Annotated in this window: 92 protein-coding genes, 2 tRNA genes and 1 pseudogene (1 of these 95 only partly in view); 61 read left to right on the forward strand and 34 right to left on the reverse strand. The window is 68.7% G+C overall.

Translation table 11 applies throughout. The annotated features are described in order from the left end of the window. The 3 genes in view from DFQ15_RS02470 to DFQ15_RS02480 are tightly spaced (at most 3 nt apart) and all read right to left on the reverse strand, a layout consistent with a single transcriptional unit that may run on beyond the window. A protein-coding gene (locus DFQ15_RS02470; protein WP_146228626.1) for a YdaU family protein crosses the window boundary here: on the reverse strand, nucleotides 1-547 show its 5' portion. The gene continues 494 nt to the left of window position 1, outside the view; 547 of the gene's 1,041 nt are visible here — the first part of the coding sequence; the start codon lies at nucleotides 545-547; its stop codon lies beyond the left edge, outside the window. Nucleotides 548-550: 3 nt separating this feature from the next. Next, the gene (locus DFQ15_RS02475) at nucleotides 551-1,330 is read right to left on the reverse strand and encodes a hypothetical protein (protein WP_110464436.1); all 780 of its coding nucleotides are present in this window, start codon (nucleotides 1,328-1,330) and stop codon (nucleotides 551-553) included. Beyond that, nucleotides 1,327-1,851: a phage regulatory CII family protein gene (locus tag DFQ15_RS02480; RefSeq protein ID WP_146228627.1), complete on the reverse strand. Its 525-nt coding sequence runs from the start codon at nucleotides 1,849-1,851 to the stop codon at nucleotides 1,327-1,329. Before DFQ15_RS02480 ends, DFQ15_RS02475 begins: the two co-directional genes overlap by 4 nt. A 58-nt stretch (nucleotides 1,852-1,909) precedes the next feature. Between DFQ15_RS02480 and DFQ15_RS16920 the strand changes: the two genes are divergently transcribed. Beyond that, on the forward strand, nucleotides 1,910-2,158 hold the full coding sequence (locus tag DFQ15_RS16920; protein ID WP_146228628.1) for a hypothetical protein: 249 nt from the start codon (nucleotides 1,910-1,912) through the stop codon (nucleotides 2,156-2,158). A gap of 264 nt (nucleotides 2,159-2,422) precedes the next feature. Beyond that, nucleotides 2,423-2,791: a DUF2513 domain-containing protein gene (locus DFQ15_RS02485; protein WP_110464438.1), complete on the forward strand. Its 369-nt coding sequence runs from the start codon at nucleotides 2,423-2,425 to the stop codon at nucleotides 2,789-2,791. Here the strand turns inward: DFQ15_RS02485 and DFQ15_RS16925 are convergent. Further along, nucleotides 2,711-3,331, reverse strand: coding sequence for a hypothetical protein (locus DFQ15_RS16925; protein WP_146228629.1), 621 nt, complete (start codon nucleotides 3,329-3,331; stop codon nucleotides 2,711-2,713). The two genes, DFQ15_RS02485 and DFQ15_RS16925, sit on opposite strands and share 81 nt — an antisense overlap. Further along, complete coding sequence (locus tag DFQ15_RS02490; RefSeq protein WP_110464439.1) at nucleotides 3,324-3,653, reverse strand: transcriptional regulator; 330 nt, start codon at nucleotides 3,651-3,653, stop codon at nucleotides 3,324-3,326. The genes DFQ15_RS16925 and DFQ15_RS02490 overlap by 8 nt, the downstream gene beginning before the upstream one ends. Between DFQ15_RS02490 and DFQ15_RS02495 the strand changes: the two genes are divergently transcribed. Beyond that, complete coding sequence (locus DFQ15_RS02495; RefSeq protein WP_110464440.1) at nucleotides 3,652-4,134, forward strand: helix-turn-helix domain-containing protein; 483 nt, start codon at nucleotides 3,652-3,654, stop codon at nucleotides 4,132-4,134. The two genes, DFQ15_RS02490 and DFQ15_RS02495, sit on opposite strands and share 2 nt — an antisense overlap. Before the next feature lie 61 nt (nucleotides 4,135-4,195). On the opposite strand, the gene DFQ15_RS16930 is transcribed toward DFQ15_RS02495, so the two are convergent. After that, the gene (locus tag DFQ15_RS16930; protein WP_146228630.1) at nucleotides 4,196-4,678 is read right to left on the reverse strand and encodes a hypothetical protein; all 483 of its coding nucleotides are present in this window, start codon (nucleotides 4,676-4,678) and stop codon (nucleotides 4,196-4,198) included. A gap of 123 nt (nucleotides 4,679-4,801) precedes the next feature. On the opposite strand from DFQ15_RS16930, the gene DFQ15_RS17360 reads away from it, so the two are divergent. From DFQ15_RS17360 to DFQ15_RS02575, 16 genes are all read left to right on the forward strand, one after another. Further along, the gene (locus tag DFQ15_RS17360) at nucleotides 4,802-5,350 is read left to right on the forward strand and encodes a hypothetical protein (protein ID WP_158528995.1); all 549 of its coding nucleotides are present in this window, start codon (nucleotides 4,802-4,804) and stop codon (nucleotides 5,348-5,350) included. After that, nucleotides 5,347-5,631, forward strand: coding sequence for a hypothetical protein (locus DFQ15_RS02505; RefSeq protein ID WP_110464442.1), 285 nt, complete (start codon nucleotides 5,347-5,349; stop codon nucleotides 5,629-5,631). The genes DFQ15_RS17360 and DFQ15_RS02505 overlap by 4 nt, the downstream gene beginning before the upstream one ends. A 37-nt stretch (nucleotides 5,632-5,668) precedes the next feature. Continuing rightward, entirely contained in the window at nucleotides 5,669-6,316 is a 648-nt protein-coding gene (locus tag DFQ15_RS02510; protein ID WP_146228631.1) for an Lcl C-terminal domain-containing protein, read from the forward strand. A gap of 118 nt (nucleotides 6,317-6,434) precedes the next feature. Then, nucleotides 6,435-6,770 (forward strand): hypothetical protein, encoded by a 336-nt coding sequence (locus tag DFQ15_RS02515; protein WP_110464444.1) that lies wholly within the window; start codon nucleotides 6,435-6,437, stop codon nucleotides 6,768-6,770. Nucleotides 6,771-6,785: 15 nt separating this feature from the next. Further along, nucleotides 6,786-7,184, forward strand: a complete 399-nt coding sequence (locus tag DFQ15_RS02520; RefSeq protein ID WP_233504233.1) for a DUF6378 domain-containing protein — start codon at nucleotides 6,786-6,788, stop codon at nucleotides 7,182-7,184. A 190-nt stretch (nucleotides 7,185-7,374) separates the two neighbouring features. After that, complete coding sequence (locus DFQ15_RS02525) at nucleotides 7,375-7,806, forward strand: hypothetical protein (RefSeq protein WP_146228632.1); 432 nt, start codon at nucleotides 7,375-7,377, stop codon at nucleotides 7,804-7,806. A gap of 50 nt (nucleotides 7,807-7,856) precedes the next feature. Beyond that, nucleotides 7,857-8,549, forward strand: coding sequence for a hypothetical protein (locus DFQ15_RS02530; protein WP_374940993.1), 693 nt, complete (start codon nucleotides 7,857-7,859; stop codon nucleotides 8,547-8,549). After that, on the forward strand, nucleotides 8,546-9,043 hold the full coding sequence (locus DFQ15_RS02535) for a hypothetical protein (protein WP_110464447.1): 498 nt from the start codon (nucleotides 8,546-8,548) through the stop codon (nucleotides 9,041-9,043). Before DFQ15_RS02530 ends, DFQ15_RS02535 begins: the two co-directional genes overlap by 4 nt. Beyond that, nucleotides 9,040-11,292 carry a DNA cytosine methyltransferase gene (locus tag DFQ15_RS02540; RefSeq protein ID WP_110464448.1) on the forward strand — a complete coding sequence of 751 codons (2,253 nt, stop codon included), beginning with the start codon at nucleotides 9,040-9,042 and terminating at the stop codon, nucleotides 11,290-11,292. Before DFQ15_RS02535 ends, DFQ15_RS02540 begins: the two co-directional genes overlap by 4 nt. After that, on the forward strand, nucleotides 11,289-12,533 hold the full coding sequence (locus tag DFQ15_RS02545) for a DNA-methyltransferase (protein ID WP_110464449.1): 1,245 nt from the start codon (nucleotides 11,289-11,291) through the stop codon (nucleotides 12,531-12,533). The genes DFQ15_RS02540 and DFQ15_RS02545 overlap by 4 nt, the downstream gene beginning before the upstream one ends. Further along, nucleotides 12,530-12,712, forward strand: a complete 183-nt coding sequence (locus DFQ15_RS02550; RefSeq protein ID WP_110464450.1) for a hypothetical protein — start codon at nucleotides 12,530-12,532, stop codon at nucleotides 12,710-12,712. Before DFQ15_RS02545 ends, DFQ15_RS02550 begins: the two co-directional genes overlap by 4 nt. After that, entirely contained in the window at nucleotides 12,709-13,590 is an 882-nt protein-coding gene (locus DFQ15_RS02555; protein ID WP_146228633.1) for a hypothetical protein, read from the forward strand. The genes DFQ15_RS02550 and DFQ15_RS02555 overlap by 4 nt, the downstream gene beginning before the upstream one ends. Continuing rightward, entirely contained in the window at nucleotides 13,587-14,141 is a 555-nt protein-coding gene (locus DFQ15_RS02560; protein ID WP_110464452.1) for a hypothetical protein, read from the forward strand. The genes DFQ15_RS02555 and DFQ15_RS02560 overlap by 4 nt, the downstream gene beginning before the upstream one ends. Before the next feature lie 2 nt (nucleotides 14,142-14,143). Then, nucleotides 14,144-14,389, forward strand: coding sequence for a DUF4224 domain-containing protein (locus tag DFQ15_RS02565; RefSeq protein ID WP_233504234.1), 246 nt, complete (start codon nucleotides 14,144-14,146; stop codon nucleotides 14,387-14,389). After that, nucleotides 14,382-15,404, forward strand: coding sequence for a tyrosine-type recombinase/integrase (locus DFQ15_RS02570; RefSeq protein WP_233504235.1), 1,023 nt, complete (start codon nucleotides 14,382-14,384; stop codon nucleotides 15,402-15,404). Before DFQ15_RS02565 ends, DFQ15_RS02570 begins: the two co-directional genes overlap by 8 nt. Before the next feature lie 96 nt (nucleotides 15,405-15,500). Continuing rightward, nucleotides 15,501-15,577: transfer RNA gene (locus DFQ15_RS02575), tRNA-Arg, on the forward strand. A gap of 339 nt (nucleotides 15,578-15,916) precedes the next feature. Here the strand turns inward: DFQ15_RS02575 and ppc are convergent. Continuing rightward, complete coding sequence (gene ppc, locus DFQ15_RS02580) at nucleotides 15,917-18,760, reverse strand: phosphoenolpyruvate carboxylase (RefSeq protein WP_233504236.1); 2,844 nt, start codon at nucleotides 18,758-18,760, stop codon at nucleotides 15,917-15,919. A 91-nt stretch (nucleotides 18,761-18,851) separates the two neighbouring features. Between ppc and hemC the strand changes: the two genes are divergently transcribed. From hemC to galU, 6 genes are all read left to right on the forward strand, one after another. After that, the gene (hemC, locus tag DFQ15_RS02585; protein WP_110464456.1) at nucleotides 18,852-19,766 is read left to right on the forward strand and encodes a hydroxymethylbilane synthase; all 915 of its coding nucleotides are present in this window, start codon (nucleotides 18,852-18,854) and stop codon (nucleotides 19,764-19,766) included. A 37-nt stretch (nucleotides 19,767-19,803) separates the two neighbouring features. Then, on the forward strand, nucleotides 19,804-20,595 hold the full coding sequence (locus DFQ15_RS02590; RefSeq protein ID WP_110464457.1) for a uroporphyrinogen-III synthase: 792 nt from the start codon (nucleotides 19,804-19,806) through the stop codon (nucleotides 20,593-20,595). Nucleotides 20,596-20,636: 41 nt separating this feature from the next. Continuing rightward, complete coding sequence (locus DFQ15_RS02595; protein WP_110464458.1) at nucleotides 20,637-21,740, forward strand: uroporphyrinogen-III C-methyltransferase; 1,104 nt, start codon at nucleotides 20,637-20,639, stop codon at nucleotides 21,738-21,740. 6 nt (nucleotides 21,741-21,746) lie between these two features. Continuing rightward, nucleotides 21,747-23,024 (forward strand): heme biosynthesis protein HemY, encoded by a 1,278-nt coding sequence (locus DFQ15_RS02600; protein WP_110464459.1) that lies wholly within the window; start codon nucleotides 21,747-21,749, stop codon nucleotides 23,022-23,024. Between the two features lie 251 nt (nucleotides 23,025-23,275). Continuing rightward, complete coding sequence (locus DFQ15_RS02605; RefSeq protein ID WP_110464460.1) at nucleotides 23,276-26,182, forward strand: valine--tRNA ligase; 2,907 nt, start codon at nucleotides 23,276-23,278, stop codon at nucleotides 26,180-26,182. A 128-nt stretch (nucleotides 26,183-26,310) separates the two neighbouring features. Beyond that, a complete protein-coding gene (gene galU, locus DFQ15_RS02610; RefSeq protein ID WP_110464461.1) occupies nucleotides 26,311-27,240 on the forward strand; it encodes a UTP--glucose-1-phosphate uridylyltransferase GalU in 930 nt (309 codons plus the stop codon). Between the two features lie 93 nt (nucleotides 27,241-27,333). On the opposite strand, the gene DFQ15_RS02615 is transcribed toward galU, so the two are convergent. Together DFQ15_RS02615 and cysM are read right to left on the reverse strand one after the other, a co-directional pair. Next, nucleotides 27,334-27,561, reverse strand: a complete 228-nt coding sequence (locus DFQ15_RS02615; RefSeq protein ID WP_110464462.1) for a sulfurtransferase TusA family protein — start codon at nucleotides 27,559-27,561, stop codon at nucleotides 27,334-27,336. Nucleotides 27,562-27,775: 214 nt separating this feature from the next. Beyond that, nucleotides 27,776-28,678 (reverse strand): cysteine synthase CysM, encoded by a 903-nt coding sequence (cysM, locus tag DFQ15_RS02620; protein WP_110464463.1) that lies wholly within the window; start codon nucleotides 28,676-28,678, stop codon nucleotides 27,776-27,778. Between the two features lie 141 nt (nucleotides 28,679-28,819). Here cysM and DFQ15_RS02625 point away from each other — a divergent pair. The 3 genes from DFQ15_RS02625 to rsxB all read left to right on the forward strand — a co-directional run bounded on the left by DFQ15_RS02625 (nucleotide 28,820) and on the right by rsxB (nucleotide 31,276). Then, nucleotides 28,820-28,904, forward strand: a tRNA-Leu gene (locus tag DFQ15_RS02625). Between the two features lie 231 nt (nucleotides 28,905-29,135). Further along, nucleotides 29,136-30,569 carry a polyhydroxyalkanoate depolymerase gene (locus DFQ15_RS02630; RefSeq protein ID WP_110464464.1) on the forward strand — a complete coding sequence of 478 codons (1,434 nt, stop codon included), beginning with the start codon at nucleotides 29,136-29,138 and terminating at the stop codon, nucleotides 30,567-30,569. Then, nucleotides 30,566-31,276, forward strand: a complete 711-nt coding sequence (rsxB, locus tag DFQ15_RS02635) for an electron transport complex subunit RsxB (RefSeq protein WP_110464465.1) — start codon at nucleotides 30,566-30,568, stop codon at nucleotides 31,274-31,276. The genes DFQ15_RS02630 and rsxB overlap by 4 nt, the downstream gene beginning before the upstream one ends. Before the next feature lie 36 nt (nucleotides 31,277-31,312). Here rsxB and dusA read toward each other — a convergent pair whose 3' ends face one another. Then, nucleotides 31,313-32,314 carry a tRNA dihydrouridine(20/20a) synthase DusA gene (gene dusA, locus DFQ15_RS02640; protein ID WP_110464466.1) on the reverse strand — a complete coding sequence of 334 codons (1,002 nt, stop codon included), beginning with the start codon at nucleotides 32,312-32,314 and terminating at the stop codon, nucleotides 31,313-31,315. A 301-nt stretch (nucleotides 32,315-32,615) separates the two neighbouring features. Here dusA and DFQ15_RS02645 point away from each other — a divergent pair, with 301 nt between their 5' ends. Together DFQ15_RS02645 and DFQ15_RS02650 are read left to right on the forward strand one after the other, a co-directional pair. Continuing rightward, entirely contained in the window at nucleotides 32,616-34,436 is a 1,821-nt protein-coding gene (locus DFQ15_RS02645) for a M14 family metallopeptidase (protein ID WP_110464467.1), read from the forward strand. Nucleotides 34,437-34,597: 161 nt separating this feature from the next. Continuing rightward, the gene (locus DFQ15_RS02650) at nucleotides 34,598-35,002 is read left to right on the forward strand and encodes a hypothetical protein (protein WP_110464468.1); all 405 of its coding nucleotides are present in this window, start codon (nucleotides 34,598-34,600) and stop codon (nucleotides 35,000-35,002) included. Nucleotides 35,003-35,023: 21 nt separating this feature from the next. Here DFQ15_RS02650 and ybaL read toward each other — a convergent pair whose 3' ends face one another. After that, nucleotides 35,024-36,730 (reverse strand): YbaL family putative K(+) efflux transporter, encoded by a 1,707-nt coding sequence (gene ybaL / locus DFQ15_RS02655; protein ID WP_110464469.1) that lies wholly within the window; start codon nucleotides 36,728-36,730, stop codon nucleotides 35,024-35,026. Nucleotides 36,731-36,951: 221 nt separating this feature from the next. Next, a complete protein-coding gene (gene phbB / locus DFQ15_RS02660) occupies nucleotides 36,952-37,692 on the reverse strand; it encodes an acetoacetyl-CoA reductase (protein WP_110464470.1) in 741 nt (246 codons plus the stop codon). A gap of 248 nt (nucleotides 37,693-37,940) precedes the next feature. On the opposite strand from phbB, the gene DFQ15_RS02665 reads away from it, so the two are divergent. Next, on the forward strand, nucleotides 37,941-39,104 hold the full coding sequence (locus tag DFQ15_RS02665) for a methyl-accepting chemotaxis protein (protein ID WP_374940988.1): 1,164 nt from the start codon (nucleotides 37,941-37,943) through the stop codon (nucleotides 39,102-39,104). 57 nt (nucleotides 39,105-39,161) lie between these two features. Here the strand turns inward: DFQ15_RS02665 and DFQ15_RS02670 are convergent, their stop codons facing one another. Together DFQ15_RS02670 and phaC are read right to left on the reverse strand one after the other, a co-directional pair. Next, nucleotides 39,162-40,340 (reverse strand): acetyl-CoA C-acetyltransferase, encoded by a 1,179-nt coding sequence (locus DFQ15_RS02670; RefSeq protein WP_110464472.1) that lies wholly within the window; start codon nucleotides 40,338-40,340, stop codon nucleotides 39,162-39,164. Between the two features lie 71 nt (nucleotides 40,341-40,411). Next, nucleotides 40,412-42,142, reverse strand: coding sequence for a class I poly(R)-hydroxyalkanoic acid synthase (gene phaC, locus DFQ15_RS02675; RefSeq protein ID WP_110464473.1), 1,731 nt, complete (start codon nucleotides 42,140-42,142; stop codon nucleotides 40,412-40,414). Nucleotides 42,143-42,236: 94 nt separating this feature from the next. On the opposite strand from phaC, the gene DFQ15_RS02680 reads away from it, so the two are divergent. Beyond that, nucleotides 42,237-42,494, forward strand: coding sequence for a hypothetical protein (locus tag DFQ15_RS02680; RefSeq protein WP_110464537.1), 258 nt, complete (start codon nucleotides 42,237-42,239; stop codon nucleotides 42,492-42,494). A 98-nt stretch (nucleotides 42,495-42,592) separates the two neighbouring features. Here the strand turns inward: DFQ15_RS02680 and pgeF are convergent, their stop codons facing one another. Next, entirely contained in the window at nucleotides 42,593-43,402 is an 810-nt protein-coding gene (gene pgeF / locus DFQ15_RS02685) for a peptidoglycan editing factor PgeF (RefSeq protein WP_110464474.1), read from the reverse strand. Between the two features lie 194 nt (nucleotides 43,403-43,596). Between pgeF and DFQ15_RS02690 the strand changes: the two genes are divergently transcribed. Both DFQ15_RS02690 and DFQ15_RS02695 read left to right on the forward strand, forming a co-directional pair. Beyond that, nucleotides 43,597-44,292: a fumarylacetoacetate hydrolase family protein gene (locus tag DFQ15_RS02690; protein ID WP_110464475.1), complete on the forward strand. Its 696-nt coding sequence runs from the start codon at nucleotides 43,597-43,599 to the stop codon at nucleotides 44,290-44,292. A 17-nt stretch (nucleotides 44,293-44,309) separates the two neighbouring features. Further along, on the forward strand, nucleotides 44,310-44,855 hold the full coding sequence (locus DFQ15_RS02695) for an NUDIX hydrolase (RefSeq protein ID WP_110464476.1): 546 nt from the start codon (nucleotides 44,310-44,312) through the stop codon (nucleotides 44,853-44,855). 126 nt (nucleotides 44,856-44,981) lie between these two features. Here DFQ15_RS02695 and DFQ15_RS02700 read toward each other — a convergent pair whose 3' ends face one another. The 3 genes from DFQ15_RS02700 to DFQ15_RS02710 all read right to left on the reverse strand — a co-directional run bounded on the left by DFQ15_RS02700 (nucleotide 44,982) and on the right by DFQ15_RS02710 (nucleotide 49,029). After that, the gene (locus DFQ15_RS02700) at nucleotides 44,982-46,295 is read right to left on the reverse strand and encodes a DUF1501 domain-containing protein (RefSeq protein WP_110464477.1); all 1,314 of its coding nucleotides are present in this window, start codon (nucleotides 46,293-46,295) and stop codon (nucleotides 44,982-44,984) included. Between the two features lie 202 nt (nucleotides 46,296-46,497). Then, a complete protein-coding gene (locus DFQ15_RS02705) occupies nucleotides 46,498-48,099 on the reverse strand; it encodes a DUF1800 domain-containing protein (protein WP_374940989.1) in 1,602 nt (533 codons plus the stop codon). A 201-nt stretch (nucleotides 48,100-48,300) separates the two neighbouring features. After that, nucleotides 48,301-49,029, reverse strand: coding sequence for a DUF2325 domain-containing protein (locus DFQ15_RS02710; protein ID WP_110464478.1), 729 nt, complete (start codon nucleotides 49,027-49,029; stop codon nucleotides 48,301-48,303). Nucleotides 49,030-49,453: 424 nt separating this feature from the next. On the opposite strand from DFQ15_RS02710, the gene DFQ15_RS02715 reads away from it, so the two are divergent. Both DFQ15_RS02715 and DFQ15_RS02720 read left to right on the forward strand, forming a co-directional pair. Further along, nucleotides 49,454-50,083 (forward strand): hypothetical protein, encoded by a 630-nt coding sequence (locus tag DFQ15_RS02715; protein ID WP_110464479.1) that lies wholly within the window; start codon nucleotides 49,454-49,456, stop codon nucleotides 50,081-50,083. Nucleotides 50,084-50,281: 198 nt separating this feature from the next. Further along, entirely contained in the window at nucleotides 50,282-51,430 is a 1,149-nt protein-coding gene (locus DFQ15_RS02720) for a YihY/virulence factor BrkB family protein (RefSeq protein WP_110464480.1), read from the forward strand. A 105-nt stretch (nucleotides 51,431-51,535) separates the two neighbouring features. Here DFQ15_RS02720 and DFQ15_RS02725 read toward each other — a convergent pair whose 3' ends face one another. Further along, the gene (locus DFQ15_RS02725; RefSeq protein ID WP_110464481.1) at nucleotides 51,536-52,483 is read right to left on the reverse strand and encodes a LysR substrate-binding domain-containing protein; all 948 of its coding nucleotides are present in this window, start codon (nucleotides 52,481-52,483) and stop codon (nucleotides 51,536-51,538) included. A gap of 208 nt (nucleotides 52,484-52,691) precedes the next feature. On the opposite strand from DFQ15_RS02725, the gene DFQ15_RS02730 reads away from it, so the two are divergent. The 3 genes from DFQ15_RS02730 (at nucleotide 52,692) to DFQ15_RS02740 (ending at nucleotide 55,776) form a co-directional block, all read left to right on the forward strand. Beyond that, nucleotides 52,692-53,891, forward strand: coding sequence for an acyl-CoA dehydrogenase (locus DFQ15_RS02730; protein ID WP_110464482.1), 1,200 nt, complete (start codon nucleotides 52,692-52,694; stop codon nucleotides 53,889-53,891). 184 nt (nucleotides 53,892-54,075) lie between these two features. Further along, nucleotides 54,076-55,317, forward strand: a complete 1,242-nt coding sequence (locus DFQ15_RS02735) for a CaiB/BaiF CoA transferase family protein (RefSeq protein WP_110464539.1) — start codon at nucleotides 54,076-54,078, stop codon at nucleotides 55,315-55,317. A gap of 225 nt (nucleotides 55,318-55,542) precedes the next feature. Continuing rightward, nucleotides 55,543-55,776: a hypothetical protein gene (locus DFQ15_RS02740; RefSeq protein ID WP_110464483.1), complete on the forward strand. Its 234-nt coding sequence runs from the start codon at nucleotides 55,543-55,545 to the stop codon at nucleotides 55,774-55,776. A 17-nt stretch (nucleotides 55,777-55,793) separates the two neighbouring features. Here DFQ15_RS02740 and DFQ15_RS02745 read toward each other — a convergent pair whose 3' ends face one another. Then, a complete protein-coding gene (locus tag DFQ15_RS02745; protein WP_110464484.1) occupies nucleotides 55,794-56,702 on the reverse strand; it encodes an NAD-dependent epimerase/dehydratase family protein in 909 nt (302 codons plus the stop codon). A 78-nt stretch (nucleotides 56,703-56,780) separates the two neighbouring features. Between DFQ15_RS02745 and DFQ15_RS02750 the strand changes: the two genes are divergently transcribed. Together DFQ15_RS02750 and DFQ15_RS18095 are read left to right on the forward strand one after the other, a co-directional pair. Continuing rightward, nucleotides 56,781-57,821: a CDP-6-deoxy-delta-3,4-glucoseen reductase gene (locus tag DFQ15_RS02750; RefSeq protein WP_110464485.1), complete on the forward strand. Its 1,041-nt coding sequence runs from the start codon at nucleotides 56,781-56,783 to the stop codon at nucleotides 57,819-57,821. After that, entirely contained in the window at nucleotides 57,778-58,416 is a 639-nt protein-coding gene (locus DFQ15_RS18095; RefSeq protein WP_310593090.1) for a hypothetical protein, read from the forward strand. Before DFQ15_RS02750 ends, DFQ15_RS18095 begins: the two co-directional genes overlap by 44 nt. Nucleotides 58,417-58,655: 239 nt before the next feature. Here DFQ15_RS18095 and DFQ15_RS02760 read toward each other — a convergent pair whose 3' ends face one another. Continuing rightward, nucleotides 58,656-59,777, reverse strand: a complete 1,122-nt coding sequence (locus tag DFQ15_RS02760) for a JmjC domain-containing protein (RefSeq protein ID WP_110464486.1) — start codon at nucleotides 59,775-59,777, stop codon at nucleotides 58,656-58,658. Nucleotides 59,778-59,816: 39 nt separating this feature from the next. Between DFQ15_RS02760 and DFQ15_RS02765 the strand changes: the two genes are divergently transcribed. Further along, nucleotides 59,817-60,341 (forward strand): FKBP-type peptidyl-prolyl cis-trans isomerase, encoded by a 525-nt coding sequence (locus DFQ15_RS02765; RefSeq protein WP_110464487.1) that lies wholly within the window; start codon nucleotides 59,817-59,819, stop codon nucleotides 60,339-60,341. A gap of 66 nt (nucleotides 60,342-60,407) precedes the next feature. On the opposite strand, the gene DFQ15_RS02770 is transcribed toward DFQ15_RS02765, so the two are convergent. The 3 genes from DFQ15_RS02770 to coaBC all read right to left on the reverse strand — a co-directional run bounded on the left by DFQ15_RS02770 (nucleotide 60,408) and on the right by coaBC (nucleotide 62,820). After that, nucleotides 60,408-60,926, reverse strand: a complete 519-nt coding sequence (locus tag DFQ15_RS02770; protein WP_110464488.1) for an outer membrane lipoprotein — start codon at nucleotides 60,924-60,926, stop codon at nucleotides 60,408-60,410. Nucleotides 60,927-61,143: 217 nt separating this feature from the next. Beyond that, a complete protein-coding gene (gene dut, locus DFQ15_RS02775; protein WP_110464489.1) occupies nucleotides 61,144-61,590 on the reverse strand; it encodes a dUTP diphosphatase in 447 nt (148 codons plus the stop codon). Nucleotides 61,591-61,605: 15 nt separating this feature from the next. Next, nucleotides 61,606-62,820, reverse strand: a complete 1,215-nt coding sequence (coaBC, locus tag DFQ15_RS02780; RefSeq protein ID WP_110464490.1) for a bifunctional phosphopantothenoylcysteine decarboxylase/phosphopantothenate--cysteine ligase CoaBC — start codon at nucleotides 62,818-62,820, stop codon at nucleotides 61,606-61,608. Nucleotides 62,821-62,999: 179 nt separating this feature from the next. Between coaBC and DFQ15_RS02785 the strand changes: the two genes are divergently transcribed. The 7 genes from DFQ15_RS02785 (at nucleotide 63,000) to DFQ15_RS02815 (ending at nucleotide 68,991) form a co-directional block, all read left to right on the forward strand. Beyond that, entirely contained in the window at nucleotides 63,000-64,685 is a 1,686-nt protein-coding gene (locus DFQ15_RS02785; RefSeq protein WP_110464491.1) for a CTP synthase, read from the forward strand. Next, nucleotides 64,682-65,536, forward strand: a complete 855-nt coding sequence (gene kdsA / locus DFQ15_RS02790; RefSeq protein ID WP_110464492.1) for a 3-deoxy-8-phosphooctulonate synthase — start codon at nucleotides 64,682-64,684, stop codon at nucleotides 65,534-65,536. Before DFQ15_RS02785 ends, kdsA begins: the two co-directional genes overlap by 4 nt. After that, nucleotides 65,533-65,823: a DUF1330 domain-containing protein gene (locus DFQ15_RS02795; RefSeq protein ID WP_110464493.1), complete on the forward strand. Its 291-nt coding sequence runs from the start codon at nucleotides 65,533-65,535 to the stop codon at nucleotides 65,821-65,823. Before kdsA ends, DFQ15_RS02795 begins: the two co-directional genes overlap by 4 nt. Before the next feature lie 72 nt (nucleotides 65,824-65,895). Beyond that, nucleotides 65,896-67,179 (forward strand): phosphopyruvate hydratase, encoded by a 1,284-nt coding sequence (gene eno / locus DFQ15_RS02800; protein ID WP_110464494.1) that lies wholly within the window; start codon nucleotides 65,896-65,898, stop codon nucleotides 67,177-67,179. A 159-nt stretch (nucleotides 67,180-67,338) separates the two neighbouring features. Next, nucleotides 67,339-67,614, forward strand: a complete 276-nt coding sequence (locus tag DFQ15_RS02805) for an FtsB family cell division protein (protein WP_055833641.1) — start codon at nucleotides 67,339-67,341, stop codon at nucleotides 67,612-67,614. 55 nt (nucleotides 67,615-67,669) lie between these two features. Continuing rightward, a complete protein-coding gene (pnuC, locus tag DFQ15_RS02810) occupies nucleotides 67,670-68,305 on the forward strand; it encodes a nicotinamide riboside transporter PnuC (protein ID WP_110464495.1) in 636 nt (211 codons plus the stop codon). After that, nucleotides 68,302-68,991 carry an AAA family ATPase gene (locus DFQ15_RS02815; RefSeq protein WP_110464541.1) on the forward strand — a complete coding sequence of 230 codons (690 nt, stop codon included), beginning with the start codon at nucleotides 68,302-68,304 and terminating at the stop codon, nucleotides 68,989-68,991. Before pnuC ends, DFQ15_RS02815 begins: the two co-directional genes overlap by 4 nt. Before the next feature lie 13 nt (nucleotides 68,992-69,004). On the opposite strand, the gene hslO is transcribed toward DFQ15_RS02815, so the two are convergent. The 4 genes from hslO to DFQ15_RS02835 form a co-directional block, all read right to left on the reverse strand. After that, complete coding sequence (gene hslO / locus DFQ15_RS02820; protein WP_110464542.1) at nucleotides 69,005-69,994, reverse strand: Hsp33 family molecular chaperone HslO; 990 nt, start codon at nucleotides 69,992-69,994, stop codon at nucleotides 69,005-69,007. A gap of 159 nt (nucleotides 69,995-70,153) precedes the next feature. After that, the gene (gene eutC, locus DFQ15_RS02825; protein ID WP_110464496.1) at nucleotides 70,154-70,972 is read right to left on the reverse strand and encodes an ethanolamine ammonia-lyase subunit EutC; all 819 of its coding nucleotides are present in this window, start codon (nucleotides 70,970-70,972) and stop codon (nucleotides 70,154-70,156) included. A 9-nt stretch (nucleotides 70,973-70,981) separates the two neighbouring features. Next, nucleotides 70,982-72,379, reverse strand: coding sequence for an ethanolamine ammonia-lyase subunit EutB (locus tag DFQ15_RS02830; RefSeq protein WP_110464497.1), 1,398 nt, complete (start codon nucleotides 72,377-72,379; stop codon nucleotides 70,982-70,984). A 54-nt stretch (nucleotides 72,380-72,433) separates the two neighbouring features. Continuing rightward, a complete protein-coding gene (locus tag DFQ15_RS02835; protein WP_110464498.1) occupies nucleotides 72,434-72,958 on the reverse strand; it encodes a gamma carbonic anhydrase family protein in 525 nt (174 codons plus the stop codon). 113 nt (nucleotides 72,959-73,071) lie between these two features. Here DFQ15_RS02835 and DFQ15_RS02840 point away from each other — a divergent pair, with 113 nt between their 5' ends. The 3 genes from DFQ15_RS02840 (at nucleotide 73,072) to DFQ15_RS02850 (ending at nucleotide 76,614) form a co-directional block, all read left to right on the forward strand. Beyond that, nucleotides 73,072-73,851 (forward strand): ferritin-like domain-containing protein, encoded by a 780-nt coding sequence (locus DFQ15_RS02840; RefSeq protein ID WP_110464499.1) that lies wholly within the window; start codon nucleotides 73,072-73,074, stop codon nucleotides 73,849-73,851. Nucleotides 73,852-73,959: 108 nt separating this feature from the next. Continuing rightward, nucleotides 73,960-75,204 carry an EAL and HDOD domain-containing protein gene (locus DFQ15_RS02845; protein ID WP_110464500.1) on the forward strand — a complete coding sequence of 415 codons (1,245 nt, stop codon included), beginning with the start codon at nucleotides 73,960-73,962 and terminating at the stop codon, nucleotides 75,202-75,204. A gap of 144 nt (nucleotides 75,205-75,348) precedes the next feature. Beyond that, nucleotides 75,349-76,614, forward strand: coding sequence for an EAL and HDOD domain-containing protein (locus DFQ15_RS02850; protein ID WP_110464501.1), 1,266 nt, complete (start codon nucleotides 75,349-75,351; stop codon nucleotides 76,612-76,614). Nucleotides 76,615-76,709: 95 nt separating this feature from the next. Here DFQ15_RS02850 and xerD read toward each other — a convergent pair whose 3' ends face one another. From xerD to queG, 3 genes are all read right to left on the reverse strand, one after another. Further along, nucleotides 76,710-77,609 (reverse strand): site-specific tyrosine recombinase XerD, encoded by a 900-nt coding sequence (gene xerD, locus DFQ15_RS02855; protein WP_110464502.1) that lies wholly within the window; start codon nucleotides 77,607-77,609, stop codon nucleotides 76,710-76,712. A gap of 83 nt (nucleotides 77,610-77,692) precedes the next feature. Next, nucleotides 77,693-78,658 (reverse strand): tripartite tricarboxylate transporter substrate binding protein BugE, encoded by a 966-nt coding sequence (locus tag DFQ15_RS02860; protein WP_110464503.1) that lies wholly within the window; start codon nucleotides 78,656-78,658, stop codon nucleotides 77,693-77,695. A gap of 361 nt (nucleotides 78,659-79,019) precedes the next feature. After that, entirely contained in the window at nucleotides 79,020-80,141 is a 1,122-nt protein-coding gene (gene queG, locus DFQ15_RS02865) for a tRNA epoxyqueuosine(34) reductase QueG (RefSeq protein WP_110464504.1), read from the reverse strand. On the opposite strand from queG, the gene tsaE reads away from it, so the two are divergent. The 3 genes from tsaE to DFQ15_RS02880 all read left to right on the forward strand — a co-directional run bounded on the left by tsaE (nucleotide 80,124) and on the right by DFQ15_RS02880 (nucleotide 82,564). After that, the gene (gene tsaE / locus DFQ15_RS02870) at nucleotides 80,124-80,651 is read left to right on the forward strand and encodes a tRNA (adenosine(37)-N6)-threonylcarbamoyltransferase complex ATPase subunit type 1 TsaE (protein WP_110464505.1); all 528 of its coding nucleotides are present in this window, start codon (nucleotides 80,124-80,126) and stop codon (nucleotides 80,649-80,651) included. The genes queG and tsaE overlap by 18 nt on opposite strands. Before the next feature lie 64 nt (nucleotides 80,652-80,715). Further along, nucleotides 80,716-82,173 carry an N-acetylmuramoyl-L-alanine amidase gene (locus DFQ15_RS02875; RefSeq protein ID WP_110464506.1) on the forward strand — a complete coding sequence of 486 codons (1,458 nt, stop codon included), beginning with the start codon at nucleotides 80,716-80,718 and terminating at the stop codon, nucleotides 82,171-82,173. A 172-nt stretch (nucleotides 82,174-82,345) separates the two neighbouring features. Further along, nucleotides 82,346-82,564: a glycine zipper 2TM domain-containing protein gene (locus DFQ15_RS02880; RefSeq protein WP_110464507.1), complete on the forward strand. Its 219-nt coding sequence runs from the start codon at nucleotides 82,346-82,348 to the stop codon at nucleotides 82,562-82,564. Nucleotides 82,565-82,755: 191 nt separating this feature from the next. Here DFQ15_RS02880 and xopZ read toward each other — a convergent pair whose 3' ends face one another. Next, the gene (gene xopZ, locus DFQ15_RS02885) at nucleotides 82,756-86,760 is read right to left on the reverse strand and encodes a XopZ family type III secretion system effector (protein ID WP_310593092.1); all 4,005 of its coding nucleotides are present in this window, start codon (nucleotides 86,758-86,760) and stop codon (nucleotides 82,756-82,758) included. 470 nt (nucleotides 86,761-87,230) lie between these two features. Here xopZ and DFQ15_RS02890 point away from each other — a divergent pair, with 470 nt between their 5' ends. Then, nucleotides 87,231-87,896, forward strand: coding sequence for a phosphotransferase enzyme family protein (locus tag DFQ15_RS02890; RefSeq protein WP_110464509.1), 666 nt, complete (start codon nucleotides 87,231-87,233; stop codon nucleotides 87,894-87,896). A 316-nt stretch (nucleotides 87,897-88,212) separates the two neighbouring features. Here the strand turns inward: DFQ15_RS02890 and DFQ15_RS02895 are convergent, their stop codons facing one another. After that, nucleotides 88,213-88,863 carry a DedA family protein gene (locus DFQ15_RS02895; RefSeq protein ID WP_110464510.1) on the reverse strand — a complete coding sequence of 217 codons (651 nt, stop codon included), beginning with the start codon at nucleotides 88,861-88,863 and terminating at the stop codon, nucleotides 88,213-88,215. A 166-nt stretch (nucleotides 88,864-89,029) separates the two neighbouring features. Here DFQ15_RS02895 and mutL point away from each other — a divergent pair, with 166 nt between their 5' ends. The 5 genes from mutL (at nucleotide 89,030) to katG (ending at nucleotide 96,313) form a co-directional block, all read left to right on the forward strand. Further along, nucleotides 89,030-90,910, forward strand: a complete 1,881-nt coding sequence (gene mutL, locus DFQ15_RS02900; RefSeq protein ID WP_110464511.1) for a DNA mismatch repair endonuclease MutL — start codon at nucleotides 89,030-89,032, stop codon at nucleotides 90,908-90,910. 242 nt (nucleotides 90,911-91,152) lie between these two features. After that, nucleotides 91,153-92,082 (forward strand): alpha/beta hydrolase, encoded by a 930-nt coding sequence (locus tag DFQ15_RS02905; protein WP_110464543.1) that lies wholly within the window; start codon nucleotides 91,153-91,155, stop codon nucleotides 92,080-92,082. A gap of 152 nt (nucleotides 92,083-92,234) precedes the next feature. Beyond that, a complete protein-coding gene (miaA, locus tag DFQ15_RS02910; protein WP_110464512.1) occupies nucleotides 92,235-93,245 on the forward strand; it encodes a tRNA (adenosine(37)-N6)-dimethylallyltransferase MiaA in 1,011 nt (336 codons plus the stop codon). Next, nucleotides 93,242-93,979 (forward strand): ABC transporter ATP-binding protein, encoded by a 738-nt coding sequence (locus DFQ15_RS02915; RefSeq protein ID WP_110464513.1) that lies wholly within the window; start codon nucleotides 93,242-93,244, stop codon nucleotides 93,977-93,979. Before miaA ends, DFQ15_RS02915 begins: the two co-directional genes overlap by 4 nt. Before the next feature lie 90 nt (nucleotides 93,980-94,069). Beyond that, nucleotides 94,070-96,313, forward strand: coding sequence for a catalase/peroxidase HPI (gene katG, locus DFQ15_RS02920; RefSeq protein ID WP_110464514.1), 2,244 nt, complete (start codon nucleotides 94,070-94,072; stop codon nucleotides 96,311-96,313). Nucleotides 96,314-96,861: 548 nt separating this feature from the next. On the opposite strand, the pseudogene DFQ15_RS02925 reads toward katG, so the two are convergent. Next, nucleotides 96,862-97,053: pseudogene (locus DFQ15_RS02925) on the reverse strand (IS3 family transposase); the annotation flags it as partial.

The following is a 97,053-nucleotide window of genomic DNA, read 5'->3' on the forward strand; positions in this document are numbered from 1 at the left end:
GAGACGTCTCACCGTTACGGTGTGACGTAACCGCAGGCGTAACGCGTGACGCATCCGGCGTAACGCTGCCGTCACCGTGAGACGGTGTCGCGCGGACGAGTGCATCGGCCAGTTCGTCCATCGACGCATCGCGCGGCATGGTCACACCACGGGAGGCCAGGGCATCGAACAGGGACTTGCGCCGGCTGCGGTATTTCTCCTGCCGGCTTCCCTTGGGCGGCTTGGCGCCGTCACCACCACCGCCCGTGCTGCTGCCACCAAACCCAGCGCCTGCAGCGTCGGCCACACCGATCTCCCGGTCGCACCGTGCCTGGTGCCAGCCATCATCCTGCTGCTCGAAGAACTCGCGCAGCACGGCCTCGACGGCGCGGCGCTGGGCCGGCGTCACCGCGCGGGCCAGGCGGCAGGCCTGCTTCAGATCAACGGGGATCGGCTTCTCTCGCTTGTAGTACTGGTCCAGCAAGCGGCGGTATGCGCAGTCTTCGTCCCAGCTCAGGTGCTGGGTGTCGGCCGCATAGTCGCCCATGTGGTGCTTGTAGAAATTCACCGCTTACACCCCCGCCATTTCCCGGATGCGGAAGCGCATCCGGCGTGCCATGTATTCGTCGACCTGGGCGGTCTGCGCGATGCGCTCCATGCTCAGGCGGCGCTGGTAGTTGCCGATGCGGACGAACATCAGTACCGGGCGCACGTCGACCCCGCCCGGGCCGGCCGCAGCCCAGATGCCGGGCGGCAGGTGGGCGCCGGCACCGCCGCGCAACTTGCCGTAGGAGACGAAGTAGCGGCGCCCGGCCTGGCGGGCGGTGCCGCGCTGCACGCGCGCCCTGCCCTTGTCGTTCATGTTGGAGCGGTAGCCCTGCTCGCCCTGGGCCTGGAAGTAGCTCAGCAGCTGCACGAGGAACGGGCCGCGGATGTTGCCCCGGCCGTCGTCGCTGCCCGGGTACGGTGTGCGGGGGATGGCCGTCTGGTAGCCGCGCGGCAGGATGCCGACCCGGCGCAGCGCCGACTCGCTGCGCTTGTCGCGCCGGCGGCCGCCCAGGGTCTGGGTCTGCAGAACCTTCTGGGGATCCACGCCCTTGCCGCCCGCATAGGTCGGCTCGATATCGGCCACCAGCGAATCGGCCGTGGCCATGCGCACCCGCGGGCTGCTCAGGATGAACGGCGTGGGCCGGTCGAAGACCTTGCGCATTTCCGTCTGCATGGCGCGGCGGACCTGGAAGGCCGTGTCGTTGATCGCCTTCGCATAGGCCTGGCGTGCCTGCGGGCCGCTCAGCTTGGCGAGCAGGTCTTTGGCCTTGCCCAGGCCGTCCACGTCGACGCCGATCCTCATCGCGCCACCTCGGGCGCTGCCGGCAGCTTGCCGCGCAGGGCGGCCAGGGCATCGTTGATGGCGGCCATGGCGTCGCCCGCGTATTCGGCACAGCGGCGCATGTCGTTTGTCGACGGCGGTCGACCCTCCTGCAGGCGCAGCACCGCGTCGCCGTACTGGCGGGTGAAGTCGGCGTGCGCGATCTGCTGGCGCACCAGCGCCTCGACGGGGTCGCCGCCGGCCTGGTCGGGCATGGCGCGGACGCAGGTGTAGCCCAGGCGGGCCGCCATGGCGTGCAGCACCGCGGCATTGCCGCTGAAAAACTGCAGATCGACCGCCTCCCGCAGGGAGAGGTGGTGTGTGGTGTTGGCCGGGTTGACCTTGTGCGTCAGCGTGCCGGCCGAGACACCCATGCGGGCGGCCAGGGCCACGATGCCGCCGGGGTATCCGTGGGCCGTCTGGTAGGCGGCATCGCCCGGGTCCTGGCCCAGCGGGGTGTCGGGCACCGCCTCGTTTGCGACATAGGCAAAAGCGTGCGGCATGGACATAGTTGCCCTCATGCGCTGCCACCCTCGGCAGCGGACCCCGAGGAGCCACCCGATGCCAGACCCGATTGCCCTGTCGATTGCCGAACTTGAACAGATCCAGACCCTAATGACGGTGCGACAGATTCGCAGCGTCGATTGGGACGTACTCGGTGCAGCTCTAGTGGTGCAAGCATGCGTGGGCCAGGAAGACCGGCTGCTCGACGTGCCGGTGTCGCTGACCCCTGCAGCGGCAGCAGAACTATGGACGCTGCTGGGCCGAGCGCTGCGGGAAACAGGCGGCGCAGCAGGACCAGCGCAATGATCTCTCGGACCCTACCGACGAATGCCATGGGCACATCCTTCCGCCACGCCACGCGCGGCACCACGGGCGCGAGCGCCCAACAGAGAAAACCCGCCTGCCGCCCCGGCATGCCCAACGCTGCGCACCTTCCCGCGCGCAGTGAACGAGGAACCATGGAGGAAGAACCGATGGGGCCGCCGGCTGGAGTGGCGGCAGGCGGGGGAAAACCTTCGCGCGCAGGCCAGTACCATCCCGCGAGAATCAACCCGCCGGAAGGACAGTGCGATGAAGCGCGATATGGACTTGGTCAGAAAGATATTGCTGGCAGTAGCCGATTCGCCCCACGGATCGCAGCTGCAGCAACTGGACGGAGTGAGCAACGAGGATTTCACGCTGCACGCCATCTGGCTGGCGGAAGCTGGTCTCGTTATCGCCATCACATCGGACCAGGCGGTGAGCGCCACGTATGCACTCATCCTCCGGCTGACATGGCAGGGCTGCGACTTCGTGGATGCCATCAGAGACGACACCCTCTGGAAAAAGGCGAAGGAGAGCGTCATGAAGCCAGCCACGTCATTCACCTTCGACCTGGTGAAAGACTGGCTCAAAGCCGAGATCGCGCAGGGCTTGCCGACCTTGCGCGGACTGGCCTAGCAGCTCACGCGCCTCGGCCGCCGCCGCGAGCAAGCCACCTTTTGCGGTGTCACTGCGGGCCGCGACTGCGGAGTGCTCAACCGGAAAGGCAATGTGGCTTCCCGCCAGTGCGAACCACCGCGCCGCAGACGTCGCCAGCCCGTGCGTCACGGGGTCCGCAATGCTGATCGAAGTCGGAACCTCGCGGGCAGGCTGTACATCAGGAATCGGCCCGGCTGGACGACTCCACGTTTTCGACGAAAACTCCGCCGAGAACTCTGTCGACGGTTCCGCCAGAGGCCTCTCGGACCTGAGTACAAGCTCGAACTCGCGCAGGATGGCGGCCATTTCGGGCACTGCCGACTCGGGGACCGACGACTCCACCTGCACCGAGGAAAACTCGCCGCCGGCGACCCTCAGGGTGAAGGACATGACGTACTGGGGGTTGATGCCCATCGCGCGCAGCAGCGGCCCGGCCAGAGCGACCGTTGTCGCTATGCGGATGGGCGAAAGTCCGGGCGGCGGCACGTCAGCCTGCATGGACAAATCCGTATCAGACATGGGAGACCTCTTCTGCTATGGATTCGGTAGCTGGTTGTCGTTGGCTGGCGCTGGGTTGCGGGAGATTTGGTGTGGAATCGGCCAACTCGGGCCAAATTTCAGCCCAGTCGTCGGGACGCAGGTCGCGACGCGTCACGCGGCGGTCCGTGATCGTTTCGATCCGCACGCACTGTTTGGGCGGAACGTCGCGGCCGCTGGCCGTGTCGGGCCGCAGCCACTGGCCGACGGCGACCGGCGTGATGCCGAGCAGCTTTGCCAGCGCACGCTGGCTGCCGCAAATTGCTACCGCTCGCCGGAGTGCGGCGTGATTGGATGCTTCCATGATGGGCGATAGTAAAGCATTACTTGCCCACGGTAAAGCATTGCCCGCTTGCGGTGTCGGGCTCTACGATCAAGCAATGCTTTCCACAGCCGCCACCGTTGCGGACAAACTACGCCTAGCCTTACGCGAGGCCGGCGTGACGCAAACGCAGGTTGCCCAGTACTGCGGCGTTACCAAGCAAGCAGTTCAGGGCTGGATCAAGACCGGTCGCATCGACAAGCAGCGGCTGCCAAAACTCGCCGAAATCACCGGCCGCCCTTTGTCATGGTGGCTCGACGGCAAAGAGGCCGAATCCACGGCGCACCTGACGATGGAGTCCGCGAAGGAATACTCAATTTCTGAGTGGCCATTCGAAAGCATCACCCCAGGCGAGTACAACAGACTGACCAGCCGCCAGCGCGCACTTGTGGAGGGCTACGTCAGGGGACTGCTGGCACAACCAACGGCCGATAAAAGCGACCGCGTTAGCAACGGCGCCTGACCATCGGCGCGGAGTGGTCCTGCTCTTTGCGCCCAGGGCTCAGAAAGACACAGGCTCTTAACTAGAGGATCGATTTGCCGTCAAGAGTGAGTTGCGTGACGCGCCGCCGGGCCCCGCTCACGATGCACGAGGCACTTGCCGGCACCTCGATTCCCAGTCCATTCCGAAGGCGCGCGAATTTGGTTTCGCGCCCCCAAGCGAAGAAGTACTCATCGCCCCTGCCGTGGTTAGCGACATAGGGAACATCTGCGCGGTCTGGGTCTCGCGAAGCTCGCTTAATCGCTTCCTGGCAGAGCAGCAAAGCATCCATCTCCGAAAAAGACCGCGTTGCCTGAGTGTTGCCGGCTCCTCCCGCACACATGGCAAGCACGCCTCCGGCAAATGCAAGGGCGACCGCCCACTTGACGACATCCATCGGCGCAATGCGAGGTAGGGCCGCCTCTCCAGGCCGGCCCTGTCGCGCGAAGCGTTGAGCTTCCGCCTCGGTTTCGAATGAGAAACGGCCAGCCCGCCAGCGACCATCCACGTCTTGCTTCACCTTCATAGCGACCTCCTGACGACAGCGTAGCAGCGCACCCGCCCAACGTCGACAATTCGGTAAAGCACAATTGCTTTACTTTGGAAAAGTATTGCTTTACTATTCGCTCACTCCACAACGGATTGAGCGATGCACACCACCCCATCACCAGCCAGCAGCGCGGCAGCAGCCCTGCCCGCCTCCTTCACGACGCAGCAACTGGCCGCCGCACTGGAGCGCCGCGCCCGCCGCGGCGCCGTCGTAGCAGCACTGCTCAACAGCGAAGAGCGCCTGCAGTTCTGGAAGGGCTGCGCCGACGCCTGCCAAACCTTGGCACGCGGGACGGCAGCCAAGATGGCGGAGAAGGACGCTCGATTAGCCGCCGAAGGCTACGCGCAAACAAGCCTGGAGTCCGCAGGGGCCGCTCTCCCCGCTCGCTTCAAACATCTCTCCCTCGCCGAGGTGCAGCAGATCCTCCGAGCCGAGGGCATCGAGATCGCCGCTGATGCGGTCGCCGACGGCAATCTCGGTGCTCGACAGGTTCTGGAAAGCGGCGTAGTCGCCCGCTTCGATTGCGACGATGAACATGCCGTTTCGGGCATTGATGTGGGTCACGGTGCCGACTGCCATTGCGTCTCCAAGGGAGGAGCAGCCATCGTAGCCGCAGCTCCGCTCCGCAGCGAAGGCGGTGCCGCATGACCCGCCGCCTCGACAACCCCACCCTCGACGCATGCCTGATCGCCGGCCTCACGCTGGCCATCGCGCTGGTGCTGGGCAGCCTGGGCGGCTGCATCGACACCGGCCCGGACGAGCTGGCCGGCATGCAAGCCCAGGCCGACGAAGCTGCCGAGCTGCAGGCGCAGTACGCCGCCCAGAACGCAGACGCTGCGGCGGCCACCTCAGCCCGCCCTCGCCATCCCTCTGCCACCAAGCCGCCGCGCCGCCCGCATGGGTCGGTGCTGGTCGCTGCTGGCCGCTGATTTCCCTCCCTGCCACCACCACCAACAGGAGTCCGCCATGCTTGCCCAAAACCTCACCCTGCACCTGCACCAGCCGATTTCGGCAGCCGAATTCGGCACGCTGCTCACCACACTGGACAGCCAGCCCGTGCTGGGCCAAGCCGCACAGTTCGCCCAGGCTGCGGCCGGCGCTGACGCTACCGCAATCCTGCACAACTTGCCTTCGCTGGACAGCTTTCCACCCGCCATCGGCCAGCACTGGCCCGCCCAGGGCGGCACCTACGCCGGCATCCTGCGCGGCATCGACGGCGAGCCTGATTGCGCCCTGATCGTCGCCCCGGCCGCCGGGGGCGAAACCACCTGCACCTGGGGCCCGCGCGACACCGATGCCGGCGAAACCAGCGACATCGACGGCCGCGCCAACACCCTCCTGCTGGCCGGCTTGGCAGAAGCCTACCCCGCCGCCCGCTGGGCGCTGCGCCTGCGGCTGGACGGCTTCGAAGACTGGTACATGCCTGCCCGGCGCGAACTGCAGCTGATCGCAGCCAACGCGCCGGAGGCGATGGACCCAAAGCCGTACTACTGGAGCAGCACGCAGTACTCGCGCCACTACGCGTGGTTGCAGGACTTCGAGAACGGCACCTCCAACAACTACGGCAAGGGCAACGAGTGCCGGGCCCGTGCCGTCCGCAGGATTCAACTTTAGGCCTTCTGACCTTCAGCCCTTCAAGGTTCCGCATGCGCCCGCCCGCCCCCTCTCTGCGCCCCTCGGCCCGCCGGCCGAAGGCCGGTCGCGCGCGATTTTTTTTGCGGGGCACCGCGCCATGAACGCCGGCAGCCAGCAGCTGCACCTGACCCGCCCGGTGTACGAAGTGCGGCACGAGCACAAGCGCGGCTTCCAGGCCCAGCTGATCGAGCGCACCGGGCGGCTCTCGTACGGCGCCCGCATCGAGGCCATCTTCGCCACCGAAGAGGCTGTCGCCTTCATCGACGCGCACCGCGCCGAGCTGAAGAGCGGCACCACGCTGCAGGACCTCGACCTGGTCGACATCCACGCCCACAACGACGTGCTGCGCGGCTATGTCGCCGGCACGCCCCGCATCGCCCCACCGCGGCACGCCGCCGCTCCCGCCAACCCACCGCAGGCCGAGCCTGCTTAACCAGCCGCCACCGCCATGACCAAACCCACCCGCATCCGCGCCGTTTCCACCGCCCGCGCCGCCGCAGCCTCCCCGAGCCAACCCGCTTCGCCACCTGCCAAGGTCGAGGCGTTCGACTTCCTGATGCAGGCCGCCACCCTGATCAACCAGCGCGGCGAAGAGCGCGACACCCACCCGGAGGGCGGCGCAGCGGCGCAAGAGCGCAGCATGGCCGCCACCGTGGCCGCGTTCAACGCCATCCACGGCACAGCCCTCACCGAGCGCCAGGGCTGGATGTTCATGGTGCTGCTGAAAATCACCCGCGCCCAGACCAGCGCTGTCAACGGCAAGCCCAACCCCGACGACTACTTCGACGGCGCGGCCTACATGGCACTGGGCGGCGAATCGGTCGGCTTCACCACGGGTGCCGCATGAGCGCCTGGATCCACACAGCCACCGGCCAGCAGTTCCACCTGGGCGGCATCGGAAGCTCGGTCAACCGCATCGACCTGCACGACATCGCCCACGCGCTGGCGCAGATCAACCGCTTCACCGGCCACGCCACCCGGCCCTACAGCGTGGCCGAGCACAGCCTGCTGTGCGCCGACATCGCCGAGCGCATGCAGTGCACCCCGGCCGTCCAGCGCACAGCGCTGCTGCACGACGCCCACGAGCCTACACCGGCGACTGCAGCAGCCCGGCCAAGCAGGTGCTGGGCGCGGCCTGGGCCGACTACGAGGGCGCGCATGCCCTGGCGGTGCGCAAGCACTTCCGCATCAACCACATCTTTGCGGGCTGCCGCCCGGCGCTGCACGCGATCGACCTGGTGGCGCTGGCCACCGAGCGCCGAGACCTGATGGCCTGGAGTGCCGACACGCACCCCGCCTGGGAGGTGCTGGACATGCCCGGCCGCGTGGTGCCGCCGGCCGACTGGATCAACCTGCAGAGCCTGAAGCGCGAGCACAAGGACTGGACCGAGTGGCGCGACGAGTTCCTGGAGCGGTACCACGCGCTGGGCATGGCGGTCGAGCAATGGTCAAAGGAGAACATGCAGTGAGCGGCTCACCTACCTACGGCCGCGAGCGGCCCATCCTCTTCTCTGCACCGATGGTACGGGCGCTGCTGGACAACAGCAAAACGCAGACGCGGCGCGTGTGCAAGCCAGCGCAGGACCGCAGGCTGTCCTTCGTGGTAGAGGTTCCCGATCCACAGGAGCGCGGGCAGGTCTACAACGGCTCACACTTTGGCGACGAAGAGGGCGAGTTTCAGTTTGCATGTCCGTACGGTGGACGAGGGGACCGCCTTTGGGTGCGCGAGTCGTTTGCCATTGAGCACTGCGTCGAGCCTTATCAGCGGCCGCCGCACTCAGATGGCCGGCCGATCCTTCATCGGCCCACCGACGACATTGACTGCCTCCACCCGCTGTGGAAGCAGGCGCACTACCGCGCAACCGATCCGGCGCCCGAGTTGCTTTACGAGCAAGCGCCAACCGGCGGCCGGGAGAAGGAGATTGGCGTTCGCTGGAAGCCATCCATCCACATGCCCCGTTGGGCCAGCCGCATCCTGCTGGAGCTCACCGACGTGCGCGTAGAGCGGCTGCAGGACATCAGCGAGGCCGACGCAATCGCAGAAGGCTGCGCAACCGGATGCATGACGCCGACAGTCAATGACAGCGGCAGCGCGATCTACGGCCCGGGCGGTTATGCGCTGCTATGGGAGTCGATCCATGGCGCCGGCTCTTGGGCCGCCAACCCCTGGGTGTGGGCCGTCTCGTTCCGCCGGCTGGAGGTGACCCAATGAACCGCGCCCAACGCCGCGCCGCCGGTCACCGCCGCGCGCCCAACCGCAACCAACTCCGCGCCGACCCTACCGCCGCTTTCGCCGCGATCGGCGCTTGCCTGGAGATCGAACCGGCCAGCGCCGACCACCTGCTGATCGTCGCCCGCAGCGCCTTCCGCGACATGGCGGCCGGCAGCACCGACCCGCAGCTGTTCGACGCGCTGGGCATGCAGCCGAACGTGGGCCTGATCCGCGCCGAGAGCATTGCGCCCGAGCTGGTGCAGCTGCTGATGGCCGCAGCGGACGCCATGCGCGAGGCCGACGACATCTACGGCCGCCACAACCGCTACGGCTTCACCGGCCCCGGCCTGCAGGCCATGGCGACCGGGCTGGACGCCTACGAGGCGATTCTGCGCGCCAGCACGCCGGCGCAGATGCGCACCGCCACCAAGGAAATGATCCGCCGCATGCAGCAGCAGCTGGCCGCGGCGGCAAAGGGAGCCGCAACGGCATGAAACGCGACGACTTCACCCTGCACCTCGGCTTCCGCGACGAGCTGATCATCGACAACTTCGCCGGCGGCGGCGGCACGTCGACGGGCCTGGAGGCCGCCTTCGGCCGCCCGGTCGACATCGCCATCAACCACGACCCCGAGGCGCTGGCGATGCACGCGATCAACCACCCGCACACCCGGCACCTGCTGGAGAGCGTGTGGGACGTGGATCCGATCAAGGTCACCGGCAACCAGCCGGTGGGCCTGGTCTGGCTGTCGCCCGACTGCAAGCACTTCAGCAAGGCCAAGGGCGGCACGCCGGTGGCCAAGCACATCCGCGGCCTGGCCTGGGTGGGCATGCGCTGGATCGCGCTGTGCAAGCCGCGTGTGCTGATGCTGGAGAACGTCGAGGAATTCCAGACCTGGGGCCCGGTGCTGGTGGGCGCCGATGGCCTGTGCCGGCCAGACCCTGCCCGCAAGGGCAAGACCTTCGAGTCGTTCGTGCGCCAGCTGCGCGCCCACGGCTACACCGTGGACTGGAAGGAGCTGCGGGCCTGCGACCAGGGCGCCCCGACGATCCGCAAGCGCCTTTTCCTGATCGCTCGGCGCGACGGACTGCCGATCCTCTGGCCCGAGACGACCCACGGCGACCCGACCAGCCCGGCCGCCATCGCCCGCAAGCTCACGCCCTGGCGCACCGCGGCCGAGTGCATCGACTTCAGCCTGCCGGCGGTGAGCATCTTCGACCGGAAGAAGGCACTGGCGACGAACACCCAGCGCCGGGTGGCGAAGGGCCTGTGGCGGCATGTGCTGGCGAGCGCCAAGCCGTTCATCGTCGGCGTCGGCGGCCGCATGGGCCAGTCGCCGGAGCGCACGGTGAATGCACCGCTGCAGACGATCACCAGCAAGGCCGATGCCTGCGTGGCCCAGCCGGTGCTGGCGCCGTTCCTGAACGAGCACGCCAACGCCAGCAACCAGCGCACCATGGCGGCCGACGAGCCGCTGCGCACGGTCTGCGCCCAGGTCAAGGGTGGGCACTTCTCGGTGGTCGCCACGCACATCACGAAGTTCAACACCGGCAGTGTTGGCTCCGCGATGGATGCCCCGCTGTCGACGGTGACCGCCGGCGGCACGCCGAAGCGGCCCAGCACCGGCATCACGCAGGGCGTGGTGGGCGCCGCCCTGGCGCCGCTGCGCGGCACCTCCGAGGCGCACCTGGGCGGGCACGATGTGCAGGCGCCGCTGTCCACGGTGTCGGCCGGCGGCACGCACCATGCGCTGCTGGGCGCCAGCCTGGTGACCGTGGGGTACGGCGAACGCCCAGGGCAGCAGCCGCGCGTGCCGGACATCGAGGCACCCATGGGAACCGTGGTGGCCGGCGGTGTGAAGCACTACCTGGCCGCCGCCCACCTCACCCACCTGACCCACCACGGCGACCGGCCGGGGCTGACGCCCGACGCGCCCCTGCCGACGATCACCGGCGCGCACCGCGGCGAGCAGGCGCTGGTGGCGGCCCACCTGGTGGACATGGGCCACGGCGAGGGCAAGGACGGCACGAAGCGATTCAGCCACGGGGTGCGCAGCCTGGAGGTGCCTTTGAACACGGTGACCGCCAGCGGGGCCACCAGCGCCCTGTCGGCGGCTTACTTCGAGCAGGCGAACGGCGGCTTCTACGACGGCCACGGCCGGCCGGCGGATGCGCCCATGTCCACCATCACCGCCGCGGGCAGCAACCAACAGCTGGTGACCGCCTACTGCGTGAAGTACTACAGCAGCGGCGGCCAGTGGCAGGGTCTGGCCGAGCCGATGCACACCGTGCCGACGAAGGGCCGTATGGGGCTGGTGCAGGTGGCGCAGGTGTCGGCCGACTGCCTGGCGCCCGAGCACCGGGCCCGGGCCGCTCAGTGCGCCGCGCTGCTGCACGACCATCTGCCCGAGCACTTCCCGACGCCGGCCGACCTGGTGCTGGCCTGGCAGAACGGCCAGTGGTGGGTGCTGGTGGACATCACCCTGCGGATGCTGAAGCCGGTGGAGCTGTTCCAGGCCCAGGGCTTCCCGCGCGGCTACGTGATCCACGAGATACCCGACCCGGCGCTGCTGTTCAAGGACGGCGTGCAGGCGGCCGACCCGCTGGCGGTGCCGCGCATTCCGCTGTCCATTACCGCCCAGGTACGGATGTGCGGCAACAGCGTGAGCCCGGTGCAGTCGGAGGCGCTGGTGCGGGCGAATTTCGGGCACGAAGCGCTGATGCGAGGGAGGGCCGCGGCATGAATTTCGAGCTGCACCGCGGCGACAACCTCGCCGCGCTTCTCACCATGGCTGACGCAAGCGTCGATGCCGTCGTGACAGACCCACCCTACGGCCTGAGCCACGAGCCGGACATGGCCGAGGTGCTACGCCACTGGCTGGCTGGCGACGACTACCAGCACCGCGGCGGCGGCTTCATGGGCAAAGCGTGGGATTCGTTCGTGCCGGGGCCCTCCATCTGGCGGGAGTGCCTGCGCGTGTTGAAGCCCGGCGGCCACCTCATGTCTTTCTTCGGATCACGCACCTACGACATGGGGGTGTTGGCCATTCGTCTGGCCGGCTTTGAGGTTCGCGATCAGATCATGTGGGTATACGGGTCCGGCTTTCCAAAGTCGAGCAATCAGGGGGGCGATTGGGAGGGGTGGGGAACCGCGTTAAAGCCGGCACACGAGCCCATTTGCATGGCACGTAAGCCGCTGGTCGGCACCGTGGCAGCGAATCTGATCCAGCACGCCACTGGCGCCCTGAACATAGACGCCTGCCGCATCGACGGGGAGCCCATGGCGCCGAACACCGGCGCGGGGGGCATTCCGGCCAGGCACAACGACGGCGAACTGCGGCCGGCCGGCGTGGTGACCCAGCCGCATGCGCTCGGCCGCTGGCCCGCCAACCTGATCCACGACGGCAGCGACGAGGTGCGTGCCGCCTTCCCAGACTCGAACGGCCAGCAGGGCGATCTCAAGAATCACGGGTCCGCGCGCCAAAGCCCAAACGGAATTTTCGGGGGCATGCGACCTGCGCTCGACCACCCTGCGCGAGTCGAAAGTGATAAATCCGCAGCGCGATTCTTCTATTGCGCCAAGCCCAGCAGGACCGACCGCAACGAGGGATGCGACGAGCTGCCGCAGCGCGCGGGCGGCATGGTCAGCAACACCAGCGGCCAGCACATGACCCGCCGCGACGGTTACGAGCCGGCGGCCGTCGGCAACCATCACCCGACCGTCAAGCCCACCGACCTGATGGCCTACCTGTGCCGGCTGGTGACGCCGCCGGGCGGTCTGGTGCTGGACCCGTTCATGGGGAGTGGCAGCACCGGCAAGGCATGCATGCGCGAGGGCTTCCGCTTTATCGGCTGCGAGCAAGAGCAAGAGTACTTGGCGATCGCGCGCGCCCGGATCGAAGCGGAGCACTGCAAAGCGATTGAGCGAATGGCTGCGGCGGCACGCAGGCCCGTAGTTCGCGACCTGTTTTCGGAGGCCGCATGACCCGCAAAACCATCCGCGAGCAGCTGACCGCCGCGGTGCCGGCCCAGCTGGCCCGCCTCACCTACCGCCTGGAGCCGCCGTACGGCAAACCCCGCCAGGGCGAATACCTCATCACCGAGCAGCAGTGGCTCGACATCGTCAAGGGCCTGGAATCGGCCACAAAGGAGCAGCGCGCATGAACCAAATTTCCAACACATCGAACACGATCCAGGCCGAGGCAACATCAGATCAACCCTCGCCAACTTCAGGCATGAACATGGCCCAGCGCATCCAGCACGTCGGCGGTCGCAACCCTCCCGGCAGCACCTACGTCGAGTTCGGCAGCATCCAGGCCGTCGAGGCCCTTGTGGCGCAGGTGCTGCGCGACCAAAAGCAGGCCGAGCACCAAATCATCGAAGCTTTCCTGGAGCGAACCGGCCAGTACGTGACGAACGACGCCACCCGCAAGGCGGCCATTGCCGACGCTGTGGCGCAGGCGCTTTCCCCAAAGCGGGGCACGGACGCCCAGATCGTGTTTGAGCGGGAGCTGACCTGCGCCGCCATCGACGGAGCCATGGCTTTCGGGTACCGGGGCGGGCCAGCACCGGCGGGCGATTCCCAGTGGCTGCTGCCTTTCTACAAGGTCGGCGCCGATCAAGCCCGCCTGGAGCGCACCGGCCAGGCCGTCACCAACGATGCGCGAACTGACGCAGCCCGCCTTGATGGTCTGAAAGCCGGGTGGAACTTCGCTATCGCCGGCCAGGATGCGAAGTACGACGCCGCTGTGCTTGCCCTGGGCGATTCAGTAACGACCTTGCGAAAAGAGGCCCGCGCCACCCCGCCCGAGGCGGCGACTGCGGAGGCTGCCGGGAAGGCGCCAGCCAGCGTGCCGAGAGACGTGCTGCAGCAGGCGCTGGATGCTCTCACCATCCTGGACGCGCGACCCAGCCCCATGTGCCGAGATTGTGCAGACTGCAGAGGGCCAACATGCCCAAGCTCTGGCCTTCCTTGCGACATGGACAGATTGCTGAACCAACTACGCGCCGCCCTGGCCGCCCAACCCCGGAGCACGACATGAGCGGCGATACGACAGAGGCGATGCGGGCTGCGCGCGAGGCGCTGGCGTGGTATCGCGACCAGGTGCTGGCGATCACACTGGTGGTTGCCGCTGGCGACACGAAGCGCGCCGCCGACCTAATTCGGGCGCTGGGTGAAGACGCCGGCAATCGCGCCATCGACGGCATGCTTCTCCTGGAAGCCTCCCCAGCAGTGACCGACAGCACCCACACGGGGACGGTGCTGGAGGCCCTGAAAAACTACCGCTGCCAACATTTTGCGGACGAGGATGGCGGACTGCCCCTTGTGGATGCAATCGCTGCCGCGCTTGGGGATCGCAGCATTGGCCGCGCCCAGGAGGAGCTTGAGCTGCTGGCCGACCATCTGCTGGACGACGCACGCGCCGCGCTGCGCCAGGCTGCCGACCTGCTGGAAGCCGCCGATGATGGCTTGATGGGGCGCGGCATATCGGCCGATGTCGCCATCGCCTTCATGAACGCCCAGCTCGCACTACAACCAAACCACGAATCGCCCGCGAATTCCAAGCCGGGTTGTACTGGGGGTGGCGGATGAGCATGTTCCTCAATGCCGAAGAGGTCGCAGAACTCACAGGCATCTCGCGCGGCAAGCACGGCCGAACCTGCGGCGAGGTGCAGGCGGCTCAACTGTCCGCCATGAAGATCCCGTACTACCGCAACGCGACAGGCCGGCCCGTGGTTGCCCGCGCGGTGGTCGAGGGAGCTGCGCTCGCCCAGGCCGCCACGACCAACGACGAATGGATGCCAGATGTAATGCGAGGGCTCCGGCAAGCCCATGGTTAAAGCAAACATGCCCGGCCTGCGGGCCCGCCCGCAGAAATCCGGGATCATTTACTACTACTTCGACGCTGGCGGAAAGCCCCGCAAGGAGATTCCGCTGGGGTCCGACTACGTCCTGGCCGTCCGGAAGTGGGCAGAGCTCACCCAGGCGCAGGCATCGGCCGTGCAGGTGGTCGACTTCCTGCAGCTGGCCGACCGCTACGAGCGCGACGAGATGCCGCTGAAGGCTAAGAGCACCCAGGCCACGCAGCTGAGCGACCTGCGCCACCTGCGCGAGTTTTTCGGCAAGCCGCCTGCGCCGCTGGACAACATCCGCCCTATGCACATCCGCGGCCTGCTGGACTGGAAGAAGACCCAACCCACCACCGCGAACCGGCTCAAGCGCCTGTTCTCCCACATGTTCAACAAGGCGCGGGAGTGGGGATATACGCACGCGGAGAACCCTGCTACAGGCGTGCGTGGCTTCGAGCTGGCCCAGCGCGGCGTTTACATCACGGACGCGGTGTTTAAGGCGGTGTGGGAGGCTGGTGGCGAGCCGCTGCGCGACACGATGGACCTGGGCTACCTTACGGGCCAGCGACCTGGCGACGTGCTCCGGATGACCACCCACGACATCGTGGAAGGTATGCTGCTGGTGGATCAGGGGAAGACCGGCGCGCGGCGCCGGATTCGAGTGGAAGGTCAGCTGGCCGAGCTACTCGCGCGCATCGAGGCACGCAAGGCTGGGCACAAGGTGCACTGCAGCCATCTGGCGGTCAACACCCGCGGAATGCCGCTCACTGCGGCCGTGCTGCGTAAAGCGTTCGTAGCTGCCAGGGACGCGGCTGCCGCCGCCAATCCTATGCTGCGTGCAGAGATTCAGGCATTTTGGTTCTATGACCTTCGGGCGAAAGCTGCAGACGATGTTTCGGATCGGGATGGAGGCCAAGCCGCAGCCGATCTGCTCGGGCATGACGATGTGCGGACCACGAGTCGGCACTATCTACGCAGGGGGAAAGTGGTTGGTCCGACCCGGTAAGCGGCGGGTATCATCGGACCATCGCATGAAGCAATTTGCGGAGCGCTCCGCATAGGCGCTTAAAAACGATAGCAAGAAACCCTTGCTGAACAACATCTGCCCGTAGCTCAGTTGGATAGAGCATCAGCCTTCTAAGCTGAATGTCACAGGTTCGATCCCTGTCGGGCAGGCCAATCTCTCCTATCGGGTGAAGTGCATCGACACAGTGGGCCATACGAAGGTGGCCGCCATCAGGAACCGGGGATGCGCCAGAAAATGAACGCTCATGCGGGACGAACGGCGGCTCGACGGCGGCATCGGGGCGACTACGGCACGGTTGCCCTTGGTGCCGTCATGGTCTGCTGGTGTTGCCGAAGTGTTCATGACATCTCGCTTTGAAAGTGGATGATGTCACTCTGGATTTCGAGCCGGGAGCCGCATCTCAGCAGACACGGCGTCTTGCTGTGGGAAAGCACCGACAGGGCGTGCAGCCCGGCGGCACCGGCTTGTAGGCCCTTCGCCCATCGCTCCCTTCAACCAGTGTTGCGCAATCCCGCAGCGATGCCGTTGATCGAGATATGGATGCCGGTCTGCACCCGCTCGTCCCCCTGCCCCGCCCTGTAGCGGCGCAGCAGCTCGACCTGCAGGTGATGCAACGGATCGATGTAGGGAAAGCGGTGGCGGATCGAACGGGCCAGGGAGCTGTTGTGCGTCAGCCGCTGGCGGTCGCCGGTGATCTGCGACAGCGCGTCGGCGGTACGCTGCCATTCGGCTTCGATCTGCGAGAAGATCTTCCTGCGCAGCCGGGCATCGGCGACCAGTTCGGCGTAGCGCGACGCGAGCGCCATGTCGCTCTTGGCGAGCACCATGTCCATGTTGGACAGCAGGGTGCGGAAGAACGGCCACTGGCGGTACATCTTCTGCAGCAACGCGAGCCGCGCGGCCCGCTGGGTCTTCGCAGCCGCGGCCGGCACCCCGTCGGCCGCGCCCAGGAACGCCACGACCGCCGATCCGAATCCGTACCAGCCCGGCAGCGTCAGCCGGCACTGGCCCCAGCTGAAGCCCCACGGGATCGCCCGCAGGTCCTCGATCTGCTGGCTGGCCTTGCGCGAGGCGGGGCGCGATCCGATGTTGAGCTCCGCGATCTCCCGGATCGGGGTGGAGCCGAAGAAGTATTCGGTGAAGCCCGGTGTTTCGTAGACCAGCGCGCGGTAGGCCGCCATGCTGGCCGACGACAGTTCGGCCGCGGCCTGCAGGAAGGCCTTGGTGGCGGGCTTGGTCGGCTGCAACAGCGTCGCCTCCAGCGTGGCGGCCACCAGCGTCTCCAGGTTGCGACGGCCGATCTCGGGGTTGGCGTATTTGGAGCCGATCACCTCGCCCTGCTCGGTCAGCCGGAGCTGGCCGCGCACCGTGCCGGGCGGCTGCGCCAGGATCGCCTGGTAGCTCGGGCCGCCACCGCGGCCCACGGTGCCGCCGCGGCCGTGGAACATGCGCAGCTGGATGCGGTGCGAAATAGCGAGCTGGTCGAACAGCTCCACCAGCGCGATCTCGGCGCGGTACAGCTCCCAGTTGCTGGTGAAGATGCCGCCGTCCTTGTTGCTGTCGGAGTAGCCGAGCATGATGTCCTGCTCGGCGCCGCTGCGCTGCACCAGCGCGGCGATGCCCGGCAGCGCGTAGAAGTCGCGCATGATCGGTGCCGCGTTGCGCAGGTCGTCGATCGTCTCGAAGAGCGGCACCACGATCAGCCCGGCGACCGCCGCCGCGTCCAGACTGCCGCGCAGCAGGCCCACCTCCTTCTGCAGCAGCAGCACCTCGAGCAGGTCGCTCACCGTCTCGGTGTGGCTGATGATGTAGTGCTTGATCGCCTGCGCGCCGTAGCGCTCGCGCATGGTGCAGGCGGCTTCGAAGATCGCGATCTCGCTCTGCGCCAGCGGCGAGTATTCGGCGCCCACCACCCGCAGCGGCCGGGCGTCGCTCAGCAGACGCAGCAGCAGCGCCTGCCGGCTCGCTTCTTCGAGCGTCGCATAGCCGGGCTCGACCCGCGCGATGGCAAGCAGTTCGGCGACCACCGCCTCGTGCTTGTCCGAACTCTGGCGCAGATCGACCGTCGCCAGGTGGAAGCCGAAGACCTCGGCGGCGCGCAGCAGCGGCCGCAAGCGCTGCATCGCCAGGGCTTCTCCGTGGTGGGTGGCGAGCGACGCCTCGATGACCCGCAGGTCGGCCAGGAACTCTTCGGCACGCGGATACGGGTTCTGCGGCGCGACCGCATGGCGGGCCGCTTCGCCGCCGGTGAGCGTCTTGAGCGTCGCGGCCAATCGGGCATAGATGCCGGTCAGCGCGCGGCGGTACGGTTCGTCCTGCCGGTGTTCGCTCGGGTCGGGCGAGCGCTCGGCCAGCGCCTGCATCGACGGCGCCACGCCCACCAGCCGCGCCGACATCGACAGCTCGCCTCCCAGGTAATGCACCTCGGTGAGGAAGTGCCGCAGCGCCACCTCGGACTGGCGGCGCAGCGCGTATTCCAGCGTATCGGCGCTCACGTTGGGATTACCGTCGCGGTCGCCACCGATCCACTGGCCCATGCGGAAGAAGCTCGCGACCGGCTGGGCGCCCAGTTCCCGCTCCAGGCCGGCGTAGAGCTTGGGTATCTCGCGCAGGAATGTCGCTTCGTAGTAGCTCAGCGCGTTCTCGATCTCGTCGGCCACGGTGAGCTTGCTGTAGCGCAGCAGCCGGGTGTGCCAGAGCTGCATCACCCGGGCGCGCAGCTGGGTTTCGTTGGCGGCCATTTCGCGCGGCGTCAGCGCGTCCTTGGCGCCGCCGTGGTATTCGCCGCGGGCCTTGATGTCGTCGCGCGCGGTCAGCAACTGCGCGATGCCGCGCTCGGCGTCGAGGATGCTCTTGCGCTGCACCTCGGTCGGGTGGGCGGTGAGCACCGGCGACACGTAGCTCGAGGCCAGCGTCTGTGCGATCGCCCTGGGCGAGATGCCGGCCCAGCGCAGCCGGGCCATCGCGACCTCGACGCTGCCCTCCTGCGTGTCGCCCGCCCGTTCGTGGATCGTGCGGCGGCGGATGTAGTGCCGGTCCTCGGCGAGGTTGGCCAGATGGCTGAAGTAGGTGAAGGCCCGAATCACCCGCACCGTCTGGTCGCCGGTGAGCGACTTGAGCAGCTTCTTCAGCGCCCGGTCGGCCTCCTGGTCGGCGTCGCGGCGGAACGCGACCGAGAGCTTGCGCACCTGCTCGACCTGCTCGTACGCGGCCACGCCGTCCTGCTCGCGGATCACGTCGCCGAGTATGCGCCCCAGGAGCCGGATATCGTCGACCAGCGGCTGCTCGGCGGTCTTGCGGCGGCGCACGCCGGTCTCTCGTTCGGGCGGGTTCATGGCCATGGTCCGTGGTGGGCTGAAGGGGCGTGGCGATCCACCGCCGCATGCTAGCATCACCGGCTTTGCCGGCACGTCCTCGGTAACGCGCATGAGCCCCACTCCCCTGACCCTCGTCATCGCCACCCGCGAAAGCCGGCTGGCGCTTTGGCAGGCCGAACATGTCCGCGCGCAATTGCAGGCCCACGGCCACACCGTCACCCTGCTGGGCATGACGACCAAGGGCGACCAGATCCTCGACCGCTCGCTCGGCAAGGTCGGCGGTAAAGGCCTTTTCGTCAAGGAACTGGAGAACGCCCTGGAAGACGGACGGGCCGACCTGGCGGTGCATTCGCTCAAGGACGTGCCGATGGACCTGCCGCCCGGCTTTTCGCTGGCCTGCGTCATGGAGCGCGAAGACCCGCGCGACGCGTTCGTGTCGCCCCGGTATGCCGGCCTGGCGGCCTTGCCGCGCGGTGCGGTGGTCGGCACCTCCAGCCTGCGCCGGGCGGTGCTGGTGCATGCCCTGCGGCCCGACTTGAAGATCGAGCCGCTGCGCGGCAACCTCGACACCCGCCTGCGCAAGCTGGACGAAGGCCGCTACGACGGCATCGTGCTGGCCGCCGCGGGCCTGCTGCGACTGGGCCTGGCCGGGCGCATCCGCGAATCCTTCGACCCCGAGACGATGCTGCCCGCCGCCGGCCAGGGCGCGCTGGGCATCGAGATCCGCTCCGACCGGCAGGACCTGTTCGCCGCGCTGGCGCCCCTGAGACACGAGACCACCTGGATGGCCGTCAACGCCGAGCGCGCGGTCAGCCGCGGGATGGGCGGCAGCTGCTCGATGCCGCTGGCCGCCTATGCGCATTTCCACGGCGGCCGGCTTTCGTTGCGCGCCGCCTGGGGTGACGTCGCCCACCCGGGCACGCTGGTGCGGGCCGAGGGCGCAGCGGCCGTCACGACGCTCTCGGATGCCACCGCGCTGGGCGAAACGGTGGTCGCGCAATTGCGGACCAACGGCGCTCGCTGACCGGCACCGTGCGGAACCCAGCGGGCTCCTTGCCGCCATGAACGTCATCGTCACCCGGCCCGCGCGCGAAGCCGGCGAATGGGTCGCCGCGCTGCAGGCGCGCGGCATCGCTGCGCGTGCGCTGCCGCTGATCGACATCGCGCCGCCGGCCGACCTGGCTTTGTTGCAGGTGGCCTGGCAACGGCTGGCGGGCTACCGCGCGGCGATGTTCGTCAGCGCCAACGCCGCCGAACAGTTCTGCGTCGTACGCCCCGACGGCCACGGTGCCTGGCCCGCCGAAACCCGCGCATGGGCTCCCGGCCCGGGCACTGCCCGGGCTCTGCGCGCCGCGGGAGTGCCAACCGACCGCATTGATTCCCCACCCGCCGACGCAGCCCAGTTCGATTCGGAATCGCTCTGGCAGGTCACCGCCGGCCAGGCACGCGCCGGCGACCGGGTGCTGGTCGTCCGCGGCTCCGACACCGACAGCTCAGCCGCCTCGACCACCGGCCCCGGCAACGGCCGCGAATGGCTGGCGCAACAATTGGCGGACGCGGGCGCCGCGGTCGATTTCGTGGTCGCCTACCGGCGTCGGCCGCCCGATGCCGCGCATTTCGATGCCGCCGCCGTCCGCGCGGCGGTGCGGGCCGGCGACGTATGGCTGTTCAGCAGCTCGGCCGCGGTCGCCAATCTCTGCGCCCTGGTGCCCGGCCAGGACTGGCACGGAGCGCCCGCCCTGGCCACCCACGCCCGCATCGGCGAGGCCGCCACCCGCGCCGGGTTCGCGCCGGTGGTGCTGTCGCGGCCGGCGCTGGACGACGTGGTGCGCAGCCTGCAGGCCTGGTCCTGAGCGGCCACGGCGCGCCCGGGGTGCGTCGATAGAATCGCCGCATGATTTCCGAGCCGCTTTCCGACACTGCGGCACCGCCGCGTGCCCGCCCGCCCGCCCTGCCGCCGACGCCGCGCGACCCGTTCGCACGGCCGATGGCGGTGGCCGCGACGCTGATCGCCATCGTGGCCACCGCCGCCAGCGTGATGCTGTGGCAGCGGCTGTCGTCGATCCAGGAACAGCTGGCCCGGCAAAGCGCCGATTCGGGCGCCCAGGCGATCGAAGCCCGCACCATGGCCCGGCAGGCGCAGGAAACGGCCCAGGACGCCGCCACCCGGCTGGGGGTGGCCGAGGCCCGGGTCAACGAGGTGGCGCTGCAGCGCTCGCAGCTCGAAGAACTGATGCAGAGCCTGTCGCGTACCCGCGACGAGAACCTGGTGGTCGACGTGGAATCGGCCGTGCGCCTGGCGCAGCAGCAGACCGAGCTGACCGGCAGCGTCGCGCCGTTGCTGGCCACGCTGCGCAGTGCCGACCAGCGCATCGCCCGCGCCGCCCAGCCCCGGCTGGCACCGGTGCAGCGCGCCCTGTCCCACGATATCGAACGGGTGCGCAACGCCAGCACGGTGGATACGCCCGGGCTGCTGGGCCGGCTTGACGAGCTGGTGCGCTTGGTAGACGAGCTGCCGCTGCAGAACGCGGTGGCGCAGGTCTCCACCGGCCGCAGCGTGGTGCCGGTGCGCGTCGGCCTGGGCGCGGCCGAGCCGGGCGAGGCCGCGGCCGACGACGGCGCCCCCTGGTGGCGCCGCGCACTGCGCACCGCCTGGGCATCGGTGCGCGACGAGACCCACAACCTGGTGCGGGTGACGCAGGTCGACAAACCCGAGGCCCTGTTGCTGGCGCCCGACCAGTCGTATTTCCTGCGCGAAAACCTGAAGCTCAAGCTGGTGAATGTCCGCCTGGCCGTGCTGGCTCGGCAGCCGGATTCGGCCAAGGCCGACCTGGCGGCCGCCGCCGCCGCGCTGACCCGCTATTTCGATCCCGCGTCGCGTCGCACCCAGACGGCCTTGACGGTTTTGCACCAGGCGCAGGCCCAGGTCCAGACCACCGAGCTGCCGCGTCTGGAAGAGACCCTGTCGGCGCTGGCCACCGCCGCGGCCGGAAGGTAGCCGCCGATGCGCGCCGCTCTCTGGCTCCTGGCCCTGTTCGGCATGGCCGCGGCCGTCGCCCTGTTCGCCGGCAACAACCAGGGCACCGTCACCGTGTTCTGGCCGCCGTACCGGGTCGACCTGTCGCTCAACCTGGTCCTTCTGCTGCTCTTCGGCGGCTTCACCCTGCTGTACGCCGCGCTGCGCACCCTGGCCGCCCTGCTGGATCTGCCGGTGCAGGCGGGCCGCTGGCGCACGCAGCAGAAGGAGCGGTCGATGCATGTCGCGCTGCTCGACGCGCTGGCCCACCTGACCGCCGGCCGCTTCATCCGCGCGCGCAAGGCGGCCGAGGCGGCCATCGCGCAGGAGAAGACGCTGGTCGGCTCGGTCGAGCCGCTGCCCCATGCGGTGCAGGTCCGCGCCCTCGCCCACCTGCTGGCCGCCGAAAGCGCCCATGCGCTGCAGGACCGCGCGGCCCGCACCCATCACCTGGACGAAGCGCTGGAGCAGACCGCCCACAACCCCTCCGGCCCCGCGCAGGAGGTGCGCGACGGCGTCCAGCTGCGCGCCGCCGCCTGGGCGGTGCAGGACCGCGACGCGCCCGCCGCCCTCGAATGGCTGGAGCAGTTGCCCCAGGGCGCCGCACGCCGGACGATCGCCCTGCGCATCCGCCTGCGAGCCGCGCGGCTGGCACGCCAGCCGCAAGCCGCGCTGGAGACGGCCCGGCTGCTCGCCAAGCACCGGGCCTTCTCGCCGCTGGCCGCGCAGAGCATCACCCGCGGCCTGGCCACCGAGCTGATCAACGGCGCACATGACGAATCCCAGTTGCTGCGCGCCTGGCAGTCGCTCGAGAACGGCGAGCGCCTGGCGCCCGAGCTGGCGGTGCATGCCGCCAGCCGGCTGCAGCAACTGGGCGGCGATCCGGCGCAGGTGCGCCAGTGGCTGCTGCCCGCCTGGGACGCCCTGCTGGCCGACCCCGACGCCCTGCCAGAATCCCTGCGGGTGCGCTTGGTTCGCACGCTGGAGAACGACATGGACTCTGTCGACGGCCCCTGGCTGGCGCGCATCGAGGGTGCCCAGCAGCGCAACCCGCGCGATCCGCACCTGCAGTACCTGGCCGGCATGGCCTGCCTGCGCCGGCAGCTCTGGGGCAAGGCCCAGCAGCTGATCGGCAACGCGAGCCGGCAGCTGCACCACCCCGAGCTGCACCGCAACGCCTGGCGGGCATTGGCCGAGCTGGCCGAGCAGCGCGGCGAGCAAGAGGCGGCGGCCCGGGCGTGGCGCCAGGCGGCCGGTGGCGCATAGGGCACCCGCGTTCGGCACCCGCCAGGAGATATCGCCACACCGCCGACGATCACCGAAGTCGATTGCTATCAAATATATAGCTACAGGTCATTGTTCTTCGCCGACTACAGGCACTTTTTGCTGAGAATTCGACCTGTAGCCCCTGCTGGTCCGTCGCCCGGATTCTGCAGCCGGCGCACCCCGCTAAAATGGCGACGTTCTGCCCCTTCTTTCGACGGCACCTCCGGGTGCCGTTTTCCATTGCCCGAGCCATGAGCGACGCCCAGCCCTCCCCCCCCGCGCAACCGGGCCTCGATGCCCTCTCCAAGTCCTTCGAACCCGCCGCGCTCGAGGCGCACTGGGGTCCGCTGTGGGAGCAGCGTGGCTATGCCCGCGCCGGCTACCGCGGCACCGGTGCGGCCAGGGCCGGCGCACCGGCCTTCTCGATCCAGCTGCCGCCGCCCAACGTCACCGGCACCCTGCACATGGGCCACGCCTTCAACCAGACGGTGATGGACAGCCTCACCCGCTACCACCGCATGAAGGGAGCCAACACCCTGTGGGTGCCCGGCACCGACCATGCCGGCATCGCCACCCAGATCGTGGTGGAGCGACAGCTGCAGGAGCAGAAGGTCAGCCGCCACGACCTGGGCCGCCAGAACTTCGTCGCCAAGGTCTGGGAGTGGAAGGAGCAGTCGGGCAACACCATCACCACCCAGATGCGCCGCATGGGCGACAGCGTCGACTGGTCGCACGAATACTTCACCATGGACCCGAAGCTCTCGAAGGTCGTCACCGAGACCTTCGTGCGGCTCTACCGGCAGGGCCTGGTCTACCGCGGCAAGCGGCTGGTCAACTGGGACCCGACGCTGAAGACCGCCGTCTCCGACCTCGAAGTGGAGAGCGAAGAGGAGGACGGTTCGCTCTGGCACATCCGCTACCCGCTGCCCGACGGCTCCGGCGAATCGGTGGTCGTCGCCACCACCCGGCCCGAGACGATGCTGGGCGACACCGCCGTCATGGTCCATCCCGAGGACGAGCGCTACGCCCACCTGATCGGCAAGCAGGTCACGCTGCCGCTGTGCGACCGCACGATCCCGGTGATCGCCGACGACTACGTCGACAAGGCCTTCGGCACCGGCGTGGTCAAGGTCACGCCGGCCCACGACTACAACGACTATGCGGTCGGCCAGCGCCACGGCCTGCCGACCATCGGCATCCTGACGCTCGACGCCACCGTCAACGACAACGCGCCCGCGGCCTACCGCGGCCTCGACCGTTTCGTCGCCCGCAAGCAAGTCGTCGCCGACCTGGACGCGCTCGGCCTGCTGGTCGAGGTGAAGAAGCACAAGCTGATGGTGCCCCGCTGCGCCCGCACCGGCCAGGTGGTCGAGCCGATGCTCACCGACCAGTGGTTCATGGCGATGAACAAGGTCGGCGAAGGCGACGCCACCGGCAAATCCATCGCGCAGAAGGCGATCGACGCGGTCGACAGCGGCGCGGTGCGCTTCGTGCCCGAGAACTGGGTCAACACCTACAACCAGTGGATGCACAACATCCAGGACTGGTGCATCAGCCGCCAGTTGTGGTGGGGCCACCAGATCCCGGCGTGGTACGACGAGGACGGCACCGTCTACGTCGCCCGCGACGAGGCAGAGGCGCAGGCCCAGGCGCCCGGCAAGACCCTGACCCGCGACGCCGACGTGCTCGACACCTGGTACTCGTCGGCCATGGTGCCGTTCAGCACGATGGGCTGGCCCGAGCAGGGCACCGCCGACACCGACGACTACAACCTCTACCTGCCCTCCTCCACCCTGGTGACCGGCTACGACATCATCTTCTTCTGGGTCGCCCGGATGATCATGATGACGACCCACTTCACCGGTCGGGTGCCGTTCAAGGACGTCTACATCCACGGCCTGGTGCGCGACGCGCAGGGCAAGAAGATGAGCAAGTCCGAAGGCAACGTGCTCGACCCGGTCGACCTGATCGACGGCATCGCGCTGGAGCCGCTGCTGGGCAAGCGCACCACCGGCCTGCGCAAGCCCGAGACCGCGCCCACCGTGCGCAAGAACACGCAAAAAGAGTTCCCCGACGGCATCCCGGCCTTCGGCGCCGACGCGCTGCGCTTCACCTTCGCCTCGATGGCGTCGCTGGGTCGCAGCATCAACTTCGATCCGAAGCGCTGCGAGGGCTACCGCAACTTCTGCAACAAGCTCTGGAACGCCACCCGCTTCGTGCTGATGAACTGCGAAGGCCGCGACTGCGGCCTGGCGGAACACACCAAGGCCGACTGCCAGCCCGGCGGCAGCGCCCACGGCTACCTGCGCTTCAGCCAGGCAGACCGCTGGATCGCCTCGGCCCTGCAGCGGGTCGAGGCCGAGGTGGAAAAAGGCTTCGCCGAATACCGCCTCGACAACGTCGCCGCCGCCATCTACGAGTTCGTCTGGAACGAGTTCTGCGATTGGTACCTGGAAATCGCCAAGGTGCAGATACAGACCGGCGACGAGCCGCGGCAGCGCGCCACCCGCCGCACCCTGATCCGAACGCTGGAAACCCTCCTGCGGCTGGCGCATCCGGTGATCCCGTTCATCACGGAAGCGTTGTGGCAGAAAGTGGCCCCCGTGGCCGGCCGCCTGGCCGCGGACGCCGAGGCGTCGATCAGCGTCACCGTCTATCCGCAGAGCCAGCCCGACCGTATCGATCCGCAGGCCGAAGCGCATGTCGCCAGGCTCAAGGCGCTGGTCGATGCCTGCCGCACCCTGCGCGGCGAGATGAACGTGTCGCCGGCCACCCGGCTGCCGCTGTTCGCGGTCGGCGATGCCGACTTCATGCGCGATGCGGCCCCCGCGCTCAAGGCGCTGGCCAAACTGGGCGAGGTGCGGATGTTCGACGACGAGGCGGCCTGGCAGCATGCGGCCCAGGCGGCGCCGGTCGCGGTGGTGGGCGATGCGCGCCTCTGCCTGCATATGGAAATCGACGTGGCCGCCGAGAAGCTGCGCCTCGCCAAAGAAGTGGCCCGGCTCGAAGGCGAGATCGCCAAGGCCGACGCCAAGCTGGGAAACGAGGCCTTCGTCGGCAAGGCGCCGCCGGCCGTCATCGCGCAGGAGAAGAAGCGAGTGGCCGAGTTCGGCGACGCGCTGGAGCGCCTGCGCGGACAGCTTGTACGATTGGGCTGACAGACGCCCCGTTGCCCTGCGCTAGCATGGCGCGCTCCCGTCGGTGTGCCCACGACCGCCGTACGCGCGGGCTGCGATGCGCGCCTGCCCCGAAACTCTTTCCCCGTTTAGTCCAAGGAAACCGTCGCATGAGTTCTTCCTCCCGCCGCATCAAGAAGGCTGTCTTTCCCGTTGCCGGCCTCGGCACCCGCTTCCTGCCGGCTACCAAGGCCCAGCCCAAGGAGATGCTGCCGATCGTCGACAAGCCCTTGATCCAGTATGCGGTCGAAGAAGCCTACGCCGCCGGCATCCGGCACATGATCTTCATCACCGGCCGCAACAAGCGTGCGATCGAAGACCATTTCGACACCGCCTACGAGCTGGAAAGCGAGCTGGAAGCCGCCAACAAGCACAAGCTGCTGGACATCCTGAAGTCGATCCAGGCCGACGACATGGTCCTCTCCTACGTGCGCCAGCCGCGGATGCTGGGCCTGGGCCATGCGGTGCTGTGCGCCGAACATCTCGTCGGCAACGACCCGTTCGCGGTGCTCCTGGCCGACGACCTTATGGTCGGCAACCCGCCGGTGCTGGCGCAGATGGCGCAGGTCTTCGAGCGCACCGGCGGCTCGGTGCTGGCGGTGCAGGAAGTTCCCCAGGAGCAGACCAAGCGCTACGGCATCGTCGCCGGCGATATGGTCGAGGACCGGCTGATGAAAGTCGGCGGCATGGTCGAGAAGCCCGACCCGTCGGTCGCGCCGTCCCGCATGGGCGTGGCCGGCCGCTACATCCTGACGCCGGGTGTCTTCGACCAGATCCGGCAGCAGAAACAGGGCGTTGGCGGCGAGATCCAGCTCACCGACGGCATCGCCGGCCTGATGAAGACCGAATGGGTCTACGCCTTGCAGTACGAAGGCAAGCGCTACGACTGCGGCAGCAAGGAAGGCTTCCTGGAAGCGACCGTCGAGTTGGCCTTGCAGCACCCGGAAGTCGGCACCTACTTCCGCGATTATCTGAAGAACCTCGACGTGCCCGGTGCCCTGCGCCGGCAGGACGCTCCCGCGACGACGTCCGTCGCCTGACCTGCGCCCGGCCGCACGGCAAAAAGGGCAGGCCCGCGAGGCCCTGCCTTTTTTGCATCCGCCATAGGTCTGTGCCGGGGCAAAACCGTGGTCTCAGCGCCGCCGCAGGACGTGGATGTAGTCGGTGCCCGTCGTCTGCTGCTCCACCAGCTCGTTGCCGGTCTGCCGCGCAAAGGCCTGGAAATCGCGCACAGAGCCCGCGTCGGTCGACACGATCTTCAGCAACTGGCCGCTGTGCAGTTCCGATAGCGCCTTCTTGGCCTTGAGAATGGGCAGGGGGCAGTTCAGGCCGCGGGTGTCGATTTCTTTGTTGACGTCCATATCTGTTCCGTAGAGCTGTGCCGATTCTAGGCAGACGCTCGCGCAGCGGCTGCGGTGCCGGCCATTCCGCGAAAGTGGGCGTGTCCAGCCGCAGGCCGGGCAGCGGTTGCGCGTCTTCTCGCCGCCGTCTTCCATCACAACCGTCGGCTGCAGGGCCGTCGCGCACCGGGGGCGGAAGCGAAATCCGAGCCGGGCATCGCGGCGGGCGGCTTGCTCAGGTCGGAAACACGCCGGTCGACAGGTAGCGGTCGCCCCGGTCGCACACGACGAAGACGATGGTCGCGTTCTGCTCGCGCTGCGAGATCTGCTGGGCCACCCAGCAGGCGCCCGCGGCCGAGATGCCGCCGAAGATGCCTTCTTCCCGCGCCAGGCGACGGCACATCTCCTCCGCGTCGGACTGGCCGACGTTCACCGTGTCGTCGACCAGGCCGCGGTCGTAGATCGCGGGCATGTATTCCTCGGGCCACTTGCGGATGCCCGGGATGCGCGAGCCTTCGGCCGGCTGTGCGCCGATGATCTGCACCGACGGCTTCTTGCTCTTCAGGTAGCGCGAAACGCCGGTGATGGTGCCGGTGGTGCCCATCGCGCTCACGAAGTGGGTGATGCGACCATGCGTCTGTTCCCAGATCTCCGGGCCGGTCGTCTCGAAGTGGATGCGCGGATTGTCCGGGTTGCCGAACTGGTCGAGCACCCGGCCCTTGCCGTCCTTTTGCATTTGCTCGGCCAGGTCGCGGGCGTATTCCATGCCGCCGCTCTTGGGCGTCAGGATGAATTCGGCGCCGAAGGCCTTCATCGTCTGCGCCCGCTCGACCGACAGGTCCTCCGGCATGATCAGCAGCATGCGGTAGCCCTTGATCGCCGCGGCCATCGCCAGCGCGATGCCGGTATTGCCGGACGTCGCCTCGATCAGCGTGTCGCCGGGCCGGATGTCGCCGCGCTCCTCCGCCCGCTTGATCATAGACAGAGCGGGCCGGTCCTTCACCGATCCGGCCGGGTTGTTGCCTTCGAGCTTGCCGAGTACGACGTTGCCTGAAACCGCGGCTTCCGCCGCGCCGATGCGCTGGAGTGCCACGAGCGGCGTTTGTCCGACGGTGTCTTCGATTGTGGGGTACTGCATGCACGCACTGTGCCATAATTTACGGCTTGCTTCCGGGCGCGGTTTACCGGAGGCAGACGCGATTCGCTCGGGCGCCAGGTACCTCGGCTTTGGTGTACCTCGGCCGCCTGCAACGCCACCCATGGGCATCGCGAGATTTTTGCCCGAGTGGTGAAATTGGTAGACGCAGGGGACTCAAAATCCCCCGCCGCAAGGCGTGCCGGTTCGATTCCGGCCTCGGGCACCATCACTTTACAGCTATCGGAAAGATAGCGCCTTCCGCATCTGTTGCGCTGTCGCCCGGCGCCGGATCTGGCCGCCCCGTCAAACACATCGGTATCGGTCGATGTACCCCAGACGTGCAAGGCCGCGTGTCTCGATGGGCGTCACGTCTTACACCGTCGCATGCCTGGGTGAAAGCATATTCCGTGCACCAGATGCCGGTGCTACATTGCAGTGCAACATTTACGGGTGTCCCATGCTCTACCAGTTCTACGAAGCGCAACGCTCCTTGATGGAGCCGTTCGCGGACTTTGCGCTCGCAGCGTCCAAGATGTACAGCAATCCGATGACGCCCATCGGACAGTCGCCGTTCGCGCAGCGCATCTCGGCGGGCTACGACCTCCTGCACCGGCTGGGTAAGGACTACGAAAAGCCGACGTTCGACATCAAGACAGTGCCGGTCGCCGGCGTGGACGTGGTGATCCACGAGGACATCCGGCTCGACAAGCCCTTCTGCGAACTGCGCCGCTTCAAGCGCTTCACCGACGACCCTGCGGTGCTGCGCAAGCTGAAGGAGCAGCCGGTCGTACTGATCGTGGCGCCGCTGTCGGGCCACTACGCCACGCTGCTGCGCGACACGGTCAAGACGATGCTGCAGGACCACAAGGTCTACATCACCGACTGGAAGAACGCCCGCCTGGTACCGCTGGCGGACGGAGAATTCCATTTGGACGACTACGTCAACTATGTGCAGGAGTTCATCCGCCACCTGCAGGACTCCTACGGCAACTGCCACGTGGTCAGCGTCTGCCAGCCGACCGTGCCGGTGCTGGCGGCCGTGTCGCTGATGGCGGCGCGGGGCGAGAAGACCCCGCTCTCGATGACGATGATGGGCGGCCCGATCGACGCGCGCAAGTCGCCCACGTCGGTGAACAACCTGGCGATGAACAAAAGCTACGAGTGGTTCGAGAACAACGTGATCTTCCGGGTGCCCGAGGGCTTTCCGGGTGCGGGTCGGCGCGTCTATCCCGGTTTCCTGCAGCACACCGGGTTCGTGGCGATGAACCCTGATCGGCATGCGAAGAGCCACTTCGACTACTTCAAGGATCTGATGAAAGGCGACGACGCGAGCGCCGAAGCCCACCGCAAGTTCTACGACGAGTACAACGCGGTGCTCGACATGGACGCCGACTACTACCTCCAGACGATCCGCACCGTCTTCCAGGATTTCCTGCTGGTCAACGAAGCGTGGAACGTGAAAGGTGTCGACGGTGCGGTGGAGCTGGTGCGGCCCGCCGCGATCACCACCACCGCCTTGCTGACCGTCGAAGGCGAACTCGACGACATCTCGGGTTCGGGCCAGACCGCCGCGGCCAACGGGCTGTGCAGCGGAGTCCCGGAAGACCATAAGCAGCATTACGAGGTCAAGGGTGCCGGCCACTACGGCATCTTCAGCGGCCGGCGCTGGCGCGACATGGTGTATCCCACAGTGCGTGCCTTCATCGCCAGCTACGACCAGCCGGCCAAGCCGCGGGCCACGAGGGGCAGTGCTGCGGCGGCACCTGCCCCGAGGCACGCTGCCGCCGCAGTGCGCCGCTCGCCCGCACGCAAGACCATGGTGACGACGGTGGCTGCAGCGCTCGCCCCCACGGCGGCGGCGGGCACACGTAGCCGCACGCCTTCCGCGTGAGCGAAACCGGCCCCGCGACCCGCATCGCGGTCGCCGCATCGGCCGACCGGATCGACAGTGTGCTGCCGCAGACGCAATGCACCCGCTGCGGCTACCCGGCCTGCCGCGGCTATGCGCAGGCGATCGCCGAGGGCACGGCGGGCATCGACCGCTGCCCCCCTGGCGGTGCCGAGGGCGTAGCGCGCCTGGCCGCCGTCACCGGCCTCCCCGCCGTGGCGCTCGACCCGGCATACGGGCGCGAAGGCCCACGGCAGCTCGCCGTGATCGACGAATCGTGGTGCATCGGCTGCACCCTGTGCCTGGACGCCTGCCCGACAGATGCCATCCTGGGCCGCAACAAGCGGATGCATACCGTCGTGGCGCCCCACTGCACAGGATGCGAACTGTGCGTACCGGCGTGTCCGGTGGACTGCATCGCCATGACGCCGGCCACCGGCATGGCGACCGGTTGGGATGCCTGGTCCCAGAGCCAGGCCGATGCGGCGCTGCAGCGGTACCGCAAGCATGTGGCGCGACGCGACGGAGGCGTGCCCGCGCGGGGAACCCTTGCCGACGCTCCCGCACCCGGCACCCGGTCGCCGGCCCCGTCCACGGCGCCCCCGCTGAGCGCAACGCCGACCGGGGCGACCGACACCGGTGCCCCCATGGACGCCAAGCGCGCCGTGATCGAGGCGGCCCTGCGGCGGGCACGTGCCCTGCGCGGCTGACTCTGCAGCGGTGGCGCGCCGCGCTGCGCTCCGCGGTCATGCCACCAGCCGCCCAGGGCGGCGCGCTTCGGCCAGGACGTCCCGCGCCGAAGACGTCTTCAACCGGTGGTCGCTCCACACCTGGCGCCAACGCCGCGCACCCGGCAGCCCATGCCGCAGGCCCAGCATGTGGCGGGCGATCGCGTGCCACGGCGTGCCGTGCGCGGCAGCTTCCCGCTCCATATAGGCCACCATCGCATCCTCGACGGATTCACGGGTGCGGTCGGACGGCGGCGCGCTGTAGAACGCCGCATCCCACTCCACCAGCGACCACGGGTTGTAGTACGCCTCCCGTCCCACCATCACGCCGTCGAGCGCGGTCAGCTGTTGCGCGATCTGGGCCGACGTGGTGATCCCGCCGTTGACGGCTATCGTCAGGTGCGGGAAATCCTGCTTCAGCCGGTACACCACCGGGTACCGCAGCGGCGGAATGTCGCGGTTTTCCTTAGGGCTCAAGCCTTCGAGCCAGGCATTGCGGGCATGCACCACGAAGACACGGCATCCCGCGTCGGCCACCGTGCCGACGAAGTCCCGCACGAAGTCGTAGCTCTCGACCTTGCCGATGCCGATCCGGTGCTTCACCGTGACGGGGATCGCCACGGCATCGACCATCGCCTTGACGCCGTCGGCCACAAGCCGCGGCTCGTTCATCAGGCAGGCGCCGAAGGCTCCGCGCTGCACCCGCTCCGACGGGCAGCCGCAGTTCAGGTTGATCTCGTCGTAGCCCCACTCCTCGCCCAGCCGTGCGGCCCGGGCCAAGTCGGCCGGCTCGCTGCCGCCCAGTTGCAACGCCACGGGGTGTTCCTGCGGATCGAACCGCAGATGCCGCGGAACGTCCCCGTACAACAGGGCGCCGGTCGTGACCATTTCGGTGTAGAGCAGTGCATGCCGGCTCAGAAGCCGATGGAAGTAGCGGCAGTGGCGGTCGGTCCAGTCCATCATCGGGGCGACCGATACGACCTTGCCGGCCGCGTTCAACAGGGGATAAGCGGGCTTCATTTCGGGCGCGTGAGGCTTCGGGTAAGCCCTCGATTGTCCGGCAAAGCCCGGACCGGGCCTGCGTACCCGGTCGGCAGCCCCGTCGGCAGGGCGGTACCGCCGGTCCGACCACGGGCTTCGTCACAAAAGCCATCCGCCACGGCATTAATATTCTGCGCATTCCAGGCTGCTAGCTTGCGGCCCGGGCAGGCCCGCCCCCACCGATTCCGAGGAGACTTCCATGCGTCGACCCCACCCTTTCTCTCGCGGTCGCGCGGTCGTCCCGGGCGCCGTCGGCTCGGCCATTTCGCTCGCCGGGCGCATGCCGCGTCTGGCATGGGCAGTACCGGTGGCCCTGCTGCTGGCGGCCTGCGGTTCCACGCCCCTGCCGCCGTGGCAGCCGCCCCGGGACCTGAGCACCACCCGGCCCGCTCCGACCGCGGTGCGGCCCGTTGCACCACCGGTGATGGACCTGGCACCCGCGCCGTCGGCAGCGGTCGTCACCCCGGTGGCGCCTGCGCCTTCCATGGCACCGCAGGTGGGGGATGCCCCGATGGGCGCCGTGCCGCTCCCGGGCGATTCCGAAGCGCTGCCTTACTCCGCAGCCGTCGCGGCGCGATTTCCCGATCCGGCCGTCCGCTACGCCACGCCCGGCCTGCAGCCGGACAGGCGAAGTTTCACCACCAACGCCGAGCTGGCGGCCTGGATGCAGGACCTGGCGGCCGCCGCATCGCGGGCCGGTGCGATCCGTGCCGGCCTGCTGCCGATCGGCCGGTCGCAGCGCGGCGAGCCGATCGATGCGCTGGTCATCACCCGATCGGCCAACACCGAGCCGTCGACGCTGCTCGCGGACGGCCGCCCCACGGTGTTGCTGGTCGGCCAGCAGCATGGCGACGAGCCCGCCGGAAGCGAGGCTTTGATGGTCATCGCCCGCGAAGCCTCACAGGGCCTGCTGGAGCCGCTGCTCGGCCGCATCAACGTGATCGTGCTGCCCCGCGCCAACCCCGACGGCGCAGAGGCCGGCACCCGCGTCACAGCCAACGGCATCGACATGAACCGCGACCATCTGGTGCTGCGCACGCCCGAGGCGCAGGCGCTGGCGCGGCTGGTGCGCGACTACCGCCCGATGGTGGTGGTCGATGCGCACGAATACACCGTCGCCGGCCGCTTCCTGCAGAAGTTCGGTGCGGTGCAGCGCTTCGACGGCCTGCTGCAGTACGCGACCGTGGCCAACCTGCCCGAGTTCGTGACCAAGGCGTCGGAGGAGTGGTTCCGGCGTCCGCTGGTCGCCGCGCTCAACCGGCAGGGCCTGAGCAACGAGTGGTACTACACCACCTCCACCGACCTCGAGGACAAGCGCGTCTCGATGGGCGGCACCCAGCCCGATACCGGCCGCAACGTCAACGGCCTGAAGAACACGGTGAGCCTGCTGCTGGAAACACGCGGCGTCGGCATCGGCCGGCTGCACATCCAGCGCCGGGTGCATACCCATGTGACGGCGATGGCCAGCGTGCTGCAGAGCACCGCCGCCCGGGCGGACGACCTGAAACAGTTGCGCTCCTTCGTCGACCGCGATGTCAGCGCGCTCGGTTGCCGGGACGACGCGGTGGTCGAAGCCGCGCCGACGCCCGGCCGCCACAACCTGGTGATGCTCGACCCGGACACCGGTGCGGACCGTACGGTCGATGTGGAGTGGAACAACTCGCTGGCGCTGCGGGCCGTGAAGACGCGCAAGCGTCCCTGCGGCTACTGGCTGTCGGCCTCAGCGGCCGACGCGGTCGACAAGCTCAAGATGCTCGGCGTCCAGGTGTTCAAGGTCTCGGAGCAGAGCTCCCTGCTGATGGACACCTACCGCGAGACGGCACGCCAGTCGGCGGTCCGCCAGGACGTGCGCGGCACCATCGCCGACGGCGGTGCCGGCGAGGTGGTGCGGGTCGACGTGGCACTGGCCCGCACCCTGGTCGATGTTCCGCTGGGCAGCTACTACGTTCCGCTGAGCCAGCCGCTGGCGCCGCTAGCGATGGCGGCGCTGGAGCCGGATACACAGAACAGCTTCTTCGCCAACCGGGTGATCGAATCCCTGAGCGCTACGGCGCGGGTGGTCGGCCCGCCAGGCCTGCGGCTCGAGGAAATCCAGCCCTAGAGCCGCTCAGCCGAGCCGATGCAATGCGCCACGAAGACACGGACCGGCGTGCGCGCCACCCCTCGCGGTGCGTTCTTCCTACAAGGGCAGGAAGGGCTGGCCGCTACCCTTCGGTTTCCCCGACCGCAACCGACAAAAGCCGAAAAGGCGAGGAGCATCCCATGAGAAAGTTCGTACTCGATCCCGACATGGTGACCATGGGCGGCGTTTTCTATCCAACAGGGCATGTGGTGGTGATGTTTCCCGAGGCGGCGGACGCGCAATCCACCGGCGAGGCGCTACTGGAAGCCGGCTTCACCGCCGACGAGGTCTTCAGCGTCGACCCGGCCACCACCCGCCGGGAAATCAGCCGTACCGACGATGGCGCCGACATTCCCCTGCCCTCCGTCGGGACCGAAGGCGCCACCGTGCGGGCTTTCGACGAGCTGGCATCCAAGGGCCACCACGGCCTGGTGATTCGCGCCGAATCGGCCGACGAGACCGAGCGCGCGATGGAGGTGGTGCGCAAGGTGCCTTTCTCCTTGGCGCAGAAATACCGGATGCTGGTGATCGAAGACCTGAAGTAAGTGGCAGCGCTTCGGCGCCGCTCAGGCGTGGCGCGCGATCGGCTTCGCCGCCCGGTCCAGCACATGCCGGGTCATCGACTGCGCCAGTTCGTGCTCGCCCAGGAACACCTTGCCGACATGCTCCTGCTCCAGCAGCTGCGCTTCTTCTTCGTTGTGCATCCGCACGACCACCTCGATTTCGGGATTGAGCATGCGGGCGGCCGAGATGATCTGCCGAACGTCGAGTGAGTCGGGCGTCGCGATCACCAGCATCTGCGCCCGCGCGATGTGGGCCTGGATCAGCACCGACGCATCGGCCGCATTGCCCGAGACGGCGGCGATGCCCTCCTCCCGCAGATGCTCCACCACCGCACGGTTCTCGTCGGCCACCACGTAGGGAATCTCATTCGCCGACAGCGCCGCCGCGATGCGCTTGCCGACGCGTCCGTACCCCACCAGCACCACCTGCTGTGCCAGGTAGCGGGCATGCGTGGTCGTCGGCAGCTCGGCCAGCGGATCGTCCCGTTGCTCCAGCGGGCGTGCGAGGGCCGACTTGGCCAGCAACCACTGCTGGATCGGCTGGATGCCTTTGAAGACCAGCGGGTTGACTGCGATCGAGATCAGCGCGCCGGCCAACACCAGGCTCTGCCCCTGCGGCGGCATCAGGCCGAGCGAGGCGCCCAGGCCGACCAGGACGAACGAGAACTCGCCGATCTGCGCCAGGCTGGCAGACACCGTCAGCGCGGTATGCAGCGGATAGCGGAACGCCAGCACCAGCCCGGCCGCCGCGACCGACTTCCCGACGATGATGATCGCGACCACCGCCAGCACCTGCAGCGGCCGGTCGACCAGCACCCGCGGGTCGAACAGCATCCCGACCGAGACGAAGAACAGCACCGCGAACGCATCGCGCAGCGGCAGCGATTCTTCGGCCGCCCGATGGCTGAACTCGGACTCGCGCATCACCATGCCGGCGAAGAAGGCCCCCAGTGCGAAAGACACGCCGAACAGCGCGGCCGAACCGAAGGCGATGCTGACCGCCGCGGCCGCCACGCAAAGAGTGAACAGCTCGCGCGACCCGGTGCGCGTCACCTGCCAGAGAATCCACGGGAACACGCGACGGCCCACCACCAGCATCAGCGCCACGAAGATCGCCACCTGCAGCAGGGTCCAGCCCAGGGTCTTGAGCAGCTCCTCGGCACCGGTCGCCTCGCCGGTGCCGCCCAGCGCCCCCGCCAGCGGGGGCAGCAATACCAGCACCAGCACCATCGCCAGATCTTCCACCACCAGCCAGCCCACGGCTATGCGGCCGGTGAAGGAATCGAGGATGCCCAGCGTCTCCAGCGCCCGCAGCAGCACCACCGTGCTGGCGACCGAAAGCGTCAGCCCGAAGACCAGCGCCGCGCCGAAGCTCCAGCCCCACCACGTCGCCAGGCCGAAGCCCATCAGCGTCGCCACGACGATCTGCACGATCGCACCGGGCAGCGCGATGCGCCGCACCGTCAGCAGGTCGTCCAAGGAGAAATGCAGGCCCACGCCGAACATCAGCAGCATCACGCCGATCTCGGCCAGCTGCGCGGCGATCTCCGCGTCTGCCACAAAGCCCGGGGTGAACGGGCCGATGATCACGCCCGCCAGCAGATAGCCCACCAGCGCGGGCAGCCGTGCCTTTGTCGCGAGAAAGCCCAGGACGAGCGCGAGACCCAGCCCGGCAGCGATGGTGTTGATGAGCGAGACGCTGTGTGGCATCGGCGGGCAGACTCCGTGTCGGGGGGGCGGGCGATGGTGCCGAGCGGACTCGCAAGACGGCCCGGTGGCGTGTGGTCTCTTATAACCGCAACGCCCGATGCACCCGGCCGAAAACCCCGCGTTCCGTCCACCGGCCCCGCGTCTCGAGCCGCCCGATGCGGATACCGGCGGGCATGAAAAAAACCCGCCGAAGCGGGTCTGGCCGTGTGCGCCGCGCGGACTCAGTGCATGTGCAGACCGCCGTTGACCGCGAACTCGGCGCCGGTGGTGTAGCCGCCCTCCTCGGACGCCAGCCACGCGATGATCGACGCGATCTCGCCCGGCTCGCCCAGACGCTTGACCGGGATGGTCGACACGATCTTGTCGAGCACGTCGGGGCGGATCGCCTTGACCATGTCGGTGCCGATGTAGCCCGGACTCACGGTGTTGACCGTCACGCCCTTGGTCGCCATTTCCTGCGCCAGCGCCATGGAGAAGCCGTGCATGCCGGCCTTGGCCGCCGAATAGTTGGTCTGGCCGGCCTGGCCCTTCATGCCGTTGACCGAGCTGATGTTGATGATCCGGCCGAAGCCCTTCTCCACCATGTCGCCCACCACCTGCTTGGTGACGTTGAACATGCTGTTGAGGTTGGTCTCGATCACGGCGTCCCAGTCGTCGCGGGTCATCTTCAGGAACATGCGGTCGCGGGTGATGCCGGCATTGTTGACCAGCACGTCGATGCTGCCGTGGTCCGCCTTGGCCTTGGAAAAGGCCTCGACCGTCGAATCCCAGTCGCCGACATTGCCGACGGATGCGTAGAAGATGAACCCGAGCGCCTTCTGCTCGGCCAGCCACTTGTCGAAATCGCGCGTGGGGCCGCAACCGGCGACGACTGTGTAGCCCTCCTGGTACAGCCGCTGGCAGATCGCGGTTCCGATGCCGCCCATGCCACCCGTCACATATGCCACTCGGTTTTTGACCATGTCGTTTGCCTTCCTGAATGAACCCACGCCGGGGAAACCGTTCGCCATGCAAGCACTGTACCCAAGAACGCCAGACCGCCCGGTCCTATCGGATCAGGGGAAACACCAAGCGCCGGCGACAGCGTATCGACATCTTTCATTTCTATACTGATCTGTCCGCATACGGCCTGCGGATGCCGCCGCGGCGGGGTTGCGCCATTGCCGTACCACCGTCGCCCCGCTCTCCCACTCCGCAGAAAGCCAACACCGTGTCACTCGATGATATGAAGTTCGGACTTCGCCTTGCCCTGGGGTATGCCGTCGTGCTGCTGCTGGTCGTGGCGATCGTCGCCGTGGGGGTGTCCCAGCCGGGCGTCGGCAGCGCGGCACAGACCTGGATGCTGGTGCTGGGCGCCGCCGCGGTGCTGGTCGGCGCGCTGTCGGCCTGGGGCATCGCGCGCAGCGTCGGCCCGCCGCTCGACGAAGCGATCCTGATCGCAGAGACGGTCGCCTCGGGCGACCTGAGCCAGGAGTTCACGACCGAACGCGGCGGCGACTTCGGCCGACTGCTGGGCGCGCTCGGCGACATGGAAGACACCCTGACCGACCTGATCACCCGCATCAAGGGCTCCACCGACCAGATCGCCGTCGCCTCGCGCCAGATCGACGCCGGCAATACCGACCTCTCGAAGCGCACCGAGGACCAGGCCGCGTCGCTCGAAGAAACCGCCGCCAGCATGGAGACACTGACCGCCACCGTGCGGCAGAACGCCGAGCGTGCACGCTCCGCCAGCCAGCTGGCCACCGGTGCCGCGCAGACCGCCGCGCGCGGCGGAGAGGTGGTCGGCAAGGTGGTCCACACGATGCAGGCGATCAGTGCCAGTTCGCGCAAGATCGTAGACATCATCCAGGTGATCGAGGGTATCGCCTTCCAGACCAACATCCTGGCGCTGAACGCCGCGGTGGAGGCGGCGCGCGCCGGCGAACAGGGCCGCGGCTTCGCGGTGGTGGCCAGCGAAGTGCGTGGCCTGGCCCAGCGCAGCGCTACCGCAGCCAAGGAAATCACGGGCCTGATCGACGATTCGGTGCGACAGGTCGATAACGGATCGCGCCTGGTGGGCCAGGCCGGCACCACCATGGGCGAGATCGTGCAGGGCGTGCAGCAGGTCTCGGGCCTGTTGAACGAGATCTCGACCGCCCTGGCCGACCAGAGCGCCGGCATCGAGGATGTGAACCACGCCGTGGCCCACATGGACACCGTCACCCAGCAGAACGCGGCCCTGGTGGAGGAAGCTGCGTCCGCCGCGACGGCCCTGTCGCAGCAGGCCGCCGAACTGCAGCGCGCGGTGGGCGAATTCAAGCTCGACGACGACGATGCGGCCGCGCTGTCGCCGATGGCGTCGGCACCGCGCGGCACCCTGGTCACGTTCTAAGCGGCGAGGACCATAGCCGCGCAATCGGGCCGCGCAGCGGGTTCCCTCACAGCGCTCTCAGCGCTCCAGCGTCAGCGCCACGCCCATGCCGCCGCCGATGCACAGCGATGCGATGCCCTTCTTCGCGTCGCGGCGCTGCATTTCGTGCAGCAGGGTCACCAGGATGCGGCAGCCGGACGCGCCGATCGGGTGGCCGATGGCGATCGCGCCGCCGTTGACGTTGACCTTGCCGGTGTCCCAGCCCATCTCGTTGTGCACCGCGCAGGCCTGGGCGGCGAAGGCTTCGTTGATCTCCAGCAGGTCCAGGTCGCCGGGCTTCCAGCCGGCGCGCTCCAGCGCCTTGCGCGAGGCAGGCACCGGGCCCATGCCCATGATGGCCGGATCGAGCCCGGTGGTGGCGTAGCTGGCGATGCGGGCCAGCGGCGTCAGGCCCAGCGCCGCGGCCTTCCTGGCGGTCATCACCATCACCGCGGCGGCGCCGTCGTTGATGCCCGAGGCGTTGCCGGCCGTCACGCCGCCGGCCTTGTCGAAAGCGGGCTTCAGGCCCGCCAGCGCATCGGCATTGGTCTTTCGGTTGATGAACTCGTCTGCGTCGAACACTACCGGGTCGCCCTTGCGCTGGGGAATGCGCACCGGCGTGATTTCGAACTTGAAGTAGCCCGCGTCCTGGGCCGCGGCCGCCTTCTGCTGGCTGGCCAGCGCCAGTGCGTCCTGCTGCTCGCGGGTGATGCCGTACTGCCTGGCCACGTTCTCGGCGGTGATGCCCATGTGGTACTGGTTGTAGACGTCCCAAAGGCCGTCGACGATCATCGTGTCGACCATCTTCCAATCGCCCATGCGCTGGCCGTCGCGGGAGTTGGGCAGGATGTGCGGCGATGCGCTCATGTTCTCCTGGCCGCCGGCGATCACGATATCACTGTCGCCGGTGGCGACGGCCTGGGCCGCCAGCATCACCGCCTTCAGGCCCGATCCGCAGACCGCGTTGACCGTGAGGCCCGGCACCACCTGCGGCAGGCCGCCCTTGAGCAGCGCCTGGCGCGCCGGGTTTTGGCCGGCACCGGCAGCCAGCACCTGGCCCATGATCACTTCGCCGACCTGGCCGGCTTCGAGCTTGCTGCGCGCCAGCAGCTCGCGAACGACGACGGCGCCCAGTTCGGTGGCGGGAATCTTGGCGAGCGAGCCGCCGAACTTGCCGACCGCAGTGCGGGTGGCGGCGACGATGACGATGTCTTCCATGGGATGCTCCTGGGGGGTCTTCGGGTGAAACGGTTCTGCGCCCGTGCGGCGCGATTGTGTGGATGCGGGAATCAGGCCTTCTGGCGCACGTAGCGGCCGGGCGCAGGCTCGATCGCGGGGCGGTCGGCGTCTCCGTAGGCGGTGGGCGCCGCCACCATGCGGCCGGCATGGCCGGCCAGCCACTGCGCCCAATCGTCCCACCAGCTGCCCGGCCGCTCCTCAGCGCCGGCCAGCCATTCGGCATGCGTCGGGGGCAGCAGGCCGTCGTCGCGCACCCAGTGGCTGCGCTTCTTCTTGGCGGGCGGGTTGATCACGCCCGCGATGTGGCCCGACGCGCCCATCACGAAGCGGCACGGGCCCGGCAGCACCTGGGTCGACGCGTAGGCGCCACCGCCCTGCGCACCGACCGGCACGATGTGGTCCTCGCGCGAGCCGTAGACATAGGCCGGCACATCGACCGTGTTCAGGTCCACCGGCACGCCGCAGACGGTGGCCGCGCCGGGCTGCACCAGCCGGTTCTCCAGGTAGGTGTTGCGCAGGTACCAGGCGTAGAACGGGCCCGGCAGGTTGGTGGCGTCGCTGTTCCAGTACAGCAGGTCGAAGGGCGGCGGCGTGTGCCCCTTCAGGTAGTTGCCGACCACGTAGTTCCAGACCAGCTCGTTGGGCCGCAGGAAGCTGAAGGTCGAGGCCAGCTCCTGGCCCGCCAGCAGGCCCTTGCGGCCCATCTGCAGCTCGCGCATCCGCACGAAAGCCTCGTCGATGAAGATGTCGAGGATGCCGGTCTGGCTGAAGTCGAGGAAGGTGGTGAGGAAGGTGGCCGAGGCGACCGGTTTACGGCCCCGCCCCGCCAGCACCGCCAGCGCGGTGCCGAGCATCGTGCCGCCCACGCAGAAGCCCAGCGCGTTGATCTTGCCGCCGGCCTTGTCCTGGCCCGATATTGCGCGCACCAGGTCGATCGCGCGGATCACCGCCTGCTCGATGTAGTCGTCCCAGGTGGCCTCGGCCATCGACGCGTCGGGGTTGCGCCAGCTGACGACGAAGGTGCGGTGGCCCTGCTCCATCGCGTAACGGATCAGGGAATTGGCGGGCTGCAGGTCGAGGATGTAGTACTTGTTGATGCAGGGCGGCACCATCAGCAACGGCCGGGCGTGTACCCTGGCGGTGAGCGGCTTGTATTCGAGCAACTGGAAGAAATCGTTCTCGAAGACCACCGCGCCCTCGGTGGTGGCGACGTTGCGGCCCACCTCGAAGCCGCGCTCGTCGGTCTGGCTCACATGGCCCTGGCGCAGGTCGTGGGCCAGGTTCTGCAGGCCGCGCGCCAGACTCTCGCCCCGGGTGTCGAGCGCCGTCTGCAGCGCGTCGGCGTTGAAGGCGATGAAATTGCTGGGTGCGCTGGCCGCGGCCCACTGCTCGACCGCGAAGCGGATCCGCGCGCGGGTCTTGTCGTCTGCCTGCACCGCATCGGCCAGGCCCGACAGCACCCGGGTGTTGAGCAGATGCAGGCGGGCCGCACCCTGCGCCGCGGGGCTGCGGGACCAGGCCTCGCCGGAGAAGCGGCGGTCCTGCGCGGTGCCGGCGGCCTCGCCTGCCGCGCCCCAGAGCCGGGTCATGCCCTGCAGATACTCCTGCTGCAGCACCTGCAACTTCTGCGGGTCGAGCCACGGCGGCGGGCCGGGCGTGCCGCCCCGCTGCGGCGCGGCGACGGCGGTGCGCCACAGCGTCTGCCACTGTGCGGCGAGGGCCTGCGCGACACCCGCGTCCGACGTGCCGAGTCCCGCAGCCGTGCCTGGTCCAGAATCCATGCTGTCTCCTCGTTATGGCGTGAAGCGAATCCGCACGCCCTCATTCTTGCAGACACCGCGCACAGACCGCCACCCGCCCGCCGAAGAAAGCGCCATGTACCTCGTCGTCATCGCCTGGCTGTACGTGACCCTGACGATGGCCGCGGCCGAAGCCACCGCCTCCAACGGCAGCCTGCTGGGCGCGCTGGTCACCTTCGTGCTGTACGGGCTGCTGCCGATGGGGATCGTGGTCTACCTGATGGGATCGCCCGCGCGCCGCCGGGCGATCAAGGGCGAAGAGGCCGAAGAGTTAGAGAACGCCGCACCACCGCCGGCACCGGCACCGGCACCGGATGATGTGAAAGAACCGTAGCGAGCAGCCCGAGTGTGCGGCGAGGACCGGAGCCGTACTTCGGTACGGTGAGGACCACAGCCGCTCAATCGGGTTGCGCGGTAGGTTCTCTCACATCGTCAGACGCGCAAGATGCAGGCCGCCATGCGCCCGCTGCTGCCGAGCCGCCCGGCATCCCGACGGTGCGAAAAGAACCGTGACGGGTTCGACACGGTGCACCAGCCCGCACCGCCGTCGTTGCCATGGACCGCCTGCACCCCCGCCGCCGCCAGCCGCTGCCGCGCCAGGCCGGCCAGGTCGGCCCACCATTTGCCGGGCGACCCGCCCACCGGCCTGAAGCAGTCGTCGGCCGACGCCTGCCGGGCGACGAACGTGGCCCGCACCTCGTCGCCCACCTCGAATGCCTCCGGCCCGATGCACGGACCGAGCCACGCTATCAAATCCATAGCTTCTGGTCGGCCTGCAGCGCCGGCTGGAGCACCGAAACGTTCCAAAACCGCCTCCAGCACCCCGTCGGCCAGTCCGCGCCAACCCGCATGCGCCGCGGCTACCTGCCGACCGGCGCGGTCGGTAAGCAGAACCGGCAGGCAGTCGGCGACCATGACGGTGCAGGCCCGGCCGGGCCGCGAGCCGATGCAGGCGTCGGCGCAGGGCACGTCGCCCGGGGGGGTGCCGTCGAGCGCCGCCGTCCGCGTGCCGTGCACCTGCTGCAGGAAGATCGGCTGCGCGCCGATCGCCTGCGCCAGCCGCGCGCGGTTGGCGGCCACCGCCGCGGCGGCGTCGCCGACATGGCCGCCCAGGTTCATCGACGCCCACGGACCTTCGGACACGCCACCGGCCCGGGTGGTGAAGACGGCATGCACGCCGGGCGGCGCAGGCCAGTCGGGAACGATCCAGTCGGACGAGCATGCGGGAAGTGGAGACGTCATGGAGGGCGAAGTGGCGGTAGAGTTTGGAACCCGGGCGGCCAGCATAGCCGCCCGATTCCTCCGGCCCGCCCCGGTGGCACACTGCCGGACGGTGCCTGCGCCACCGGCGGTACCCTGCGCCACCGGCGGTACCCCGCGCCGGCCAAGCCGGCCCCGATCCCGCACCGCTTTTCCAGACACCTCCAGGATTTCGCATGAGCTATGTCTTCCCACCTTCCGCACCCGTCGCCGTCCCGGTGGTCGGCCGTCCCGAACAGTTTCCGGTGCACCGCATCTACTGCGTGGGCCGCAACTACGAAGAGCACGCCAGGGAGATGGGCTTCACCGGCCGCGAGCCGCCCTTCTTCTTCCTGAAACCGGCCGACGCGGCGCTGGTGGTGCCCGAAGGCCAGACCGGCAGCCTGCCCTACCCCAGCCTGACGAAGAACTTCCACCACGAGATCGAGCTGGTGGTGGCGATCGGCAAGGGCGGCAAGAACATCGCCGCGGCCGATGCCTTGGATCATGTCTTCGGCTACGCCATCGGGCTCGACATGACCCGCCGCGACCTGCAGAACGAGATGAAGAAACAGGGCCGCCCGTGGAGCATCGGCAAGGGCTTCGACCACAGCGCGCCCATCGGCCCGATCCTGCCGAAGGAGCAGGCCGGCGACATCGAGCGCGCCGAGATCTGGCTGAGGGTCAACGGCGCAGACCGCCAGCGCAGCACCGTCGCCAAGCTGATCTGGAACATCGCCGAGACGATCGAGCACCTGTCGGCCGCCTGGGAGCTGCGGCCCGGCGACCTGATCTACTCGGGCACCCCCGAAGGCGTGGCCGCCGTGGTGGCGGGCGACGTGCTCGAGGGCGGCGTGGCCGGCCTGGGCACGCTCGGCGTCAAGGTCGTCTGACCGCACCGCAGCCGCCGATGATCCAGCGCACCCCGATCCGCCACTGCCGCAACTGCGGCACCGCCGTGGTCTACCGCCTGCCCGACGACGGCGACACCAAACTGCGCGCCGTCTGCCCGGCCTGCCACACCGTCCACTACGAGAACCCGCTCAACGTGGTCGGCACGGTGCCGCACCTGGACGACCGGGTGCTGCTCTGCAAGCGCAACATAGAGCCGCGCAAGGGCAAGTGGACGCTGCCCGCCGGCTTCATGGAGCTGGACGAGACGACCGCCGGCGGCGCCGAGCGCGAAACCGACGAGGAGGCCGGTGCCAGGATCGCGATGGGGCCGCTCTTCAGCGTGATCAACGTGGCCGCGGTCGGCCAGGTGCATTTCTTCTACCTTGCGCAGCTGCTGTCCGACACCTTCGACCCGGGCCACGAGACGATGGAGGCGCGGCTCTTCACCGAAGAAGAAATCCCGTGGGACGAGATCGCCTTCAGGACGGTGCGCGACACGCTGCAGCTGTACTTCGCCGACCGCCGGCACGGCATGTTCGGCATGCACCATTTCAACATTTAGCAACGGGGAAGAAAGCCACTCACGCCGCGGCTCTCGTCGACCGATCCCACACCGCCGGATTCGAGAGAAAAATGTCTATAGCCGACGTACAGCGCCGACTGCCAGCTATATTTTTCATAGTAACGGCTAGACCAGCCCCAGGTCCACCGGCCGCACGCCCGGGAACACCTGGGCGAGCCGCGCGGCATCCAGCCCGTACATGCGGCCGAACAGCCCGCCGAATACCGCGCGGTATTCGTTGAGCACCGGAAAGTCGCGGTTCTGGTTCAGCGTGCCGGGCGCGACCGCCACCTGCTCCCCCACGGTCCGGCCACCGCGCACCGCGCCGCCGGCCACCCAGTAGGTGCTGCCGTGGCCGTGGTCGGTGCCGCGGGTGCCGTTCTCGCGGAAGGTGCGGCCGAACTCCGACACCACCACCACGACCGTCTTGTCCCATGCCGGTCCCATCTCCTCGGCGAAGCCGCCGATGCCGCTGCCCAGGTTGCCGAGCAGGTTGGCCAGCCGGCCCTGGGCACCGCCCTGGTTGACGTGGGTGTCCCAGCCGCCGACGTCGATGAAGCCCAGGTTGAAGCGGTCGCGCATCAGCACCGCCATCCGGCGGGCCTCCAGATCGAAGCCCTTGGCGCTGAGCGCACGGCGGTTGGCCTCCTCCATCTCATGGTTGCGGGCGGCCATGTCGGGCGCCATGCCGGCGGCGGACGAGGCGGTGCGCTTCTGCAACGCCTCGGCCTCTTCGGCCACCGTCTTGCGCAGCTCGAAGCCTTCGGCGATCACCGGCTCGAAGCGGGTGCCCTGGTACATCTGCGCCAGCAGGGCCGTCTGCCGCGCGTCGAACGGCGTGCGGCCGGTACCCTTGAGCGAGACGTTGGGCACGTTCTGCGGGCCGGCCATCACGCCCGGCAGACCGTCGGTGAACGCCACCGGCGCGGCGCGCCCGCCCATCGCGCCGGCCAGGCGGTTGAGGAAGCCGCTACCGCGCTGCGCCGTATCGGCGGCGGTGGTGGAACGGTCGCCGGGCATCGGCAGCCCGGCCTCGACCCCGTCCTGCGTCTCGAAGTGGCTGCGCGAGAGATCGTCGGTGCCGGCGAAGGGCAGAAAGGCGAGCTGCCGCCGCTGCCACAGCGGCAGCGCGCCGGCCGCAAGCGCCGGGTGCAGGGCCCAGCCGCCCTCGGCGCCGGGCAAGGCGATGGCGGCCTGCGGATCGGCCGCCGCATCGCCCACTGCAGGCCGGCGGATCGCGATGGTGGGCCGCGACGCGTAGTAGAAATCGCTGCCCGCCGGCACCAGCACGTTGGCCGCGTCGTACCCGCCGCGCAGGAACACCAGCAGAAACCGCGCATCGGCCTGGGTCGGCAGCGCATAGACGCGCGACCCGACCGCCGGCCCCGCCAGCGCCAGCCCGGCACAGCCCAGGTGCCGCAGGAGTTCTCGTCGTTGCATCGCATGCTCCTCGCGCCGCAGCGCTCTTTTCGTCGATCGCCTACCCACGGCGCAGCCCGTCCCCGGGCACGCGGCAAAAGCCGCGCCGCGAAGCCAGGCGCCCCACCAGGGACACCGTGGGTCCGGCTCTGCCGGCCCACCGGTGTCGCCCCGTCGCAGGGGGTGGGCGGCCACACGCAGTGGGCAAGCCTGGGGGTGGGCTTCACCTGGTCATCCACTCGGGCGACGACAGCAGCACCGCGTTCCACTCGGGCTGCGACGCGGCCTGCGCCAACGCGGAGCGGGTCGCGGGGCCGAGCGTCGGCTCGACGAAGCGGTAATAAGTGCGGGTGGCGAGCACCGGAAAACCGGTGCGCGGCAGCGGCTTTCCGTCGTCGTCGTCGTCGGCGTAGAGCGCGGCCTGGCCGGCGCCGATCGCGCGCGCGATCTCGAAGCGCTTGACCATCTGGCCCGAGCTGGCCCACGCCGCCTCGGACGCCGGATAACCGTCGGGCGAGACGCGGCCGTAGAGCGGCTCGCCCAGCTGGTTCAACCAGCCGATCACCGGCCGCAGGTTGCCGATCGGCCGCTCGGCATAGGCCAGGCGCAGCGACGAGACGACGTACTGGAACGGGTCCTTGAACTTCTGCGGTCCGCCTGGGGCAAGGGCGGCCTCCATCTCGGGCGACAGGAACATCGTGCGCAGCACCTCGGCGATGTCGCCGCGCGAGCGTTCGAAGCGCTGCGCCATGCGGTCGACCAGGGCGGGCGGCGGCGTGTCGGCCACGAAGTAGGCCGCCAGCTTGTGCGAGACGAAGCGTGCGGTGGCCGGCTGACGGGAGAGCAGTTCGACGGCCTGCTCCACCTCGCCGAAACCACGCCCTTCGATCCGCTGGCCCAGCACGGTCTTCGCGCCGAAATCGTGCCGCGCCGGATTGAACTCGAACAGGCCTTCGTGCAGGTACAGGGCCTGGCGCTGGGGTGCGAGCCGCGGCGGCTGGCCGTCGTTGTCGATGCCCACGCCGGTCAGCACCCGGGCCAGTTCCTGCACGTCCTGCTGGGTGTAGCGCGACCCGCTCGGCCCGCCGGCCACGCCCAGGGTGTGCAGCTCCATCAGCTCGCGCGCGTAGTTCTCGTTGATGCGGTTGGCCGCGCTCTGGGCGTTGTCGAGGTATTCCAGCATCGCGGGGGACCGCAGCGTGGCCATCGCCAGCGTGTCGAAGCGGCCCAGGGCGTGGGGCCGCACCGAGCGCTCCTCGTACTCGCCCAGCGTCCAGCGCACGTTGCCCTTGCCGGCGTAGACGTTGAAGTGGTTCATCCAGAACCAGGTCATCTGCTCGCGCAACTGGGCGGGCGACCGCAGGGCGCGCAGCAGATGGCGACGGGTAGTGTCCTGCACCGCCTCGCTGTTGGCGCGGTTGAGGGCTGCGCGGGCCGCCTGCCTCTCGTCCTCGTCGGTCAGGGTATGGATGCGGCGCTGCTCGGCGCGCGCCGCCCGCAGCCGCTGCTCGGCGCTCTGCTGCGCGACCGGCATCGCGGCGATGGCGTCGGCCAGCGCCGGCGGGTCCTGCGCCGGGGGCGCCAACTGCCGGTCGAGGCAGGCCTTGCGCCCCAGTGTCTGCAGCTGCCGAGCATCGGCCTCGTCGGCGCGGAAGTTGACCCGGTTGAGCCAGCGCCAGTCGCTGGCGGTCAGCGCCGCGCCGCTGCCGTCGGCACCGGGCATGGCGCCCGGCACCGCGCAACCTGCGGCGGCCAGGCCCGCGCCGGCGGCGGCAGCGCTCAGCAGCGTGCGGCGGGACAAGGGGCTATCGGTCGTGGAAGGCAAGCGGAACTCCGGTACGGGGCCGTGGGCTGCAGGGCGGCCTACCGCCGGACGGCGCCGGCGCCGGGGGCCATGTCGGGCCGCCAGTGTGCGTCCAGGGCCGGCCGGCCGGCATGGAGTTGCGGTGGACGGTTCGTAAAGAAGGCGCAAACCGCGTGTCCCGCGGTGATCGGCGGCCGCCGACGGCGTGCGGGCGCTGCGGCGTCAGCGGTGCAGCGCGTCGGCCGCTTCCGGCGGGCCGCCCGCCCGCATCCGTTCGATCGCCTGGGGCCGATCGACCAGCACGCACTGCTTGCCGGTGCGGCGGCAGTGGTCCTGCACCCGCCAGTAGGCGCCGTGGCCCACGCAGCCGGTCTGGCAGATGACCAAGTCGGCGGCGACCAGGCTGGCTTCCAGCGCCTCGGCATCGTCCTGGTCGCTGCCGCCGTGGTGCAGGAACTGGCCGCCCGCGCGTTCGACCAGGCGCTGCGCCGCGGTGGCATCGTCCGCATCGGGCCCGACGCAGAGGACCGCCTTGCGGTGCAGATCGGCGGCGACCGGCGCTATCGTGGGAACGGGAACGGGAACGGGAACGGGAACGGGCGCCGCCGCATCCGGCATCCGGCCCGCGCGCAACTGCCAGCCGAACCGCTCGCGCATCAGGCGCCGCGCCCGCTCCACCAGCGCCTCGATCCGCCGGGCCAGCGCACGCCGACGCGGCAGGCCGGGCACCGCGGCCTCGGCACCCAGCCGGTCTTCGCGGGCGAAGGCGAGCGCCGTGTCGCGTACGACGACCGCGGCGCGCAGCCGCACCGCCTCGGCCTCCAGCCGCCCGATGGCCCGTGCCTGCGCCACCAGCAACTCGCTGCAGCGGCCCTGCGACCGGCCATATTGGCGCGCGAGCGCGGCGTATTCGCGCGTGGCGCTAGGGGTGTCGGCAGGCGGCTGGGTCATGGTGTTCCGTCCGGTAGATGCAGGGCCGGCAGGCGCCGGAGCGGGCATTCTAGATGAGAATATTTTTCATTTACAACCCTTGGTGGTGTGAGTGCGAGGGTCTTGCGACGCCTGTCCGACGCTCCTCGCCTGCCGGAAACACCCCCTGCGGCCCGCTGCAAAAACGCGGCGGTCGTGGTAAGGGCGGTGGACATTCGGTCGGTATCGGTATCGGTATCGGTATCGGTATCGGTATCGGTGGAGGTGGAGGTGGGGCGGCGATCAGGGCAGGGAGAACCGTGGAGGCTACCGACCCGATGCGCCGCACCGACGTGCGTTGTGCGGCGATGGATAGTCGCAAATTCGTTGAAGCGCGGCTGGTTGCAAAGTCGGCCGGCGAAGTGATTACAGTAGGCACCGAACTTTTCCCATCGCCTGGACACCCATGAAACACCTCGCCCTCTGCGCCATGGCCGCCACCGCCGTGCTGGCCGGATGCGTCACCCCGCCACCGCCGCCGCCCACCGTGGCGCAGGTGCTAGACGCCGATCCCACCACCGACTGCCTCAGGGCCGCCAACCGCGATCCGCGCCTGACCTTGCTGGAGCCGAAGCTGGGCAGCCTGCGTTCCGCCGGCCAGGCCTCGCTGCCGATGCTGGCCAGCAAGGACTACCCGACCGCCACCGAGAAGGTCGCGTTGGAAGTCTGGGGCAACGAACGTCAGCGCTGCGTGAAGCTCGGCGAGAGCTACCGCGCCGCCAACCTGCCGTTGCCGCTGGTCTCGGCCTTCGAGCTGGGCCAGCGCGACCTGGTCTTCCTCACCGCCAAGCTCTACGGCGGCGAACTGACCTACGGCCAGTTCAACATGCGCCGCCAGGAGCTGGCCGGCGCCCATCGCCAGCGTCTGATCGAGTTCGAGCAACAGTACGCCGCCTACCTGTCGCAGATCGAGCCGCAGCGCCGCCTGGCCGCCTCCGGCCCGCCGCAGACGATGCCGGTGGCCCCCGCGGTGCGTGCCCTGTTCACCACCTGCAACCGGTACAGCGTCGACGGCGTGAACTGCACCAGCCAGTAAGGTCGGCCGAGCACCGCCGCCCCTGGCGAACTGCGGTGCGCAATGGTGGAGCCCGGAAACATCCTGCACGACCCTTGCAAAGCGGTGCTTCGACGCTTGCGGTATCCATCACCGCGGCGCGTCCTGCGCCTTGCCGCCGGGCCTCTCCCCGGTTTTCGCGGGCACGTCACAGTGCATAACACGCTCTCGGAGGGAGCCATGTCCACGGTCACGTCGCACGCCAAGCGTTTTTTCAGTCTCGCCAGGAAATCGATCGCCGCATGGTCGGACGACTACGCCCCCAGCATGGGCGCGGCGATCGCCTACTACGCCGTCTTTTCGCTCGCGCCGCTGTTGCTGATCGTGATCGCGGTCGCCGGCTTCGTCTTCGGCCGCGAGGCGGTGCAGGGCGAGATCGTCGGCCAGCTCTCGGGCCTGCTGGGCCGCGACGGCGCGCTCGCGGTGCAGGGCCTGATCAAGAGCGCCAGCCAGCCGGCCCAGGGCCTTGTCGCCACCGTCATCAGCCTGGTGGTGCTGGCCGTCGGCGCGACCACCGTCTTCGGCGAGCTGCAGAGTTCGCTCGACCGGATCTGGGGCATACCGACCACCGCCAACTCCGGCATCCGGGCGACGCTGCGGGCGCGGCTGCTGTCCTTCGGCCTGATCCTGGGACTGGCTTTCCTGCTGATGGTGTCGCTCACCGTCAGCGCGGCGGTGGCGGCCATGGGCACCTGGATCGGCTCGGTGCTGCCGGGCTGGGCGGTGACGCTGCAGATCATCAACCTGGCGGTGTCGCTCTGCATCACCACCCTGCTGTTCGCGATGATCTACAAGCTGATGCCCCAGGCCAGGATCGCCTGGCGCGACGTGTGGGTGGGCGCCGTGGTGACCGCCGTGCTGTTCGAGGTGGGCAAGCTGCTGATCGGCCTGTACGTGGCGCGCAGCAGCGTATCGTCGAGCTTCGCCGCTGCCGGATCGATCATCGTGCTGCTGGTATGGGTCTACTACTCGGCACAGATTTTCCTGCTCGGTGCCGAGTTCACCTGGGTCTACGCCAGCGAGCACGGTTCGCGTGCGACGCTGCCGGTGCCCGATGCACCCGAAGTGCCGAGCAAGTCCGATCCGGTGCCGGCGGCGGGCGCGTATCCGTACCGGCCAGATGCACAGACTGCGGCCGTGGTTGCGTCGTCCACAGCACCGGACCACGCCGACCATCTGGTGGAAGCGTACGCACCCCAGGGGCCGACGATGCGACAGAAAATCTACGTCACGGTCGCGCTGACCGCGCTGCAGATCGTGATCCGGATGGCGATGCGGCGTGGGGCGGCGCGGAAAGCGGCGCGCCGGGCGGGTCTGCGGCGACGCTGAGCACCACCGCCGACGGTCCGCTCCGGGCGCGGCTGCGGCTGTCCATTTGCTATTTTTTCTATAGCTACTGACCGTTATTCCGCGCTGGCTAGAGGCCGATTCGGCTCATGAAATCGCCGCAGGGCCAGCCGAGCCCCGGTCTTCCACGGCCGACGCCGCCTCGTCGGCCATGGTGCGCATCCAGACCCGGAACTGCGCCAGCACCGCCGGCTCGTGCTCCAGCACCGGCGTCACCAGGTAGTAGGACCGCTCGCCCCGCAGCGGCTGCGGGCAGGCGACGACCAGCTCGCCCCGGGCCAGCTCGGCCTCGATCAGCATCGGCGGCATCAGGGCCACGCCCAGGCCGTGGGCGGCGGCCACGGCGAGCATCGAGAACAGCTCGTAGCGCGGGCCGGCCAGCGCGGCCGGTGCCTGCACCTCCATCGCGTCGAACCACTGCCGCCACCCGTAGGGCCGGGTGCTCTGCTGCAGCAGGGGCAAGGCCGCGACCTGCAGAGGGGCCAGCGGCCGGCCCTGCAGCAGCGCCGGGCTGCAGACCGGCAGCACGTCCTCCCGCATCAGCGGCTCGGCCCGGGTGCCGGGCCAGCGGGCGACCTGCTCGGCCGTGCCGGTGAAGAGCGCCGCGTCGAAGCCGGTGTCGTCGAACAGGAACGGCCGGGTTCGGGTCTCGATGTGCACCACCGTGTCGGGGTGCAGCGCCGCCAGCTGCGGCAGCCGCGGGATCAGCCAGCGGGTGGCGAAGGTCGGCACCGCCGCGAGGGCGATCGCACCGCCACGGCCCTGGCCGGCCATCAGGTCGAGAGTGTCGCGCTCCAGCCCCTGCAGGCCGCGCGAGATCTGCTTCCAGTACTGGGTGCCGCCGGGCGTCAGCGCCACCCCGTGGCGGGTGCGGCGGAACAAGGCAACGCCCAGGTACGCCTCCAGTGCCAGCACCTGGCGGGAAACGGCGCTCTGGGTGAGCGAGAGTTCCTCAGCGGCGCGGGTGTAGCTCTCGTGCCGCGCGGCGGCCTCGAAGCAGGCCAGCGCCTGGGTGGAGGGTATACGGCGTCGCATGCTGCAATGGAATCGAGGGGAGTCTGCCAACGGCTGCGGAAGGAGGCATGGGGCAGCCAGACATTCCATGATCGCATACCTCGATGTGCAATCCTCGTTTGCCGCGGCAGACCCGCAGGACTAGCATCCAGCGGTGACGTTCCCGGCCACGCCGGCCGGTGCGCCCCGCAGGGCGCCCGCCCCCACCCGCATCCCCAGGAGACCTCCCATGTCAAGCTCTTCCCGCGCCGCCTTCCAGTGGGCCGACCCGTTCCTGCTCGATCGGCAACTGACCGATGACGAACGCATGGTCCGCGAGGCCGCCGCGGCGTACTGCCAGGACAAGCTGGCCCCCCGCGTGCTGGAAGCCTTCCGCGACCAGAAGACCGACGTGGCCATCTTCCGCGAGATGGGCGCGCTGGGCCTGCTGGGCCCGACCATCCCCGAACGGTACGGCGGCCCCGGCCTCAACTACGTCGCCTACGGCCTGATCGCCCGCGAGGTGGAGCGGGTCGATTCGGGCTACCGCTCGATGGCCAGCGTGCAGTCGTCGCTGGTGATGGTACCGATCCATGAATTCGGCACCGAGGAACAGAAGCAGAAATTTTTGCCCAGGCTGGCCAGCGGCGAGTTCATCGGCTGCTTCGGCCTGACCGAGCCGGACCACGGCTCCGATCCCGGCAGCATGGCCGCGCGCGCCCGCAAGGTCGACGGCGGCTACAGGCTGTCGGGCAGCAAGATGTGGATCAGCAACAGCCCGATCGCCGACGTGTTCGTCGTCTGGGCCAAGGAAGTGGACACTGCCGGCAACGTCGGCCCGATCCGCGGCTTCGTGCTCGAGAAGGGCATGGCCGGCCTGAGCGTCCCCGCGATCCACGGCAAGGTGGGCCTGCGCGCCTCGATCACCGGCGAGATCGTGATGGACGGCGTGTTCTGCCCCGAAGAGAACGCCTTCCCGGAAGTGCAGGGCCTGAAAGGCCCGTTCACCTGCCTCAACAGCGCCCGCTACGGCATCTCGTGGGGCGCGATGGGCGCCGCCGAGGACTGCTGGCACCGTGCCCGCCAGTACACGCTCGACCGCAAGCAGTTCGGCCGCCCGCTGGCCGGCACCCAGTTGATCCAGAAGAAACTGGCCGACATGCAGACCGAGATCGCCCTCGGCCTGCAGGGCAGCCTGCGCCTGGGCCGGATGAAGGACGAAGGCACCGCCGCGGTCGAGATCACCTCGATCATGAAGCGCAACAACTGCGGCAAGGCGCTCGACATCGCCCGTCTGGCCCGCGACATGATGGGCGGCAACGGCATCAGCGACGAGTTCGGCGTGGCGCGCCACCTGGTGAACCTGGAAGTGGTCAACACCTACGAAGGCACGCACGACGTGCATGCGCTGATCCTGGGGCGGGCGCAGACCGGGATCGCTGCCTTTTAGCAAACCCCCAGGCTGCGCGCTGCGCGTCTTCGCCTACCCCCTTGCCGGGGGCGATACCGACGGCCCGGCGAAGCCGGTTCCGCGGTATCCCTGAGAGAAGCCGGTCCGGTCGCGGTTGACGCGGCCGGGCTGCGAAAACAAACCTGATGCAGCGGAGCGCCGATGCGCGGCGTGGGAGATGGGCATGACGATGCAGAACGCCGGCGCATTGGCCGGCATCAAGGTACTGGACCTGTCGCGCGTGCTGGCCGGGCCGTGGTGTACCCAGACGCTGGCCGATCTGGGAGCGGACGTGGTGAAGATCGAGCGGCCGGGCGCGGGCGACGATACGCGGCAGTGGGGGCCGCCGTTCCTGAAGGACGCGGCGGGCCACGACACCGACCAGGCGGCGTATTTCGCCTGCTGCAACCGCAACAAGCGCTCGGTCACGGTGGACATGGCCACGCCCGACGGGCAGGCGCTGCTGCAGCGGATGGCCGGAGGAAGCGACGTGGTCGTGGAGAACTTCAAGGTCGGCGGGCTGCGGGCTTACGGGCTCGACTACGAGAGCCTCAAGGCGGCCAATTCGCGGCTGGTCTATTGCTCGATCACCGGGTTCGGCCAGGACGGGCCGTACGCCGGGCGGGCCGGCTACGACCTGATGGTGCAGGCGATGAGCGGCATGATGAGCATCACCGGCCGGGCCGACGGGACGCCCGGCGGCGGGCCGCAGCGGGTGGGCGTGGCCCTGACCGACACCTTCACCGGCATGTACGCCGCCACCGCCATCCTGGCCGCGCTGCAGGCGCGCCACCGGACCGGCCGCGGCCAGTACATCGACATGTCGCTGCTCGACGTCGGCATGGCGCTGCTTGCCAACCAGACCACCGGCTACCTCAACAGCGGCACCGTGCCGCAGCGCCAGGGCAACACCCACCCGAGCCTGGCGCCGTACCAGGACTTCCCCACGGCCGACGGCTCCATGCTGCTGGCGATCGGCAACGACGGGCAGTTCGGCCGCTTCTGCGCCGCGGTGGGACGGCCGGAGTGGCGCGCCGATCCGCGCTACGCCAGCAACACGCTGCGGGTGCGCAACCGCGAAACGCTGATCCCGGCGATGGAACAGGTCACCCGCGGCCGCTCCACCGCCGACTGGATCGCCCTGCTGGAAGACAAGGCCGTTCCCTGCGGCCCCATCAACGACATCGCCCAGGCATTCGACGATCCGCAGGTACAGGCCCGAGGACTGGCGATCGGCCTGCCCCGGTCGGCCGGCGACGGCATCGACACGATCCGGGGAGTGGCCAGCCCGCTGCGGCTGTCGGAGCATCCCCCGGTGTTGCGCCACGCGCCGCCCGCGCTGGGCCAGCACACCGACGAGGTGCTGGCCGAGTGGGGCGTGCCGGAAAGCGAGCGGGTGCGTTTGCGGTCTGCGGGCGTCTTGTAGCGCTTCGGGCTCCGGCACGGGCCACGGCGCAGGCGGGTTCCTGCAGGGATACGCCCCTCCGGCCCCTGCCGCACGGGATGGGGGAGGTCTACAACGGTGTTCCATGGGTCGCCCAGCGTGCGCCCTTGTAGAAAGGAACCGCCATGAAACGCCTGTCTTACACCCCGTGCGCATCCCTGCTGAGCGCAGCGGCGTGCGTGATGATGTCCGCCGCCCCCCGCCGCGATGGCTCAGCGGCCGGATGCCGGTTCCGACGACCAGTGGGACAGGCTGCAAAACCAGTCGCAGACGCAGCGGCAGGTCGATCGGGTCAAGAAGGACGATTGGCATGCACCGCGCGAACGGTCCCGCGGATCGCGCGACTGGCGGCCGGAAAGCGATGGCCGCTATGGCCGCCGCATCGACAACGACCGCAGCGCGGTCGACTGGCTTGACCGGAAACGTCGGCGGCGCGACTGACCGCGCCGGTCCGGGCATCAAATTCCCGAGCGCAGGCCTTCGGCGATGGTCGGATAGCGCAGCTTCAGCCGCAGTTCTTGCGTCAGCCTGGCGTTCACCAGCCTGCGCGATTCGCTGAGGAAACTCATTTGCATCGCCGATAGATGCTGCTCGGCTTCCTGACGGCCGATGCGCGGCGGACGCGGCAACCCGTAGAGGTCGGCCGCATGGTCCATGTAGGCGGCCATCGTCATGTCGGTAGCGTCGCTCGCATGGTAGACCCGCTGCGGCGCGCCTCGCCACAGGGCCGCACAGCAGGCCCGCGCCAAGTCGTCGGCGTGGATGTGGTTGGTGTAGACATCGTCGTCGGCCCGCAGGACCGGCGTTCCGCGTTGCAGGCGAGCCCGTGGCGTTCCGCCGTCCCGGTCCGGCGCATAGATGCCGGGAATGCGGAGGATACTCGCGCGGCTGCCGCGCCCGAAAAAGCGCACACGGCCCTCGGCATCGACCCGGCGGCAGGCGCGTGCATTGCGGGGCGCGACGGTCCTCGTCTCGAATACTTTCGCTCCAGCGCAGTCACCGTAGACGCCGGTCGTGGAGCCGTATACGAGCGCCATCGGCCGAGGTCCGGCAGCCAGCGCATGCAACAGGGCCCGGGTGCGGGGATCGGCATGCGGATCGGCTGCCATTGCGTCGCGCGGCGGCGGTGCCAGGTGCAGCACCCGCTGTCCCAGGCCGGCCAGCCGCCGCAGGCTGGCGGCATCGTCCAGATCGCCGCGCAAGGGCACGACGCCCCGCTGTCGCAGTTCGGCGATGCGGTCCGGCGACGAGGTCAAGGCGAGCAGCCGCACCCGCGGCGCCAGCAGGCCGGCCACCCGCAGACCGACATCGCCGCAGCCGACGATCAGCACCCGCGTTCGACGAAAACGTGCAGGCAGGGCACCCATGGGAATACGGGAGGGGCTTGGGTTTGCAGGCAAAATCGAAGGCTATAAGAAAGAAGAAACTTCCAAGGATAACGAGCGATGCGTTTCACCATTTCCGTGCAGCCCAGCGGGCGTTCCTTCACCACCCAGCCCGACGAAGCCATCCTGGCCGCGGCGATCCGCCAGGGCATCGGCCTGCCCTATGGCTGCAAGGACGGCGCCTGCGGTTCGTGCAAGTGCCGCAAGCTCGAAGGGGCCGTCGTCCACGGAGAACACCAGAGCAAGGCCCTGTCGGCCGATGAGCAAGCCCGGGGCTTCGTCCTGACCTGCCGGGCGGTGCCGCAGAGCGACGTGGTGCTGGAATCGCGCCAGGTCACCGACGAGAGCGCTTTCCCGGTCCGCAAGATGCCGGTCCGGGTGTCGTCGCTGGAGCGAAAATCGCATGACGTGATGCTGCTGCGCCTGCAATTGCCCGCCACCGAGCATCTGCGCTACCACGCCGGCCAGTACATCGAATTCATCCTGCGCGACGGCAGCCGCCGTGCGTACTCGATGGCGACCGCGCCCCACCGCCAGGAAGAAAGCGGCCCGAGCGCCGAACTGCACATCCGCCACATGCCCGGCGGCAAGTTCACCGACCACGTGTTCGGCGCGATGAAGGAAAAGGACATCCTGCGCTGCGAAGGCCCGTTCGGCAGCTTCTTCCTGCGGGAAGAATCGAAAAAACCGATCGTGCTGCTGGCGTCGGGCACCGGCTTCGCGCCGGTCAAGGCCCTGATCGAGCGGATCCAGTTCAGGGGGCTCGACCGACCCGTCACGCTGTACTGGGGCGGCCGCCGCCCGGGCGACCTGTACCTGCACGACTGGGTGCTGCAGAAGGCCGCCGAGCTGCCGCAATTGACCTACGTGCCCGTGGTCTCGCATGGGCTGCCCGAGGACGCCTGGACCGGCCGTACCGGCTTCGTCCACCAGGCCGTGCTGGACGACTTCGCCGACCTCTCCGGTCACCAGGTGTATGCCTGTGGCGCTCCGATCGTGGTGGAGTCGGCACAAAAAGCATATGTGCAAGAGCGCGGACTGCCGGCAGAGGAATTTTTTGCCGACGCGTTCACCAGCGAAGCGGACAAGCACGGCGCATGAAAGCATCAAGCCTGCGACAAAATTACAATCCCCAAAAGAAAATCCGCCACGCAGTTTCACCTGCGTGGCGGATTTTCTTTTTGTCTATCCAGGCAATGCCATCATGCATTCACCGGATACCGAAACGTACGATACCGTCGCCGATCAAGATACTAAAACCCACGCATGCGGCCTACGCCGCAATTACTTCTTGGCTGCTTCCGCAGCAGCGTCCGCCGCCCTCTTGGCCGCATCGTTTGCCGCGTCTGCAGCCGCATTGGCGCTGCTCGCAGCGCCCGCAGCGTTGTTGGCTGCATTGGCAGCGTCGTTAGCCGAGCCTGCGGGGGTGGTCGTATCCGGGGCTGCCGAGGTGGCGGGACCGGGGCCGATGGCGGCGCCGGGTACGGGAGCCGCGGTGGAAGGCGGAGCGGGTGCCTGCAGCGGCGGAGGGGCCGGAACCGGTTCTGCTTTCTTGCCGCAGGCCGCCAATGCGACGGCAGACACCAAGCCTGCCAAAACGAGGGAATTTCTCATGATTTTCGGATCCTTGTCCATCTGGAGTTATCAATCGTTCGGGCGGAATGACCGTCTGCGGCGATGTCGACATTCATTGTAGGGGCACGCCAACGCCGCGACGTTAAGCAGTTGCGTTCCATTTCATCCAAACGTAACAGACTCGCTACCTGCTGGTCGACAGGTAGGACGTTGCAGCGCGCGTGCATTGCACCGCGCTTAGAGCGGCTAACACAACCCTTCTGGCGTCGTTGCCGCACCTTGTCGTACTACTCGTACTGTCTGCGATGCGGCGCCTAGCCAGCACCGCTTCGCTGGGTTGTGTTAGCCGCTCTTACCAGGTCATGACGTTTGGCGCAGCCACCCGTCCTCGCACCAGTCGGCCAGAATCTCGCGTGCGCCGGCGCTCGCTGTGGCCATGTCCGCGGCGTCCAGCCGCCGTCGATCCGCCAGCTTCCGCATCAGCCGTGCATCGCGTCCGCTCGCGAGGAAACTCTCTCCGTTGATGAAGATGTGCCGCGCGTCGTAGAGCATGCGGGTGCGCCTGTCGAGGTGGGCGGCGCTGGCCGGGTCGAACGCCGCGCCTTGCTCGAACCGGACTTGCGATTTCGGTTCGGTCAGGTATTCGCCCAAGGCACAAGCCACCGCATCGCGGTCCTCCAGCCATTGGGCGACCGCAGCCCGCGCGAAGTGCTCCATCTCTGCAGGAATGGCGCCCGTGTTGGCGACCGCGGGCTGCCGCGGGTCGGCATACAGTGCGTCGTTGCCTTCGGCGGCGTGCTCGGCCATACGCTGCAGGATGTCCTGCGCGAGTTCGCCGCGCCGTGGTGCGCGAAACCCGATGGAGCAGGTCATGCACTCGCCTTCGGCGATGCCGTCGTGCGCGTACCGCGGCGGCAGGTAGAGCATGTCGCCCGGCTCCAGCACGAACTCCTGTTCCGGCTCGAAATTCGCGAGCACCTTCAGCGGCACGTCGTCCCGCAGCGAAAGATCCTTCTGCTTGCCGATGCGCCAACGCCGCCTGCCGTGCGTCTGCAGCAGAAAGACGTCGTAGCTGTCGAAGTGCGGCCCCACCCCGCCGCCGTCGGTGGCGAAGCTCACCATCACATCGTCGAGCCGCGCGGCCGGCAAAAAGCCGAACGCTTTCAGAAGGCCGTGCGCGCCGTCGTGGTGCAGGTCGAGCCCCTGTACCAGCAAGGTCCAGCGGGGCTGGTTCAACGACGGGAGTGCGCGCCGGGCCAGCGGACCGTGCCGCATCTTCCAGCCGGCCCCTTCGCCGACGATGAGGCGCGATTCGACATCGTCGCGCGCGGCCATCGCCAACAGGTCGGCGCGCGCCGGCAGCAGGTCGCCGGGCGAAGCGATGGCGCCCCGCACCAGCAACGGCTTCTTGTGCCAGTGGCGGCGCATGAACGTGTCGGCGCTGAGCCCACCGAGAAGCGCCAGCGGCAAGGAGGTATCCATGGAGAGAAGCGGACAGAGTCGAACTGCGACAATTCTCTTATGGAAATAATCCCTCAATGCGTGGTCGCACTGACCTGGACCCTGACCGACACCCTGGGCGAAGAACTCGACGTACTCGACGAGCCCGTCGAGTTCCTGCTGGGGGGCGACGACCTGCTGGCACCGATCGAGCGGGCGCTGCAGGGCCATGTCGCCGGCGACGAACTCGCGCTGCAGATCGAGCCCGAGGAAGGGTTCGGCGATTTCAACGACCGCCTGCTATTCCTGGAACCCCGCAGGCTGTTCCCGCCCGAGCTGGAGGAAGGCATGACCTTCGAAGGCCATGCGCTGCCGAAAGGCACGAACCCCGAGGCGCCGAAGGACGCGCTCTACACCGTGTCGGAAATCTATCCCGAGCATGTGGTGCTGGACGGCAACCATCCGCTGGCGGGTATCGCCATCCGCATCCACCTGACGGTCGACAGCGTGCGCGAAGCGACAGAAGAAGAGATAGGGCGCGGTACGCTCGGCACCGGCTTCTTCCGCATCCAGACCCAGGCACCCGGTAGCGAAAGCCTGCACTAGCGCCTGCTCACCAACCAAGCAAAACGGCTGCCCGAAGGCAGCCGTTTTTCGCGCAGAGCAACGTCGTCAGATGCGCTGCAGCTGACCGCCCTGGATGCGCACCCGATCGCCGATGCGCAGATCGCCTGGAGCCGGTACGTCGAAGGCTCGCGAGCTGCCGTTGTCGACCTGCACCGAAATCCGGTAGGTCTGCACCACGCGCCCACGCTGGTTGCCCTCGATCTGGTTGCCCGCCACGGCACCGCCGACGACGCCGATGCCGGTGGCCAGGGCCCGTCCGCCACCGCTGCCGATCTGATTGCCCACGACGGCACCGAGCACGCCGCCGATGATCGCGCCGGCGCCCGAGGGTGCACGCGCCTGCTCGGACTGCAGCACTTCGATGTTGGACACTCGGCCGAATTCGGCATACGCACCGCCATGCTCGTACGCCGGATAGGGCGCGGGCTGCGCGACCGGTGCGGGATACTGGGCCGGATAGTTGGCAGCGGGACGACCGTAGTAGGGATCGGTGCCGCAGGCGCTCAGGGTTGCGACAGCGACCGCGCCGATGGCCATGGTGGAAAAACGAGAGATGGTTTTCATGGGAGGCTCCTGGATGAGGGGTGCTTGTGGACGTCTGCTGCACACCGCGAACTTCCGAGTCGAACATGCCGTCCAGCATATCCTGCTCGGCGCGCTCCGCGTAGCCGCGTCGGAAAAGAACGCCTATAGGGTAGGTGCGGGCCGACCATGGCTTGCATAGCCGCAGCAAAGACCGTTGCCGGATGTGTCCGGTCCTGGCCGACGCCGTCCGGCCCGATCAGGCCGTTCCGGTCGAGCCGTAGCCGCCTTCGCCCCGCGCCGAGGCCTCGAACCCGTTCACCACCCGAAAGCGCGCCTGCACCACCGGCACGATGACCAGCTGGGCGATCCGCTCCATCGGCTCGATGGTGAAGGCCGTGCCGCTGCGGTTCCAGGCGCTGACCATCAGCTGCCCCTGGTAGTCGCTGTCGATCAGGCCGACCAAATTGCCCAGCACGATGCCGTGCTTGTGGCCCAGGCCCGAGCGCGGCAGGATCATCGCGGCGTAGCCCGGGTCGGCCAGGTGGATCGCGATGCCGGTGGGCACCAGCTGCCAAGCGTTGGCGGCCAGTGTCCGGGGCGCGTCCAGGCAGGCGCGCAGGTCCAGCCCGGCACTGCCCGGCGTCGCATAGGCCGGCAGCCGCTCCGCCATGCGGGGGTCGATGATCTTGACGTCCAGTTCCATTATTCCTCAACCCAATCAGTGCCTGGCCGGCAGGGCGCAAGCGATCTCTGCTATCAATTCGTGCGCAAGCTTCGCCTTGGACGCGCGGTCGAGCAGGCGGCTGCCTTTTTCGTCCACCAGCAGCAACTGGTTGTCGTCCTGCCCGAAAGCCGCAGGGCCGATGTTGCCGACCATCAGCGGCACGCCCTTGCGGCGGCGTTTGGCCTCGGCATTGGCGAGCAGATCGTGCGTCTCCGCCGCGAAACCGACGCAGTACAACGCGCCGGAGCGGGCCCGGTCGGACTGGGCAACGGCCGCCAGAATGTCGGGGTTCTCGACGAACGCCAGCGTCGGCGCATCGCCCGATCCGTCCTTCTTGATCTTCGCGTCATGGAAGGTCGCGGTCCGCCAGTCGGCCACCGCGGCGGTGGAGACGAAGACGTCGGCGGCGCCCACCGCCGCCTGCACCGCCGCCTGCATCTGCAGGGCCGACTCGACCCGGACGCGTCGCACGCCGCGCGGCGTTGCGAGCGCCACCGGTCCCGATACCAGCGTCACCTCGGCGCCGGCCACGTGGGCCGCGCGTGCGATGGCGAAACCCATCTTGCCGGACGAACGGTTGGTGATGCCCCGCACCGGGTCGATCGCCTCGAAAGTCGGGCCGGCGGTGACGACCACCCGGCAGCCGGCCAGCGGCTTCGGCGCCAGGAAGGCGATCAGATCCTCGAGAATCTCGTCGGGCTCCAGCATGCGACCGTCGCCCGTTTCTCCGCAGGCCTGGTCGCCGTTGCCGACGCCCAGCACCGTGGCCCCGTCGGCCTGCACCTGCGCCAGGTTGCGCTGCGTGGCGGGGTGGGTCCACATCTCGCGGTTCATCGCCGGGGCCAGCAGCAGGGGCTGGCCGGCGCGCCGCGCCAGGCAGAGCAGGCTGAGCAGTTCGTCCGCCCTGCCCTGCGCCAGCCGAGCGATGAAGTCGGCGCTGCACGGCGCGATCAACACCGCATCGGCTTCGCGGCTCAGGTTGATGTGCGGCATGGCGTTGTCTTCGCGCGCGTCCCACTGCGAACCGCAGACCGGCCGGCCCGACAGAGCCTGCATCGTCACCGGCGTGATGAACCGCCCGGCCGCCTCGGTCATCACCACCTGCACCGTCGCGCCGGCCTTGACCAGGCCCCGGCACAAGGCGGCCGATTTGTAGCAGGCGACGCCTCCGCTGAGGCCGAGCACCAGGTGTTTTCCAGACAGGTCCATGGAAGGGGCGTTCGGCAGGTGGGGGGGGGGGACGCGGCGGGGTGGCGAGCCTACGGAGCGCGCCAATGTAGCAGAGGGGATCGGCACCGCCCGCCACCGAAACCGCACCGGCCCAAACCTATAATCTCGCTTTACCAGCTCCCCGAGCGGACCGCCTTCACGGGTTTTCCGACTTCGACATGACCAAATTCGTCTTCGTCACCGGCGGTGTGGTGTCTTCCCTGGGCAAGGGAATCGCCTCAGCCTCCCTTGCCGCGATCCTTGAATCGCGGGGCCTCAAGGTCACGCTCATCAAGCTCGATCCCTATATCAACGTGGATCCGGGCACCATGTCCCCCTTCCAGCACGGCGAGGTGTTCGTCACCGACGACGGCGCGGAAACCGACCTCGACCTGGGCCACTACGAGCGGTTCATCGAGACGCGGATGAAGCGCACCAACAACTTCACCACCGGCCGGATCTACCAGTCGGTGCTGGAGAAGGAACGCCGGGGCGACTATCTCGGCAAGACGGTGCAGGTGATCCCGCACGTCACCAACGAGATCCAGGAGTACGTCAAGCGCGGCGCCGGCATCGGCACCGCCGACGCGGTGGACGTGGCGATCGTCGAGATCGGCGGCACCGTGGGCGACATCGAATCGCTGCCCTTCCTCGAGGCGGTGCGCCAGATGAGCCTGCGCATGGGGCCGAACAACACCGCCTTCGTGCACCTGACCTACGTGCCGTGGATCGCCGCGGCCGGCGAGCTGAAGACCAAGCCGACCCAGCACACGGTGCAGAAGCTGCGCGAGATCGGCATCCAGGCCGACGCCCTGCTCTGCCGTGCCGACCGCCGCATTCCCGACGACGAGCGCGCCAAGATCTCGCTGTTCACCAACGTACCCGAATGTGGCGTGATCAGCATGTGGGACGTGGACACCATCTACAAGGTGCCACGCATGCTGCACGAGCAGGGCCTCGACGGCCTGATCTGCGACAAGCTGCGCCTGAACACGCCGCCCACCAGCCTGAAGCGCTGGGACGACCTGGTCTACGAGACCGCCCATCCGCGCGGCGACGTGACGATCGCGATGGTCGGCAAGTACGTCGACCTGTCCGACAGCTACAAGTCGCTCAACGAGGCCCTGCGCCACGCCGGCATGCGCAACCATGTGCGGGTGAAGATCGAGTACGTCGATTCCGAAACCATCGCGCCCGACAGCGTCTCGCGGCTCGCCGCATACGACGCGGTACTGGTGCCCGGCGGCTTCGGCAAGCGCGGCGTGGAAGGCAAGATCTGCGCGGCCCGTTTCGCCCGCGAAAGCAAGACGCCGTACCTGGGCATCTGCCTCGGCATGCAGGTGGCCACCATCGAATACGCCCGCCACGTGGCGGGCCTGCCGGACGCCAACAGCACCGAGTTCGAGCCCGCCACCCCCTGCCCGGTGATCGCCCTGATCACCGAGTGGAAGGACGCCGACGGCACGATCAAGACGCGCAACGCCAGCTCCGACCTGGGCGGCACGATGCGCCTAGGGGCGCAAAGCTCCGACGTGGCGCCCGGCACCCTGGCCCACGACATCTACGGCGACGTGGTCACCGAACGGCACCGCCACCGCTACGAAGCCAACGTCAACTACCTCGATCAGCTACGCAGTGCCGGCCTGGTGATCTCGGCGCTGACCCAGCGCGAGCACCTGACCGAGATCGTCGAGCTGCCGCGGACGGTGCACCCGTGGTACATCGGCGTGCAGTTCCACCCCGAGTTCAAGTCGACGCCCTGGAACGGCCACCCGCTGTTCAACGCCTTCATCGAGGCGGCGGTCGAGCACCGTGCCGCCGGCGCGCAGCCCCTAGAAGCCCCGGCGGCCGAGGTGCCGGCATGAAGCTCTGCGACTTCGACATCGGGCTGCAGCACCGGTTCTTCCTGATCGCCGGACCCTGCGTGGTCGAGTCAGAGCAGTTGCAGATGGACGTCGCCGGGCAGCTGAAGGACATCACCGCGGCGCTGGGCATTCCCTTCATCTTCAAGAGCAGCTTCGACAAGGCCAATCGGTCGTCGGGCACCAGCTTCCGCGGCCCGGGCCGCGAGAAGGGCCTGGAGATTTTGGCCAAGGTGAAGCGGACGCTGCAGGTGCCGGTGCTGACCGACGTGCACAACGAGGACGACATACGGGCCGCGGCCCAGGTGGTCGACGTGCTGCAGACGCCCGCCTTCCTGTGCCGCCAGACCGATTTCATCCGCGCGGTGGCCCAGTCGGGCAAGCCGGTCAACATCAAGAAGGGCCAGTTCCTCGCGCCGCACGACATGAAGAACGTGATCGACAAGGCGCGCGCCTCGGCCAGGGAAGCCGGCCTGTCCGAAGACAGTTTCACGGCCTGCGAGCGGGGCGCGAGCTTCGGCTACAACAACCTCGTCTCCGACATGCGCAGCCTGTCGATCATGCGCGAGACCGGCGCGCCGGTGGTGTTCGACGCGACCCATTCGGTGCAGCTGCCCGGCGGCAACGGCACCAGCTCCGGCGGCCAGCGCGAGATGGTGCCGGTGCTGTCGCGCGCGGCGGTGGCGGTCGGCGTGGCGGGCCTCTTCATGGAAACCCATCCCGATCCGGCCAACGCCCTGTCCGACGGCCCCAACGCGGTGCCGCTGCGCCATATGAAGGCGCTGCTGGAGACGCTGGTGGCGCTCGACGACGTGACCAAGCGGCACCCCTTTCTCGAGGACTCCTTCGCATGAGCAGCGGCTACATCATCGCCACCGTCCAGGTGACCGACCCGACGCAGTACGAGGACTACAAGAAGTGGTCCACCGAGGCGATGCGGGTCCACGGCGCCGAGGTCTGCGTGCGCGGCGGCGCCTTGACCGTGATCGAAGGCGACTGGTCGCCCTCGCGCCTGGTGGTACTCAAGTTCCCCAGCTACCAGAAGGCCCAGGATTTCGCCGCGTCGCCCGAGTACGACAAGGCGCGCATCGCCCGCCAGGGCGCGGCCATCATGCAGATGGTGGCGGTCGAAGGTGTTTAGACATCCGATCCGCCGCCGCGTGTGCCGGCCGCCCTCCCCCCGATTCAGCACCCCAATGAAAGAGAAGAACGTATGAGCGCAATCGTTGATATCGTCGGCCGCGAAGTGCTCGACAGCCGCGGCAACCCCACCGTCGAATGCGACGTGCTGCTGGAATCCGGCGTGATGGGCCGTGCGGCTGTGCCCTCGGGCGCCTCCACCGGCAGCCGCGAGGCGATCGAGCTGCGCGACGGCGACAAGAGCCGCTACGCCGGCAAGGGCGTGCTGAAGGCCATCGAGCACATCAACACCGAGATCTCCGAAGCGGTGCTGGGCCTGGACGCGTCCGAGCAGGGATTCCTCGACAAGACGCTGATCGACCTGGACGGCACCGACAACAAGAGCCGCCTGGGCGCCAACGCGATGCTGGCCGTCTCGATGGCCGTGGCCCGCGCCGCGGCCGAGGAATCGGGCCTGCCGCTCTACCGCTACTTCGGCGGCATGGCCGCGGTCCAGCTGCCGGTGCCGATGATGAACGTGATCAACGGCGGCGCGCACGCCAACAACTCGCTGGACATCCAGGAGTTCATGATCATCCCGGTGGGCGCCCCCAGCTTCCGCGAAGCCGTCCGCTACGGTGCCGAGATCTTCCATGCGCTCAAGAAGATCATCAACGACCGCGGCATGAGTACCGCCGTCGGCGACGAAGGCGGCTTCGCCCCCAGTGTCGACAGCCACGAAGCCGCGATCCAGCTGATCCTGGAGGCCATCTCGGCCGCCGGCTACACCGCGGGCGAGCAGATCGCGCTCGGCCTGGACTGCGCCGCGAGCGAGTTCTACAAGGACGGCCAATACGTGATCGCCGGCGAGCACCTGACGCTGAGCGCCGCGCAGTGGACCGACATGCTGGCCACCTGGGTCGACAAGTACCCGATCATCTCGATCGAGGACGGCATGGCCGAAGGCGACTGGGACGGCTGGAAGCACCTGACCGAGCGCCTGGGCGAGAAGGTCCAGCTGGTGGGCGACGACCTGTTCGTCACCAACACCAAGATCCTGGCCGAAGGCATCGAGAAGCGCATCGGCAACTCGATCCTGATCAAGATCAACCAGATCGGCACCCTCACCGAGACCTTCGCCGCGATCGAGATGGCCAAGCGCGCCGGCTACACCGCCGTGATCTCGCACCGTTCGGGCGAGACCGAGGACAGCACGATCGCCGACATCGCCGTCGGCACCAACGCCGGCCAGATCAAGACCGGCTCGCTGTCGCGCTCGGACCGTACCGCCAAGTACAACCAGCTGCTGCGCATCGAGGAAGACCTGGGCGACATCGCGGTGTACCCCGGCCGCACGGCCTTCTACAACCTCCGATGAACCACCCCCCCGAGGCGCCGGTGGCGCCTCCCCCTCCAGGGGCCCCCTCCAGGGGGCGAACCCGGCGGCCCGGCAAAGCCGGTTCCACGGGTTCCCTGATAAATGCGCGCTGCAGTGGCGGTGCGTGTCTGGTACTTACCCCCGTGAACGAAGGCTGAGATGGTCAACCGAATCGTGCCCCTGGTGCTGCTCGTCGTGCTGGCGGGCCTGCATGCGCAGCTCTGGCTGGGCCGGGGCAGCGTACCGGCCGTCAAGCTGATGCGCCAGCAGATCGAGACCCAGAAGGTGGCCAACGCCGAGTCGCTGCGGGTCAACGAGCGGCTGACGTCCGAGGTGAGCGATCTGCGCGAAGGCCTCGACATGGTCGAGGAAAAGGCCCGCAGCGAGCTGGGCATGGTCAAGCCCAACGAGATCCTGGTCCAGTTGGCCAAGTGACCGCGGCCGGCACGGTGCTGCCGGCCCGCCATCGCCTCCGGCGCATCCGCTGCCCATGACCGATACCCTGTCCGCCCTGCTGTTCGCACCCGCCTTCGTGCTCTGGGGCGCTCCGGCCTCCTGGGCCGAGGTACTGGGCTTCGCCCTGGGATTGTGGATGGTGCGGATGAACATCCGCGAGCGGCACTGGGGCTGGCCGCTGGCGATCCTCAGCTCGGTCCTTTACTTCTTCGTCTTCTGGCGCAGCCGGCTGTATGCCGACGCATCGCTGCAGGTCTTTTTCGCGCTTGTGGCCCTGTGGGGCTGGACCCAGTGGCTGGCCGGCCGGCGGGCCGATGGCAAGCCCTTGACCGTGGGCCGTCTCGGCCGCCGCGGCCGTCGGGCCACCCTGCTCGCCTGCCTGCTGCTCTGGCCGGTCATCGGCCTGGCGTTGGCGCGCTACACCGACAGCGACGTGCCGTGGTGGGATGCGTTTCCCACCGCGACCAGCCTGGTCGCCCAGTTCCTGCTGGGCCGCAAATACATCGACAACTGGGGGCTGTGGCTGGTGGTGAATGTGGTGTGCGTCGGTCTGTTCGCCTACAAGGGGCTGTGGCTGACCGTGGTGCTCTACGCGCTCTTCGCGGCACTCAGCATCGTCGGCTGGCGGGCGTGGCGGCGGCGAATGGCGCCGGGCGACGCCGCGGCATGACGGCGCCTTCGCTGGCGCCGGCCGTCGCAATCGTCGGTGCCGAAAGCACCGGCAAGACCGACCTCGCCGCCGCCCTGGCATCGCACCTGCGGGCATGCGGCCTGCGGGTCACGGTGGTCGACGAGGTGCTGCGTGGCTGGTGCGAGCGCGAGGGCCGCACGCCACGGCCCGACGAGCAGATGGCGATCGCCGCCGAGCAGGCCCGCCGCACCGACGCCGCCCGCGCCCGGCCCGGCACCGATCTGGTGGTGACCGACACCACGCCCCTGATGACCGCGGTCTACAGCGACCTGCTGTTCGACGACCTGTCGCTCTACCCCTTCGCACTGGAGCACCAGCGCGGCTACGCCGCCACTCTGCTGACCGGGCTAGACCTTCCCTGGGTGGCCGATGGCCTGCAGCGCGACGGGCCGCAAGTCCGCGAGCCGGTCGATGCGCGGGTGCGTGCCGCCCTGCGGCGGGCGGCGCTGCCTTGCCAGGTGATATATGGCCAGGGGGATGCCCGGCTGCTCCACGCACTTGATGCTATCAATACTATAGCTAGTGGTCGGCTTTTCATAACGGCTACAGGCACTTTTCATTCGAAAAAAAGCCCTGCGCCCGCTTGGCGCTGCGAGGGTTGCGGCGACCCGGGATGCGAGCGCCGCCTGTTCACCGCCTTGCGCGACCGCGGCACCGCCGGCTGAGGTCGGGCCGCGGCTACTGCACCGCCGTCGTGCCCGGCAGCGGATGCTCGCCGGCGGCGAAGATCTGCTCGGCATCGAGCGCGTCGAACCGGTACTGCCGGCCGCAGAACTCGCAGCCCACCTCGATCTCGCCCCGCTCGGCGACGATCGACTCGGCCTCTTCCCGGCCCAGGCCGCGGATCATGCCGCGCACCCGCTCGGCGCTGCAGCTGCATTCGAAGCGCGGCACCGGCTCGTCCTCCTGCGGCACGAAGCGGGCCAGCGGCTCTTCCCAGAACAGGCGGCGCAGGATGGTGTCGACGTCCAGCGTCAGCAGCTCGTCGCGCTGCAGGCTGGAGGCCAGGTGCGACAGGCGGTTGAAATCCTCGTCGGCGCCGATCAGCGCCTCGTTCTCCCGGCTGACCAGGCTGCCCGCCAGGTTGTGCGTGCCCTCCACCGGCATCCGCTGGATCAGCAGGCCGGCGGCGACGTTGTCGTCGGCGGCCAGGACCAGGGTGGTGTCGAGCTGCTCGCTCTGCAGCATGTAGTGCTCCAGCGCGTCGCTGAGCTTTTCCAGCTTCTCGCCCCGGTCGCCGAAGAGCGGCACCATGCTCTGGTAGGGCTGCTGGCCGGGGAACTTGTCCTTAGGGTCGAGGGTGATCGCGCAGCGGCCCTGGTTGTGCAAGTTGACCATCGCGCTCAGCCCGGCGTCGGCCGGCACGTCGCCCACGATGGTGGCGGTGGCCCGCACCCGCAGGTCGGATTTCACCTCGGCCACCGCCACCTTGACCGGGCCGTCGCCGAAGATCTGCAGCACCAGCGCGCCGTTGAACTTGATGCCCGACTGCATCAGCATGCCGGCCGCCGCCATCTCGCCGAGCAACTGGCGCACCGGCTGCGGGAACGCGCCGCCCTGGCTGTTGGAGGCGCGGCGCCGCAGGATTTCCTGCCAGGCGTCGGTCAGCCGCACCAGGGTGCCGCGCACAGGCATGCCGTCGAAGATGAATGTGTGGATTTCGGACACGCTTTTCTTCCTGCACTGCTGCGTGACGGCGAACGCTCGGGCATTCGCCGGCGCATCGAAAAAGGAGATGCGGCCATTGTAGGGAGCCCGGCGGACCGGTGTCGTCAGCAACCCCAAGCCATTGCCATGCCTGCGGAATTCGGCCGCCGACGCGCCGCCTCAGGGCGCCATGCGTGGCGTGGCCGTGCCGGGCGTGAGCACCGGCCGGTCGCTCTCGTCCTTCAGCGCCACGCCGGTCAGCCGCCGGTGCAGCGCCCGGCCCACCAGCCAGGCCAGTTTGCGGGCCGCCTCGGCATAGCCCAGGCCCTGCGGCCGCACATTGGAGATGCAGTTGCGCTCGGCGTCGCGCCGGCCTGTGCGGGGGCCGTAGGTCAGGTAGATGCCCAGGCTGTCGGGCGAGCTGAGCCCGGGCCGCTCGCCGATCAGCATCGCCGTCATCGCCGCGCCCAGGCATTCGCCGACCGGGTCGGCCAGCGCCACCCGGGCCTGGGTGGCGACCACCACCGGGCCCAGCGGCACGTCGGCCGGCAGAGCGGTGCGCAAGGCCTGCAGCAGCGGCTGCGCGTGCCGTTGCACGGCCAGCGACGACAGGCCGTCGCCGACGACGATGCACAGCGCGGGCGCGTCCGGCGACGCTGCCGCGCGCAGGGCTTCGGCAGCGTCTTCTTCGAGCCGGCGGCCCAGTTCGGGCCGCCGCAGGTAGGTGGTCCGGTCGGGCGCCTGGCTGCGGGTCTGCAGCACCTGCCAGCCGTCGGCCTGCAGGTCCGCGACCAGCGCTTCGGCGTCGAGCGAGGTGTGGATGGCATCGCGCGCCAGGGCATGGGCCCAGCCGAATCGCAGCGTCTCGGCGGTGGGCGTCGCCACGCCGGCACGGCCCAGGGCGATGCGGGCCGGGGTGGCGGTGCGCCAGTCGGTCCAGGCGTCGGGCTGAACGTCGGGGGGGGTCGTGGTGCCGGAGGGGGTGGGTACGTCGTCCATGCCGTGGCCTCAAGGAGAACCGGCGCCCAGGCCGCCCATGCCCCGCAGCAGCCGGTGGGCGGTGCCGGGCTGCAGCAGGCGGCCGTCGGCATCGGCCAGCTGCATCCGTTGCAGCCAGGCCTCGAACTCCGGCGCGCGGCGGCAGCCCAGGGTGTCGCGCAGGAACAGCGCGTCGTGGAACGAGGTGCTCTGGTAGTTCAGCATGACGTCGTCGGCGCCCGGCACGCCGATCAGGAAGGTGAGGCCCGCGGCGGCCAGCAGCACCAGCAGCGTGTCCATGTCGTCCTGGTCGGCCTCTGCATGGTTGGTGTAGCAGACGTCGCAGCCCATCGGCAGGCCGAGCAGCTTGCCGCAGAAATGGTCTTCCAACCCGGCGCGCACGATCTGCTTGCCGTCGTAGAGGTACTCGGGTCCGATGAAGCCGACCACCGTGTTGACCAGCAGCGGCCGATAGCGCCGCGCCAGTCCGTAGGCGCGGGCCTCGCAGGTCTGCTGGTCCACCCCGTGGTGGGCGCCGGCCGAGAGCGCGCTGCCCTGGCCGGTCTCGAAGTACATGAGGTTGTCGCCCACCGTGCCGCGCTGCAGCGCGCGGGCCGCGTCGTGCGCCTCGTCGAGCAGCGCGGGCGTGACGCCGAAGGCGGTGTTGGTCTGCTCGGTGCCGCCGATCGACTGGAACACCAGGTCGACCGGCGCGCCCGCCTCCACCAGCCGCAGGGTGTTGGTGACATGGGTCAGCACGCAGGTCTGGGTGGGAATCCCGAAGCGCCGGACCACCTCGTCGAGCAGGCGCGTCAGCTCGCCCAGCGCCTGCAGGCTGTCGGAGGCCGGGTTGACGCCGATGACCGCATCGCCCGCGCCGTACATCAGCCCGTCGAGCACCGAGGCGGCGATGCCGCGCAGGTCGTCGGTCGGGTGGTTGGGCTGCAGCCGCACCGCCAGCCGGCCCGGCAGGCCCAGCGTGTTGCGGAACCGGGTGGTGACATGGCACTTGCGCGCGACCGCGACCAGGTCCTGGTTGCGCATCAGCTTCGATACGCCGGCCGCCATCTCGGGCGTGATGCCGGGCGCCAGCGCCGCCAGGGCTGCCGGCGTGGCCGCAGGGCCCAGCAGCCAGTCGCGAAAGCCGCCGACGGTCAGGTGCGAGATGGCGGCGAACGCGGCAGCGTCGTGCGTGTCCAGGATCAGCCGGGTGATGTCGTCGTCTTCGTACGGCACCAGGGCGTCCTGCAGGAACACCTTCAGCGACAGGTCGGCCAACACGAAGCGCGCGGCCATCCGCTGCTGCGCACTCTCGGCCGCGATGCCGGCCAGGGTGTCGCCCGAACGGGCCGGGCCGGCGCAGGCCATGACCTGCCGCAGGTCGTCGAAGGCGAAGACCCGGGCGTCGAGCGTGGTGCGGTAGCGCATGGCGATGGAAGCTCGCAAGAAACACGCCGCGGCAGGTGCGTGCCGCGCGACGCGTCAGCCGAGCTTCTTGAGCCCGGCCTTGAAGCGGCGGGCGTTCTCGACATAGTGCCGCGCGCTCTGCCGCAGGCCCTCGATCTGTCCGGGGCTCAGCTGCTTGATCGCCCGGGCCGGGCTGCCGATGATCATCGAGCCGTCGGGGAACTCCTTGCCCTCGGTGACCAGCGCGCCGGCACCGACCAGGCAGTTCCTGCCGATGCGGGCGTTGTTGAGCACCACCGCGCCGATGCCGATCAACGTCTCGTCGCCGATGGTGCAGCCGTGCAGCATCGCCTGGTGGCCGATGGTCACGTTCTCGCCGATGCCGAGCGGCACGCCGTGGTCGGCATGCAGAACGCTCAGGTCCTGCACGTTGGTGCCGCGGCCGATGCGGAGGGTGGCGGTGTCGCCGCGCAGCACCGCGCCGAACCAGACGCTGGCGTCTTCGCCCAGTTGCACGTCGCCGATCACCTGGGCGCTGTCGGCCACCCAGGCCGAGGCGGGCACGCGCGGCGCGGTTCCATCGAGTTCGTAGAGGGCCATGTCGTGTCTCCTTGCAGGGGGCGTCGAGCGCTCGAACATTGTAGGAACGGCACGGCGCAGGCCTTACAGTGCGGTGCCGCGGGCCGCAGCCCCAGCTTCTTCGCCCGCCCACCATGCCGACCCTCCGCCATAACGCCCTCGCCGTCCTGCTGGAGCCGGATGCCGACCGCAAGTGCCTGCAGGGACGCGCGCTGCAGCCCGCCGGCCCGACCGGCGCCGCCGACGCGATCGCCCTGCCGCCCGGCATTCCGGGCCGCCCTGCCCGGCCCGCGCTAGTGGCGCCCACCGAGATCCGGCAGCGCTCGCTCGCCACGCCCGAAGGTCACGCCGCGCTGATCCACGCGCTGGCCCATATCGAGTTGAACGCGATCGACCTGGCGGCGGACGCGGCCTGGCGCTTTTCCGGCATGCCCGACGACTACTACCGCGACTGGATCCGCGTCGCGCAGGAGGAGGCCCTGCACTTCTCCCTGCTGCGCGACCACCTGCGAGGCATGGGCTTCGCCTACGGCGATTTCCCGGCCCACAACGCCCTGTGGGAGATGGCCGAACGCACCCGTCACGACGTGCTGGCCCGCGTCGCCCTGGTGCCGCGGACCATGGAGGCCCGCGGCCTGGACGCCTCGCCCGCGGTGCGCGACAAGCTGGTTTCGGTGGGCGACAAGGCGGGCGCCGCGATCGTCGACGTCATACTGCGCGACGAGATCGGTCACGTCGCGGTGGGCAACCGCTGGTATGCCTGGCTCTGCGCCCGGCGCGGGCTGGAGCCGATCGCCACCTACCGCGAGCTGACCCGCAGCCACCGCGCCCCGCGGCTGCGCGGACCTTTCAACCTGGCGGCCCGGGCTGCGGCAGGGTTCAGCCCCGCGGAACTGCAGGCGCTGAGCGAATGAGCGCGCCGCTCCGCCCCGATACGGGCCGGGCGGTCGGACGTTCTTAGAATGCTCGATCGACAGGGCCATGCCCCGCCTCCGCATCCACCAGATTCCACCGGGACCTCCATGCCGAATCCCCCCGCCCCAGCCCCTGCGGCCCCGCGCGAAAATCCCGCCATCATCGCCCGCCAGGCGATCGTGAACGCAGACCGCGCGGTAGTGGGCTACGAACTCTTCGACCGTTCCCAGGGCGCGGGCGCCCACACCGCCGCGACCGACGTCACCCTCATCTTCCACGCCCTGTCGCATGCCGGCAGCGAAGACCTGATCGGCCGGCTGCAACTCTTCGTCAACTGCACCCACAACAGCCTGGCCGGCGGCCACCTCGACCTGATCCAGCCCGACAAGGTGGTACTGGAGATACCGCCCCTCGACCAGGCCGATGCCGAAAGCATCGAGGACCGCACGCCGGTGCTCTCCAGCCTGCGGGAGCGCGGCTTCCAGCTGGCGTTCTCCTCCACCGTGCTCGCCCCGGTCTATGCGCCCTGGCTGGCCCTGGCCGATTATGTGAAGTTCGACCTGGCGGCGCTCTCGGCCACCGAACTGACCACGCTTGCACGCTACGCCCAGCAGCACTGCGATGCGGAGCTAGTGGCCGAGAAGGTCGAGACGCAGCAGCAGTTCGAGGCCGCGCATGCGATCGGCTTCGCGCTCTTTCAGGGCTACTGGTTCGCCCGGCCGGCCGAGGTCGAGACGCGGCTGGTGTCGCCCTCGCAAGTCGCGACGATCGAGCTGGTGAATCTGATCCGGCGCCAGGCCAGCACGGTCGAGATCGAGGAAATGCTCAAGCGCGACGCGGGCCTGGCTTTCAATTTGATGCGGCTGATCAATTCGTCGGGATTCGGCCTGCAGCGCGAGGTGACCTCCTTTCGTCACGCGGTGATGATCCTCGGCCTGAAGAAGCTGTTCCGCTGGGCCGCGCTGCTGCTGCTGGCCTCGAAGAACGGTACGCCGCCGGCGGTGAGCAGCCTGGCGGTGGTGCGCGGCCGCCTGATGGAGCTGCTGGTGGCCGACCGCCTGACGCCCGAACAGCGCGACCATGCCTTCGTGGCCGGCATCTTCTCGCTGCTGGACGTGATGCTCGGCATGCCGATGGACCAGGCGGTGAAGCTGCTGACCCTGCCGCACGAGGTGATCGACGCCCTGCTGCACCGCACCGGCCCGCTCGGCCAGTTCCTGCAGCTGACCGAAGCCTGCGAGACAGGAGACGACCGCACCTTCACCGTGGCCTCCGAGACGCTGGGGCTGAGCAGTCAGGAAGTGAACTGGGCCCACCTGCAGGCGCTGGCTTGGTCAGACGGGGTCGATTAACACCCGCATATTAAGTGGCCACAGCAGGATAAAATTTGCCCGGGTGGGGTCTTCCATGCGGCAGCGGGGCGTCGCACTGCCTAGAATTGTTGCTCACTGAAACGTATTTGTGCGTTTCAGACCCCTTTTTGCTATCGGTCCTCGATGTCCAGCACGCCAAACTCCGTTGCCCCAGAAGCGCCTCTCGCAGAGAACACGTCGCCCGCGGCCGGGCTGATCGCTCGGCAGGCCATCGTCGACGAGAAGCGCGAAGTCTTCGGCTACGAGCTTTTCGACCGCTCCACCGTCCCGAGCGAGCACAACGCGACCACCGATGCGGCCGTGCTGTTCAATACGCTTTCGGGCGCCGATGCCGAAGTGCTGGTCGGCAAGAAGACGGTGTTCGTCAACTGCACGCACGAAAGCCTCACCGGCGGCCACCTGGAATTGGTCCACCCCGAGAAAGTCGTGCTGGAAATCCCCGCACTGCAGGATGACCCGCCCGAGGAGATCGAGGCGCGCGCCCTGGTCTTGAAAGACCTGCACGCCAAGGGTTTCCGCCTTGCGTTCAACCAGTCGGTGCTGAAGAAGCCGTATGCCTCCTGGATCCCGCTGGCCGCCTTCATCAAGCTGGACATGACCGCGTTCTCGCAGGCGATGGCCGAATCGCTGGTGCGTTTCGTCAGCACCCAGACCAAAGCGAAGATCATCGCCGAGAAGGTCGAGACGGGCGAGCAGCACCAGCACATGGCGAACCTGGGCGTGAAGCTGTTCCAGGGCTACTGGTTCGCGCGGCCGACGCTGGTGCAGTCCAAGACCGTCCGGCCGTCGCAGGCGATCATCCTGCAGCTGATCAACCTGGTGCGCCGCCAGGCCGATGCGGCCGAAATCGAGGAACTGCTGAAGAAGGACCCGACCTTGTCCTTCAACCTGCTGCGCTTCATCAACTCGTCGGGCTTCGGCCTGAGCGTCGAGATCACCTCGTTCCGCCACGCGGTGATGATCCTGGGCATGAAGAAGCTGTTCCGCTGGGCGGCGCTTCTGATGACCACGTCGCGCGACGGCTCGCCGCCCGCCCTCGGCACCACCGCCGTGGTGCGCGGCCGGCTGATGGAACTGCTGGCCGCCGAGCTGATGCCGCCCGACGAATGCGACAACGCCTTCGTGGTCGGCGTGTTCTCGCTGCTGGACGCGATGCTGGGCATGCCGCTCGACAAGGCGCTGGAATCGGTCGCGCTGCCGCAGCCGGTGCTCGACGCGCTGCTGCACAGGAGCGGCATCTTCGCGCCCTTCCTTGAGCTGACCATCGCCTGCGAGAGCGGCGACGAAGAAGCCTTCGCCAAAGCCTCGGGCGCGCTGCACCTGTCGAACCACCAGGTTAACTGGGCCCACCTGAATGCGCTGACCTGGGCGGACTCCCTCGGAGAATGAAGCGCCCCCTCAGGCTTGTGCCGGGCGAAAGCGGCCGCGGTGCCGCCGCAGGGAACGTCGCGGGTGGTGAGCGCTTGCGCGCGCACGGTGCCGGCTCAGCCCCGCGGATGGTGCGCCGCATGCAGCGTCTTCAGCCGCTCGCGGGCCACGTGGGTGTAGATCGTCGTGGTCGAGATGTCGGCGTGGCCCAACAGCAGCTGCACCGCGCGCAGGTCGGCGCCGTGGTTGAGCAGGTGGGTCGCGAAAGCATGCCGCAGCGTGTGCGGCGAGAGCTTCGAATGGATGCCGGCCGCCAGCGCATGCCGCCGCACGATCAGCCAGAAGTTCATCCGCGTCATCGCGGCGCCGTCGCGTCCGGTGACGAACAAATCCTCGCTCTGGCGGCCGCCGAGCAGCGCGGGCCGGGCCTCGTCCAGGTAGCGGCGCAGCCAGTCGCGGGCCACCATGCCGAAAGGCACCAGCCGCTCGGTCGCCCCCTTGCCGGTGACGCGGACGATGCCGTCGTTCATCTGCAGGCCGAAGACCGGCAGCGACACCAGCTCGCTCACTCGCAGGCCGCTGGCGTACAGCAGTTCCAGCATCGCCCGGTCGCGCAGGCCGAGCGGGGTGGAGGCATCGGGAGCGCTCAGCAGCGCGTCGACCTGGCCTTCGCTGAGCATCGACGGCGAGCGCACCGGTGCCTTGGCCGGCCGCAGGCGCAGGGTCGGGTCGGCGGCGATGGCGTTCTCGCGCAGCGCCCAGTGGAAGTAGCGGCGCAGCACGGTGAGGCGCCGGTTGGCGGTGGTGGCGCGGGTCTTGGCATGCTCGGCGGCGAAAAAGGCCTGCAGATGGTGCTCGGCCGTGTCGTCCAGGGCCAGGCCCTGCCCCGCCAGCCAGGCGGCGTACTGCGCCAGGTCGCGCCGGTAGGCGGCCAGGGTGTTGCGCGAGAGGCCGTCCTCCAGCCAGAGCGCGTCGGTGAAGGCGTCGATGCGGTGGGCGCCGGGGGCGGTGGTCATCGCGCCACCTTACCAAACCCGGCCGGCCACGAGAAAGCCGCCGCGGCGAACCCGGGCAGCCTGACCGGGCGCGCGCCGAGCGCTTACTCCAGCGTCAGCTTCTGCTGCGCGACGACCTTCTTGTAGACCTCGAACTCGGCCTTGATCTCGGCGGCGAACTGCTCGGGCGAGTTGCCGACCACCAGCGAGCCGGTGTCCTCGATGCGCTTCCTCACCGCCGGGTCCTTCAGGGCCTCGCGCACCGCGGCGTTGAGCTTGTCGACGATGTCCTTGGGCACGCCCTTCGGGCCCAGGATGCCGTAGTAAGCCAGCCGGTTGACCGGCTCCAGGCCCACTTCCTTGAAGGTCGGCACGTTGGGCAGCGCGGCCAGGCGCTGCGGCGCCGAGACGACGATCGGCACCAGCCGGTTCTCCTTGATGAAGGGCAGCGCGGACGGCAGGTTGTCGAAGATGATCGGCACCTGCCCGGCCACCGTGTCGTTCAAGGCCGGCCCTGCGCCGCGGTACGGGATGTGGGTGACGAAGGTGTTCGTCAGGCTTTTGTAGAGCTCCATCAGCAGGTGGCCGATGCCGCCGGTACCGGAGCTGGAGTAGGAGTACTTGCCGGGCGACTTCTTCAGCTCGGCGGCGAAGCCCGCATAGTCCTTGGCGGGGAACCTGGGATTGACGGCGATGATGTTGGGCGTCGCGGCGATGTTGACGATCGGGGTGAAGTCGGTGACCGGGTTGTACGGCACCTTGGGGTTGATCGCCGGGTTGGCGGCGGTGCTGGAGACGGTCGCCAGGCCCAGCGAGTAGCCGTCGGGCGCGGAGCGGGCCGTGTCGTTGGCACCGACGATGCCGCCGCCGCCGGCCTTGTTCTCGACGATCACCGGCTGACCCAGGATTTTGCCGAGCGGGTCCGAGATCACGCGGGCCACGATGTCGGTGGTGCCGCCGGGGGCGAACGGGACGACCAGGCGGATCGGCTTGTTCGGATAGCTTTGCGCGAAGGCGCCGCCGGCGGCGGCGGCCAGGGCGACGGCGATCCAGGTGCGACGACGGTGCATGCGAAGACTCCTCTTGAATGGACAGTGCGGGCATCCTAAACGCTGGCCCCGGATCGCCGCGCGGCCCGCAGCGCTCATTCTTCGGGGAAAACCCGGTTCGCGGCCCGCCGCGCCCGGACGGTCGCGGCGCACCTGCTCGCGGTGAACCACGCCCTGCGCCTGTTTTTCCCGATTTCCCGCTCGTCCTCTGCGGCGACCCGCTCTGCCGCCTCAGCGCGCTGAACCCCGGCGTCTGCAGGCAGGTGCAGGCGCAGGTCCGCCGATGGTGCTGCCGCTGGTTGATTTTTAGAAAAAAAGTGGCTGAAGCCGGCGTAACTCAATGACTACCAGCTATCTTTTTTATAGCGATCGTGCGGATCGTTCAGCCGTTTTCCGGCAGCGGCGCGTCGGCGGCCCCGGCCGGCGCGCAGGGCGACTGGGCCAGCGCCCACGCCACATGCTCCCGGACCAGCGGATTCTCGTGCAGCTGCCGGTCGGCCAGCGCCCGCCGCTCGGCATCTCCGCCCGCCCCCGACGCCAGCGCGTTGCCCAGCCCCACCGCCAGGTTGCGCAGCCAGCGCTCGTGGCCGATGCGGCGGATCGGCCCGCCCTCGGTGCGGCGCAGGAACTCTTCCTCGCTCCAGCCGATCAGCGCGGCCAGCGGCTGGCCGGCCAGGCCGGGCCGGGCGTCGAAATCGGCCAGCGTGGCGGGCTGGGCGAACTTGTTCCAGGGGCAGGCCAGCTGGCAGTCGTCGCAGCCGTAGATCCGGTTGCCGATGGCGCGGCGCAGTTCCACCGGAATCGGCCCGGCGTGCTCGATCGTCAGGTAGGAGATGCAGCGCCGCGCATCGAGCCGCTGCGGCGCGACGATCGCCTGCGTCGGGCAGACGTCGATGCAGGCGCGGCACTGGCCGCAGTGGCTGCTCACCGGCGCGCTCTCGGGCAGCGCCAGATCGAGGTAGATCTCGCCCAAAAAGAACATCGAGCCGCCCTCCCGGTGCAGCACCAGGGTGTGCTTGCCGCGCCAGCCCTGGCCGCTGCGCGCGGCCAGCTCGGCCTCCAGCACCGGGGCCGAATCGGTGAAGGCCCGGTGGCCGATCGGGCCCACCTCGGCGTCGATCCGCTCGGCCAGCTTCTGCAGCCGGCCGCGCAGCACCTTATGGTAGTCGCGGCCCCGGGCGTAGAGCGAGACGATGCCCTCGACCGGGCGCTCCAGCCGCGAGAACTCCACCGCCTGCCAGCCGGCGGGCGTGTCCCGCGGCAGGTAGTCCATCCGCACCGTCAGCACGCTCACCGTGCCGGGCACCAGTTCGGCCGGCCGGGCGCGGCGCAGGCCGTGGGCCTCCATGTAGTGCATGCTGCCGTGGAACCCTTCGGCCAGCCAGGCCACCAACCCGGCTTCGGCCGCGGACAGATCGACCCCGGCCACGCCGATTTGGGAGAATCCCAGCTCGCGCGCCCATTGCCGTATTCGAGAGACCAGTTGTTGACTGCTGCCGACCATATCCCCGGAATTGTAGAAACCGCACCGCCCGGCCCGCCGCCCTGCATGGTCTGGCGCAGCGAGGACGACACCGCCGCCTTCGCTGTCCGGCTGGCGGCGTCGCCCCTGCTGCGCGATGCCTTCGTCGCGCTGCACGGCGATCTGGGCGCCGGCAAGACGACCTTCGTGCGGCACCTGCTGCGCGCGCTCGGCGTGCGGGGCCGCATCAAGAGTCCGACCTACGCGGTGGTGGAGCCGCACGAGGCCGCCGGCGGGCTGGCCGTCCACCACTTCGACTTCTACCGCTTCGACGATCCGCGCGAATGGGAAGACGCGGGCTTTCGCGATCTGTTCGCCGGCGCCGGCCTGAAGATCGCCGAGTGGTCCGAGAAGGCGGCCGGCGTGCTGCCCGCGGCCGATCTCGACATCGCGATCGAGACCGATGCCGAGGGCTTGCGGCAGGTACGCATCACGGCCCACGGCCCGGCGGGCGATGCCCTGCGCAGGCACGGCCTGGGCCTTGCAGCATGAGCGCGGTTCGCCGCACGGGTCGCTCGTGTGCCCCCGATTTGTTCCGTCCCGCGAAAGTGCTTTCATGACCCGCCGCGCCCGTCCGACCCGCGATCTCTCGCGCCGCCGCCTGCTGCAGTCGGGCAGCCTGGTGCTGCTGCTCGGCACCGCGCAGATCGCCCGCGGCGCCACCATCATGGCGGTGCGGGTCTGGCCCGCGGCCGACTACACCCGCGTCACGATCGAATCCGACGCGGCCCTGGTCGCGCAGCAGTTCTTCGTCTCCAGCCCGCCGCGGCTGGCGGTCGACATCGTCGGCATCGAGCTGAACCCGGCGCTGCGCGAACTGGTCGCGAAAGTGAAGAGCGACGACCCGTACATCGCGGGCGTCCGCGTCGGCCAGAACGCGCCCAACGTGGTGCGGCTGGTGCTCGACCTGAAGCAGCCCGCCCAGCCCCAGGTCTTCTCGCTGCCGCCGGTGGCCGCCTACAGGCACCGGCTGGTGTTCGACCTGCACCCGGCGCAGGAGGTCGATCCGCTGGAAGACCTGATCGCCGGCCGGCTGCAGGACACGCGGCGCAGCGCCGCCGCGCCGCCCGCGCCCACCGTCGTCTCGGGTCCCGGCGCGCGCACCGCGCTGCCCCAGCCCGATCCGCTGGGCGAACTGATGGCGCGCCAGGCCGAGCGGCCGGCCGTCGCCAACACCGCGCCGGGCCAGCGCCCGGTATCGCCCCTGCCCGCCCTGCCGCCGGCCGTGGCCGCCGCGCCGCCGCCCGCGCCGGTCGCGCCCACCGGCCCGGCGCCCAGCGCCACCCGCACCGACCGGATCATCATCGTCGCGCTCGACCCCGGCCACGGCGGCGAGGATCCGGGCGCGACCGGCTCCGGCGGGACCCGCGAGAAGGACGTGGTGCTGCGCGTCGCCCACCTGCTGCGCGACCGGATCAACGGCACCACCCTCAACGGCAACCCGATGCGCGCCTTCCTGACGCGCGACGCGGATTTCTTCGTGCCGCTCAACGTGCGGGTCGACAAGGCCCGCCGGGTGCAGGCCGACCTGTTCATGAGCATCCATGCCGACGCGTTCACCACGCCCGCCGCCCGCGGCGCCAGCGTCTTCGCCCTCAGCCAGAGCGGCGCATCGAGCAGTGCCGCGCGCTGGCTGGCGAACAAGGAGAACAATGCCGACCTGATCGGCGGCCTGAACATGGGCGTGAAGGACGCGCACGTGCAGCGCGCCCTGCTAGACATGAGCACCACCGCCCAGATCAACGACAGCCTGAAGCTCGGCACCGCCCTGCTCGCCCAGATCGGGGGCATGGCCCGGCTGCACAAGGCGCGGGTCGAGCAGGCCGGCTTCGCGGTGCTGAAGGCGCCCGACATCCCCAGCGTACTGGTGGAGACGGCCTTCATCAGCAATCCCGAGGAAGAAGCGCGCCTGCGCAGCCCCGAGTACCAGGTGCAGCTGGCCGATGCCCTGATGCGCGGCATCCTGGGCTATTTTTCGAAGAATCCGCCGATGGCGCGCAGCCGCACGCTGTAGCCGGCCGGCGACCGGCCTGCGGCTCCGGCTCCGCAAGCCGACAGTTCGCGGTGCGGTCCTCCTACAGATGCGTTTGGTCGATGGACCGACAGTCCCCACGCAGGTATAAACCGGAGGTCCGTTGAATGACGGGAATCGCATGCCCCATAACCAATCGATAGAGGTCGATCCCATGAAGACGAAATTTTTGCTTTCCGCCGCCGTTGCAGCCGTGATCGGTTTGACCGGCTGTGGAAGTTTCAGCAACCAGCAGCTCGGCACCGGTGTGGGCGCAGTCGCGGGCGGTGTGGCCGGGAACGCATTGTTCGGCGGCACGCTCGGTACCGTGGGGGGCGCGGCCGCCGGCGCGTTGGTCGGCAACGAAGTCGGCCGGCGCAGCGACCGTCGCTGATCGCGCACCGCAGCACGCCTATGTGTCACCCGGCCTGAAGCGCGTCGATCTTCCAGGATCGCTCGCCCCCCGCCGGACCATCCGTCCAAGAACGCCCGATGCACCCCATCGGGCGTTTGCATTTTCAGCGATAGATGCGGCCGCAGCCATGCGGTCGGCGCATGCGCTGCTCGCGCACCAACGCCATCGTTTCAACCCCCGCGGATGTCCTCGGCATCCGCAGGGCCGCCGTCTTGCCGCCACTGCCGCAAGGGCTTTGGCGACGACCCCTGCGCGGCGCGTGGAACCCACTCGTAGAGCGGCCACTGGCCTACGGTGCGCATGGCCTCGGCAATCCGATTGTTCTGATACTTCACCAGGAAGTCGATACCCCGTTCGACCTGCATCCTGGGTTTTTCGCGGATCAGCAGGAGCGTGGGCTCCCACACCGCCGGCTGGGCGACGAAGTCGTCGAACAAGCGCTCCGTCTGCAAGGCCTTTTGTTCGCGATGCGCCTTTCGCTCCAGGCTGGCCAGCGTGCGCAGGCCATCGAGGGCAGGAGCGGCCTTGGGCTTCAAGACCTTGTCCACGAACGCGGTGGCGAACTTGTTTTGCTTCGCGAACAGGCGTCCTTGGTCCAGCAGGTGCTCCAGCTGCCTTTCGGCAATGGCGTAGCGCATGCCTTCATCCAGCGTATCGGGCACCTTGGCCGTGCCGTAGTGCACCCACGCGTTCCATTCGCGGCGCACCTCACGCTCAAACGCCGCGAAGTCCTGAAAGTCCATGGCGCAATCGCTGCGAACCGTATCGATCTTTTTGTCGATGGTGAACAACGTGGAGAAGCGGGTCGCGCCCTCCACACGGATTTCTGCCGCATGAGCGAGGTCGAGCATCGCCGTGCCGAGGTAGGCTTTCGGCCGCAGTGCGCCGGTGCGCTCCTCGTGCTCGCTCCACTGGTGCAGCAGAAGCCCCGCGGCGGCCCGTGCGTTGGCGTCGACCTTGGCCTGCGCGGTGGAATCGCGATAGAGGGTCGTCATGTAGCCTGCCACTTCCGTCTGCGTGCGCCCCTGATCGCGTTTGGCCTTGACGCCGACGGAAACCGACAGATTGACCCGCCGTGGTCGATCGTCCACGTTCCCGGCGCGCAGGCCTGCGAACAAGGAGGCGTTCGACTCCGTCCCCTTGCTTTCGCGCACGGCGTTGTCGATCAAACCGATATTCAGGTTGGAGTGATGCGCCAGCAACTCTTGCATCCAATCGTCCGGCCCGCCACCTCCGTGTCGGGCGGCCAGGGTCAAAAGGTGCTCGTACATATCCATGAATTGCGCCAACAGTTCGGGCTCCTTCCCCTTGGAGAAACGGAGCACGCGCAGTTGGACCCCGCTCTCGATGCCGGCTTCGCGCTTCATGCGCCAATCGGCGGTACCACCGAGGCCGAGGCCGGCGCGGACGCCCTCTTCGGCGTCACCGACGCCCCACAAGTAGCCCAGGTTCGCGCCAATGCCCGCCTGAAACTGCCGCGTGGCCTGTTCACCGAGCTGCAGGTAAAGGCCGGTGCGACCCATGTAGATCTCGAGCAGTTCTTCCCGGTTCTGCTGCACGCCGGCAAGGAGCTTGACACCGACGCCGGTGGGCAGGCTCGCAGCCGCCAACGCGGCGGAGACAGGGCCTGTGTTGAGTCCCCACGCCTTCTGGCCTATGAGGCGAAGCCTGTCCCGCCACTCCAGGTTTTCGAGCATGTCGCGCGAGAAATCGAACAGCGTCCGGGCCGACACGACCCGCGCGGGATCGCCGTCGTGCAGCAGGCGGTTCGCGCGGGTCACGGCGCCCTGCAGACGTGCGCGCAGCACTTCTTCTTGGTTGCGCCAGTGGATGTGGTTCGGCATGGACGCCTCATTGCAGGGCGAGGGACTGCCCATTTTCGACATTCGGTCGTGCAGCATGCCGAACGCCTCGGGCACCGAGAACGTGCCGTTCCGCAGCACCCGCCACGCGGTGTCCAGCGCAGGATGAAGATTGCTCGCCATCGTCGCTTCGAGCGGGCCGCAGGCCGCCTGCTCGAAGCGACGACGCAGTTCCCGACTCCGCCGTGTGATCGTACGCACGGCCTTGTCGTCGAGCTTCATGGTCGTGAGGTCGATGTCCTCGGATCGCCATTGCACATGATGCGCAATGGCCTGCCATGCCAGTTCACCCGGGGAAGGGGTCCATCCCGGCGGCATCAGCTGGCGCCGCGCCGCGAGGTAGGCCTCCAGATGCGCCGCGGCCTCTTCCAAGGCCTTGGCGGCCTGTCGCGAAGGCGTCGGCAATCCGTTGGCCGCACCGACGACCATCCCCTCGCGTAGTGCGTCCAATGGGTTGGCCGATGCACCCAACGATGCGCACCGCGCAGCCGCCCGATCACCTAGCCACCGGGCGAGTTTCTTCAAATGCCGATTCGCCTTGTCGTAGGGCGAACCCGGCGCATTGCTGTAGTAGCCGTTGCAGAACGCGCGATAGGCCGCGCGCTCTTCCTCGGTGCACGCCACCAGAGCGCCGGTCGAATCGGCCGCATGCAGCACATGGCGAGCCGCAGTTTGCGCAGAGGCAATCCAGTGACGCTGGGCGCTGTCGTCGCCGGCGAGCTTGCGTTGTGCATCCTCGGCGGTCAGGTACACGCGTGCGGCCTGCGCCTGCGTTTGGCCCAACACGGCCGGCGAAGGCGCCAGCAGCAGTTCCAGAATCTGTATGCCGGAGGGCTGCTCCGCCAATACCTGCGCGAGCGTGCATGCCGCTTTGCTGGGTGCCGGCAGGGGGCGACCGAGACTGGCGGGCGGCACCAAGGCGGCGAGCGGCGTTTCCTGCAGTTCGTCTACGAGTGCGGCCGCCCGCCGTGCATCGGCGCACGTCGCGATGCCGAGCGCCTGAAACGCGATCTCCAGCGCCAGACTCTTCGGCAAGGCTTCGATGCCGAAGCAGAGCAGGCGTTCGTCCAACGTGTCGCTCCACGCCTGCATGGCCTTGCGCAGCACGGGCCGCTCGGCAGCGGCTGCAAAGCATGCGCAGGTCTCCAACAGCGCACAGCAGACGGCGCTGTCGGTTTGCACATATGCCTCGAACGCCTGGTGGCTGGCGGACTCGGCCGGTGCCCGCAGGGCACGGCGCTCTTGCTCGACCTGCTGGAGCGGACCTCGCGACGCACGCAGCGACTCGGCTGCGTCGCTGTGTTCCCACAGCGCCCGCTGGTTCAGGTCGGCGCTGTGCCGCGCCTGCCTGATCCGCGATTCCACGCCCTGCCGACGCTGCTCGAGCGCGCGTGCCTCGGCCTCCAGGGAGGCGAGCGATTCACTCTCCTGATTTTCGATGTCTTCGAGCAGCGCCACATTCATGGCCAGGCCGGCCAGCCGGTCCTCCTGCTGCAGCCTCTCGTCCTCGCATCGCATCAACTCTCGCAGCGAACGCGAGGCCCTCTGCGGCATGCCGCCGGAGCGCGGTGGCCGGGCCTCGACAAAGGCGTCGAGCGCATGCTGCGTACACGCATGCGCTTCTCGAAGGCGCGCCAGCAATTGGCGCGTGGAAGCGATCACACCACGCGTCGACTCGATCGCGTCGCGCACGGTGGCGATTTCCGCGATCGTGTCGACACTCTGCCGCGTCAACGCCTCGATCCGGTCACCCAGGCCGCCGACCCGCCGGACCGACAGCGCAAGATCGCCCTCTGTCCGGTCCAGATGCCCTGTCACCTGCGCTTGCGCGGCGGCAGCCTGATCGACGGCTACGCGGGCGTTCAAGGCCTCCTGCTCGCTGCCGAGCAAAGTCGTCAGGGCCGAGATGGTCCTGCGCGGATCCTCTGGAACTTCGGGGGCAGCGGCCGGACCACCGGGTTTCAGCGGCGTATCCGCGTAGCGCAAGAGTTCTTCCCGGGGGAGCGGCTTGCCCGGGCGTATGCCGATCGTTTTGGCGGCTCCCTTCAGCAAGCGGGAGAGCTGGCGGCGCGGGGCGAATTGCGCCGTGGCAGTGGGGGCGGGGGTGGGGGCGACTCCCGTCAGGGCCTGGGCCAGAGCGACCGGGTCTGCCTGCCGGGCGAGCACCTCGTTGCGCGCGACCAGGGGGTCGAGCGTAGGCAGTTTGTGATGGCTCTGCTGGCCGCTGGCGGGTCTGCCGGCATGGGCCGTCGTGCGGCCCATGCCGGGCAAGCCGAAGGTGGTCGAGGTGGGGCGTAGTGGAAACCAAGGCATAGGCGTTCGGGCAGGTCGGTACAACGGCGAAGGATGCGCAGTGACCTACCGAGCCGAACTCTTGGGATGCCCAATATCCTCTGATAATGGGCGTCAGTGTGGCACTCGCCGCTTCTAGCCAGCCTGCCCCACACGAAGTCGATCATGACGGAGCGAACTTCGATGGCCCGCGAGAGGCGGACCATGGTGCCCCCCGTCGCCAGGAGGCTGCGCCGCCGAAAAGCCGTCGGCTGCGAAGCGAGCGCAGCGGTCCGTTTTTCACCCGCGTCCGGCCCCATGGCCCAGGTACGGTACGCACTCGGAAGATCGGTGCGGTCGCCGTGCAGCTTTTCTATGGCTGGAGCGATTTATCCGACAGGTGGAAGAATGAATGATTCGCAATTTAAATTGACCGAGAAGGCGGTTAATACACATTTGCAGGATGTCTACGGTATCGAAGGGGAAGCTGCCACAGTCGTCAATGGCGTTAACTGGACACTCCGGATAGGCTCGACCGAGCATCCTCTGCCTTTGTCCGGCTGTACCGCCTCAGTGGTCGTCCCAAAGACGACGTGTTCGCAGAGATGGCAGTGCTCGATGCGATACAGGCGACGGACATCCTGGACGTTTCCAGGCCCATTGAGGATCGTTCGGGATGTTGGTTTTCAGAAGTTTCGTTGCCCCCGGATAACATGGCAAGGGTTGTGGGCGTTTTTCGCCCGGCAAAGGGCATTGAACCCGCAGGCTCACTTCACGATTATCAGCGTATCGGACAGGCTTTGGCCGACCTGCATCGGCAGACCCATTTAGCGAAGATAGCCCAGGCCCGAAATCCTGGTCCCGGAGCGGGCAGCACGACCATTGCACTCCGATCGACTGCCCTGGCCGCTGCGATTGCGGCGTCCGCAAAATTGCTTGAGGACAAGGGGGCGACCCAACACCTGGGACCGGTAGGCTTCTGCCATGGCGATATCCGTTTGTCAAACTTGCGCATCAGTAGTGAAAAAATGACGCTGTTTGATTTTGATGACTGTGGCATCAGGCCTCAGTTGCTGGATGTGGCGGCGATTGCTTTTTGGTTGGAAGTAGGCAAGCAGCATGACTCAGCAGGCCTTTGGGCCGCTTTCCTGGAGGGGTACGGCATTAAGAGCGGCTAACACAACCCTTCTGGTGTCGTTGCCGCACCTTGTCGTACTACTCGTACTGTCTGCGATGCGGCGCCTAGCCAGAACCGCTTCGCTGGGTTGTGTTAGCCGCTCTAAACCCGGTGGCTCCGTTAGCCTGGCTGTTCGATGGTTATTATTGATGCATCAACAACGTGCATTTCAGTGGTTGCTTGATTATTGCGAACTTCCCGATGCCTTATGGGAAGAAATTACCGAGGGTGCCATTCGTGTTGCCACGCGAGCGGCAACGGCCCGGCTAAAATTTCTTCAAGACTGATGAATTTCGGCCTGCGTACCCGCAGTTCATCTACAAAACCTTGGTCGACTCTCGGCGGCTGCGCCAAGCGCCGACGATCGCCAGCCATCCGGGCACCAGGATCAGGCCCCAGACGATCTTCTCCAGATGGGCCTGGACCCACGGCAGGTTGCCGAAGAAGTAGCCCGCCGCGCACAGGCCGACCACCCACAGGAAGGCACCGCCCACGTTGAACGCGGTGAAGAGGCCCCGGTGCATCGCCGCCACGCCGGCCACGAAGGGCGCGAAGGTGCGGATGAAGGGCATGAAGCGCGCCAGCACGATGGTGATGCCACCGTAACGCTCGTAGAACGCGTGCGCCTTGTCGAAGGCCTTGCGGTTGAAGAAGCGGCGGCTCTCCCACTGGAACACCCGCGGACCGATGTGGCGGCCGATCATGTAGTTGCACTGGTCGCCCAGCATCGCCGCCACCAGCAGCACCGGCACGGCGATCGCCAGATCCAGCAACCCCGCGCCGGCCAGCGCGCCGACGATGAAGAGCAGCGAGTCGCCCGGCAGAAAGGGCATCACCACCACGCCCGTCTCCACGAAGACGATGGCGAACAGCAGGGCATACACCCACGGCCCGTAGGCGACGACGAAGGCCTCCAGGTGCTTGTCGATATGCAGTATGAAATCGATCAGGAAATGCACGACGTCCACGGTTCAGCGCCTTTCGCACGGGGCACCCGCGGCGCGAGGAAGCTCCGCCGGCAGGCGTAGGGACTGGGATGGCATCGGATCGACTCCTGGAGAGTGGGTGGCATGGTGCCCGGGCGCGGCAAGCCGGTACTCTAGCCGCAGCCACCCTACTCCTAAAATCGCGCCGATGACACAGACCGCAGCCCGCCGCCCGATCCGCGAACTGCCTGACGAGCTGATCAGCCAGATCGCCGCCGGCGAGGTGGTCGAGCGACCCGCCAGCGTGGTGCGCGAGCTGGTCGACAACGCGCTGGACGCCGGCGCCACCCAGGTCATCGTGCGCCTGATGGCGGGCGGCGTGCGCCTGATCGCGGTGGAGGACGACGGCGGCGGCATTCCCGATGCCGAGCTGCCGGTGGCCCTGAAGCGCCACGCCACCAGCAAGATCGGCAGCCTGGTCGACCTGGAATCGGTCGGCACGATGGGCTTTCGCGGCGAAGCGCTGGCGGCGATCGCCTCGGTGTCGGAGCTGTCGCTGCTATCCCGCACGGCGGAGCAGGCCAGCGCCTTCCTGCTGGACGGGCGCAGCGGCGAGCTGCGGCCGGCGGCCCGCGCGGTCGGCACCTCGGTCGAGGTGCGGGAGCTGTTCTTCTCCACGCCGGCCCGACGCAAGTTCCTGAAGACCGACGCGACGGAGCTGGCCCACTGCATCGAGGCGGTGCGCCGCCACGCGCTGGGCCGGCCCGATGTCGGCTTCGCCATCTGGCACGAGGGCAAGCTGGTCGAGCAGTGGCGCCGCTGCGGCGGCGGCCCGCAGGAGGCGCAGGACCAGCGCCTGGCCGACGTGCTGGGCCGCGATTTCCTGGAACAGTCGGTCGCCGTGGCGTACAGCGCCAACGGCGTCACCGTGCAGGGCCGGGCCGGCCTGCCGGAAGCGGCGCGCGCCCGCGCCGACCAGCAGTTCTGCTACGTCAACGGCCGCTACGTGCGCGACAAGGTGCTGACCCACGCCGCCCGCAGCGCCTACGAGGACGTGCTCCACGGCCACCGCCAGCCGGTCTATGCGCTGCACCTCGCGCTCGACCCGACGCGGGTCGACGTGAACGTCCACCCGACCAAGATCGAGGTGCGGTTCCGCGACAGCCGCGAGGTGCACCAGGCGGTGCGCCACGGCGTGGAGAACGCGCTGGCCGCGCCACGGGCCGCCGCGGCCGCCCTGGCCGCCGGCCGGAGCGCTGTACCGGCCGAGCTGTCCGCCGCGCCGGCCTTACCGCGACAAAGCTCGATCTTCGAGCGAAAAGTGCCTGCAGCCAACGGTTACAGCCGGCCTCGTGCTATCAATTTCGAAGCAGACTACGGCGTGCCTGTGCGCGACCTGCAGGCGCTGTGGTCGCCCGCCTCCGCCGGCAGCGCCGCCCTGTCCGATCGGGCGGTCGCCCGTGCCGCGCCGGCCGAGCCGCTTCCCGCCACAGACAACGACGACTGGCCGCTCGGCCGGGCCATCGCACAGCTGCAAGGCATCTACATCCTGGCCGAGAACACGCAGGGCCTGGTGGTGGTCGACATGCACGCCGCCCACGAGCGCATCGTCTACGAGCATTTGAAACGGCAGCAGGCCAGCGCCGCCGTCCTGCCCAGCCAGCCGCTGCTGATCCCCGCCACCTTCGCCGCGACGCCGCAAGAGGTGGCCACGGCCGAGGGCTGCGCCGAAGTACTCGCGACGCTGGGCCTGGAGATCGCACCCTTCTCTCCCCGCACCCTGGCCGTGCGGGCGGTACCCACCTCGCTCGCCCACGGCGACGCGGTGGAGCTGGCCCGCGACGTGCTGGCCGAATTGGCGCAACACGACGCCACCACCGTGGTGCTGCGCGCCCGCGACGAACTGCTGGCCACCATGGCTTGCCACGGCGCGGTGCGGGCCAACCGCCGACTGACGCTGGAGGAGATGAACGCCCTGCTGCGCCAGATGGAGGAAACCGAGCGCTCCGACGTCTGCAACCATGGCCGGCCTACCTGGCGGCAACTGTCGATCCGCGAACTAGACGGCCTCTTCATGCGCGGACGGTGAGCGGCAGCCCGCGACCATCTGCTGCGTCGGACCTGTTACGCACTGCGATGGTGCTGCGCCGACTGCTGCCAACCGCGGTGCACATGTGCCTTCCAGCAGGCAACCCCCTTCTTCTGCCGATAAATCGATCCGCCCAGATGTAACAGTCGCTTGGTACAGGGTTTGCGTGTATGCAGAAAGGGCGGTGCAGGACGTTACCTCCTGGACGAAACTTTGTTCGCCCCGACCGGTCGATGGAAGACATGAAGCTACGCTCACTGCTCGCTCCCCTTGCCGTTGCCATGGCCGTCCTGGCCGGTTGCTCGACGCTCGACTACAAGCAGCGCGAATGGATTTTCCAGCCGAGCGACGTGGCCTGGGGCGGCGCCCAGTCGGCGCCCGACATGCAGGATGTGTGGATCGACTTCCACTCGCAGGCCGAGGACCAGGAAGCCCGGTTGCACGCGCTCTGGCTGCCTGCCGCCTCCACCGCTCCGTCGCCGATGGGCAAGGCCGACAGCGCCGCCGGCGGCAGCCCGCCGGTCATGCTGTACTTGCACGGTGCCCGCTGGAACGTGATCGGCTCGGCCGGCCGCATCCGCCGCATGCAGGAGATGGGCTTCTCGGTCCTGGCGATCGACTACCGCGGCTTCGGCAAGAGCAGCGCCGGCCTGCCGTCCGAAGCCACCGCCGCGGAAGATGCCCAGGCCGCATGGGACTGGATAGCCCAGCGCTTCCCCGGACGCTCGCGCTATGTCTTCGGCCACTCGCTCGGCGGCGCCATCGCGATCGACCTGGCCACCCGGGTGCCCGACGCCAGCGGCGTGATCGTCGAAGGCACCTTCACCAACATCGCCGACGTGGTGAGCGGCTTCAAATGGGGCTGGCTGCCCGTGTCGATGCTGATCACCCAGCGCTTCGAATCGATCGACAAGGTCAAGCACATCCGCGCGCCGCTGCTGGTGGTCCACGGCTCGGAAGACAGCCTGATCCCCGCCGCCCTCGGCAAGCGGCTCTACAACGCGGCCAAGGTTCCGAAGGAGTTCGTTCTGGTCGAGGGCGGATCCCACTTCAGTACCAACAGCGTGGGCGAGGCGCAGTACCGCCAGGCGATCCACCAGCTGTTCGGCCTCAACACCCTGCCGAGCATCGCGGATGCGGGGCTGACGGATCAGGCGGTCTCCAGCAACTGAGCCGTTCGCGCCGCGGGGCGTCCCACCCGCACGCCGCACCGCAGCCGAGGCGGGTTGCTCCCGCACCGAACCGTTCTGCGGCCCGGTCGGTGCAGGCTAGGACATGACGCGATCCGCAGGGCGCCCCGCGATCGCTCTGCTACCCTCGACCGATGACCTTTCCTCGCGCGGCGACCGCTGCCCCGGCACCGCCAGCCCTGCCCGTCGTCTGCCTGGCCGGCCCCACCGCGGCGGGCAAGACGGCGGCCACGCTGGCCATCGCGCGGCACCTCGAAGGCCGCATGCCGGTCGAAGTCGTCAGCGTCGATTCGGCGCTGGTCTACCGCGGCATGGACATCGGCACCGCCAAGCCCGGCGCCGCCGAGCGGGCCGCAGTGCCGCACCACCTGATCGACATCCGCGACCCGCTGCAGGCCTACAGCGCGGCCGAGTTCGTTGCCGATGCCGAGCGCCTGATCGGCGAGATCCAGGCGCGCGGCGCGCTGCCGCTGCTGGCCGGCGGCACGATGCTCTACTTCAAGGCGCTGTTCGACGGCCTGGACGACCTGCCGCGGGCCGACACCGCGCTGCGCGCCACGCTCGATGCCGAGGGCGCCGCCCGCGGCTGGCCGGCGATGCACGCTGCGCTGGCGACGGTCGACCCTGTCACCGCCGCCCGCCTGGCACCCGCGGACAGCCAGCGCATCCAGCGCGCGCTGGAGGTGCACCGCCTGACCGGACGTCCGCTCTCCGCATTCCACGGCGCTATCAAAAACATAGCTAATGGTCGGCGTCGGACGCCGGCTGCAGCCCTTATTTCATTGGAACCGAACGACCGCGTCTGGCTGCATGCCCGCATCGCCCGGCGATTCGACGCGATGCTGGCCGACGGCTTGATCGACGAGGTGAAGGCTCTGCGCGCGCGCGGCGACCTGCCGCCAGGCCTGGCCTCCATGCGCTGCGTCGGCTACCGCCAAGTGTGGGAGATGCTCGACGGCACCGCGACGGCCGGCGAGCTGCGCGAGCGCGGCGTCGCCGCCACCCGCCAGCTCGCCAAGCGGCAGATCACCTGGCTGCGCGGCATGCCGGCCCGCCGCACCGTCGCCGCCGATGCGCCGGACGCCCTGGCGCAGGTGCTGCGGCAGGTCGATGCGCTGCTGCTGGCGACGGAGGTGGCGTCATGAGCGCGACGCCACCCCGTGCCGCGACCGACGCCAGCGGCCTCGCGGTGCGCGACCTGGCCAAGCACTACGGCCAGGGTGCGGACTCGGTACCGGTCTTCTCCGGCGTTAGCTTCGACGTCGCGCCCGGCGAGTTCGTCGCCATCGTCGGGCCGTCGGGCGTCGGCAAGTCGACCCTGCTCAACTGCCTCGCGGGCCTCGACACCTGGGACGCGGGCAGCGTCGGCCTGGCAGGCGAGGACCTCTCCACGATGGACGACACCCGGCGCGCGCTCTGGCGGCGCCAGCACGTCGGCTTCGTGTTCCAGGCCTTCCATGTGCTGCCGCACCTGGACGTGGCGCAGAACGTCGCGCTGCCGCTGATGCTGCTGGGCCGCAAACCCGGTGCGCGGGTGGCCGCGCTGCTCGACGCGGTGGGGCTGCAGGGCCTGGGCACCCGGCTGCCGCAGCAGCTCTCCGGCGGGCAGCTGCAGCGGGTGGCCATCGCCCGCGCGCTGGTGCACCGGCCCGGCCTGCTGCTGGCCGACGAGCCGACCGGCAACCTTGACCCCGAGACCGCCGCGCAGGTGATGGACCTGCTGCTGGCCCAGACCCGCACGCACGGCGCCTCGCTGGTGCTGGCCACCCATTCGGCGACGGCGGCGGCCCGGGCCGACCGGGTGCTGACGCTGGGCCGCGACGGCATCGCCGCATCGCCCGGCAACGCACGCGCCGCAGATGGTCTATCGCCGGCATAGAAGTTTTGTCGCGCTGCCGCCGCCTGTTTTGCACCAGAATTTCGGCTGGCCTTCGAGCCGTTCCGTATCCCCACACAGACAGGACACTCCATGAGCAACGAAGCATCCACCGCGCAATGCCCGTTCCACCAGACCGCCGGCGGCGGCACCTCCAACCGTGACTGGTGGCCCGAGCAGCTGCGGGTGGACCTGCTCCAGCAGCATTCCGCCAAATCGGACCCGATGGGCATCGGCTTCGACTACGCAGAGGCGTTCAAGAGCCTCGACCTCGCCGCCGTCAAGGCCGACCTGGCCGCGCTGATGACCGATTCGCAGGACTGGTGGCCGGCCGACTTCGGCCACTACGGCCCGCTCTTCGTGCGCATGGCCTGGCACAGCGCCGGCACCTACCGCATCGGCGACGGCCGGGGCGGCGCCGGCCGCGGCCAGCAGCGCTTCGCGCCGCTCAACAGCTGGCCCGACAACGTCAGCCTCGACAAGGCCCGCCGCCTGCTCTGGCCGGTCAAGCAGAAGTACGGCGCCAAGATCAGCTGGGCCGACCTGCTGGTGCTGACCGGCAACGTCGCGCTCGAGACCATGGGCTTCAAAACCTTCGGCTTCGCCGGCGGCCGGGCCGACACCTGGGAACCCGACCAGGACGTGTACTGGGGCCGCGAAGACAAATGGCTCGGCGGCGACAAGCGCTATTCGCGCGGCTCCCCCGGCGTCGAAGGCCACGGCGTGATCGACAAGGACGACGACAGCGAAGTCATCCACAGTCGCGACCTGGAGAACCCCCTGGCCGCCGTGCAGATGGGCCTGATCTACGTCAACCCGGAAGGCCCGGACGGCAAGCCCGACCCGATCGCCTCTGCCCGCGACATCCGCGACACCTTCGCCCGCATGGCGATGGGCGACGAGGAGACCGTGGCGCTGATCGCCGGCGGCCACACCTTCGGCAAGACCCACGGCGCGGGCCCGTCGGAGCACGTGGCGCACGAACCCGAAGCCGCCGGCCTGGAAGCCCAGGGCTTCGGCTGGCACAACAGCTTCGGCACCGGCAAGGGCGGCGACACCATCACCAGCGGCCTGGAAGTCACCTGGACCACCAAGCCGACCGAGTGGACCAACGACTACTTCGACCACCTGTTCGGCTTCGAATGGGAGCTGACCAAGAGTCCAGCCGGTGCCCACCAATGGACCGCCAAGGGTGCCGAGGCGACCATCCCGCACGCGCACGATCCGGGCAAAAAGCTCGTACCCACCATGCTCACCTCCGACCTGGCGCTGCGCTTCGACCCGGCCTACGAGGCGATCGCGCGCCGCTTCCACCAGAACCCCGACCAGTTCGCCGACGCCTTCGCCCGCGCCTGGTTCAAGCTGACCCACCGCGACATGGGCCCGCGTCCCCTCTACCTGGGCGCGGAAGTGCCGGCCGAAGTGCTGATCTGGCAGGACCCGATCCCCGAGGCCACCCATACCCCGGTCAACGCGCAGGACATCGCCGGGCTCAAGCAGAAGGTGCTGGCCGCGGGCCTGACCGTGTCGGAACTGGTGTCGACCGCCTGGGCCTCGGCCGCCAGCTTCCGCGGCTCCGACAAGCGGGGCGGCGCCAACGGTGCGCGAATCCGCCTGGCGCCGCAGAAGGACTGGGCGGTGAACCAGCCCGAGCAGCTCGCCAAGGTGCTGGGCGTGCTGGAAGGCATCCGCAGCGACTTCGCCGCCGGCGGCAGGCAGGTCTCGGTCGCCGACCTGATCGTGCTGGCCGGTGCCGCCGCGGTCGAGAAGGCCGCCGCCGATGCGGGCCATGCCGTCACCGTACCGTTCACACCGGGCCGCACCGACGCGTCGCAGGAACAGACCGACGTGGCCTCGTTCGAGCCGCTGGAGCCGGCCGCCGACGGCTTCCGCAACTACCTGAAGCGCAACAACTTCAGCATCCCGGGCGAGGCGCTGCTGATCGACCGCGCCCAGTTGCTGACGCTGACCGCGCCGGAAATGACGGTGCTGGTCGGCGGCCTGCGGGTACTGGGTGCCAACGTGGGCGGTGCGCAGCACGGCGTGTTCACCACCCGGCCGGGCGTGCTGACCAACGATTTCTTCGTGAACCTGCTCGACATGGCCACCGCCTGGAAGGCCACCGGCAAGGAAACCTACGCCGGTGCCGACCGCAATACCGGCGAAGCCCGCTGGACGGGCACCCGGGTCGACCTGGTGTTCGGCTCGCACGCCCAGCTGCGCGCTATCTCCGAGGTGTATGCCGGTGCCGACGCGCAGCAGAAGTTCGTCGCGGACTTCGTCGCCGCCTGGACCAAGGTGATGGAGCTGGACCGCTTCGATGTGAAGAAGAAGTAAGAGCGGCCAACACAACCCAGCGAAGCGGTTCTGGCTAGGCGCCGCATCGCAGACAGTACGAGTAGTACGACAAGGTGCGGCAACGACGCCAGAAGGGTTGTGTTAGCCGCTCTAAGTGCCGAAGGCCTGAGGGCCTGAACGCATGGCCGCCCGGCGAGGGCCGGCCAGGCGAACAAATGCCGCGTAAGATCTGGCACCACGGGTGCCGGCTCTTCCGCGGCGTTTCGCTTTCTGCAGCGGGCGATCAGCCCGGCCCGGCGACACGCCCCGCCGCCCGAGTTGGTATTGCACTGCGCCGAACTGGCCCCGTGCCGCGGCTTCGAAGCGGTCGAGGCAATCAATTTCTCGGTCCGCCCCAAACAAAGCGCAAGCCATTGATCTTGCTTGCGATTCTTCGGGTTGATGAACGCAGCATTTGCAAGGTATAATTTTGCCCGCACCTGTTTTCTTGCAAATTCCTTCGAGGAGTCCCGTCGGTCCGAAGCCTTCTCGGCCGCAAACGGCCGAACTGAACCGCCCCGGGATTCGCGGAGGCTGTTTGGTTCAAGTCATGCAACCAGCGCTGTGGCTTGACTGGCGAGTTGCCGGTGGTAGTTTGCCTCAGCCTCTGCAGGCGGGATGTACCCGATGGGTTCGAGCAGGCGGTGGTGGTTGAACCAAGACACCCATTCGAGGGTCGCGAACTCCACGGCTTCCTCGGTTTTCCACGGTCCCCGGCGATGGATTAGCTCGGCCTTGTA

Source organism: Xylophilus ampelinus, from assembly GCF_003217575.1.
In the GTDB taxonomy this organism is placed as follows: domain Bacteria; phylum Pseudomonadota; class Gammaproteobacteria; order Burkholderiales; family Burkholderiaceae_C; genus Xylophilus; species Xylophilus ampelinus.

Coding starts and splice junctions, on each gene's coding strand:
- DFQ15_RS02475 (WP_110464436.1), bottom strand. CDS start 1,330: ATGAGGATCGGCGTCGACGTGGACGGCCTGGGCAAGGCCAAAGACCTG.
- DFQ15_RS02480 (WP_146228627.1), bottom strand. CDS start 1,851: ATGCCGCACGCTTTTGCCTATGTCGCAAACGAGGCGGTGCCCGACACC.
- DFQ15_RS16920 (WP_146228628.1), top strand. CDS start 1,910: ATGCCAGACCCGATTGCCCTGTCGATTGCCGAACTTGAACAGATCCAG.
- DFQ15_RS02485 (WP_110464438.1), top strand. CDS start 2,423: ATGAAGCGCGATATGGACTTGGTCAGAAAGATATTGCTGGCAGTAGCC.
- DFQ15_RS16925 (WP_146228629.1), bottom strand. CDS start 3,331: ATGTCTGATACGGATTTGTCCATGCAGGCTGACGTGCCGCCGCCCGGA.
- DFQ15_RS02495 (WP_110464440.1), top strand. CDS start 3,652: ATGATGGGCGATAGTAAAGCATTACTTGCCCACGGTAAAGCATTGCCC.
- DFQ15_RS02490 (WP_110464439.1), bottom strand. CDS start 3,653: ATGGAAGCATCCAATCACGCCGCACTCCGGCGAGCGGTAGCAATTTGC.
- DFQ15_RS16930 (WP_146228630.1), bottom strand. CDS start 4,678: ATGAAGGTGAAGCAAGACGTGGATGGTCGCTGGCGGGCTGGCCGTTTC.
- DFQ15_RS17360 (WP_158528995.1), top strand. CDS start 4,802: ATGCACACCACCCCATCACCAGCCAGCAGCGCGGCAGCAGCCCTGCCC.
- DFQ15_RS02505 (WP_110464442.1), top strand. CDS start 5,347: ATGACCCGCCGCCTCGACAACCCCACCCTCGACGCATGCCTGATCGCC.
- DFQ15_RS02510 (WP_146228631.1), top strand. CDS start 5,669: ATGCTTGCCCAAAACCTCACCCTGCACCTGCACCAGCCGATTTCGGCA.
- DFQ15_RS02515 (WP_110464444.1), top strand. CDS start 6,435: ATGAACGCCGGCAGCCAGCAGCTGCACCTGACCCGCCCGGTGTACGAA.
- DFQ15_RS02520 (WP_233504233.1), top strand. CDS start 6,786: ATGACCAAACCCACCCGCATCCGCGCCGTTTCCACCGCCCGCGCCGCC.
- DFQ15_RS02530 (WP_374940993.1), top strand. CDS start 7,857: ATGGTACGGGCGCTGCTGGACAACAGCAAAACGCAGACGCGGCGCGTG.
- DFQ15_RS02535 (WP_110464447.1), top strand. CDS start 8,546: ATGAACCGCGCCCAACGCCGCGCCGCCGGTCACCGCCGCGCGCCCAAC.
- DFQ15_RS02540 (WP_110464448.1), top strand. CDS start 9,040: ATGAAACGCGACGACTTCACCCTGCACCTCGGCTTCCGCGACGAGCTG.
- DFQ15_RS02545 (WP_110464449.1), top strand. CDS start 11,289: ATGAATTTCGAGCTGCACCGCGGCGACAACCTCGCCGCGCTTCTCACC.
- DFQ15_RS02550 (WP_110464450.1), top strand. CDS start 12,530: ATGACCCGCAAAACCATCCGCGAGCAGCTGACCGCCGCGGTGCCGGCC.
- DFQ15_RS02555 (WP_146228633.1), top strand. CDS start 12,709: ATGAACCAAATTTCCAACACATCGAACACGATCCAGGCCGAGGCAACA.
- DFQ15_RS02560 (WP_110464452.1), top strand. CDS start 13,587: ATGAGCGGCGATACGACAGAGGCGATGCGGGCTGCGCGCGAGGCGCTG.
- DFQ15_RS02565 (WP_233504234.1), top strand. CDS start 14,144: ATGTTCCTCAATGCCGAAGAGGTCGCAGAACTCACAGGCATCTCGCGC.
- DFQ15_RS02570 (WP_233504235.1), top strand. CDS start 14,382: ATGGTTAAAGCAAACATGCCCGGCCTGCGGGCCCGCCCGCAGAAATCC.
- ppc (WP_233504236.1), bottom strand. CDS start 18,760: ATGAACCCGCCCGAACGAGAGACCGGCGTGCGCCGCCGCAAGACCGCC.
- hemC (WP_110464456.1), top strand. CDS start 18,852: ATGAGCCCCACTCCCCTGACCCTCGTCATCGCCACCCGCGAAAGCCGG.
- DFQ15_RS02590 (WP_110464457.1), top strand. CDS start 19,804: ATGAACGTCATCGTCACCCGGCCCGCGCGCGAAGCCGGCGAATGGGTC.
- DFQ15_RS02595 (WP_110464458.1), top strand. CDS start 20,637: ATGATTTCCGAGCCGCTTTCCGACACTGCGGCACCGCCGCGTGCCCGC.
- DFQ15_RS02600 (WP_110464459.1), top strand. CDS start 21,747: ATGCGCGCCGCTCTCTGGCTCCTGGCCCTGTTCGGCATGGCCGCGGCC.
- DFQ15_RS02605 (WP_110464460.1), top strand. CDS start 23,276: ATGAGCGACGCCCAGCCCTCCCCCCCCGCGCAACCGGGCCTCGATGCC.
- galU (WP_110464461.1), top strand. CDS start 26,311: ATGAGTTCTTCCTCCCGCCGCATCAAGAAGGCTGTCTTTCCCGTTGCC.
- DFQ15_RS02615 (WP_110464462.1), bottom strand. CDS start 27,561: ATGGACGTCAACAAAGAAATCGACACCCGCGGCCTGAACTGCCCCCTG.
- cysM (WP_110464463.1), bottom strand. CDS start 28,678: ATGCAGTACCCCACAATCGAAGACACCGTCGGACAAACGCCGCTCGTG.
- DFQ15_RS02630 (WP_110464464.1), top strand. CDS start 29,136: ATGCTCTACCAGTTCTACGAAGCGCAACGCTCCTTGATGGAGCCGTTC.
- dusA (WP_110464466.1), bottom strand. CDS start 32,314: ATGAAGCCCGCTTATCCCCTGTTGAACGCGGCCGGCAAGGTCGTATCG.
- DFQ15_RS02645 (WP_110464467.1), top strand. CDS start 32,616: ATGCCGCGTCTGGCATGGGCAGTACCGGTGGCCCTGCTGCTGGCGGCC.
- DFQ15_RS02650 (WP_110464468.1), top strand. CDS start 34,598: ATGAGAAAGTTCGTACTCGATCCCGACATGGTGACCATGGGCGGCGTT.
- ybaL (WP_110464469.1), bottom strand. CDS start 36,730: ATGCCACACAGCGTCTCGCTCATCAACACCATCGCTGCCGGGCTGGGT.
- phbB (WP_110464470.1), bottom strand. CDS start 37,692: ATGGTCAAAAACCGAGTGGCATATGTGACGGGTGGCATGGGCGGCATC.
- DFQ15_RS02670 (WP_110464472.1), bottom strand. CDS start 40,340: ATGGAAGACATCGTCATCGTCGCCGCCACCCGCACTGCGGTCGGCAAG.
- phaC (WP_110464473.1), bottom strand. CDS start 42,142: ATGGATTCTGGACCAGGCACGGCTGCGGGACTCGGCACGTCGGACGCG.
- DFQ15_RS02680 (WP_110464537.1), top strand. CDS start 42,237: ATGTACCTCGTCGTCATCGCCTGGCTGTACGTGACCCTGACGATGGCC.
- pgeF (WP_110464474.1), bottom strand. CDS start 43,402: ATGACGTCTCCACTTCCCGCATGCTCGTCCGACTGGATCGTTCCCGAC.
- DFQ15_RS02690 (WP_110464475.1), top strand. CDS start 43,597: ATGAGCTATGTCTTCCCACCTTCCGCACCCGTCGCCGTCCCGGTGGTC.
- DFQ15_RS02695 (WP_110464476.1), top strand. CDS start 44,310: ATGATCCAGCGCACCCCGATCCGCCACTGCCGCAACTGCGGCACCGCC.
- DFQ15_RS02700 (WP_110464477.1), bottom strand. CDS start 46,295: ATGCAACGACGAGAACTCCTGCGGCACCTGGGCTGTGCCGGGCTGGCG.
- DFQ15_RS02710 (WP_110464478.1), bottom strand. CDS start 49,029: ATGACCCAGCCGCCTGCCGACACCCCTAGCGCCACGCGCGAATACGCC.
- DFQ15_RS02715 (WP_110464479.1), top strand. CDS start 49,454: ATGAAACACCTCGCCCTCTGCGCCATGGCCGCCACCGCCGTGCTGGCC.
- DFQ15_RS02720 (WP_110464480.1), top strand. CDS start 50,282: ATGTCCACGGTCACGTCGCACGCCAAGCGTTTTTTCAGTCTCGCCAGG.
- DFQ15_RS02725 (WP_110464481.1), bottom strand. CDS start 52,483: ATGCGACGCCGTATACCCTCCACCCAGGCGCTGGCCTGCTTCGAGGCC.
- DFQ15_RS02730 (WP_110464482.1), top strand. CDS start 52,692: ATGTCAAGCTCTTCCCGCGCCGCCTTCCAGTGGGCCGACCCGTTCCTG.
- DFQ15_RS02735 (WP_110464539.1), top strand. CDS start 54,076: ATGACGATGCAGAACGCCGGCGCATTGGCCGGCATCAAGGTACTGGAC.
- DFQ15_RS02740 (WP_110464483.1), top strand. CDS start 55,543: ATGGCTCAGCGGCCGGATGCCGGTTCCGACGACCAGTGGGACAGGCTG.
- DFQ15_RS02745 (WP_110464484.1), bottom strand. CDS start 56,702: ATGGGTGCCCTGCCTGCACGTTTTCGTCGAACGCGGGTGCTGATCGTC.
- DFQ15_RS02750 (WP_110464485.1), top strand. CDS start 56,781: ATGCGTTTCACCATTTCCGTGCAGCCCAGCGGGCGTTCCTTCACCACC.
- DFQ15_RS02760 (WP_110464486.1), bottom strand. CDS start 59,777: ATGGATACCTCCTTGCCGCTGGCGCTTCTCGGTGGGCTCAGCGCCGAC.
- DFQ15_RS02765 (WP_110464487.1), top strand. CDS start 59,817: ATGGAAATAATCCCTCAATGCGTGGTCGCACTGACCTGGACCCTGACC.
- DFQ15_RS02770 (WP_110464488.1), bottom strand. CDS start 60,926: ATGAAAACCATCTCTCGTTTTTCCACCATGGCCATCGGCGCGGTCGCT.
- dut (WP_110464489.1), bottom strand. CDS start 61,590: ATGGAACTGGACGTCAAGATCATCGACCCCCGCATGGCGGAGCGGCTG.
- coaBC (WP_110464490.1), bottom strand. CDS start 62,820: ATGGACCTGTCTGGAAAACACCTGGTGCTCGGCCTCAGCGGAGGCGTC.
- DFQ15_RS02785 (WP_110464491.1), top strand. CDS start 63,000: ATGACCAAATTCGTCTTCGTCACCGGCGGTGTGGTGTCTTCCCTGGGC.
- kdsA (WP_110464492.1), top strand. CDS start 64,682: ATGAAGCTCTGCGACTTCGACATCGGGCTGCAGCACCGGTTCTTCCTG.
- DFQ15_RS02795 (WP_110464493.1), top strand. CDS start 65,533: ATGAGCAGCGGCTACATCATCGCCACCGTCCAGGTGACCGACCCGACG.
- eno (WP_110464494.1), top strand. CDS start 65,896: ATGAGCGCAATCGTTGATATCGTCGGCCGCGAAGTGCTCGACAGCCGC.
- DFQ15_RS02805 (WP_055833641.1), top strand. CDS start 67,339: ATGGTCAACCGAATCGTGCCCCTGGTGCTGCTCGTCGTGCTGGCGGGC.
- pnuC (WP_110464495.1), top strand. CDS start 67,670: ATGACCGATACCCTGTCCGCCCTGCTGTTCGCACCCGCCTTCGTGCTC.
- DFQ15_RS02815 (WP_110464541.1), top strand. CDS start 68,302: ATGACGGCGCCTTCGCTGGCGCCGGCCGTCGCAATCGTCGGTGCCGAA.
- eutC (WP_110464496.1), bottom strand. CDS start 70,972: ATGGACGACGTACCCACCCCCTCCGGCACCACGACCCCCCCCGACGTT.
- DFQ15_RS02830 (WP_110464497.1), bottom strand. CDS start 72,379: ATGCGCTACCGCACCACGCTCGACGCCCGGGTCTTCGCCTTCGACGAC.
- DFQ15_RS02835 (WP_110464498.1), bottom strand. CDS start 72,958: ATGGCCCTCTACGAACTCGATGGAACCGCGCCGCGCGTGCCCGCCTCG.
- DFQ15_RS02840 (WP_110464499.1), top strand. CDS start 73,072: ATGCCGACCCTCCGCCATAACGCCCTCGCCGTCCTGCTGGAGCCGGAT.
- DFQ15_RS02845 (WP_110464500.1), top strand. CDS start 73,960: ATGCCGAATCCCCCCGCCCCAGCCCCTGCGGCCCCGCGCGAAAATCCC.
- DFQ15_RS02850 (WP_110464501.1), top strand. CDS start 75,349: ATGTCCAGCACGCCAAACTCCGTTGCCCCAGAAGCGCCTCTCGCAGAG.
- xerD (WP_110464502.1), bottom strand. CDS start 77,609: ATGACCACCGCCCCCGGCGCCCACCGCATCGACGCCTTCACCGACGCG.
- DFQ15_RS02860 (WP_110464503.1), bottom strand. CDS start 78,658: ATGCACCGTCGTCGCACCTGGATCGCCGTCGCCCTGGCCGCCGCCGCC.
- queG (WP_110464504.1), bottom strand. CDS start 80,141: ATGGTCGGCAGCAGTCAACAACTGGTCTCTCGAATACGGCAATGGGCG.
- DFQ15_RS02875 (WP_110464506.1), top strand. CDS start 80,716: ATGACCCGCCGCGCCCGTCCGACCCGCGATCTCTCGCGCCGCCGCCTG.
- DFQ15_RS02880 (WP_110464507.1), top strand. CDS start 82,346: ATGAAGACGAAATTTTTGCTTTCCGCCGCCGTTGCAGCCGTGATCGGT.
- xopZ (WP_310593092.1), bottom strand. CDS start 86,760: ATGCCTTGGTTTCCACTACGCCCCACCTCGACCACCTTCGGCTTGCCC.
- mutL (WP_110464511.1), top strand. CDS start 89,030: ATGACACAGACCGCAGCCCGCCGCCCGATCCGCGAACTGCCTGACGAG.
- DFQ15_RS02905 (WP_110464543.1), top strand. CDS start 91,153: ATGAAGCTACGCTCACTGCTCGCTCCCCTTGCCGTTGCCATGGCCGTC.
- miaA (WP_110464512.1), top strand. CDS start 92,235: ATGACCTTTCCTCGCGCGGCGACCGCTGCCCCGGCACCGCCAGCCCTG.
- DFQ15_RS02915 (WP_110464513.1), top strand. CDS start 93,242: ATGAGCGCGACGCCACCCCGTGCCGCGACCGACGCCAGCGGCCTCGCG.
- katG (WP_110464514.1), top strand. CDS start 94,070: ATGAGCAACGAAGCATCCACCGCGCAATGCCCGTTCCACCAGACCGCC.